We start from the raw sequence: 115,343 nt of genomic DNA on the forward strand, positions 1-115,343 counted from the left end.
TTGGCCGCGTGAAGCTTGCGAGTCATAAAAACAATGAAAACGCTGAAAACCCAAGTCGCCATTATTGGCGCCGGTCCGTCCGGATTGCTTCTCGGCCAGTTGTTGCACAACGCCGGCATCGACACCCTCATCCTCGAACGTCAGACACCCGATTATGTCCTCGGCCGCATCCGCGCCGGTGTGCTCGAACAGGGCATGGTAGAGCTGTTGCGTCAGGCTGGCGTAAGTCAGCGCATGGACGCCGAAGGGCTGGTGCACGGCGGATTCGATCTGGCTCTGGACGGACGTCAGGTGCACATCGATCTGCACGCGTTGACCGGCGGCAAGACGGTGATGATCTACGGCCAGACTGAAGTGACTCGCGACCTGATGGCCGCTCGTCGGGAGGCCGGAGCGCTGTCGTTTTATGAAGTGAGCCATGTCGTTCCCCACGGCATGAAAAGCGACGAAGCTTTTGTCACCTTTGAAAAGGACGGTGAAACCTGGCGCGTTGATTGCGATTACATCGCCGGTTGCGATGGCTTCCACGGTGTCGCTCGACAGTCGATTCCAGCCGATTGCCTGAAGATTTTCGAGCGGGTTTATCCGTTTGGCTGGCTGGGCATTCTCGCCGACACGCCGCCGGTGCATGACGAGTTGGTCTACGCCCGTCATGAACGCGGCTTCGCCTTGTGCAGCATGCGTTCGACCACCCGTACCCGCTATTACCTGCAAGTGCCGGCGGATGAAAACGTCGACGACTGGAGCGATCAACGCTTCTGGGACGAGTTGAAAAATCGCCTGCCGGTGGCGCTTGCCGAGAAGCTGGTCACCGGCCCGTCGATTGAAAAAAGCATCGCACCGCTGCGCAGTTTTGTCGTCGAGCCGATGCAGTACGGGCGGATGTTTCTGGTCGGCGACGCCGCGCATATCGTCCCGCCCACAGGCGCCAAGGGTTTGAATCTGGCGGCGAGTGACGTCAGCACGCTGTTCAATATTCTGCTGAAGGTTTACCGCGACGGGCGCACCGATCTGCTGGAGAAATACTCGGAAATCTGCCTGCGCCGCGTCTGGAAAGCCGAGCGCTTTTCCTGGTGGATGACCTCGATGCTGCATCGCTTCGACGATCACGATGACTTCAGCCAGCGCATCAGCGCCTCGGAACTGGACTACTTTGTCAGTTCAGAAGCGGGGCGAAAAACCATTGCAGAAAATTACGTCGGACTTCCTTATGAGGCTATCGAATAGCCTGCTACCGACTTACACTGGCGAGCATCCGCGCTCGCCTGACGATCTGCGGGACTCTCACTGCCCGCAGGTTTTGCCCGTGACCAATCTCAATCACCCCGAAACGCCCAAACCGGCCATTCGCAGCGTGCTGGTGGCGCTGATGATGGCGATCTTTCTCGGTGCGCTGGACCAGACCATCGTCGCCGTCTCGATGCCGGCCATCTCTGCGCAATTCAAGGATGTCAGCCTGCTCGCCTGGGTGATTTCCGGGTACATGGTCGCGATGACGGTGGCGGTGCCGATCTACGGCAAGCTCGGTGATTTGTACGGGCGACGCAAACTGATGCTGTTCGGCATGGGCCTGTTCACCCTCGCCTCACTGTTTTGCGGCATGGCGCAGAGCATGGAGCAACTGGTGCTGGCGCGGATCCTTCAGGGCATCGGCGCCGGCGGGATGATTTCCGTGAGTCAGGCGATCATCGGCGACATCGTGCCACCGCGCGAACGTGGCCGTTATCAGGGTTACTTCAGCAGCATGTATGCGATGGCTAGCGTGGCTGGCCCGGTGCTCGGCGGCTACATGACCGAGTACCTGTCGTGGCGTTGGGTATTTCTGGTCAACCTGCCACTGGGTCTCGGCGCCTGGTGGGTCGCCCAGCGCAATCTGCGCGGGTTGCCGATTCCCAATCGTAAACCGATCATCGATTACCTCGGCACGGTGTTGATGATCATCGGCCTGACCGCGTTGTTGCTCGGCATCACCCAGGTCGGTCAGGGTCATTCCTGGCGCAGCAGCGAAGTGCTCGGGTTGTTCGCGTGCGCGGTGGTGGTGCTGGCGTTTTTTGTCTGGCATGAACGACGGGCGCGGGAGCCGTTGCTGCCGATGCACCTGTTCGCCAACCGCAACGCCCTGCTGTGCTGGTGCACGATTTTCTTCACCAGTTTCCAGGCGATTTCACTGATCGTACTGATGCCGCTGCGCTTTCAGAGTGTCACCGGGGCCGGCGCCGACAGTGCCGCCTTGCACTTGCTGCCGTTGGCCATGGGGCTGCCGATTGGTGCGTTCTTCGCCGGGCGTCGCACGTCGATTACCGGGCGTTACAAACCGCAGATTCTGACCGGCGCGATGCTGATGCCGATCTCGATTCTCGGCATGGCGTTCAGTCCGCCCGAGGCGACACTGGTCAGTGGTCTGTGCATGTTGCTCTGCGGTATTTCCAGCGGCATGCAGTTTCCGACCTCGTTGGTCGGCACGCAGAATTCGGTGGAGCAACGCGACATCGGCGTGGCCACCAGCACCACCAACCTGTTCCGTTCGCTGGGCGGTGCGGTGGGCGTGGCGTTGATGTCGGCGCTGTTGCTGGCATTGCTGCAGGACTCCAGTTTCGCCCATCTGGCGAGCAGTTCGCTGATGAGCGAGGGGCATTCGGGCAATGTCCTGCTCGATGGTCTGAACGCCGCGCCGGGAGATGCGCAGAACGCCTTGCGTGCGGAATTGCGGGTGACGTTCCGGCATCTGTTGTGGGTGAGTGCAGCGGTGTCGTTGCTGGGGTTGGCGGCGGCGCTTGCGATGCCCAATAACCTGCTGCGCGGGCGCGAACACGGCGCCAAATAACGTTCTCCCCTTGATCGTTCCCACGCTCTGCGTGGGAATGTCTCATCGGACGCTCTGCGTTCGGCTTCGGATGGGACGCAGAGCGTCCCGGGATGCGTTCCCACGCAGAGCGTGGGAACGATCATCCTTCAGGGGCTGTAGTAACCCACCGCGACAAGGAAATGCCCGGCCTTCTTCAGGTAAGCATGCTTGTCCTCGACCTTGCCGGTCACCGGGTTCTTCCAGCGGTATTCATACTCACCTTCATCCTGCTTGCCGATCAGCGCCAGAATCGGCTCGCCCACCGGTTTGCCTTCGGGATCCTTGACCTTGCCGAAGTCGGTATTGATCAACCGCAGATTGGTGCCGTGGGCGACGTAACGCTGAGTATTCAGGTCAACCACGAACACATACAGGTCATCCTGCAAGTAACCGCCCTTGAGCGAATTGATCGCAGTCAGCGTGGCTTTCTCGTCTTTGCCCAGATCAGTCGCGGCTTTATCCAGCAGGGCTTTGGCCTGTTCGGCCGAGGCTCGCGGCAAGTAATAACCGACCGCCAGAATTCGCTGGCCGATGCGCTGGTAATACACGTGCTTGCGCTCGACCTTGCCGTCAGTCTGGTTCTGCCAGCGATATTCTGCCTGCTGGATGCCATTGCCTTCGGGCACTTTCAGGGCATCCTTGAACGCTTTCTGCAAATCCGGACCGATCACCTCACTGACGTCACGGCCGATCAACGCCGAGGAAGGCCCGCCGCTGGCGAGCATCACGCCTTTGGTGTCGACGACAAACACGTAGCGATCCTTGTCGACAAACTCACCCTGGCGGCTGAACGCAGCGAACGCCTTGTCGCCGTTGTCGTGGTAATAGGCCAGGGCTTTTTCCAGCAAGGCGATGGCGGCCTGACTGTCATCCTTGGCGGTCGTGGCGGCGCTGGCCTGGCCGAAACCGGCCAGTAACATCACGCTGAGCCAGGCCACTTTATGCAAAAACCCCATAGCGCATCCCTCGTTCTTGTTGGTGTTTCAAGAGCGTAGACGGCTTGGAGTCATGTATGGATATTCAGGAGGTTTCTGAACGTGTCGCGAATCCGCTGGTGAGGAAAACCTCACCAGCATTGTTCAGGTCTTACGGGCGGGCGTTGATCTGCTGCTGCAAATTCTGAATCTGCGCCTGCAGCGTATTGATGTTGCGGGTCATCTGCCCACGGAAGGCATCGAACTCTGCGGTATTGCCGCCGCCCTGCGGGGCTGCCGGGCGGTTGTCCTGCTCGCTTTTGAGTACGACGATTTCCTGCTCGAGGCGATCGATCGCCGCGCTCGGATTGCCCTGCTTCTTCAACGCCGCAATATCGGCGCCGAGGCTTTTGAACTGAGCGTCAAAAGCCTTCAACTGCGCGTCGACCTTGCTGGTATCGGCCGGCGTGCTTTTCACCGTCGCCAGTTCCGCGCTCAACGCTTTGACCTGCGCTTGCAACTGGGTATTGGCGTTCTGTTGTTCGGTGGTCTGCGCGGTCATCTGCGCCAGGCGCTTATCGAGATCGCTGGCCTGCCCTGCTACGCCTTGCTGCTGTTTGCTCTGATCGAGCAGCTTGCCTTCCAGCTGTTTGATTTGCAGCTTCAAGGCTTCGCTGTCACTGGTGACGTTGGACTGACTGGCGACGACCTTGCCGGAAATATCCTGCAGGCGCCCCGCCGCTTCTTCACTAATGCGTGCAAAGCTTTCCTGGGTCGCGACCAGTTGCTGCTCCATCAACGAAATCTGCTGAAAGCTCCACCAGGCCAGGCCGATGAAAGCGAAGAACAACGCGCCGACCAATGCCCACAGCGGCCCGGTGCTCGCGGCTTTGACCTTGACCACCGGTGGCGTGCGCGAGTGCACGGAGGTGCGGGCGGTGGTCGGAATGTCATCGTCGTCGAAGGTGTCGGCACGCAGGCTCGGGACATCATCGAAATCGTCGTGGGCATCATTACGCATGGACATTGAGGCAACCTTTGTGAAACGCGGTGATGGCTAAATGCTGCGAAGTATAACCGCCGCAGCCGCAGGGATTGACCCCCAAGCGGCTACACGGTTCATTGCCGCCCGGCCGAATCGTTTCAACGGATGTCCTGAGCTTTCCACCACGCGCAGAACTCATCCAGCGCCGACCACAGGCTGACTTGCGGATCGTAGTCCAGATAATGCCGGGCGCGGCTGATGTCGAGGGTGAAATTTTTTTTCATCACCTGCATGCCCAGGCGCGACAGGGTTGGCTCCGGACGTCCGGGCCAGAGCTTGCACGCGCCTTCATTGAGCGCCGCGACGCTGTAGGCCAGGCCATACGAGCGGTACTTGCTGACCTGCGGCACCTCCATCTTGCGCATCACGTAATTGACCACATCCCACAACGGCACCGGCGCGCCATTGCTGATGTTGTAGGCCTTGCCCAGCGCGGAACCGGCGGCGAGCAAACTGCTGAGCAGCGCTTCGTTGAGGTTGTGCACACTGGTGAAATCGACCTTGTTCAGACCATTGCCGATGATCGCCAGACGGCCCTTGCGCTGCATGTTGAGCAGGCGCGGGAAGATGCTCATGTCGCCGGCGCCGGTGACGAAACGCGGGCGCAGGGCGATGGTTTCGAGGCCAAACTCCTGCGCACCGAAGACCTTTTGTTCGGCCAGGTACTTGGTCGCGGCGTAGTGATGTTTGAAGCGCTTGGGCACTTGCTCTTCGGTCAGGTTGAAGTGATCGCGGCCGTCGAAATAGATCGATGGCGACGACAGATGCACCAGACGCCGGACGCGCTGCTTCAGGCAGGCTTCGACAACGTTTTCGGTGACCTGCACGTTGCCTTGATGAAAGTCCTGATAGCGACCCCACAGTCCGACGGCGCCCGCGCAATGCACCACGGCTTCGACATCGGAACACAGTTCACGGACCAGATCGGCATCGGTCAGATCGCCGGGGACAAACTCGGCGCCACGGCGCACCAGATGTTCGACGCTCTCGGCCCGGCGACCGTTGACCCGCACGTCCAGGCCCTGCTCCAGGGCGAGACGCGCAAAGCGTCCGCCAATGAAGCCGCTTGCGCCGGTGACCAGAATTTTCATGTGTAGCTCCAACAAATGCAGCGACGAGCATCAAGCTTCGAGCTGCAAGATTAAAACAGTGCGCAAGCGCTTGACTTGCCGCTTGCAGCTTGACGCTCAGGGCTGCTTCCAGGGCACCAGCCATTGCGCCGATGAACGCACCAATTGCTCGGTCAGCAAGCCCAGCAGCTGACCGCCATTGCGCCAATGATGCCAGTACAACGGCACATCGATCGGTTTATCTGGCAACAGTTCGCGCAATAACCCGCGTTGCAACTGTTCGCGCACTTGCAGTTCCGGCACCAGGCCCCAACCGAGTCCGACCTCAGTCAGGCGGATAAAACCTTCCGAGGATGGGCACAAATGGTGTTCGAATCCGCCATCGACGCCCAACGAAGCGAGATAGCGATGCTGGAGAAAATCGTCAGGGCCGAACACCAGCGCCGGTGTGCGCGGCAATTGTTCGGCGCGAACGCCGTCGGGGAAATGCCGCTCGATGAACGCCGGGCTGGCCAGCGCGCGATAACGCATCGCGCCGAGCAACACACTGCGCGCACCGGCCACCGGGCGTTCACTGGCGCACAGGCATGCGGCGACTTCACCGGCGCGCATGCGTTTGAGGCCAACCGTTTGGTCTTCTACCACTAGATCCAGCAACAAATGCTGTTCGGCGCAGAAATCCCCCACTGCCTCGGCCCACCAGGTGGCGAGGCTGTCGGCGTTGAGCGCAATGCGCAGGCGTTCCGGCAGCCCTTCTTCGTCCAATGAGGGCACGAGCGTCTGCAAATCGCGCTCAAGCAGACGCACTTGTTGCACATGGTTGAGCAGACGCCGGCCAATCTCGGTCGGCGATGGCGGCGTAGCGCGCACCAGCACTGGCTGACCGACGCGGGCCTCAAGCAATTTGATCCGCTGCGAAATCGCCGATTGCGACAAGCCCAGCACCTGCGCCGCGCGTTCGAATCCGGCCTGCTCGACCACGGCGGCCAAGGCAGAGAGTAATTTGTAGTCGAACATCAGTTTTCCTAATGAGCGATCAGCACTATTGGTTTTTCTTATACAGGTTTCGACCGGAGAATAGCCAGCAAGCACTCTTTATCAAGGACTACCCCAATGGCTGGCGAAACCTCACTCAGCACTTTGCTGCGCAGCATGAGTCCGCAACTCAACGCCGGCGAATACGTGTTCTGCACCCTGCTTGACGGCCAGTTGCCAAACGGACTGGAGATGGTCGGCAGCTTTCGCGAACAGGAAGGTCTGACCGTGATTCTCGAACGTTCCCACGCTGAAAAGGCCGGTTTCAGTTTCGACTACGTCGCGGCGTGGATCACGCTGAATGTGCATTCGGCGCTGGAAGCCGTCGGTCTGACGGCGGCGTTCGCCACCGCACTGGGCAAGGCCGGGATCAGTTGCAACGTGATCGCCGGTTACTACCACGACCATTTATTCGTCGGTCAGGCCGACGCCGAACGCGCCATGCAAGTGCTGCGTGATCTCGCAGCCAACGCGGAGTAACCGTTATGTGGCAAAGCTATATGAATGGTCTGTTGGTGGCGTTCGGGCTGATCATGGCGATCGGCACCCAGAACGCGTTTGTCCTGGCGCAAAGTCTGCGGCGTGAGCATCACTTGCCGGTCGCTGCGCTGTGTGTGGCCTGCGATGCGTTGCTCGTGGCGGCCGGGGTGTTCGGCCTGGCGACCGTGCTGGCGCAGAACCCGACATTGCTCGCGGTCGCACGTTGGGGTGGCGCGGTGTTCCTGATCTGGTACGGCAGCCAGGCGCTGCGCCGCGCGTTTTCGAAGCAGAGTCTGGATCAGGGCGAAAACCAGACCGTGCGCTCGCTGAGGGCTGTGATGCTCAGTGCATTGGCGGTGACCTTGCTCAATCCACACGTTTATCTGGATACCGTGTTGCTGATCGGTTCGCTTGGCGCGCAGCAATCGGTGCCGGGCGCTTATGTGGTCGGCGCGGCGAGTGCTTCGCTGCTGTGGTTTTTCACGTTGGCGCTGGGTGCCGCGTGGCTCGCACCGTGGCTGGCTCGCCCGAGTACATGGCGGATTCTTGATCTATTGGTGGCGGTGATGATGTTCACGGTGGCCGGGCAATTAATTATCGCCCGTTGATTTATTCCAAAAGGCTCTGGAACCTCTATCCCACACAGTTGTTGCGTGGTTAAGCCGCAACCCCGGTGCTATGATCCGAACCCTGCGCCGCAAAGAGTAAAAACTCGCCGGTGCATTTCTGGCCGCCCGTGATCGGCCTTGCGCTCACCGCAACAGACCTGATTAGGAGAATCATCATGGCTTTCGAATTGCCGCCGCTGCCTTACGCACACGATGCCCTGCAGCCGCACATTTCCAAGGAAACCCTGGAATACCACCACGACAAGCACCACAACACCTATGTCGTGAACCTGAACAACCTGGTGCCAGGCACCGAGTTCGAAGGCAAGACTCTGGAAGAAATCGTCAAGACTTCCTCGGGCGGTATCTTCAACAACGCCGCTCAGGTCTGGAACCACACTTTCTACTGGAACTGCCTGGCGCCAAACGCCGGCGGTCAACCAACCGGCGCGCTGGCTGAAGCCATCAACGCAGCCTTCGGTTCGTTCGACAAGTTCAAGGAAGAGTTCAGCAAAACCTCGATCGGCACCTTCGGTTCCGGCTGGGGCTGGCTGGTGAAAAAGGCTGACGGTTCCCTGGCCCTGGCCAGCACCATCGGCGCCGGCAACCCGCTGACCAGCGGCGACACCCCGCTGCTGACCTGCGACGTCTGGGAACACGCTTACTACATCGACTACCGCAACGTTCGTCCGAAGTACGTCGAAGCGTTCTGGAACCTGGTCAACTGGAAGTTCGTTGCTGAGCAGTTCGAAGGCAAAACCTTCACCGCTTAAGCTGCGCGCCAGTCAAAAAACCCGGCTTTGGCCGGGTTTTTTTTGTCCGGAGAAAACCCCGGACGATGATCGTTCCCACGCTCCGCGTGGGCATGCAGCCCGTGACGCTCCGCGTCACTGGACGCAGAGCGTCCCTGGAGGCATTCCCACGCTGAGCGTGGGAACGATCAAACACAAAAGATCGCAGCCTTCGGCAGCTCCTACATCTGGATGGCGTTACTCCCACAGAAAATGCAGCCTGAGGCCCCTTGCTGCCGTGCCACAGCGGGCTACCATCAAATCAGGGAAAAATTGTTCCAGACCGCTCAAGTTGAGGGCCGAAACTACCGACACAGTACAAATAGGGCTAATACTCCAAACAGCAGCATTTCGGCCAAGGCCACGGGCAAATCATCCCCGGTCTGATTGTCCCTTTGACTGCAAACACGGGATTGCCAATACTCATGGCAACTTGACGCTACCCGCACGGAACAAGGAATAACCCTTTGAAGCTGGAACTCAAGAACAGCTTGTCGGTGAAGTTGCTCCGGGTCGTGCTCCTGTCGGCATTGATCGTCGGCGTAGTCTTGAGCTGCGCGCAGATTGTTTTCGATGCCTATAAAACCCGTCAGGCCGTTGCCGGCGACGCCGAACGCATCCTCGACATGTTCCGCGACCCGTCGACCCAGGCCGTTTACAGCCTGGACCGGGAGATGGGCATGCAGGTGATCGAAGGCCTGTTCCAGGACGATGCCGTACGTCAGGCCTCCATCGGCCATCCCAACGAAGCCATGCTCGCGCAGAAATCCCGCGAGTTGCAGCATTCCAACAGCCGCTGGCTGACTGACCTGATCCTCGGTCAGGAACGCACCTTCACCACCCAACTGGTGGGGCGTGGGCCGTACAGTGAATATTACGGTGACCTGAGCATCACCCTCGACACCGCCACCTATGGCGAGGGGTTTATTGTCAGTTCGGTGATCATCTTCATATCCGGCGTGTTGCGCGCACTGGCCATGGGCCTGGTGCTGTATCTGGTCTATCACTGGCTGCTGACCAAGCCGCTGTCGCGGATCATCGAACATCTCACCGAGATCAACCCGGATCGTCCCAGCGAGCACAAGATTCCGCAGCTCAAGGGCCACGAAAAAAACGAACTGGGGATCTGGATCAACACCGCCAATCAGTTGCTTGAGTCGATCGAGCGCAACACCCATCTGCGCCACGAAGCGGAAAACAGTCTGTTGCGCATGGCCCAATACGACTTCCTCACCGGCCTGCCGAATCGCCAGCAATTGCAGCAGCAACTGGACAAGATTCTCGTCGACGCCGGCAAGCTGCAACGCCGGGTCGCGGTGTTGTGCGTGGGGCTGGATGACTTCAAGGGTATCAACGAACAATTCAGCTATCAGACCGGCGACCAATTGTTACTGGCGCTGGCCGACCGCTTGCGTGCCCACAGCGGCCGCCTCGGCGCCCTCGCCCGCCTGGGTGGTGACCAGTTCGCGCTGGTACAGGCCGACATCGAACAACCTTACGAAGCCGCGGAACTGGCGCAAAGCATCCTTGATGATCTGGAAGCGGCGTTCGCCCTCGACCATCAGGAAATCCGCCTGCGCGCGACCATCGGCATCACCCTGTTCCCGGAGGACGGCGACAGCACCGAGAAGCTGTTGCAGAAAGCCGAGCAGACCATGACCCTGGCCAAGACCCGTTCGCGCAACCGTTATCAGTTCTACATCGCCAGCGTCGACAGCGAGATGCGGCGTCGTCGCGAACTTGAAAAAGACCTGCGCGATGCCTTGTTGCGCGATCAGTTTTACTTGGTCTATCAGCCGCAGATCAGCTACCGCGATCACCGCGTGGTCGGCGTCGAGGCGCTGATTCGCTGGCAGCATCCGGAACACGGTCTGGTGCCGCCGGACCTGTTCATTCCATTGGCCGAACAGAACGGCACGATCATCGCCATCGGCGAATGGGTCCTGGATCAGGCCTGCAAGCAATTACGCGAATGGCACGATATGGGTTTCGCCGACCTGCGCATGGCGGTCAACCTGTCAACGGTGCAGTTGCACCACGCCGAATTGCCGCGCGTGGTCAACAACCTGCTGCAGATGTACCGCCTGCCGCCGCGCAGCCTGGAACTGGAAGTCACCGAAACCGGCCTGATGGAAGACATCAGCACCGCTGCCCAGCACCTGTTGAGCCTGCGCCGCTCCGGCGCCTTGATCGCCATCGATGACTTCGGCACCGGGTATTCATCGCTGAGCTATCTGAAAAGTCTGCCGCTGGACAAGATCAAGATCGACAAGAGCTTCGTTCAGGATCTGCTCGATGACGACGACGATGCGACCATCGTTCGCGCGATCATTCAACTGGGCAAGAGCCTCGGCATGCAGGTGATTGCCGAGGGCGTGGAAACCGCCGAACAGGAAAGCTACATCATTTCCGAAGGCTGTCACGAAGGTCAGGGTTACCACTACAGCAAACCGCTGCCGGCCCGGGAACTGGGCGCCTATCTCAAACAGGCGCAACGCAGTAACGCGGCCATTCTCTAGAAGATCAACAGATCGCCGCCTGCGGCAGCTCCTACATGAATCGCATTCCCCTGTAGGAGCTGTCGAGTGCAACGAGGCTGCGATCTTTTGATCTGTGCCATCACACCTGCGTAAATAAGAAATATTTCCAGCCACAACCCTTTACACATAATGCGAAAGATTTGCATTATGTCGCAGTTTTGCGCACCCCCGCGCCAGTTCAATCAACTACCGAAGCAGGATGTTCGCCATGATTCGTATGCCTCTGGCTACCGCCAGTCTGCTGGCCATCGCTATTTCCCTCGCCGGTTGCGGCGAAGGCAAAGACAAGGCTGCCGCTCCGGCCGCGCCGACGCCAGCCGCCAGCACCACCGCGCCTGCGGCTGCTCCTGCCGCTGCCGGTAAAGTCGACGAAGCCGCCGCCAAGGCTGTGGTCGCGCACTACGCCGACATGGTCTTCGCCGTCTACAGCGATGCCGAATCCACTGCGAAAACCCTGCAGACCGCCGTCGACGCGTTCCTCGCCAAGCCGAACGCCGACACCCTGAAAGCCGCCAAGGCTGCCTGGGTCGCCGCACGCGTTCCGTACCTGCAGAGCGAAGTGTTCCGCTTCGGTAATACCATCATCGACGATTGGGAAGGTCAGGTTAACGCCTGGCCGCTGGACGAGGGTCTGATCGACTACGTCGACAAATCCTACGAGCACGCATTGGGTAACCCGGGGGCCACCGCCAACATCATCGCCAACACCGAAGTTCAGGTCGGCGAAGACAAGGTCGACGTCAAAGACATCACCCCGGAAAAACTCGCCAGCCTCAACGAGCTGGGCGGTTCCGAAGCCAACGTCGCCACCGGCTACCACGCCATCGAATTCCTGCTCTGGGGCCAGGACCTCAACGGCACCGGCCCTGGCGCTGGCAACCGTCCTGCCTCCGACTATCTGGAAGGCGCCGGCGCTACTGGCGGTCACAACGATCGTCGTCGTGCCTACCTGAAGTCCGTGACCCAACTGTTGGTCAGCGACCTGGAGGAAATGGTCGGCAACTGGAAGCCGAACGTGGCTGACAACTACCGCGCCACGCTGGAAGCCGAGCCGGGCGAAACCGGTCTGCGCAAAATGCTCTTCGGCATGGGCAGCCTGTCCCTCGGCGAACTGGCGGGCGAGCGCATGAAGGTGTCCCTGGAAGCCAACTCCCCTGAAGACGAGCAGGATTGCTTCAGCGACAACACCCACAACTCGCACTTCTACGATGCCAAAGGCATTCGTAACGTCTACCTGGGCGAGTACACCCGTGTTGATGGCAGCAAAATGACCGGCGCCAGCCTGTCGTCGCTGGTGGCCAAGGCCGACCCGGCCGCCGACACCGCGCTGAAAGCCGATCTGGCCGCTACCGAAGCGAAGATCCAGGTCATGGTCGATCACGCCAACAAGGGTGAGCACTACGACCAGTTGATCGCTGCCGGCAATACCGCTGGCAACCAGATCGTCCGCGACGCCATCGCATCCTTGGTCAAGCAGACCGGTTCGATCGAAGCCGCCGCTGGCAAACTGGGCATCAGCGACCTGAACCCGGACAACGCTGATCACGAGTTCTGATCAACCGCGTGCGCGTCAAAAAAGGCGACCTTCGGGTCGCCTTTTTCATGCTGGATGCTCACTGATAATTGTAGGAGCTGCCGAAGGCTCGGGCCGCGATCGGACGATCTTTTGACTTTGCTTCTAAAAAAGACAGATCAAAAGATCGTCCGATCGCGGCCCGAGCCTTCGGCAGCTCCTACAGAGGTTTTGCATTGCTCTTCAGATTTGCGTTGTATCAAGCAAACGATAATTCCTCTTATTCAAACCCCCTCGCCCTGTTAGACTTTGCGCCTTTATTTTTGCCCGTCCGCAGGATGTCTGATGCCCTCGCTGCCTCTTCGCTTGTCTGCACTGTTGCTGGCCCTGGGCCTGAGTGCCTGCGATGACGCCCCGCGTTTCACCAAGGCCGAGCCCGGTGAAGCACGCTCGGGCGGTGCAGCGACCGTGCGCAAGACCGATCAGAATGCGTTCTCCCTGCCCTCGGCCAACCTGCCGCCGTCCCGACGAGTGGATTTCAGCGTCGGCAACAGTTTCTTCCGCAGCCCGTGGGTGATCGCCCCGTCGACCACCACCGCCCGCGATGGTCTTGGGCCACTGTTCAACACCAACGCTTGCCAAAACTGCCACATCAAGGACGGTCGCGGTCATCCGCCAACGCCGGATGCGGCCAACGCGGTGTCAATGCTGGTGCGCTTGTCGATTCCTGATGCGCCTGAATATGCCCGGCTCATCGAGCAGGTCGGCGTGGTGCCGGAGCCGGTCTACGGCGGCCAGTTCCAGGATATGGCGGTCCCCGGCGTCGCCCCCGAAGGCAAAGTGCGCGTTGACTACACGCCGGTGCCTGTACGCTTCAAGGACGGCACCGAAATCGAATTGCGCAAGCCAGTGTTGCAGATCACCCAACTGGGTTACGGCCCGATGCACCCGGACACGCGTTTCTCCGCGCGCGTCGCTCCGCCGATGATCGGCCTCGGCCTGCTCGAAGCGATCCCCGAAGAAGCGATCCTCGCCAACGCGGCCGCACAGGCCAAAGCGAAAAACGGTATTAATGGTCGTCCCAATCAAGTCTGGGATGACGCGTTGCAGAAAACGGTCATGGGCAGATTCGGCTGGAAAGCCGGGCAACCGAACCTCAATCAACAGAATGTTCACGCGTTTTCGGGTGACATGGGCCTCACGACCAGCCTGAGACCTTTCGATGACTGCACCGATGCGCAAACTGCCTGCAAACAGGCACCGAACGGCAATGGCCCGGACGGCGAGCCGGAAGTCAGCGACAACATCCTGCGCCTGGTGCTGTTCTACAGCCGCAACCTCGCCGTGCCCGCACGCCGAGGCATTAACGATGCACACGTCATTGCCGGCAAAAACCTGTTTTTCCAGTCTGGCTGCGATTCATGTCACACACCGAAATACACCACCGCCGCCACCGCCGCCGAACCGGAACTGGCCAATCAAGTGATTCGCCCGTACAGCGATCTGCTGCTGCATGACATGGGCGACGGTCTGGCCGACAACCGCACGGAATTCCAGGCTTCCGGCCGCGACTGGCGCACGCCGCCGTTGTGGGGGATTGGCCTGACGCAAGCGGTCAGTGGCCACACGCAGTTTTTGCATGACGGTCGCGCGCGCAATCTGCTCGAAGCCGTGCTCTGGCACGGTGGCGAGGCGAAAGCCGCGCAGCAACAGGTTTTGTCTTTCAATGCCGAGCAACGCGCTGCGTTGCTGGCATTTTTGAACTCACTTTAAACACTGATAAAGAATCGGGAGCCCGACATGTTCCGTCCCAAGCTACTGTTCACCAGCCTTGCCGCGCTCGCCCTCGGCGCCTGCTCGCCGCAGGATCCGCAAGCGGTCACCTCGGCGGCCATCGCCAAATCGGTGATCCTGCCGACCTACACCCGTTGGGTCGAGGCCGACAAGCAACTGGCGGTCAGCGCCCTCGCCTACTGCCAGGGCAAAGAAACCCTGGAGACCGCCCGCGCCGACTTCCTGCACGCACAGAAAGCCTGGGCCGAGCTGCAACCGCTGCTGATCGGTCCACTGGCCGAGGGCAACCGGTCGTGGCAGGTGCAGTTCTGGCCGGACAAGAAGAACCTCGTCGGCCGTCAGGTCGAGCAGTTGGTCGTCGCGCAGCCGCAGATCGATGCCGCCGCACTCGCCAAATCGAGCGTCGTGGTGCAAGGCCTGTCGGCTTACGAGTACATCCTGTTCGACGCCAAGCCTGACGTGGCCAACGCTGATCAGAAAGGCAAATATTGCCCACTGCTGATCGCCATCGGCGAGCGTCAGAAGCAACTGGCCGAAGAGATTCTGCAGAGCTGGAACAACACTGACGGCATGCTCGCGCAGATGACCAAGTTCCCGAACCAGCGCTACGCCGACTCCCACGAAGCGATCGCCGACCTGCTGCGTGTGCAAGTCACCGCACTGGACACCCTGAAGAAAAAACTGGGCACGCCAATGGGCCGCCAAAGCAAGGGCGTGCCTCAGCCGTTCCAGGCGGATGCATGGCGCAGCCAGTCGTCCCTGACCGCGCTGGAAGCGAGCCTTGCCGCCGCCAAAACCGTTTGGGAAGGTGTCGACAACAAAGGCCTGCGCAGCCTGCTGCCAAGCGATCAGAAGCCGTTGGCCGACAAGATTGACGCCGCTTATGCCGCCTCGCTGAAACTGTTCGACAGCACCCAGCGTTCGCTCGGCGAAATGCTCGAAGATGACGCCGGTCGCCAGCAACTCAACGATATCTACGACAGCCTCAACGTCGTCCATCGCCTGCACGAAGGCGAACTGGCCAAGGCGCTGGGCATCCAACTGGGCTTCAACGCCAACGACGGTGACTGATGAGGGCAAGTGCCATGCTGCGACGCCAGGCTCTGACTTTAGGGAGTGTGCTGCTGGGAGCAGTGACGCTGGGCGGCTGGACGCTGTTCAAACGCAAGGATCAGAGCCCGCTGCTGCTGTCGGCGCGCGACGACACCGACGGCAAGCATTACGCCGTGGGTTATCGGCTGGACGGCACGCGGGTGTTTGCCACCGAAGTCGGCCAGCGCTGCCACGACATCATCAACCATCCGACGCAGCCGATTGCGCTGTTCGTCGCCCGTCGTCCGGGTACCGAGAGTTACCTGATCGACCTGCGCGACGGTAAGTTGCTGCAGACCGTGACCTCGCAGCCGAACCGGCACTTCTATGGCCACGCCGTGGTGCACAAGGACGGCGAATACCTGTACGCCACCGAGAACGACACCACCGACCCAGGTCGCGGCTTGCTTGGTGTTTACAAATTCGAAGGCGCGCGGCTGCTGCACACGGGCGAGATTTCCACCCACGGCCTCGGCCCCCATCAGGTGTCATGGATGCCTGATGGGGAGACGCTGGTGGTGGCCAATGGCGGGATTCGTACCGAGGCGGAAAGCCGCGTCGACATGAACCTCAACGCCATGGAGCCAAGCCTGGTGCTGATGCAGCGCGACGGTACGTTGCTGAGCAAGGAAACCCTCGCCCAGCAGATGAACAGCGTGCGGCACCTGGGCATCGCCAGCGACGGCACCATCGTTGCCGGCCAACAGTTTATGGGCGCATCGCATGAGCGCTCGGAGTTGCTGGCGATCAAGCGTCCGGGGCAGCCGTTCGTGGCGTTCCCGGTGCCGGAGCATCAGTTGCAGTCGATGGGGCATTACACCGCCAGTGTTGCGGTGCACAGCGATCTGCGTCTGGTCGCGCTGACGGCGCCGCGTGGCAACCGTTTCTTTATCTGGGATCTGGACAGCGGCGAAGTGCGCCTCGATGCGCCATTGCCCGATTGCGCTGGCGTCGGTGCGGTGAAGGACGGTTTTGTCGTGACCTCCGGGCAAGGGCGTTGCCGGTACTACGATTGCCGTCAGGATGAGCTGCTGGCCAAGCCGCTGGAATTGCCGGCGGGGCTCTGGGACAACCATCTTCACCTGATGGCCTGAAACAGCCTTGAAAGATCGCCGCCTGCGGCAGCGCCTGCAGTGGAATGCACTCCTCTGTATGAGCTGCCGCAGGCGGCGATCTTTTTGCGCCACCCTGTAATAACTGCCAGTTGGAAACCTCCCTGCACTCGGAGTAATGTGCCCGCCTGTCTCACCTGATTTATCCAAGGAACTGGAAATATGCTGCGTCGCCGCATGCTGATCATGTTGGGTGTTGTTTTGCTGATCGTCCTGGTGCTGGGCGGGTACAAAGCCTTTTCGATCTACACGATGATCCAGGGCTTTTCCAAGCCGAAACCGCCAATCAGCGTCGCCGTGGCCAACGCCAGCGAGCAGCCGTGGCAGATGCGCCTGCCCACCGTCGGCACACTCAAGGCATTGCAAGGTGTCGAGCTGAGTCTGGAAGTCGCCGGCACCGTCACCGAACTCAAGTTTGAATCCGGACAGAAGGTCAAGACCGGACAGCCGTTGCTGCAACTCGACAGCGCCGTAGAAACCGCCCTGCTGGAGACCGCCAAGGCCGATCTCGGCCTGGCGCAACTGGACTTCGGTCGTGGTGCCCAACTGGTCGACAGCCGCGCCATTTCCAAAGGCGAGTACGACCGCCTCTCCGCCGTACTGCAAAAGAACAAGGCGACGGTCAATCAGCTCAATGCTTCGCTGGCGAAAAAACGCATCCTCGCGCCGTTCAGCGGCACCATCGGCATCCGTCAGGTCGACGTCGGCGACTACCTCGCCAGCGGCAGCAAAATCGCCACCTTGCAGGATTTGAGCAGTCTCTACGCCGACTTCTATCTGCCCGAACAATCGGTGCCGAAACTGGCTATCGGCCAACCGGTGCAGATCGCGGTCGCCGCATACCCCAAGCAAAACTTCGCCGGTAAAATCAGTGCGATCAACCCGATCGTCGAAAGCACCACGCGCAACATTCTCGTGCGCGCCACACTGGCCAACCCCGACGGCAAACTGCTGCCGGGCATGTTCGCCAGCCTCGACGTGCTGTTGCCGGATCCGCAGAAACACATCGTCGTGCCGGAAAGTGCGATCACTTACACCCTCTACGGCAACTCGATCTACGTCGTCGGGCAGAAGAAAGCCGAGGACGGCAGCGTCGAAAAAGACGATAAGGGCCAACCGGTACTGATCGCCGAGCGCCGCTTCATCGAAACCGGTGAGCGCCGCGATGGCCTGGTGATGATCAACAAGGGCGTGCAGAACGGCGAACAAGTGGTGACGGCCGGCCAGATCAAACTGGACAACGGTGCACACATCGCCATCAGCGACGACAAGACCCTCGGCGAGCAGAACAGTCCGCCTCGCGCCGACTGATCAAGGAATCCCCATGGCTTTTACCGATCCGTTCATCCGCCGCCCGGTGCTCGCCACTGTGGTCAGCCTGTTGATTGTATTGCTGGGCTTTCAGGCCTGGAGCAAGCTGCCGCTGCGCCAATACCCGCAAATGGAAAACGCCCTGATCACCGTGACCACGGCGTACCCCGGGGCCAACGCCGAAACCATTCAGGGTTACATCACCCAGCCAATGCAGCAAAGCCTGGCCAGCGCCGAGGGCATCGACTACATGACCTCGGTCAGCCGGCAGAACTTCTCGGTGATCTCGATCTACGCACGCATCGGCGCCAACACCGACCGTTTGTTCACCGAATTGCTGGCCAAGGCCAACGAGGTGAAAAACAAGCTGCCGCAGGACGCCGAAGACCCGGTGCTGAGCAAGGAGTCCGCCGACGCTTCGGCGCTGATGTACATCAGTTTCTTCAGCAAAGACTTGAGCAACCCGCAGATCACCGACTACCTGTCCCGGGTGATTCAGCCAAAACTGGCGACTCTGCCGGGCATGGCCGAAGCGGAAATTCTCGGCAATCAGGTGTTCGCCATGCGCCTGTGGCTCGATCCGGTGAAACTCGCCGGTTTCGGCCTCAGCGCCAGCGATGTGACCAACGCCGTGCGCCAGTACAACTTCCTCTCCGCCGCCGGCGAAGTGAAAGGCGAGTACGTGGTCACCAGCATCAACGCCAACACCGAATTGAAATCCGCCGAGGCTTTTGCGGCGATTCCGCTCAAGGTCAGTGGCGACAGCCGCGTGCTGCTCAGCGATGTCGCGCGGGTGGAAATGGGTGCGGAAAACTACGACTCGATCAGCTCGTTCGGCGGCACGCCGTCGGTGTATATCGGCATCAAAGCCACACCGGGCGCCAACCCGCTGGACGTGATCAGGGAAGTGCGCAAGCTGATGCCGGAGCTGGAAGCGCAGCTGCCGCCGAATCTCAAAAGCGAGATCGCCTACGACGCCACGCTGTTTATCCAGGCCTCCATCGACGAAGTGGTGAAAACCCTGTTCGAGGCGGTGCTGATCGTGATTGTCGTGGTGTTCCTGTTCCTCGGCGCATTGCGTTCAGTCGTGATCCCGGTGGTGACCATTCCGCTGTCGATGATCGGCGTGATGTTCTTCATGCAGATGATGGGCTACTCGATGAACCTGCTGACGCTGCTGGCAATGGTGCTGGCCATCGGTCTGGTGGTCGACGATGCGATTGTCGTGGTGGAAAACATTCACCGGCACATCGAGGAAGGCAAGACGCCGTTTGATGCGGCGCTGGAAGGCGCGCGGGAAATCGCCATGCCCGTGGTGTCGATGACCATCACCCTGGCGGCGGTGTATGCGCCGATCGGCTTTCTCACCGGGCTTACCGGGGCGCTGTTCAAGGAGTTTGCGCTGACCCTGGCCGGCGCGGTGGTGATTTCCGGGATCGTCGCCCTGACCCTGTCGCCGATGATGTGCGCGTTTTTGCTGCGCCACGAGGAAAACCCCAGTGGCCTGGCGCATCGCCTCGACCGCATCTTCGATGGCCTCAAGCGCCGCTATCAGAGCCTGCTGCACGGCACGCTGAACACGCGGCCGGTGGTGCTGGTGTTCGCGGTGATCGTGTTGTGCCTGATCCCGGTGTTCCTCAAGTTCACCAAGTCGGAGCTGGCGCCGGATGAAGACCAGGGCATCATTTTCATGATGGCCAACGCGCCGCAGCCGACCAACCTCGATTACCTGAGCACCTACACCGACGAGTTCATCAAGATCTTCAAGGAATTTCCGGAGTACTACTCCTCGTTCCAGATCAATGGCTACAACGGCGTGCAGGCGGGGATCGGCGGTTTCCTACTCAAGCCGTGGAACGAGCGCAGCCGCACGCAGATGCAAATACTCCCCGAGGTGCAAGGCAAACTGGGCGCCATCCCGGGCCTGCAAATCTTCGGTTTCAACCTGCCCTCCCTGCCCGGCACCGGCGAAGGCCTGCCGTTCGAGTTCGTCGTCAACACGGCCAACGACTACGAACTGCTGCTGCAAGTGGCTGACCGGATCAAGAAGCGCGCGATGGAGTCGGGCAAGTTCGCCTTTGTCGATCTCGACCTGGCGTTCGACAAACCTGAAGTGGTGGTCGACATCGACCGCGCCAAAGCCGCGCAGATGGGCGTGTCGATGCAGGATCTCGGCGGTACGCTTGCCACTCTGCTGGGCGAGGCGGAAATCAACCGTTTCACCATCGAAGGGCGCAGCTACAAGGTCATCGCCCAGGTCGAGCGCCCCTATCGCGACAACCCGGACTGGCTGAACAGTTACTACGTGAAGAACACCCAGGGTGAGTTGCTGCCACTGTCGACGCTGATCAAGGTCAGCGACCGCGCACGACCGCGCCAGCTCAACCAGTTCCAGCAGCTCAACGCGGCGAAGATTTCCGGTTTCCCGCTGGTGAGCATGGGCGAAGCCATCGACACGGTGTTGCAGATAGCCCGCGAAGAAGCGCCGGCCGGGTTTGCCTTCGACTATGGCGGCGCGTCACGCCAGTTCGTCCAGGAAGGCAGTGCCCTGTGGGTAACTTTTGCGCTGGCGCTGGCGATTATCTTTCTGGTGCTGGCGGCGCAGTTCGAGAGCTTCCGCGATCCGCTGGTAATTCTGGTGACGGTGCCGCTGTCGATCTGTGGGGCGTTGATCCCGCTGTTCCTCGGCTGGTCGAGCATGAACATCTACACCCAGGTCGGGTTGGTGACGCTGATCGGCCTGATCAGCAAGCACGGCATCCTGATCGTCGAGTTCGCCAACCAGTTGCGCAAGGACAAAGGCCTGACGGCGCGTGAAGCCGTTGAGGAAGCGGCAGCGATTCGCTTGCGGCCGGTGTTGATGACCACGGCGGCGATGGTGTTTGGCATGGTGCCGCTGATTCTGGCCACGGGTGCGGGTGCGGTGAGCCGGTTTGATATCGGCATGGTGATTGCCACCGGGATGTCGATTGGCACTTTGTTTACGCTGTTCGTCTTGCCATGCGTTTACACCCTGCTGGCGAAACCTGATAAGAATTGAAAGCAAAAGATCGCAGCCTTCGGCAGCTCCTACATGGATCGGTGCAGGAGCTGCCGAAGGCTGCGATCTCTTGATCTTGCTTGAATAAAAAAGGCCTCGCATCTGCGAGGCCTTTTATGTTGGCTTCAATCGGTTCAACTTTGCGGCCTCATCCCTTGGGAAAGTCCGAACATGAACAGCAATAAATCATGATCGGGTTTGGTCGCCACGGAGGCTTTTGCCACCCGTGGGACTGCGCAGTGGGCGTCGTCTACGGACGCGCCAACCACTTGCATGCGAGGCTGCTCCCAGGCAGCCACCGCCAATGACGCAACTGCCAAGGCTCCAACCAAAAACAAACCTCGTGCAATTTCTAGTTTCATCGCTATAAACCTTTGATAGCGCTGCCAAACGCCGTCTCATAAAAATAGACGAGTTTTTTCCAGTCCGCGTCGCGGAACGACGAATGGCGGCGCAATTGCTTCATGTCGTGGGAAGCGGCGCGATAGGCGGTCAGACGCTGGCGGCATTTCTCCAGATCGATCAATGCGACCTCGACCTTGGCCGACTCGCCTTCGCCCGTCACACGCACAAACACGTGTTTGATGTAGATGCAGCTGTGCTGCCAACGGCCCTTGTGCATGCGCGCCAGGTTTTCGGCGAGGTCCTTGAGCACACGCTCATACACCACATCGCCACACTGATCGCGACCACCGGCAGCCGCCAGCCAGTGTTCCAGTTCCTGGAAACCGTCCAGGGACTTGGTGACCAAAAGCGCACGCCACTTGTGTTGCGGATCAGGCTGGGCACCGCAGAAAACAATCTCGGGCACGCGCACACCGAGCTTGCTCACGCCGGTCAGCGCGTCGAGCTCACGCAGAACAGTAGGACGGCCAAAAGGGTGCAACCAACTGCGATAGATATGACCGGTCTGGCGCTTGGCATACAGCAGTTGTCCATCGCGCCCCACGACCCTTTGCACGCCACTTTCCCCACCGCGTCGAACATTGGGCTCTTCCACCCACTCGCCGCGCTGGTTCCAGTAAAAGTCAAAGCGATCTTGCTGAGCGACTTCCGTTTCTGCTGCCAATTGCACTGCCATCCTGTTACCTCTTGCGTAGTACGTAAACCCGCCACATGGCGTAGAGCGGAATAAAGTCCAGTTGTTCCTGAATTCGAAAACCTGCAGCTTCGAATTCCTTTTCGACCGTAGCGGCCGGTAACACAAAGCGATTCTGGTAGTCGCGCTTGTCACGGTTTTTCTCCGCACGTTCGCGCTTCCAGGCCTTGAAATTGCCATCGACCCACAACGAAACAATCACACTGTCGCGGGTGACACGCTCGAATTCGCGCAGAATCGCCCGGCGGTGCTCGGCTTCACCAATGTGGTGGAGCAGACGCATGCAAAAAATGCTGTCGACGGCGTTGTCAGGCAAAGCAATGTCGAAGGCTGATGTGTGCAAGGGTTGTACCCGTTTCACCACATCGGCCGGTTGCGACTGCATGGCCGTCTTGATCATCGACTCGGAGTTGTCCGCGCCGATAATCACCCGGTTGGCCTTTTCGCCCAACAAGGGCCAGAACCGCCCTGCACCGCAAGGCAAATCCAGCACCAGCCCCGGTTCACCCACCGACGCCAGCGCCTTGCGGGCCAATTGCTCGTCACGCCAGTGGGAGAGACGACGTCCAAGGCTTTCTTTGTGCTTGCGCAGGTATTTCTGCGCGTGTTGATCGTCGTACTTCTCGGAAAAATCGAGTTTGATCGGACCGGCCATCACCTGGACTCCTGAATTGCTGATGTCACCACCTTAAGGAGCGGCGTGTCAGCGTCAGGTCATCCATTTGTGAAAAAAATGTCTGGTAAATAGACAAATTATTACAGCGTTATACAGGATTTAGACAGGTAAGAGGGAGTAGCCTTGAGCCACCTCTTGCGTCAGATTTTGCCCAGATCCACCTCGAAGCGGCAGCCATTGGGTTCCATCGTGCTCAAGGTGACGGTCCAGCCCTGGTTCTCGCAGATCCGCTGAACCAGCGATAATCCGAGGCCCAAGCCTTCGCCGCGTTTTTCGCTGCCACGCACGAAAGGCTCGAACATGGCTTCGCGTTTTTCTTCCGGAATACCGACACCGGAGTCCTCCACCACGAAGCCATTGGCATTGAGCGTCAGACGAATGAAGCCGTGTTCGGTGTAGTGACACGCGTTGCGCAACAGGTTGCCCATCACCGCAGTCAACAACGTCGCGTTGTGGCACGTGGTCGGCGGATTTCCCGGTTCGAACTGCAAGGTCAGGCCTTTGCTTTCGATCGGCTCACGCCACACGCACAGCAGGCTGTCCGCCACTTGAGCGAGATTCTGTTGCGGCGCCGAACCGGCGTCTTCACGCTGGGAGCGGGCAAGCATCAGGAAGGTCTGTACCAGTTCGCGCATTTCCTCACTGGCGCGGGCAATGCGCTCGACCTGATTGCGCCCACGTTGATCGATGGCCGGGTTTTCCATCAGCAGTTCGCAGGAGCTGGCCAGCACCATCAATGGCGTGCGCAACTCGTGACTGACATCGCTGGTGAACAATCTTTCACGGGTCAGCGCCTGACGCAGACGTCCCAGCGTGGCATCAAACGCCACCGCCAGTTCGCCGACTTCGTCTGCCGCATAATCCGGCGCCAGCGGCGGTGCCAGCCCGAGTAACTGGTCGCGATGGCGCACCTGCCGGGCCAGTCGCACCACCGGCGCCATCACTTTGCGCGCCAACACCCAACCAAGAAATACCGCCAGTGCCAGGCTGAGCACGAAGCCCACCAGCACCACGGCAAACAGCACGCGTTCACGCTCTTCGAAATCGCTTTGGTCCTGCAACAGCACATAACGCCGACCGTCGACGATCTCGACCATCGCGTGATACGACAGCTGCTCGCGGAACACTTCATGGAACCCCGCATCGAGGTGACGCAGGTCCTTGGGCAGTTCGAAATCCCCCGGCCCACCGCTGAAGTAGAACAGTTGATCCGGTTCCGGGCGGTGGCTCCAGTCCGAGACATTGTCCATCAGCAAAAGGCGCTGCAGATCGCCGCCCAGCCCGGCCGAAATCAACTTCTCTTCCACAAGGTGCACGGTCGCGACAATGCCCATGGCAAACGCACCGGCCACCAGTGCGCTCATCAGCGCAAAGGCAATGATGATCCGCTGGGATAGGCTTTGCTTAAACTCCATCACGCCCCTCGGCCAAGCGATAACCAACGCCGTGCACGGTATGCAGCAGTGGCTTGCTGAACGGCTTGTCGATCACCTGACGCAATTGGTGAACGTGGCTGCGCAGGCTGTCGCTGTCCGGGCAATCATCGCCCCACAGCGCCTCTTCGAGAATTTCCCGGCGCAACACGTGTGGGCTCTTCTGCATCAGCACCGCCAGCAATTTCAGGCCAACCGGGTTGAGTTTGAGCAACTTGCCTTCGCGGGTGACTTCCAGTGTGTCGAGGTCGTAGCTCAAGTCCCCAACCTGCAACGCCCGGCGACCGCCCCCCTGGGCACGCCGCATTACCGCTTCGACACGCGCGGCCAGTTCGGACAGGGCGAACGGTTTGACCAGGTAATCGTCAGCCCCGGATTTGAAGCCTTGCAAGCGATCGTCGAGTTGATCGCGCGCGGTCAGCATGATCACCGGCGTGTCCCGGCGAGCGTCTTCACGCAGGCGTTTGCACAGGGTGTAGCCATCGATGCCCGGCAACATGATGTCGAGCACGATCAGGTCGTAATGTTCGGTGGCGGCCAGATGCAGGCCCGACAGACCGTCCTGCGCACAGTCGACGGTGTAGCCCTTGAGGCCCAGGTAATCGGCCAGATTGGCCAGGATGTCGCGGTTGTCTTCGACCAGCAGAATTCGCATGGGCACCTCCTCCGTACACAGTAACGGCCGTCATGGCCCGCGCAGCTTACGGCCAGATTCAGCTTAGAGCTAGGGCTGAAAGCCTCGTGAATCAACTCTCTCAGGCATATTCAAACCTTAACGAGTTTTTCACTCTTGGTTCACAACCTGTCTACAGTGACAACGCGAGACTCTCGCGCCATTAGATATAAGGAATGTAGACAATGGACTTTTTCAAGACGGCGCCCCTGCGCCTTCTGCTGTTGGTCACGGGTGCGTGGCTGCTGGTGTTTATCCTGACGCGAACCGTTCTGTTGCTGACTCATCTGGATGAGGCGGGCGGCGGCGCTTTTTCGGTGTTTGGCATCGGCTTGCTGTATGACCTGGGTTTTCTCGCTTATGCGGCGCTGCCGTTGGGCCTTTACTTGCTACTGTGCCCGCCAGCCCTGTGGCGCCGCCGTGGTCATCGCTGGTTCCTGCAAGGCCTGCTGACCGTCAGCCTGTTCGCCATGTTGTTCGTGTCGGTGGCCGAGTGGCTGTTCTGGGACGAGTTCGGCGTGCGTTTCAACTTCATCGCCGTCGACTATCTGGTGTATTCCGACGAAGTGCTGAACAACGTGCTGGAGTCGTATCCGATCGCTACGCTGCTGAGCATTCTTGCGCTACTGGCCGTTGCGCTCAGCTTCGCCCTGCGCAAGCCGTTCAATGCGGCGCTGGACGCTCCGCTGCCGCCATTGCGTGGACGTTTGCTCAATGCGCTGGCGCTGTTGCTCGTCGTCGGTCTGAGCCTGCAACTGCTCAGCCAGGATGCGCCCCGCGCCCAAGGCGGCAACGCCTATCAGAATGAACTGGCGAGTAATGGCCCGTACCAGTTCTTCGCCGCGTTCCGCAATAACGAACTGGATTACACACAGTTCTACAGCAGCCACGCGCCTGACAGGGTCGCCCAACAGATTCGCGCCGAGCTGAGCGAGCCCAACGCCCGCTTCATCGGTCAGGATCCGCAGGACATCCGCCGGATGATCGATAACCCGGGCACCGCGCGTACACCGAACATCGTGCTGGTGACCATCGAAAGCCTCAGCGCCAAGTACCTGGGCAGCAATGGCGACGAACGTAACCTGACACCGAATCTGGATGCCTTGCGCAAACAGAGCCTGTACTTCAACAACTTCTACGCCACCGGAACGCGTACCGACCGAGGCCTGGAAGCCATCACCCTGGCGATTCCGCCAACCCCGGGCCGTTCGATCGTCAAGCGCATCGGCCGTGAAAGCGGCTTCGCCAGCCTTGGCCAGCAACTCAGTGCGGTGGGCTACGACAGCGTGTTTGTCTACGGCGGACGCGGCTACTTCGACAACATGAATGCCTTCTTCATCGGCAATGGTTACCGCGTGGTCGATCAAAGCAGCGTGGATGAAGCCGACATTCATTTCAAGAATGCCTGGGGCATGGCCGACGAAGATCTGTACAAACAGACCCTGAAGCTGGCCGATGCCGACTATGCGAGGAAACAGCCGTTTCTGTTGCAGTTGATGACCACCTCCAACCATCGCCCCTACACCTACCCGGACAACCGGATCGACATCAAGTCCGGAAACGGCCGCGATGGCGCGGTGAAGTACACCGACTACGCAATCGGCCAATTCCTCGAACAGGCACGGCAGAAACCGTGGTTCGACAATACCCTGTTCATCTTCGTCGCCGATCACACGGCGGGCAGCGCCGGTAAAGAAGACTTGCCGATCGCCAACTATCAAATCCCGCTGTTCATCTATGCACCGAAGCTGATCGAACCTCGCGAGAATGGCCAACTGGCCAGCCAGATCGACCTGGCGCCGACGCTGTTGGGCCTGTTGAACATGGATTACCAGTCGACGTTCTTCGGTCGCAACCTGTTGCAGGACAACCCGCTGCCACCGCGCGTCGTGGTCGGCAACTATCAGCACCTGGGCCTGTTCGACGGCAAGGATCTGGCGATTCTCAGCCCGCGTCAGGGCTTGCGTCGGCATGACGATGCGCTGACCGAGAGCCGCGAATCCCGAGCGACCAGTGATGATCCACTGATCAGCCGCGCGATCACTTATTACCAAACCGCCAGTTATGGCTTCAAGCAACAGCTACTTGCCTGGAAAGCACCCAAGGAGGGGGCTCCGCAAGTCAGCGAACGTTAATCGAGACGCCCCGGGCTGATGCCCCGGGGCGCTTTCTATTATTCAGGATCCGACATGTCATCAAATGTTGTACGCCCCACGCCTCGCCCGATGAATCTGTGGCTGTATCTGGGAATCCCCGTCGTTGCAGCGCTCACGCTGATCCTGCTGGAAATGACTGACCTGGACATGGTACTGGCGCGGTTGTTCTATGACCCGGTGGCCGGCGACTTCATTGGCCGCCATAGTTTCTTCCTTGAAGACATCCTGCACGACCGCGCCAAACAGGTGGTGATCGCGTTTTCGGTGTTTGCGGTATTGGGCTTTATCGGCTCGTTTTTTCTCGCCAGGCTGAAACCGTTCAAGCGTGAACTGGGCTGTCTGGTGCTGTCGCTGGGGCTTGCCACTTCGTTCGTCACCCCGGTGAAAGCAGTAACGGCCGTGCAATGCCCGTGGAGCCTGGAGCAATTCGGTGGGCATGAAACCTACAGTAAATTGATGGAGCATCGCCCGCAGACCGACAAGCCCGGCCGTTGCTGGCCTGGCGGTCATGCGGCCACCGGTTTCACCTTGTTTGCGCTGTTCTTTGTCCTGCGTGATCGCCGTCCGCGTCTGGCGCGTCAGGCGTTCATCTTTGCGTTTGCACTGGGTTCGGTGTTTTCGATCAGCCGGATGATGCAAGGCGCGCATTTCTTTTCGCACAACGTATGGACGGCGATTTTCTGTTGGCTGATTTGTCTGGGATCGTATTACTGGGTGTTGTATCGCCCGGCGGTGAAAACCGAGGCCGTCGTCAAGGCACAACCGGTCAGCGCCTGAAACACGATCCAATGTAGGAGTGAGCCTGCTCGCGATAGCGGTGTGTCAATCAACATAATTGTGACTGACACGCCGCTATCGCGAGCAGGCTCACTCCTACAAGGGTTGGGTGTGAGGCTCATATCCGGGCAATAAAAAACCCCGCTGACTTGCGTCAGCGGGGTTTTGCGTTACAGGGGTAAAGCTGGCTTACATCATGCCGCCCATGCCACCCATGCCGCCCATGTCTGGCATGCCGCCGCCAGCAGCGCCGTCTTTCTTCGGCGCGTCAGCTACTGCCGCTTCGGTGGTCAGGATCAGACCGCCAATCGACGATGCAGCTTGCAGAGCGGAACGGGTGACCTTGGTTGGGTCCAGGATGCCCATTTCGATCATGTCGCCGTATTCGCCCGTTGCAGCGTTGTAACCGAAGTTACCTTTGCCGTTCTTGACTTCGTTGACCACAACGCTTGGCTCGTCACCGCTGTTGGCAGCGATCTGACGCAGCGGAGCTTCAACAGCGCGGCGCAGAACGGCGATACCAACGTCCTGATCAGCGTTGTCGCCTTTCAGGTCGTTCAGGGTTTGCAGAGCACGGATCAGCGCAACGCCACCGCCAGGTACCACGCCTTCTTCAACGGCTGCACGAGTTGCGTGCAGGGCGTCTTCAACGCGGGCCTTCTTCTCTTTCATTTCTACTTCGGAACCAGCGCCAACCTTGATCACTGCTACGCCGCCGGACAGCTTGGCCAGACGCTCTTGCAGTTTTTCACGGTCGTAGTCCGAGGAAGTTTCAGCAGCCTGGGCACGGATCTGAGTGATACGCGCCTGGATGTCAGCTTCAACGCCAGCACCGTCAACGATGATGGTGTTTTCCTTGGAGATGGTCACACGCTTGGCGCTACCGAGGTTTTCCAGGGTAGCGGCTTCCAGGCTCAGGCCGATCTCTTCGGAGATTACGGTACCGCCGGTCAGAACGGCGATGTCCTGCAGCATGGCCTTGCGACGGTCGCCGAAGCCTGGCGCCTTGACGGCTGCAACTTTAACGATGCCACGCATGTTGTTCACAACCAGAGTCGCCAGGGCTTCGCCTTCAACGTCTTCGGAAACGATCAGCAGTGGACGGCCGGCTTTGGCAACGGCTTCCAGCACTGGCAGCATTTCGCGGATGTTCGAGATCTTTTTGTCGACCAGCAGGATCAGCGGGCTGTCCAGCTCGGCAACCATGGTCTCTGGCTTGTTGACGAAGTACGGGGACAGGTAGCCACGGTCGAACTGCATGCCTTCTACAACCGACAGTTCGTTTTCCAGGCCAGTGCCTTCTTCAACGGTGATCACGCCTTCTTTGCCGACTTTTTCCATGGCTTCGGCAATGATGTCGCCGATGGAGCTGTCGGAGTTGGCGGAGATGGTGCCTACCTGAGCGATTGCCTTGGTGTCAGCGCATGGCTTGGACAGGTTTTTCAGCTCTTTGACGATCGCGATGGTCGCTTTGTCGATACCACGCTTGAGGTCCATCGGGTTCATGCCGGCAGCGACGGCTTTCAGGCCTTCGTTGACGATCGACTGAGCCAGAACGGTAGCGGTAGTCGTACCGTCACCAGCGTCATCGTTGGCACGGGAGGCAACGTCTTTGACCAGCTGCGCGCCCATGTTTTCGAAACGGTCTTCGAGTTCGATTTCTTTGGCGACGGAAACGCCGTCCTTGGTGATGGTCGGAGCGCCGAAGCTCTTCTCGATGATCACGTTACGGCCTTTCGGGCCCAGGGTCGCTTTTACTGCGTCAGCCAGGACGTTGACGCCCTTGAGCATTTTCTTACGGGCGGAATCGCCAAACAGAACTTCTTTAGCAGCCATGATCGATATTCCTTAAATACTTTGTAGTAGCGGGAAAATGAACGGGGGGATCAGCCTTCGATAACAGCGAGGATTTCGTTCTCGCTCATTACCAACAGGTCTTCGCCGTCGACTTTCACAGTGTTGCTGCCGGAGTAAGGACCGAACACAACCTTGTCGCCTTCCTTCACGGACAGTGCGCGCACTTCGCCGTTTTCCAGAGCTTTGCCCGGGCCTACAGCGAGAATCACACCGTGGTTGGCTTTTTCAGCAGCCGAACCTGGCAGGACGATACCGCCAGCGGTTTTCTTTTCTTCTTCGCTGCGACGGATTACGACGCGGTCATGCAGAGGACGAAGCTTCATTGTCGATCTCTCCTAATTGTGGTTTTCATCGGCCGGTGTAGTCCCGGCGGGTTTAACAAATCCGGCCTTCGCCGGTTGCGCCTCGTCGAGCGAGACGCGGAAGACTGACTGGCGCAAATGCCAGAAACCTTTCGGTGACCGATACATAAGGGCGCATAAGCTTATTACAAGGGCGAGGCTAAAAATTTTTCACCGGGGCTTTGCACAAAAGCAGCCCACAAATGAACACGGCACCCGCAGGTGCCGTGTCGATAACGCAGTTACTTGGTGTCGCGGTGTTCGAACTCGCCTTCGATCACATCACCCTCGCGGCCCAAAGGCTGACGCGGTGCAGGACCGCCACGGGGTTGCAGGTCGTCGGCGAACGCACGCTGACGCATGGCCTGTTCTTCGGCGCGCTGACGCATTTTGTTCGCCAGCAGTCGGCGGCTGACGGGCAGCAACATGACCAGACCGATTACATCACTGATGAAGCCCGGCAGGATCAACAGGCCACCGGCCAGTGCCAGCATCAGGCCTTCGAGCATGGTTTGCGCGGGCAGTTCGCCGCGGTTCAGGCTTTCACGGGCACGCAATGCAGTGGCCAGACCGGCGACGCGCAGCACGAACACACCGAACATCGAGCCGAGAATGATCAGCAGCAGGGCCGGGAAAAACCCGATAGCCCCTGCCACTTTGACGAATACGAACAGCTCCAGCACTGGAAACAGCAGAAAGAGCAACAGAAAAGGGCGCATCAAAGTTTCCTCAACGCAAGAAATGCCTTGCAGTAAGCCTTAGATGACGTCGCCCTTTCGTGAATTCAAGCGTCGGCCGCTGCATTTTTTGCCCAGACCTCGGCATGAGCCAATGAAACCAGGGCTTCGCGCACTTGTGTCGGCGTATTACAAGGTGCTGGGAACGGCAGCCAGTACAGCGCCTGACCGATGCGCAGGTGCATGCCTTCGGTGTCGATACCGGCGAGTTGCGCCGGCGCGGTTTTCGGCAGACCGGCGAGGTCGACGTAATGCGCGATGGCTTTGGCGTGGTCACTGTTCATGTGCTCGACCATGCTGATCTCGGCCTTGCCGGCGAACGGATTGGCCAGGGTCAGTTGATCGACCCAGTGAATCGCGCCGAAACCGCCGATGTAGCGATGACGCACCGGGATCAGCACCCAGAAATCGAAATCGTGGGCCTTGTGGTAGTTCTGCGAATCCGGGAAATAGCGGTAGTAACGCTCGGCGGCGGCTTCAATTGCTGCTGCGTCTGCGAGCTTTTGCGCTTCGGCCAGATAGGTCAGGCGGCCCACGGCTTGCACGTCATCGGCTTCACGCTCCCCCACCAGCAGCGAGCATTTCGGGGCTTTTTGCAGGTTGTGGGTGTGCTGGGCGATGCGGCTGATCAGGATCAGCGGCCGACCCTGCTCGTCCAGGCAATACGGCACCACGGAGCCAAAGGGAAAACCGGGCATCGCTTTGGAGTGGGTCGACAGCACTCCGCGGTATTCCTTGAGAAGCAATTCTCGGGCATTCTTCGCCACTTCAACGCTCAATTTATGACTCCTTAAATAGAATCCGTCGAAAAAACGGACAGGCGCCCGGGATCAAGTCCCCCGTCACGCCGACGGGCAATTCTCATGTGCACCCCAGCCACGGCCGGTGCAGATCGGGAGTTGCTGAAAACAAAAACGACTCAGACCTGCTATCGGGGCATGCGAATGCAACTCAACGACAAAGTAATCATTATCACTGGCGGTTGCCAGGGTTTGGGCCGTTCGATGGCCGAGTATTTCGCCGGCAAAGGCGCGAAGCTCGCATTGGTCGACCTCAATCAGGAAAAACTCGACGACGCGGTCGCAGCCTGCAAAGCCAAGGGCGTCGAAGCGCGCAGCTATCTGTGCAACGTGGCCAATGAAGAGCAGGTCGAGCACATGGTCGCTCAGGTCGCCGCCGATTTCGGCGCGATCCACGGTCTGATCAACAACGCCGGGATCCTGCGCGATGGCTTGCTGCTCAAGGTCAAGGACGGTGAAATGACCAAGATGAGCCTGGCACAGTGGCAGGCCGTCATCGACGTCAACCTGACCGGCGTGTTCCTCTGCACCCGTGAGGTGGCGGCGAAAATGATCGAGCTGAAGAACAGCGGCGCGATCATCAACATCTCGTCGATTTCGCGGGCGGGCAATGTTGGCCAGACCAACTATTCGGCAGCCAAGGCCGGCGTGGCGGCGGCGACGGTGACTTGGGCCAAGGAGCTGGCGCGTTACGGTATTCGCGTGGCGGGGATTGCCCCTGGCTTCATCGAAACCGAGATGACCCTGGGCATGAAGCCGGAAGCGCTGGAGAAGATGACCTCGGGGATTCCGCTCAAGCGTATGGGCAAGCCTGAAGAGATCGCGCATTCGGCGGCGTATATCTTCGAGAACGACTACTACACCGGGCGGATTCTGGAGATGGATGGCGGGTTGCGCATCTAAAGCAAGATCAAAAGATCGCAGCCTGCGGCAGCTCCTACACATTGTTTTCCTGTAGGAGCTGCCGCAGGCTGCGATCTTTTAACAGGCGACGATCAATCGTCGCTGATGGTGATGTTCGGCATCGCCGGGGTTGCCGCTTCCTGCAACACGATCCGCGCGCCGACGTGGCGGGCCAGTTCCTGATAGACCATGGCAATCTGGCTGTCCGGCTCGGCGATCACCGTTGGCTTGCCGCCGTCGGCCTGTTCGCGGATCAGCATCGACAATGGCAGCGAAGCCAGCAGTTCAACGCCGTACTGGGTCGCCAGTTTTTCACCACCGCCCTCACCGAACAGATGCTCGGCATGCCCGCAGTTCGAGCAGATGTGCACGGCCATGTTTTCCACCACGCCCAGTACCGGAATGTTGACCTTGCGGAACATTTCCACGCCTTTGCGCGCGTCGAGCAATGCCAGATCCTGTGGTGTGGTGACGATCACCGCCCCGGCCACCGGGACTTTCTGTGCCAGGGTCAACTGGATGTCGCCAGTGCCGGGCGGCATGTCGATGACCAGATAATCCAGATCGCCCCACGCGGTTTGCGTGACCAGTTGCAGCAGCGCGCCGGACACCATCGGCCCGCGCCAGACCATCGGCGTGTTGTCGTCGGTCAGAAAGGCCATCGACATGACTTCGACACCATGGGCCTTGAGCGGCACGAACCACTTCTGATCCTTGACCTCAGGGCGGGTGCGCTCGGGAATGCCGAACATGATGCCCTGGCTCGGGCCGTAGATATCGGCGTCGAGAATACCGACCTTGGCGCCTTCGCGGGCCAGGGCCAGTGCAAGGTTGGCGGCGGTGGTCGACTTGCCGACGCCACCTTTGCCGGACGCTACAGCAACCACGTTCTTGACGTTGGCCAGCCCCGGAATCTGCGCCTGCGCCTTGTGCGCGGCAATCACGCTGTTGACCTCGACTTTGGCGATCACTACGCCATCGAGGTTTTCGATGGCCAATTGCAGCAACTGCGCCCAGCCGCTCTTGAACAGACCGGCGGCGTAACCGATTTCCAGCTGAACATTGACGCGATCACCGATGATCTCGATGTTTTTCACGCAACCGGCGCTGACCGGGTCCTGATTCAGGTAAGGGTCGGTGTATTGGCTGAGGACGGCTTCCACCGCTGCGCGAGTGACGGCGCTCATGGGCAACTCCGATAACAAGACTGGGAAAAGATGACGGGTATCGTACCTGAAAAAGATCGCAGCCTTCGGCAGCTCCTGCAGGAGATCGGCGTACTGCCGCAGCTGCGATCTTTTCTGGCTGCTCATCCAATGAAACAGGCGCACAGGGTGAAAAATATGCGCCAGCGCTTTATAGTGGCCGACCTCCGTTTCATCAAGTAGCGAAGCCCCACATGTCCGAACCACGCAAGATCCTCGTCACCAGCGCCCTGCCCTACGCCAACGGTTCGATTCACCTTGGCCATATGCTGGAATATATCCAGACCGATATGTGGGTGCGCTTCCAGAAGCATCGCGGCAATCAATGCATTTACGTCTGCGCCGACGACGCCCACGGTTCGGCGATCATGCTGCGCGCGGAAAAGGAAGGCATCACCCCGGAACAACTGATCGCCAACGTGCAGGCTGAACACAGCGCCGACTTTGCCGAGTTTCTGGTTGATTTCGACAATTTCCACTCCACTCACGCCGAAGAAAACCGTGAGTTGTCGAGCCAGATCTACATCAAGCTGCGTGACGCCGGGCACATCGCCCAGCGCTCGATCACCCAGTACTTCGACCCGGAAAAGAAAATGTTCCTGGCCGACCGCTTCATCAAGGGCACCTGCCCGAAATGCGGCACCGAAGACCAGTACGGCGACAACTGCGAAAAATGCGGCGCGACCTATGCGCCAACTGATTTGAAGGATCCGAAGTCGGCCATCTCCGGCGCCACCCCGGTGCTCAAGGATTCCCAGCACTTCTTCTTCAAGCTGCCAGACTTCCAGCAAATGCTGCAGACCTGGACCCGCAGCGGCACCCTGCAGGACGCCGTCGCCAACAAGATCGCCGAATGGCTGGACGCCGGCCTGCAACAGTGGGACATCTCCCGCGATGCACCGTACTTCGGCTTCGAGATCCCGGGCGAGCCGGGCAAGTATTTCTACGTGTGGCTGGATGCGCCGATCGGCTACATGGCCAGCTTCAAAAACCTTTGCGACCGTACGCCGGAGCTGGACTTCGATGCGTTCTGGGGCAAGGACTCCACCGCCGAGCTGTACCACTTCATCGGCAAGGACATCGTCAACTTCCACGCGCTGTTCTGGCCAGCGATGCTCGAAGGCGCGGGCTACCGCAAGCCGACCGGGATCAACGTGCACGGCTACCTGACCGTCAACGGCCAGAAAATGTCCAAGTCCCGTGGCACCTTCATCAAGGCCCGCACCTACCTCGATCACCTGTCGCCGGAATACCTGCGCTACTACTACGCGGCCAAACTGGGCCGTGGCGTCGATGACCTTGACCTGAACCTTGAAGATTTCGTGCAGAAGGTCAACTCCGACCTGGTCGGCAAAGTGGTCAACATCGCCAGCCGTTGCGCAGGTTTCATCCAGAAAGGTAACGGCGGCCTGCTGGTCGACACCAATGCTGCGCCTGAGCTGACCGAGGCTTTCCTCGCTGCCGCGCCAGGCATTGCTGACGCCTACGAAGCCCGCGACTTTGCTCGGGCCATGCGTGAAACCATGGCCCTGGCCGACCGTGCCAACGCCTGGATCGCCGACAAGGCGCCGTGGTCGTTGAACAAACAGGAAGGCAAGCAGGATGAAGTCCAGGCGATCTGCGCCACCGCTATCAACCTGTTCCGCCAATTGGTGATCTTCCTCAAACCGGTGCTGCCGCTGCTGGCCGCCGATGCCGAGGCGTTCCTCAACGTCGCCCCGCTGACCTGGAACGACCACACCACCCTGCTGGCCAACCATCAGTTGAACGAATTCAAGCCGCTGATGACCCGCATCGACCCGGTAAAAGTGCAAGCCATGAGCGACGCCTCGAAAGAAGACCTGACCGCCAGCCAGACCGACACCGGTGCCGCCGCCCCGGCCGGCAATGGCGAACTGGCCAAGGATCCGCTGTCGCCGGAAATCGACTTCGATGCTTTTGCTGCCATCGACCTGCGCGTCGCGCTGATCGTCAAAGCCGAACACGTGGAAGGTGCCGACAAACTGCTGCGCCTGACGCTGGACATCGGTGACGAGCAACGTAACGTGTTCTCCGGGATCAAGAGCGCTTACCCGGACCCGTCCAAACTCGATGGTCGCCTGACCATGATGATTGCCAACCTCAAGCCGCGGAAAATGAAGTTCGGTATTTCCGAAGGCATGGTGATGGCGGCCGGCCCTGGCGGTGAAGAGATTTACCTGCTGAGCCCGGACAGCGGCGCCAAGCCAGGTCAACGCATCAAGTAACACTCGGCGGCAAATCGATCCCACCGGCGTGCCACGCATGCCTGTGGGATTTTTCATATCTGGCCGGATAATGCCTAACCTTAAGAAACACCCGCCCGTTTCGCTGGCAGAACCATGACCGAACTTGTGCTTACGCTCATCAGTGCTGCGCTGCTCAACAACTTCGTGTTGCACTGGCCGCTGGGCGTCGATCCGCTGTTGGCGGGCCGTCGCCGACAGGTGCAGGCGTTGGGGCTGGCGACGTTGTGTCTGATGTTGATCACAGGCGTAGTGGGTTACGCGATCTGGCATTGGCTGCTGGTGCCGCTGCGACTTGAATTCCTGCGCCTGTTCGTGTTTCTGCCGCTGAGCGTATTGCTGATCACGCCGCTGTTAAAGCGGCTGGCGCGCTGGCTGCCGAAGCTGCCGTTTGACGGGTTATGGCCGCTGTTGCTGGGCAATGCCGGTGTACTGGGGCTGGCGCTGATCAACGCGCAAAACGATCAAGGCCTGCTCCACGCGACGGCGCTCAGCCTCGGTGCCGGGCTGGGTTTCTGGCTGGTGCTGAGCCTGTTCAGCGACTTGCGTGAACGCACCGCCGACAACGACATTCCCCTGCCCTTTCGCGGCCTGCCGATCGACCTGATCGGCGCCGGACTGATCGCAGTGATTTTTCTCGGATTCAGTGGACTGATCAAAACATGAGTCTGATTCAACGCATCGATGCCCTTCTGCCGCAGACACAATGCGGCAAATGCGGCCACCCCGGATGCAAGCCATACGCCCAAGGTATCGCCGAGGGCGAGCCAATCAACAAGTGCCCGCCGGGCGGTGACGAAACCATCGCCGCGCTGGCTGAACTGTTGAAAGTACCGGTGCTGGAACTGGACATCAGTCGCGGTTCGGCGCCGCCGCAAGTGGCGTTCATTCGTGAAGCCGAATGCATTGGCTGCACCAAGTGCATTCAGGCCTGCCCGATCGACGCGATTGTCGGCGCGGCGAAACTGATGCACACGGTGATCATTGACGAATGCACCGGTTGCGATCTGTGTGTCGCACCATGCCCGGTGGATTGCATCGAAATGCACCCGTTACCGCCGAGCACATTGCCGGTTGTCGGCGGCCTCGCCTTCAGCCGCGAAGAGCAACGCGCGCGTGCGGCCAAGCGCGATCACGCGCGTCAACGCTTCGAGCGCCGCAACGAGCGCTTGCACCGCGAAGAGCAACAGAAACAGGCTGAGCGTGAAGCGCGGGCGAAACGGGCGGTGCAACCTGAAGCGGCCGCAACCGATCCGGTACAGGCAGCCCTGGAACGGGTGCGGGCGCAGAAAGCGGCGACTGCTGATGCGGCGCTGAAGAAAGCCAAGATCGATGTGGCGATGAGCCGTGCGCAATTGCACAAATCGTTGAAAGCCTTCGGCCATCCACCGACGTTTGAGCAGCAGACGCAACTGATCGTGTTGCAGCAGCAGTTCGAAGCAGCCGAACAAGCCTTGGCGAAACTGGAAAGCAGCCCGGCGTCTGCGCCCATCGTGCCTGCCCCCGCCAAAGACGCCGATCTGAAACGGGCAAAGATCCAGTTGGCCATGCGTCGCGCTGAACTGAAAAAAGCACAAACCGCCGAAGCGGCGCCCGAGCAGATCACCGCGCTGGAACAGGCATTGCGCGACGCCGAACAGGCCCTGCACGCCGCCGAAGCCACAAGCGATCAGCCAGTGCCTGACTTGGTGCGCGTCGAAAAACGTCCGATCGACAGCCAGCTTCGTCAGTTGAAAACCGAATTGGCCTACGCCCGTGCGGACCTCAACAAACTCGAGCGACGCGCCGACACGCCCACCGAAGTCCTCGACAAGGCCCGCGTCCGCCTGCAAATCGCCGAGCGCCAGGTACACGATCATGTCGCCCCTTGAAACACCGGACAATCGCCTGCAACAGGCGATGAAGCTGGTGCTGCTGGCCGCCTTGCCGGGGTTGCTGGTGCTGTTCTGGTGGTACGGCTGGGGCGTGTTGATCAATCTGCTGCTGGCGATCTTCGCCGCGCTGATGGTCGAGGCCGGCGTCGCATGTCTGCGTCAACAGCCAATCCAGTCAGCGTTGAGCGACGGCAGTGCGTTGGTCAGCGCAACATTGTTGGCTGCCGCCCTGCCACCTTATTGCCCCTGGTGGCTGACGGTGATGGCGATTGCTTCGGGACTGCTGTTGGGCAAGCACGTTTACGGCGGCGTCGGTAGAAATCCGTTCAATCCGGCGATGCTCGGGTTTGCCTTGATCATGGTGATGTTCCCGCAACCGATGACCCAATGGCCAGCCCATGGCCTGGACTTGACCGCCGCGTTTCAGCAAGTGTTCGGCGCCGCGCAGTCACCTGACGCCTGGGCACAAGCCACCGTGCTGGACAGCCTGCGCATCAACAAAAGCCTGACCATGGACGAACTGTTCGCCAACAATCCGGCCTTCGGACGCTTTGGCGGACACGGTGTGGAATGGGTGAATCTGGCGTTTCTCGCCGGCGGGTTGTTTTTGCTGCAGCGCCGGGTCTTCGGTTGGCACGCACCGGCAGGCATGCTCGGCAGCCTGTTCGTTGTCAGTCTGCTGTTCTGGAATGGCTCCGGGTCGGACTCTCACGGTTCGCCGCTGTTCCACCTGCTCAGTGGCGCGACCATGCTGGGCGCGTTTTTCATCATCACTGAACCGGTCTCCGGCGCTAAAGCCAGGCTCGCCCGCCTGCTGTTCGGTGTCGGCGCCGGACTGCTGACTTATGCGATTCGCGCCTGGGGCGGTTACCCGGATGGCGTGGCGTTTGCGGTGCTGCTGATGAACCTTTGCGTGCCGGTGCTGGAGCGGTTTGCCGCGCGTCGTCAGCCACAGGTGAGTTCATGAACCGCACGGCCAGCGCACTGACGTTATTGTTGTTGGCGGGGGCAGGCATTGGCGCGACATACCTGCTGCAACGCAGCAGTGCACCGCAGATCGCTGCTGAGCAGCGCTTGGCCGACAGTCGCAAACTGCTCGATGTGCTTGCCGCTGACAGCTACGACAACCAACCGCTGGACCAGCCGATTGCACTGACCGATACGGGTCTGAGCCATAGCACGCTCGCGGCGGGTTACCGTGCAACCAGCAATGGTCAAACCGTTGCAGTGTTGCTGCGTAACCAGACCGAGGGCTACGCCGGTGCCATTGAATTGCTGATTGCTATCGATGCCAACGGCAAGTTGCTCGGCGTAAAAACCCTCAAGCAAAACGAAACCCCGGCACTTGGCGGCCTCATTGGCGACTGGCCGAACCGCTGGCTTCAGGTGTTTACCGGCAAATCACGCGGTGAACCGAATGACGCTGGCTGGGCATTGAAAAAAGATCAGGGACAATTCGATCAAATGGCCGGGGCGACCATTACTTCGCGCGCAGCCATCAACGCGATCCGGGATGCGTTGCGTTACTTTGACGAACATCGAACGGCGTTATTGGGGAGCGGAGCATGAACCTGTCCAACTCACTGATGCTGGTGCTATTGCTCGGCACCACCGTTTCGCTGGCCGGCGCGTTGGGGACGATGGTGATGTTTGTCCTCGTGGTGGGCATTTATGCTTTGGCCATGTCACCGCTGCGCCCGCGCATGACAGATGGCAGTGCCTTGCTGGCCGGAGTGCTGCTTGCTGCAACGTTAACCAGTTGCGCAGATCTTCTGGCGCAACGCTGGTTTCTGGCGTGGCACCAGTCGTTCAGTCTCTATGGCGGATTGATCGCCTTGCAGTGCGTGGTGCTGGAGCACAACGGTTTCTTCAGCCGACCGCTGGCCCAGCGCTTCAAACTTTGCGCATTGTTTGGCAGTTTGATGCTGGTGCTAGCGGCGCTGCGTGAACTCATCGGTCAGGGCAGCCTTGGACGGGGGTTGCTCGAGCATGGCTCCGCTCTTGTTGTATTTAGCGAAGGGCTGCACCTGATCACTTTGATCCCCGGTGCTTTTATTTTGTTGGCGCTGCTGCTGGCGGCGCGTCAGGCGATGGTTCGCCCGAACTCGATATCCAAGGAAACGCATCACCCATGAATGCAGCAAAACGTCTGGAGATTTTCCGCCGCCTGCACGAAGACAATCCGGAGCCAAAGACCGAACTGGCCTACTCCTCGCCGTTCGAGCTGTTGATCGCCGTGATTCTTTCGGCGCAGTCGACTGACGTCGGCGTCAACAAGGCCACGGCAAAGCTGTTTCCAGTGGCCAATACGCCGGCGGCGATCCACGCTTTGGGGGTCGAAGGTCTATCGGAATACATCAAGACGATCGGTCTCTACAACAGCAAGGCCAGGAACGTCATCGAAACCTGCCGCCTGCTGGTCGAACGCCATGGCAGTGTGGTTCCGCAGACCCGTGAAGAGCTCGAAGCCTTGCCGGGAGTGGGCCGCAAGACCGCCAACGTCGTACTCAACACGGCTTTCCGCCAACTGACCATGGCCGTCGACACCCACATCTTTCGCGTCAGCAACCGCACCGGCATTGCACCGGGCAAAAATGTGGTCGAAGTGGAAAACAAGCTGATGAAGTTTGTTCCCAAGGAATTCCTGCTCGACTCTCATCACTGGCTGATTCTTCACGGTCGCTACGTGTGTCTGGCCCGCAAGCCACGCTGTGGGAGTTGCCGGATCGAAGACTTGTGCGAGTACAAAGACAAAACGTCTGACGATTGATCGGCTATTGGAATAATTGATAAGTCGATTGAAAAAATCTTTTTTACCCGCTGCTGGAATGTCGATATAAGGAGCGCCAAAGGCATTCTTAGCCGGGAGTTAGCTTATGAGTAGCGACAAAGAGCCACTGGATGTAGATGAAGATATCGCTGCAGATACTGATGACACCGAACCTGTGGTCGAGGTCGCCAAGACCAATCTCAGCAAGCGCCGTACGATCGATAACCTGCTTGAGGAGCGCCGACTGCAAAGGCAGTTGGCCGAGTACGATTTTGATCTCTGATACCTGAAAGCCTCCCGGACCGGAGGCTTTTCTCTTTGTGCGGCTAGCTGAGTTTGATCGGCCCATGACCCTGTCAGCCATCGATAGATTCAGACCAGACCATTGCGCTGCGCCAATTCGATCAGGTCAACCAGAGAACGCGCATTGAGCTTCAACAGCAAACGCGTCTTGTAGGTGCTCACGGTTTTGTTGCTCAAAAACATGCCATCTGCAATTTCCTTGTTGGTTTTGCCCCGTGCCAACTGCTGCAGCACCATCATTTCCCGACCGGACAGACGATCGACCATATCGGCTTCACTCGCATTGCCCAGACTGGTACGCACGGTATGCAAAGCCTGATTGGGAAAATAACTGTAGCCGGACAATACGGCCTTGATTGCGCTGAGCAACTCGGTCAAGTCCTGCTGTTTGCACACATAGCCGGCCGCACCTGATTGCATGCAGCGCATGGAAAAGTGCCCGGGAGCCTGGGAAGTCAGCACCAGTACTTTAATAGGCATGGCCGTTGAAGTCAGGCGTGCGATAACTTCCAGACCATCAAGTTTTGGTATTCCAATGTCCAGAATGACAATATCCGGCATTTGTTCTCGAGCAAGTTGTAACGCATCCACACCGTTATCAGTTTCTGCGATGACTTCGTAGCCATGACGTTCCATCAGCATACGTACCGCAAGACGAATGACAGGGTGATCATCCACGATCAGCACTTTATTCATGGGCAAGTCCAGTTTCGCTGTTCGAATTTTTAGAACACGCACAATAGCCCAGTCACTTGCTCTACGGCATGCCAGTGTTAACACGCACTTGCATCGAGAGACATGCCCTACATCCATCGCGGATTAATCCTACAAAAAACCTCCACCCGTCTAAACATCCGACGCCGTAGCTTCTTTCGCCGGAAGCCAATTTCTCTTTTCACCCTGTTACAGACTACGACTACCGCTGCAAAACAAAAACCTCGCCGCTGCAGTTCATTGTGACCGAACGGCATTGGCGCCTGGACATATCCGCGCGACTGAAAAATATCCGGATATTGGCAACACAAAGCAACAGCGGTGGCACCGGCACTATAACGCCGAGAAAACCATAAACACTTGAAACAAGATATTTATACCAAGCCCTATAATTTTGCTATAAAAACAAACACTGAAAGCCAACTACCTACCACCAGACAATACGAACTTATTAACCATGAGAAAGACCAGGCAAAAGAGTACAAACATGCTTAAAATAAAAAAAAAGATCAGCAACCCAATGACCGTCATTGCCATATTTGCGGCTATCTCTGAAACATCAGCCGCCGTGTCTCTGCCCTTTCTTGACAACGAGGACAGGGAAATCTATGTGTGGTTCTTGATCAGCTTTCCGTTTTACTTGTTATTTCTTTTCTTTATCACCTTGAATTTCAACTACCGCTCGCTCTATTCACCTTCCGATTTCGGTAAAGACAAGAACTTCCTGAAAGTAATCGATAACAATGATCGCGAGAGCAAACGACATGCCTCGACGCAAGAACCTGCCACACCAGGTACATTCGGGTTCTCCAGTTGTATCGTGCCGAGCGAATCTGGCACTGTCGAATGCAAAGACTCGTGCAAAGTACACAACGCACCCGACCCGCCTGCGGATATCAACGCAAAAACGAGCCAGATTGTTCAGCACAACATTCAGTTGCCCGCGTCGATCAGCAATCTCCATCTCATAGACGCCAGGGATGTCGATGCATCGAGAGAGTTAGCCACGATGGTGGAAAACATCCGCAACCTGGACAGGAAAAGTGCCCGTGTGGTCGTCTTTCTTTCCAATCATGTGTCCGATTCTTTACTGACGCAAAATGCACTACTGCAAATCAGGCACTTAAAAAAAGGCTCTGGCAACACGCTGTGTATTGTTTATAACCTGTGCTCACAAGCGGTGACACTACTGGGGCGGGCCTGAAGGCGGAGTCGTTGCCACACGCGCGAAAAACTGAACATGACTCGAACAGAAACAGCCAAAGAATTACGCAAAAAGGGCGGCCTTGTCTCGATGACAAGGCCGCCCTTTTCATTGCACGTCAGTCTGCAACGCTTAGAACAGCTTGCGGCCCTTGTTGGCAGCAATGCGCATGCGCAGCGCGTTGAGCTTGATGAAGCCCGCAGCGTCAGCCTGGTTGTAAGCGCCACCATCTTCTTCGAAGGTCGCGATGTTGGCATCGAACAGCGAATCGTCGGACTTGCGGCCGGTGACGATCACGTTGCCTTTGTACAGTTTCAGGCGCACAACGCCGTTCACGTTGACCTGCGAAGCGTCGATCATCTGTTGCAGCATCAGACGCTCAGGGCTCCACCAGTAACCGGTGTAGATCAGGCTGGCGTACTTCGGCATCAGCTCGTCTTTGAGGTGAGCGACTTCGCGGTCCAGGGTGATCGATTCGATGGCGCGGTGAGCGCGCAGCATAATGGTGCCGCCCGGGGTTTCGTAGCAGCCACGGGACTTCATGCCGACATAACGGTTTTCGACGATGTCCAGACGGCCGATACCGTGAGCACCGCCGATCTTGTTCAGCGTCGCCAAAACAGTGGCCGGGGTCATTTCGACGCCATCCAGTGCAACGATGTCGCCGTTACGGTAGGTCAGTTCCAGGTATTGCGGGGTGTCAGGCGCGTTCTCAGGGGAGACGGTCCAACGCCACATGTCTTCTTCGTGCTCGGTCCAGGTGTCTTCCAGCACGCCGCCTTCATAGGAGATGTGCAGCAGGTTGGCGTCCATCGAGTACGGGGACTTCTTCTTGCCGTGGCGCTCGATCGGGATCGCATGCTTCTCGGCGTAGTCCATCAGCTTCTCGCGGGACAGCAGGTCCCACTCGCGCCAAGGGGCAATCACTTTAACGCCAGGCTTGAGTGCGTAGGCACCCAGTTCGAAACGCACCTGGTCGTTGCCTTTACCGGTGGCGCCATGGGAAATGGCGTCAGCGCCCGTTTCGTTGGCGATTTCGATCAGGCGTTTGGCGATCAGCGGACGTGCGATGGAAGTACCCAGCAGGTACTCGCCCTCGTAAACGGTGTTGGCGCGGAACATCGGGAACACGAAATCACGCACGAATTCTTCGCGCAGATCGTCGATGTAGATTTCTTTGACGCCCATGGCCTGAGCCTTGGCGCGGGCCGGCTCGACCTCTTCGCCTTGACCGAGATCAGCGGTAAAGGTCACCACTTCACAGTTATAAGTATCCTGCAGCCACTTGAGGATCACCGAAGTGTCCAGGCCGCCGGAATACGCCAGAACGACCTTGTTTACGTCCGCCATGCCATCACTCCACGGGGTTCTACGGAAAGCCGAGGAGTCTACCGCTCAAACGCGATAATTTACAGAGGCGCGACAGCTTAAGACGACAAAGCGACAGAATCTTTCTTAAGCGCGACGATGACCGGCGAGTCAGGAAGTCGCTGCAGTGCTGGCTGGCGTGCTCGCTTGTGGCGCGGGTGCGGGGCTGGTCGGTGCCACACGTGCCAGTTTGACATTGACCCGACGGTTCTTCGCACGATTGGCCGCATTGGTATTCGGCACAATGGGATATTGCTCGCCATGGAACCGCACAGTGATTTGCGACTCCTGAATACCATTGGCCTTGAAGAAGTCGACAACGGCCAACGCCCGGCGGCGCGACAGTTCGCGGTTGGTCAGACGATTACCGCTGTTGTCGGAATGGCCATCGAGCTCAATGTGATTGACCGTCGGATCGGCCTTCATGAATTCGAGCATCACTTGCAGCTTGGCCTTGGCGGCGGCGTCCAGATCAACGCCTTCGCCGGGGAAGCCGATCTGCGACTGTTTGATCTGATCGAAATTCTGCGGCAGCAATTTCGCCACACACGTCTGGTAATCGTTGAAGGCTTTGCTGAATTTGACCGGCAACAGACGGACTTCAGATACGCGGCCATCACCAGACGCGCGACGTACTACCGGGCTGCGACCGTCCAGCAAACCGCTGATCAGACCGCCGGCCTGCGACTGCGAGCTGCTGAACAGCACGTTGCCACTGCCGAGCCTCACAGAGCCGAGATTGATGTCACCACGCCCCGGCTGCCAGGGTGCAGCCGCCGCCAGCAAAGTCGCCGAACCGCCGCCGAGCATGGCGTTGTAGGCGTTCAGACGAAATATCGCCTGCTCGCCGGCCTTGCGCACGAATTCACCCGAACCGAAATCGGTGATCGGCTGGGTCAGACGACATTCGAACTTGTCGCCGGCGACCGTCCACTCAATGTTCTCCAGACGGGTCTGGTAGGTGAGCGCCATCGCGGGAAGGCTGGCAAACACACTGAGCAAGGCTAAATAACGCTGGCGCACGGGAGGCTCCATTGGCTTCTGAAACACAAAGACCGATTCACACTATGTTTACGGCATACCTACGGGATATCGGACGCTTGCCGCAAAACTTGATAGCGAGTGCCTGCAAGAGTCTTTTCCGGTAGCATTCGCCTCAGTTTGACCCGCCTGGAATCCCCTCATGTCCGACCGCCTGACCCTGCTGCGTCCCGACGACTGGCACATTCATCTTCGCGATGGTGCCGTGTTGACCAATACCGTTGCCGATGTTGCGCGCACGTTTGGTCGCGCCATCATCATGCCCAACCTGGTACCTCCGGTGCGCAACGCCGCTGAAGCCGACGGCTATCGCCAGCGGATTCTCGCTGCCCGCCCGGCCGGCAGTCGCTTTGAGCCGCTGATGGTGCTGTACCTCACCGACCGCACCCAGCCCGAAGAAATTCGTGAAGCCAAGGCCAGTGGTTTTGTCTACGCCGCCAAGCTGTACCCGGCTGGCGCGACCACCAACTCCGATTCCGGCGTGACCAGCATCGACAAGATCCTGCCGGCGCTGGAGGCCATGGCCGAAGTCGGCATGCCGTTGCTGATCCACGGTGAAGTCACCCGGGGTGACGTCGACGTGTTCGATCGCGAAAAGATTTTCATCGATGAGCACATGCGCCGCGTAGTCGAGCGCTTCCCGACGCTGAAAGTGGTGTTCGAACACATCACCACCGGCGACGCCGTGCAGTTCGTCAACGAGGCTTCGGCCAACGTCGGCGCGACCATCACCGCGCATCACCTGCTCTACAACCGCAACCACATGCTGGTGGGCGGGATTCGGCCGCACTTCTATTGCCTGCCGATCCTCAAGCGCAATACGCACCAGGAAGCTCTGCTCGACGCCGCCACCAGCGGCAGCGCGAAGTTCTTCCTCGGCACCGACTCGGCGCCGCACGCGCAGCACGCCAAAGAAGCCGCTTGCGGCTGCGCCGGCTGCTACACCGCGTACGCCGCCATCGAGATGTACGCCGAAGCCTTTGAACAGCGCAACGCGCTGGACAAGCTCGAAGCCTTCGCCAGCCTCAACGGTCCGCGTTTCTACGGCCTGCCGGCAAACACCGATCGCATCACCCTGGTTCGTGAAGAATGGACCGCCCCGACCAGCCTGCCATTCGGCGAGCTGACCGTTATCCCGCTGCGCGCCGGTGAAAAACTGCGCTGGCGCCTGCTGGAGGAACACGCGTGAGTGAAGACCATTTCGACGACGAACTGGACGGTCAAAGTGGTGGTGGCGGTTCCCGTCACCCAATGGCAGCACGCTTTCGCGGCTATCTGCCGGTTGTCGTTGACGTAGAAACCGGTGGCTTCAACTCGGCCACCGATGCGTTGCTGGAGATTGCCGCGACCACCATCGCCATGGATGAAAAGGGTTTCGTTTACCCGGATCACACTTACTTCTTCCGTGTTGAGCCGTTCGAAGGCGCCAACATCGAAGCGGCGGCGCTGGAGTTCACCGGAATCAAGCTCGATCACCCGCTGCGCATGGCCGTCAGCGAAGAAGCCGCGCTGACCGACATCTTCCGTGGCATTCGCAAGGCGCTGAAGGCCAACGGCTGCAAGCGTGCGATTCTGGTCGGGCACAACAGCAGCTTCGATCTTGGCTTCCTCAACGCTGCGGTTGCGCGGCTGGACATGAAGCGCAACCCGTTCCACCCGTTCTCCAGCTTCGACACCGCGACGCTGGCCGGTCTGGCGTACGGTCAAACCGTACTGGCGAAAGCCTGCCAGGCCGCCGACATCGATTTCGACGGCCGTGAGGCGCATTCGGCGCGTTACGACACCGAGAAAACCGCTGAGCTGTTCTGCGGCATCGTCAATCGCTGGAAACAGATGGGCGGCTGGGAAGATTTCGACGACTGATCCTCGTCGGGTAAATCCTGCACATGAAAAAACCGGCCACGTGGGCCGGTTTTTTTCTACCTCGACGTTGCGCCTTACAGGGCAGCAGCGTTCTCGGTCAGGTATGCAGCAACGCCTTCTGGCGAAGCGTTCATGCCTTTGTCGCCTTTCTTCCAGTTGGCAGGGCAGACTTCGCCGTGCTCTTCGTGGAATTGCAGAGCGTCGACCAGACGGATCAGCTCTTCCATGTTACGGCCCAGCGGCAGGTCGTTGATGATCTGCGAACGGACAACGCCTTTGTCGTCGATCAGGAACGCGCCACGGAAAGCCACGCCGCCTTCGGATTCAACGTCGTACGCCTTGGCGATGTCGTGCTTCATGTCGGCAGCCATGGTGTATTTCACCTTGCCGATGCCGCCATTGTTCACTGGAGTGTTGCGCCATGCGTTGTGAGTGAAGTGCGAGTCGATCGACACAGCGATCACTTCAACGTTGCGTGCCTTGAAGTCGGCCATGCGGTTGTCCAGAGCGATCAGCTCGGACGGGCAGACGAAGGTGAAGTCCAGTGGGTAGAAGAACACCAGGCCGTATTTGCCTTTGATGGCCGAGGACAGGGTGAAGCTGTCAACGATCTCGCCATTGCCGAGTACGGCCGGGACGGTGAAGTCAGGGGCTTGTTTGCCTACGAGTACGCTCATTGATATCTCCTGGTGTAAAAACTTGAAGTTCAGGGTCCGCGCCAGCCTGCCACCCTCAGGCGACAGCCCTGTGACACGAACCCCCTTCGCAAGGGCCGACCATCATACACTGCGTTTTTCGCCTGTCCTCAACGGTTTTTCAAACGAAGCGGATAAGCACGCTGCATTTACGGGGCCAGGCAATTAGCCAGTAATCACCGTTCGTCAGTCACAGCCGTTAATCGGCTGAAGCGTTCCGAAAGCACTTTGACAATCATTCTCGTTAACATTAAGATCCATCGCAATTGAGTCACAACCAGCGACGGTTCTCACTTATGTATGTTTGTCTCTGCACTGGCGTCACCGACGGACAGATCCGCGAAGCGATCTATGAAGGTTGCTGCAGCTATAAAGAAGTCCGCCAGGCCACCGGCGTCGCCAGCCAATGCGGCAAATGTGCCTGCCTTGCCAAGGAAGTGGTCCGCGAAACCCTGACCAAGCTGCAAACCGCCCAGGCCGCGATCCCCTATCCTGTAGAATTTACCGCTGCGTAATAACACCCCATTTCAAAGAACCGGACTAATGTCCGGTTTTTTTATGCCTGTAAATCAACTGCTTAGGCTCTAGACGCGGAACACAAACATTCTTATTCCGATTAATTTTCATATATTATTCAATAACTTAGGTTTGACACTTATAAGTGCGAAGCTCAAACTCTGCCGTATATACAGCTATTACAGGGCAGGACTCCGATCATGAAAGGCGACATTACAGTCATCCAGCATCTCAACAAGATCCTTGCCAATGAGCTGGTCGCGATCAATCAGTACTTCCTGCATGCGCGCATGTACGAAGATTGGGGTCTGAACAAGCTCGGCAAGCACGAATACAAAGAATCCATCGACGAGATGAAGCACGCGGACAAGCTGATCAAGCGCATCCTGTTCCTTGAAGGCCTGCCGAACGTGCAGGACTTGGGCAAGCTGCACATCGGCGAGCACACCAGAGAAATGCTGGAGTGCGACCTGCGCATCGAGAAGACCGGCCACGCTGACCTGAAAACGGCGATCGCGCATTGCGAAACCGTTGGCGACTTCGGCAGCCGTGAACTGCTCGAAGACATTCTCGAATCCGAAGAAGAACATATCGACTGGCTGGAGACCCAATTGGGCCTGATCGATAAAGTCGGTCTTGAGAACTATCTGCAATCGCAGATGGGCGAAGAGTAAGAGCTGCCGAAGGCTGCGATCTTTTCAGATTGCACCGGCAACTTGCAGTAGCTTTTCGAACGCACTAAAAAGCCCCGCCCTCTTTCGAGGTGCGGGGCTTTTTATTGGCTGAAGATCAAAAGACCGCAGCCTCGTGTCACTCGACAGCTCCTACAGAAGCAGGAGGCGTCGCGTGGAATCCAGCCTTATCAGGCTTCGGACTTGTTCGCCGCTGCTGCTTCAACAGCCGACTTGATGGTGGTTTGCAACGAACCGTCTGCCGCCATCTCGGTCATGATGTCGCTACCGCCGACCAGCTCACCGCCAACCCACAGTTGCGGGAAAGTCGGCCAGTTGGCGTATTTAGGCAGGTTGGCGCGGATTTCCGGGTTCTGCAGGATATCCACGTACGCAAACTTTTCGCCACAAGCCATGACAGCCTGCGCAGCTTTCGCGGAGAAGCCACACTGCGGGGCATTCGGCGAGCCTTTCATGTAAAGCAGAATGGTGTTGTTGGCAATCTGCTCTTTAATCGTTTCGATGATATCCATGGAGCACCTCGGCTGAACTTTCCGACTCATGGGTCGGCACGGTGACGCATTGTAACGGAATCCCGAGCGCCATGCTCGGTCTCCCCGACAGTCACGCTCAAGCGGCCGCCACCGTCACTGGCACACCATTAAGGGCCGCATTACCCGACAATTCATCGAGCTGGCATTCATCGGTCAGATCATTGGCACTCGAACCCGGCTGGCCACTGGCAATCGCCATCTGCACACCCGGGCGCGCATGGCCCCAGCCGTGGGGCAAACTGACCACGCCTTTCATCATGTCCAGACTGCCGAGTACCTCCACCTCGATCTGGCCGACCCGCGAACTGACGCGCACCCGTTGACCATCGTTAAGCCCACGACTGGCGAGATCGTCCGGGTGCATCAGCAACTGATGACGCGGCTTGCCCTTCACCAGACGGTGATAGTTGTGCATCCATGAATTGTTGCTGCGTACGTGGCGGCGGCCAATCATCAACAGCTCATCGGCGGCCGGCGCCTGCAATGCGGCAAAGCGTGCGAGGTCGGCAAGGATCTCTGGCGGAGCAGCCTGCACACGCTGATTCGGCGTTTTCAGGCGCGCAGCCAGGTTCGGCTTCAACGCGCCCAGATCAATCCCGTGCGGATGATCGAACAAAGTCGCCAACGAAAGCTTTCGCTCAGACCCGTCACCGTACAGACCCATGCGCAGGCCCAAGTCGATCATCTTCGCCGGTGGCATGGTCGGTTTCAGCTCCTTGCCGGTCTTCTCGGCAAACGCCTTGGCCAGGCCCACGAAGATCTCCCAGTCATGTAAAGCACCCTCAGGCTTGGCGAGGATCGCGCGGTTGAAGCGGGTGACGTTGCGCACCGCGAACAGATTGAAGGTGGTGTCGTAGTGATCGTTCTCCAGCGCCGAGGTCGACGGCAGGATCAGATCGGCGTAGCGCGTGGTTTCATTGATGTACAGGTCGATGCTGACCATGAACTCCAAACCGTCCAGCGCCTGCTCCAGTTGCCGCCCGTTCGGCGTCGACAGCACCGGGTTGCCTGCAACGGTGATCAGCGCGCGAATCTGCCCTTCACCTTCGGTAAGCATCTCTTCAGCCAGCGCCGAGACGGGCAACTCTCCGCCGTATTCAGGACGACCCGAGACTCGGCTCTGCCATTTGTTGAAATGCCCGCCCGAGGTCGATGCCACCAGATCCACGGCCGGCTCGGTGCACAAAGCGCCGCCAACCCGGTCGAGGTTGCCGGTGACCAGATTGATCAATTGCACGACCCAGTGGCACAAGGTGCCAAAGGCCTGCGTCGAAACGCCCATGCGCCCGTAGCACACGGCACTCGGCGCGCCGGCGAAATCCCGGGCCAGTTGGCGGATCTGCTCAGCAGGCACCGCACACAACGGGCTCATCGCCTCAGCCGTAAACGCCGCCACCGCCGCGCGTACATCGTCCAGGCCATCAATCGGCAAATGACTGTCGCGGGTCAGCCCTTCGCTGAACAACGTGTTGAGCACACCAAACAACAACGCCGCATCTCCCCCCGGACGCACGAACAAATGTTGGTCGGCTATCGCCGCCGTCTCGCTGCGCCGCGGATCGACCACCACCACTTTGCCGCCGCGCGCCTGAATCGCTTTCAGACGTTTTTCGACATCCGGCACGGTCATGATGCTGCCGTTGGACGCCAGCGGATTACCGCCGAGAATCAGCATGAAGTCGGTGTGATCGATATCTGGAATCGGCAACAGCAAACCATGGCCGTACATCAGATAACTGCTCAGGTGATGCGGCAATTGATCGACCGAGGTCGCCGAGTAGCGGTTGCGCGTCTTCAGCAACCCCAGGAAATAATTGCTGTGGGTCATCAGCCCGTAGTTGTGCACGCTCGGGTTGCCTTGGTAGACCGCCACGGCGTTCTGGCCATGACGCTCCTGAATCGCTGCCAGTTTCTCGGCCACCAGTGCAAACGCTTCGTCCCACTCGATCGGCAGCCACTCGCTACCCACGCGGCGCATTGGCTGGCGCAGGCGGTCCGGATCGTTCTGGATGTCTTGCAGGGCGACGGCTTTGGGGCAGATGTGGCCACGGCTAAAGGTGTCGAGGGCATCACCCTTGATCGAGGTGATAGCAACATGGCCATCGCTCTCGGTAGTCTCGATGGTCAGACCACAAATGGCTTCACACAGGTGGCAGGCACGGTGATGGAGAGTCTTGGTCATGGCCAGTCTCTGTCTTGTTCTGGGCGGACAATCGCGCCCGCGGGAACAAAACTATGGCCCCGGCGCCGTCCAGGCACCAGCGACGTTCGTCTTGTGAATCGACGACTATCAGGTGAGCCGATAGCTCGCCACGTTTAACTGGAAGGGAGCTGAGGTGGCGCCGCCAACTGGATTTCCTGAATGGTTTCGATCTGCTCGTGGGCGACATGTACGCCGGTCAGTTCGCCAATCAACCGCCAATGCTCGTCGAGCCCGGCGCTGATGGTGGCCATGCGATCAATCATGTGGCGACCGGCCGTCTTGACCACTTCGTCTTCGCTGCGCAGCAGTTCGAAAGACATTGAGGTGACCGACGCGGTGAGATGGGTCAGTGAGCGAGCCGTATGGCCCAGCAATTCCATTAACAGTTTTTCTTTCGATTCCATGCGGAGGCTTCCTGCGTCGCTCGAAACTTATTTATAACCCAGCACTTTGCTTTAGCAAATGTTTCAGCCCGAGCATCCGACCAAGTGATGGCATGGCGCCACGGTCGTAAACCGACTCAGCCAGCTCGATCCCCGCCACCGCGCATTGCCAAGCCCCGCGAGGCCAGTGTACAAAGAGGCTCGCTGCTGCCCTGAACCCGGCTTCAAATGCGCGACTGCAACATTCAGTGCGCCCTTCGATTTCCGCAAAAACCGTAGCCTATTGGAAAAACGCGACATTTAGTGTCAATATCGCGCCTCCCCCTATTTCGTCGCCCCGTGCGGCTTACGCCGCAGGTCTCGCCCGTTGTTCCGTTAAACAAGGCTTTGAGCATCTGCGGTTTGTAGCAAAAAGGTAGTCAATGATGAGCGCAAGGCACTTTCTCTCCCTGATGGATTGCACGCCCGAAGAGCTGGTCAGCGTGATCCGTCGAGGCGTTGAGCTCAAGGACCTGCGTAACCGCGGCGTACTGTTCGAGCCTCTGAAAAACCGCGTGCTGGGCATGATCTTCGAAAAGTCATCGACCCGTACCCGGATCTCGTTCGAGGCCGGCATGATCCAGCTCGGCGGCCAGGCGATCTTCCTCTCGCCGCGCGACACCCAACTGGGCCGTGGCGAGCCGATCGGCGACTGCGCCATCGTCATGTCGAGCATGCTCGATGCGGTGATGATCCGTACCTTCGCCCACAGCACTCTGACCGAATTTGCGGCCAACTCGCGCGTACCGGTGATCAACGGCCTGTCCGATGACCTGCACCCGTGCCAGTTGCTGGCCGACATGCAGACCTTCCTTGAACACCGTGGCTCGATTCAGGGCAAAACCGTGGCCTGGATCGGCGACGGCAATAACATGTGCAACAGTTATATAGAGGCGGCGATCCAGTTCGACTTCCAGTTGCGCGTCGCCTGCCCGGAAGGCTACGAGCCCAACCCGGAGTTCGTGGCCAAGGCTGGCGAGCGTGTGACCATTGTCCGCGATCCGCAGGACGCCGTGCGCGGCGCGCATCTGGTGAGCACCGATGTCTGGACTTCGATGGGTCAGGAAGAGGAAACTGCCAAGCGCCTCAAGTTGTTCGCCCCGTTCCAGGTCAACCGCGCCCTGCTCGACCTCGCTGCCGAGGACGTGCTGTTCATGCACTGTTTGCCTGCGCACCGTGGCGAAGAAATCAGCCTCGACCTGCTTGATGACCCGCGCTCCGTCGCCTGGGATCAGGCAGAAAACCGTCTCCACGCACAGAAGGCCCTGCTCGAGTTCCTCGTCGAACCGGCATATCACCACGCATGAGCCATGAATTACTGCTGAACCTGCGCAACCTCGCTTGCGGCTATCAAGACCAACGCGTGGTGCAGAACCTCAATCTGCACCTCAACGCCGGTGACATCGGCTGCCTGCTCGGCTCGTCCGGCTGCGGCAAGACCACCACCCTGCGCGCCATCGCCGGTTTCGAACCGGTGCACGAAGGTGAAATCACCCTCGGTGGCGAGACCATTTCCAGCGCCGGTTTCACCCTCGCGCCGGAGAAACGCCGGATCGGCATGGTGTTCCAGGATTACGCGCTGTTCCCGCACCTGAGCGTCGCCGACAACATTGCCTTCGGTATCCGCAAGCACCCGAACAAAGAGCGCATCACCGCAGAGTTGCTCGAACTGGTCAACCTGAAAAACCTTGGCAAACGCTTCCCGCACGAGTTGTCCGGCGGTCAGCAACAGCGCGTCGCCCTCGCCCGCGCCCTGGCGCCGGAGCCGCAATTGCTGCTGCTCGACGAGCCGTTCTCCAACCTCGATGGCGAACTGCGCCGCAAGCTCAGTCATGAAGTGCGCGACATCCTCAAGGCCCGTGGCACCAGCGCGATTCTGGTGACGCACGACCAGGAAGAAGCCTTCGCCGTCAGCGATCACGTCGGTGTGTTCAAGGAAGGTCGACTGGAGCAGTGGGACACGCCGTACAACCTGTATCACGAACCGGCCACGCCGTTTGTAGCGAGCTTTATCGGACAGGGTTACTTCATTCGCGGCCAGCTCGGCAGCCCGGAATCGGTGCAGACTGAACTGGGCGAGCTGCGTGGCAATCGGGCTTACACCTGGCCGATTGGCGGCGCGGTGGATGTGTTGCTGCGTCCGGACGACATCGTTTATGCGCCGGACAGTGGGCTGAAAGCGCGGATTGTCGGCAAGACGTTCCTTGGGGCGTCGACGCTGTATCGTTTGCAACTGCCGACGGGTGCGCAGCTGGAATCGATTTTCCCCAGCCATGCCGATCATCAGGTGGGGGCTGAGGTGGGGATTCGTGTCGCTGCCGAACACCTCGTCCTGTTCCAGGCCAGCGGCAGTACCGCGGCACAAATCCCGGCTGCGGAAAACGGCGTGCGCCGCTACAGCGCCGCCCTCTAAGATCAAAAGATCGCAGCCTGCGGCAGCTCCTGCATTGATCCCTGTAGGAGCTGCGGCAGGCTGCGATCTTTTGACTTTAAGCTAGCAGCAACGTACCGCTCGCAACCAGCGTCGCATTACCGCCAATCTTCACTCGCTCACCCTCCAACCGACAAAACAACTCCCCACCCCGCGCCGAACGCTGGCACGCGGTCAGGCTCGATTTGCCCAAACGTCTGGACCAATACGGAATCAGACTGCAGTGGGTCGAGCCGGTCACCGGATCTTCATTGATGCCAATCGCCGGTCCGAAATAGCGCGAGACGAAGTCGTGCTGATTGCCTCGCGCCGTGACGATCGCGCCGAGCCACGGCAGCTTGGCCAACGCGACCATGTCGGGCTTGCAATCAAGCACGGCCTGCTCCGACTCCAGCACCACAAACAGTTCGTTTGAGCCAAGTACATCAACCGCTTCAACACCCAGCGCCCGCTCGACATCCAGGGTAACGCCGATCTCTGACGGCATGATCGATGGAAAATCCAGCCACAACCGATCACCTTCCCGAGTGACGCTCAACGGGCCGGATTTAGAGGTGAAGTCGATACGCTCGACGGTTTCCTTGTAAATCTCGAACAGCACATAAGCACTGGCCAGCGTAGCGTGCCCGCACAGCGGCACTTCAGTGGTCGGGGTGAACCAACGGATGTGCCACGCCTGACCTTCGCGGACCAGAAACGCGGTTTCCGCCAGATTGTGTTCCGCGGCGATGTTCTGCATCAGCTCATCCGCGAGCCAGGCATCCAGCCGATAAATCATCGCCGGATTGCCGCTGAACGGTCGATCACTGAATGCGTCGACCTGATGAAACTCAAGCTGCATAACCATCTCCCTCAGTCAGTCTGCCGAGCATGCAACCACGAAGCGATCAGCGCCAGTGACAGAACCGGCCAATTTTCTGCATACAGCGATAACGGCTACGGGCGGCCGATATCGGCAAATTTCGCCTGGGTATGTTCGGCGAGCACAGCGGGCGCCAATTCGACTTCCAGCCCTCGCCGACCGGCGCTGACATAAATAGTCGCAAAACCCTGAGCCGAGTTATCGATAAAGGTGCGCAGGCGCTTCTTCTGCCCCAGCGGGCTGATGCCGCCCAACAGATAACCGGTGGAGCGCTGGGCGGCTGCCGGGTCAGCCATCTCGACTTTTTTCACCCCGGCAGCCTGCGCCAGGCCTTTTAGGTCAAGGCTTCCGACGACCGGTACGACTGCCACCAGCAACTCACCTTTTTCGCTGGCTGCGAGCAAGGTCTTGAACACCTGCGCCGGCTCAAGTGCCAGCTTTTCTGCGGCCTCCAGTCCATAGGACGCGGCTTTGGGGTCATGTTCGTAACTGTGCACGCGATGTTCGGCACGAACTTTTTTCAACAAGTCCAACGCAGGGGTCATGGCAGCTCCGGGCTCGGCAGTGACGGAAAAACACTGTGCCGGATTCTAGGTGATCGGCCCCTAAAAGGCTCTATCCCAAGCCGCGATTCCCGTGACTTGCAGGCATTCTGAGCGCGCCGTTCTGCATCGACGGCGGAGGATCATTCACACAGCGAATAGTTTTATTGTGACCGATGGTTCACTTTCGACCTTTGACAGGTTTGTTTCTTGTCTATATTTTTTCGAATCTGAATAATGTAAGAATTATCGTCATCGCAGCACCCAGCAGTAAACCGGGAAAGGAATGGGGATTCCTGACCGGGGAAAATCGCGCCCTGCCCTACCGGCAAGACGCCAGACAACAACAAAAATCGAGGTTTTCAATGACAACTGCTTTACAGCAACCATCGCTCTCGAGCCAATGCATGGCCGAATTTCTGGGTACTGCACTGCTGATCTTTTTCGGCACCGGTTGCGTCGCCGCGCTCAAAGTCGCGGGCGCCAGCTTCGGTCTGTGGGAAATCAGCATCATTTGGGGCGTCGGCGTGAGCATGGCGATCTACCTCACTGCCGGGGTTTCCGGCGCTCACCTGAACCCGGCGGTCAGTATCGCGCTCGCGATCTTCGCTGACTTCGAAAAGCGCAAACTGCCGTTCTACATTCTTGCCCAGATCGCCGGCGCCTTCTGCGGAGCGCTGCTGGTTTACACGCTGTACAGCAATCTGTTCTTCGATTACGAACAAACTCACCAAATGGTTCGCGGTTCGGCTGCCAGCCTTGAGTTGGCCTCGGTGTTCTCGACCTTCCCGAACCCGGTGCTGTCGACTGCTCAAGCTTTCCTGGTGGAGATGATCATCACTGCCATCCTGATGGGCGTGATCATGTCCCTCACCGATGACAACAACGGCCTGCCGAAAGGCCCGCTGGCGCCGCTGCTGATCGGGTTGCTGATCGCGGTGATCGGCAGCTCGATGGGCCCGCTGACCGGGTTCGCGATGAACCCGGCACGTGACTTCGGTCCGAAACTGATGACTTTCTTCGCCGGCTGGGGTGAAATTTCCTTCACTGGCGGCCGCGATATTCCCTATTTCCTGATTCCGATTTTTGCACCGATTGTCGGTGCCTGCCTCGGCGCTGCCGGGTATCGCGGGCTCATCGCCCGTCACCTGACCGGCGCCACACCTGCTACAAAGGATGCAGAACCGGCCATTGACGGCAAACCAAGAACTTCTTGAAACAGTCGGCGCAGGCTCCTGCCCAATAGAGCCTGCGCCACGGCCCACTCTCCCTTATTTCGTCCAAGGCAATCGACATGACCGACATTCAGAATAAGAACTACATCATTGCCCTCGATCAGGGTACGACCAGCTCCCGCGCGATCATTTTCGACCGCGATGCGAACGTGGTCTGCACCGCGCAGCGTGAATTCGCTCAGCACTACCCACAAGCCGGCTGGGTCGAACACGATCCGATGGAAATCTTCGCCACCCAGAGCGCGGTGATGGTTGAAGCGCTGGCCCAGGCCGGTCTGCACCACGACCAGGTCGCTGCCATCGGCATCACCAACCAGCGCGAAACCACCGTGGTCTGGGACAAGACCACCGGCCGTCCGGTCTACAACGCCATCGTCTGGCAGTGCCGCCGCAGCACCGAGATCTGCCAGCAGCTCAAGCGTGACGGCCACGAAGAGTACATCCGCGATAACACCGGCCTGGTCACCGACCCGTACTTCTCCGGCACCAAACTGAAGTGGATCCTCGACAACGTCGAAGGCAGCCGCGAACGTGCGCGCAACGGCGAACTGCTGTTCGGTACGGTCGATAGCTGGCTGATCTGGAAATTCACCGGCGGCAAGGTGCACGTCACCGACTACACCAACGCCTCGCGCACCATGCTCTTCAACATCCATTCGCTGGAATGGGACTCGAAGATGCTGGAAATCCTCGACATCCCGCGCGAGATGCTCCCGGAAGTGAAGGCTTCTTCGGAAATCTACGGCCGCACCAAGAGCGGTATCGCCATCGGCGGTATCGCCGGTGACCAGCAAGCGGCACTGTTCGGCCAGATGTGCGTCGAGCCGGGCCAGGCGAAAAATACTTACGGCACTGGCTGCTTCCTGCTGATGAACACTGGCGACAAGGCGGTGAAATCGCAACATGGCATGCTCACCACCATCGCGTGCGGCCCGCGTGGCGAAGTCGCCTACGCGCTGGAAGGCGCAGTGTTCAACGGCGGTTCCACCGTGCAGTGGCTGCGCGATGAACTGAAGATCATCAACGACGCCCACGACACCGAATACTTCGCCAATAAAGTGAAGGACAGCAACGGCGTGTACCTGGTACCGGCGTTCACCGGCCTGGGCGCTCCGTACTGGGACCCGTATGCCCGTGGCGCGCTGTTTGGCCTGACGCGCGGCGTACGTGTGGATCACATCATCCGCGCCGCGCTCGAGTCGATCGCCTATCAGACCCGCGATGTGCTCGACGCCATGCAACAGGACTCCGGCGAACGCCTCAAGGCCCTGCGCGTGGACGGCGGCGCGGTGGCGAACAACTTCCTGATGCAGTTCCAGGCCGACATCCTCGGTACGCAGGTCGAGCGTCCGCAAATGCGCGAAACCACGGCATTGGGCGCGGCGTATCTGGCCGGTCTGGCCTGCGGTTTCTGGGGCAGCCTGGAAGAACTGCGCGGCAAGGCCGTAATCGAGCGCGAGTTCGAACCGAGCCTGGACGAAGTGGAGAAAGAGAAGCTGTACAAAGGCTGGAAAAAAGCCGTCAGCCGTACGCGTGACTGGGCACGTGAAGACGCTGAATAAGCCAACCTTCAGATCCAGATAGGCATCTAACTGGTAGGGAGCGGATTCCTGCGGCATCATGGGCAAATTTTGCACGGCAGCCCAAAGGAAGCCCCATGAATCTGCCTCCCCGTCAGCAGCAAATCCTCGAGCTGGTCCGCGAACGCGGCTATGTGAGCATCGAGGAAATGGCCACGCTGTTCGTTGTTACCCCGCAAACCATCCGCCGCGATATCAATCAGCTCGCGGAAGCCAATCTGTTACGTCGCTACCATGGCGGCGCGGCCTACGATTCCAGCGTCGAAAACACTGCCTATGCGATGCGCGCCGATCAGATGCGCGATGAAAAACAACGCATCGGTGAAGCCATCGCTGCGCAGATCCCCGATCACGCCTCGCTGTTCATCAACATCGGCACCACCACCGAATCCATTGCCCGCGCCCTGCTCAATCACAATCATCTGAAGATCATCACCAACAACCTGCACGTAGCGTCGATGCTCAGTGCCAAGGATGATTTCGATGTGCTGCTGACCGGCGGCAATGTCCGTCGTGACGGCGGTGTGGTCGGCCAGGCGAGTGTGGATTTCATCAATCAGTTCAAGGTTGATTTCGCCCTCGTCGGGATCAGTGGTATCGATGAGGACGGCAGTTTGCTCGACTTCGATTATCAGGAAGTGCGGGTGTCGCAGGCGATCATTGCCAATGCGCGGCAGGTGATTCTGGCAGCCGACTCGAGCAAGTTCGGGCGGAATGCGATGATCCGGTTAGGGCCGATCAGCCTGATTGATTGCCTGGTGACCGATCAGCAGCCCGTGCCGGCGCTGGCGCAGTTGTTGAGTCAGCACAAGATTCGCCTGGAAGTCGTTTAACCCCCCAAGATCAAAAGATCGCAGCCTTCGGCAGCTCCTACAGGTCAAGTGAACCCATGTAGAAGTTGCCGAAGGCTGCGATCTTTTACTTTTAATGTTCGAAAATTTTCTTTTAATCGCCCTTCGATGAGTTTTTTCAATCGAACGTGACTGGCTGTGCGCGTGTTTATGGGCTACCATTTTCGCAAATGAACATTAATGTTCGATTTCCAATATAGAAAATCAAAAGAACCCGAGGCCAGCCGATGTCCACCTCTACCTTGCGTACGCCCCCTCTTTCCGAGATCTACGACATCGCCGTGATCGGCGGCGGGATCAATGGCGTGGGGATCGCAGCGGATGCCGCCGGTCGCGGGCTTTCGGTGTTCCTTTGCGAAAAGGACGATCTGGCCAGCCACACCTCGTCGGCCAGCAGCAAGCTGATTCACGGTGGCTTGCGCTACCTCGAACATTACGAATTCCGCCTGGTGCGCGAAGCGCTGGCCGAACGTGAAGTGCTGCTGGCCAAGGCGCCACACATCGTCAAGCCAATGCGTTTCGTGCTGCCGCACCGTCCGCACCTGCGCCCGGCGTGGATGATTCGTGCGGGCCTGTTCCTGTATGACAACCTCGGCAAGCGCGAAAAACTGCCAGGTTCGAAAAGCCTGAAGTTCGGCGCCGACAGCGCGCTGAAAAGCGAAATCAAGAAAGGCTTCGAATACTCCGACTGCTGGGTCGACGACGCTCGCCTCGTGGTTCTGAACGCCATGGCCGCCCGCGAAAAAGGCGCCCACGTGCACACCCAGACTCGCTGCGTCAGCGCCCGCCGCGCCAAGGGCCTGTGGCAACTGAATCTGGAACGTGCCGACGGCAGCCTGTTTTCGATCACTGCCAAAGCGCTGGTCAACGCCGCTGGCCCGTGGGTCGCCAAGTTCATTCGTGATGACCTGAAGATGGAATCGCCGTACGGCATCCGTCTGATTCAGGGCAGCCACATCATCGTGCCGAAGTTGTACGAGGGTGATCACGCGCACATCCTGCAAAACGAAGATCAGCGCATCGTCTTCACCATTCCGTACCTGAACCACTTCACCCTGATCGGCACCACCGACCGTGAATACACCGGTGATCCGGCGAAAGTGGCAATCACCGAAGGCGAAACCGATTACCTGCTGAAAGTGGTCAACGCGCACTTCAAGCAGCAGATCAGCCGTGACGACATCCAGCACAGCTACTCGGGCGTACGCCCACTGTGCAACGACGAATCCGACAACCCGTCGGCCGTCACCCGCGATTACACCCTGGCCTTGTCGGCTGGCAGCGAAGAAGCGCCACTGCTGTCGGTGTTCGGCGGCAAGCTGACCACCTACCGCAAACTCGCTGAGTCGGCGATGGCGCAGTTGCTGCCATTTTTCACCCAGATGCGCCCGAGCTGGACAGCTACCGCGACCCTGCCCGGCGGCGAAGACATGACCACGCCACAGGCTTTGTGCGCGCAGATTCGCGACAAGTTCGACTTCGTGCCGACCGAGATCGCTCGCCGCTGGTCCACCACTTACGGCAGCCGCACCTGGCGGATGCTTGAAGGCGTGGAAACCCTGGCCGACATGGGTGAGCACCTGGGCGGCGGACTCTATACCCGTGAAGTCGATTACCTGTGCAGCGAAGAGTGGGCTACCACGGCGCACGACATTCTGTGGCGTCGCAGCAAACTGGGGCTGTTCACCACCCCGGTCGAGCAGGAGAAGCTGGCGGCTTACCTGGGCAAGGTCGAGCAGAATCGCAAGATTGAAGCGGCCTGATCTGAACATCGCTTGATCGAAGGCCCCTGAATTGTGAGATTCAGGGGCTTTTTTTTATCCGCGCCGGACGCTGAATCGGTGGCAAGGGAACTTGCTCCCGCGGGGTCGCGTAACGGCCCCGCTCATAAAAGCGGGCCTGCTGCGCAGTCCAACGGGAGCAAGCTCCCTCGCCACAAAGGTCGTCGTGCCGGAAACAACCGGCAAAACAACGTTCGGTTTTCCGAACGCGACCTCCCGATCAATTCGGATAACCGGATCAGCTTCGGCCAAAAACATCGACACAAAACTTTAATACCCTTAAAAATCAAACAGTTAACCTACGTCAACTGGTCTGGCACGACTCATGCTCTACACTCTCTCGACGAATGCCTGTTGCGCCAACACTTCAGGAGCCGTCAGGCATTCGAAGCACAAAAGGGCCGACAAACTGGCTCCATAAAAAAAACAATGTCGAGGAAAATTTGATGCGCATCGTTCCCCATATCCTGGGCGCAGCCATTGCGGCCGCTCTGATCAGCACGCCAGTTTTCGCCGCCGAACTCACCGGCACCCTGAAGAAAATCAACGATTCGGGCACCATCACGCTCGCTCACCGCGACAGCTCCATTCCGTTTTCCTACATCGCGGACGCTTCCGGCAAACCCGTGGGCTACTCCCACGACATTCAAGTGGCCATCGTTGAAGCCCTGAAAAAAGACCTGAACAAGCCAGACCTGCAGGTCAAATACAACCTGGTGACCTCGCAAACCCGTATTCCGCTGATCCAGAACGGCACCGCGGATATCGAGTGCGGCTCCACCACCAACAACGCCGAACGCGCTCAACAAGTCGACTTCACCGTCAACATCTTCGAAATCGGCACCCGTCTGCTGGTCAAGAAAGACAAGGATGGCAAGCCGTCCTACGCTGACTTTGCCGACCTGAAAGGCAAAAACGTCGTGACCACCGCCGGCACCACGTCCGAGCGCATCATCAAGGCGATGAACGCCGACAAGCAGATGGGCATGAACATCATCTCCGCCAAAGACCACGGTGAATCCTTCAACATGCTGGAAAGCGGTCGCGCCGTTGCCTTCATGATGGACGACGCGCTGCTGGCCGGTGAAGAAGCCAAGGCCAAGAAGCCGGACGACTGGGTCATCACTGGTACTCCACAGTCCTTTGAAGCCTACGCGTGCATGGTTCGCAAAGACGACCCGGCCTTCAAGAAGGCTGTCGATGACGCCATCGTCGCCCTGTACAAGTCTGGCGAGATCAACAAGATCTACAGCAAGTGGTTCGAAAGCCCGGTTCCACCAAAAGGCCTGAACCTGAACTTCCCGATGAGCGACAAGGTAAAAGATCTGATCGCCAACCCGAGCGACAAGCCGGCGCCTGACGTAAAAATCTGATTCCTGACTAACCTTATTGCCTGAGGGGGCCACTCTCCCTCAGGCGTCTGTTACTACCTGCGGGCTTTACTGTGGAACACTCGACCTGGCGGTTTTCGAGCCGATCGCGTGTGCCTGACGTTCAACGTCGGGAGGGAAAGGATCTTCCCCAAGCGGGTGCTTGTACATCGATCGATCTCGAGGGGAGACCCTAATGAATTACAACTGGGACTGGGGCGTGTTCTTCAAGTCCACCGGCGTTGGCAGCGAGACTTATCTCGACTGGTACGTCACCGGTTTGGGCTGGACCATTGCCATCGCCATCGTGGCCTGGATTATCGCCCTGCTGCTGGGCTCCATTCTGGGGGTCATGCGCACGGTGCCGAACCGCATCGTATCGGGCATCGCGACCTGCTACGTGGAACTGTTTCGCAACGTGCCGCTGCTGGTTCAGCTGTTCATCTGGTACTTCCTGGTGCCCGACCTGCTGCCGCAAAACCTGCAGGACTGGTACAAACAAGACCTTAACCCGACCACCTCGGCTTACCTGAGCGTTGTCGTGTGCCTGGGCCTGTTCACCGCTGCCCGCGTTTGCGAACAAGTGCGTACCGGCATCCAGGCGCTGCCACGCGGCCAGGAATCCGCCGCCCGCGCCATGGGTTTCAAGCTGCCGCAGATCTACTGGAACGTGCTGCTGCCCCAGGCCTACCGCATCATTATTCCGCCGCTCACCTCGGAATTCCTCAACGTCTTCAAGAACTCCTCCGTGGCGTCCTTGATCGGCCTGATGGAACTGCTGGCGCAAACCAAACAGACCGCCGAGTTTTCGGCCAACCTGTTTGAAGCCTTCACCCTGGCCACACTGATCTACTTCACCCTGAACATGAGCCTGATGTTGCTGATGCGCATGGTCGAGAAGAAAGTCGCGGTGCCCGGCCTGATCTCCGTGGGGGGTAAATAATGGACTTCGATTTCAGCGGCATCATCCCCGCTATCCCGGGCCTGTGGAACGGCATGGTCATGACCTTGCAGTTGATGGTCATGGGCGTGGTCGGCGGCATCGTGCTGGGCACGATCCTGGCGCTGATGCGCCTGTCCTCGAGCAAATTGCTGTCGCGGGTGGCCGGCGCTTATGTGAACTACTTCCGTTCGATCCCGCTGCTGCTGGTGATCACCTGGTTCTACCTGGCGGTGCCGTTCGTGTTGCGCTGGATCACCGGCGAAGACACGCCGATCGGTGCGTTCACCTCCTGCGTCGTGGCCTTCATGATGTTCGAAGCCGCGTACTTCTGCGAAATCGTCCGGGCCGGTGTGCAGTCGATCCCCAAAGGTCAGATGGCCGCCGCGCAGGCGATGGGCATGACCTATGGCCAGACCATGCGTCTGATCATCCTGCCCCAGGCGTTCCGCAAGATGACCCCGTTGTTGCTGCAACAGTCGATCATCCTGTTCCAGGACACTTCGCTGGTCTACACCGTAGGCCTGGTGGACTTCCTTAACTCCGCCCGTTCCAGCGGCGACATCATCGGTCGTTCCAACGAGTTCCTGATCTTCGCCGGTGTCGTCTACTTCATCATCAGCTTTTCCGCCTCGCTGCTGGTCAAGCGTCTGCAAAAAAGGTTTGCCGTATGATCTCTATCAAGAACATCAACAAGTGGTATGGCGACTTCCAGGTGCTGACTGATTGCAGCACCGAGGTCAAAAAAGGCGAAGTGATCGTGGTCTGCGGCCCGTCGGGTTCCGGCAAATCGACCCTGATCAAGTGCGTCAATGCGCTGGAACCGTTCCAGAAAGGCGACATCGTCGTCGACGGCACCTCGATTGCCGACTCGAAGACCAACCTGCCGAAACTGCGCTCGCGCGTGGGCATGGTGTTCCAGCATTTCGAACTGTTCCCGCACCTGACCATCACCGAAAACCTGACCATCGCGCAGATCAAGGTGTTGGGACGCAGCAAGGAAGAGGCGACCAAAAAAGGTCTGCAACTGCTCGAGCGCGTCGGTCTGTCAGCGCACGCCCACAAGCATCCCGGGCAACTGTCCGGCGGTCAGCAACAACGTGTGGCGATTGCCCGTGCGCTGGCGATGGACCCGATCGTCATGCTGTTCGACGAACCGACCTCGGCGCTCGACCCGGAAATGGTCAACGAAGTGCTCGACGTGATGGTGCAACTGGCCCACGAAGGCATGACCATGATGTGCGTGACCCACGAAATGGGCTTTGCGCGCAAAGTGGCCGACCGCGTGATCTTCATGGACGCCGGCAAGATCATCGAAGACTGCCCGAAAGAGGAATTCTTCGGCGACATCAGCGCCCGCTCCGAACGCGCGCAGCACTTCCTCGAGAAAATCCTGCAGCACTAAAAGCAATACACCGCTCTCTCTGTAGGAGCTGCCGCAGGCTGCGATCTTTTGCCTTTAAAAAGCAAGATCAAAAGATCGCAGCCTGCGGCAGCTCCTACAGGGGATTAGTGAAGTTTGTTGAGGTGGTTGACCCAAGGCAACTGTGATGAAATGCGACCCCAATCTCTATCGCGCAGCGCCGCCATCACTTGCCGTGAAACCCCGTCTGATTCGTCATTTGTTCCTGCCGCCACTGATCATCGCCCTGATGATCGGCCTGGGCTTCATCGGCTTCTGGACCAGTGAACATTTCGGCATTCGCAGCCTCGGCGAGAATGGTCAGCGTCAGCTGGAACTGCACGCCCGTGCGGTGGAAAGCGAGATCAGCAAATACACCTACCTGCCCAGCCTGCTGGAACTCGAAACGAGTGTGTCGCAGCTGCTGGCCGAGCCGACCCCGGAACACCGGCAAAAGGTCAACGATTACCTCGAAGGCCTGAACCGGCGCAGTCGCAGTCGGGCCATCTACGTCATGGACACCACCGGCCGGGTCATGGCCACCAGCAACTGGCGCGATGTCGACAGTTACCTCGGCGAAGACCTGTCCTTCCGCGCCTACTTCCAGAAAGCCATCCGTGGCGAGCCGGGCCGTTTCTACGGCATCGGCAGCACCAACGGCGAACCGGGTTACTACCTCGCCCACGGCCTTGAAGAACACGGCAAGATCATCGGCGTCGCCGTGGTCAAGGTGCGCCTGGAAGCCATGGAGGAACGCTGGCAACGCGCGCGCCTCGAAGCCTTTGTCAGCGATGAAAACGGCATCATCATTCTCTCCAGCGATCCGGCACGACGCCTCAAGTCAGTTATCCCGCTCACTGACGAAATCAAAGAGAAACTCGCCCGCAGCCTGCAGTACTACTGGTTCCCGCTCAACGAACTGCAACCGCTGGCCCGGGAAACCCTGTCCGAAGGCGTGGAAAAACTCACCTTTCCCGCCAACAGCGAAGTGCGCTCCGACGATGACGACATCAGCTATCTCGCGCAGACCCGGCCACTGACCGACACGCCGTGGAATTTCACCCTGCTCACGCCGTTGCAGGACCTGCGCCGTGAAGCGATCAATCAAGGGATTCTGGTCGCGGTCGCCTTCGCGTTGGTCGCCTTCTTGCTGATCGCCTGGAACGAGCGACGCAAGGTCATCGCCACCCGCCTCGCCGCCCGCGAAGCCTTGCAGGAAGCGAACAATCAGCTTGAGCGTCGGATTACCGAACGCACCACTGACCTGCGCGCCAGCAACGAGCGCCTGAAGAGCCAGATCCGCGAACGCCGTCAGGCCGAAGAGACGCTGCGCCGCGCTCAGGATGAACTGGTACAGGCCGGCAAACTCGCCGCCATCGGTCAGATGTCGACCAGCATTGCTCACGAACTGAACCAGCCGCTGGCGGCGATGCGCACACTGTCGGGCAACACCGTACGCTTTCTCGAACGCGGTCAGCTGGATGTGGCCAGCACCAACCTCAAGACCATCAATGACCTGATCGACCGCATGGGGCGGATCACCGCCAGCCTGCGTTCGTTTGCCCGCCGTGGTGACAATCAGGGCCAGGCCAGCCTCGGCAAAGCGGTCGATGCCGCGTTGCAATTGCTCGGGGCGCGCGTGGAGAGTTCTACGCTGCATATTCACCGGCAGTTCATCGATGTGCAGGTGCAGATCGACCAGACCCGCCTCGAACAGATTCTGGTCAACCTGATCGGCAATGCCCTCGATGCCATGCAGGCGCAATCACAGCCCGAACTGTGGCTGGAGGGCGAAGAGTTCAACGGTAAATATCGCCTGCGTGTACGCGATAACGGCCACGGCGTCGACGCCGAAGCGCGCAAGCATCTGTTCGAGCCGTTCTTCACCACCAAACCCGGCGAACAAGGCCTGGGTCTGGGACTGACGCTTTCTGCCAGCCTCGCCGCTGCCACCGGTGGTCATCTGGGTGTCGAACACCCGGCCAGCGGTGGCGCCACCTTCGTCCTCAGTTTACCGTTGGTAAGCCCTACTCCTGCCGAGCCAATATGAACCACAACCTTAGTGTGCTGATCGTCGAAGACGACCCCCATGTGCTGCTCGGTTGCCAGCAGGCGCTGACCCTGGAAGATATTCCCTGCGTGGGCGTTGGCAGTGCCGAAGAAGCGCTGGAGCGTGTCGGCGATAACTTTGCCGGCATCGTCATCAGCGACATTCGCCTGCCGGGCATCGATGGTCTGGAACTGCTGACCCGACTGAAACAACGCGATCGCAGCCTGCCGGTGGTGCTGATCACCGGCCACGGCGATATTTCCATGGCGGTCGGCGCGATGCAGAAAGGCGCCTACGACTTCATGGAAAAACCGTTCTCGCCAGAGCGTCTGGTGGATGTCGCGCGACGGGCGCTGGAGCAACGCAGCCTCGCCCGCGAAGTGTCGTCGCTGCGCCGCCAACTGGCCGAACGTGATTCCCTCGAAGGACGGATCATCGGTCGCTCGCCGGCGATGCAGAACCTGCGCGAACTGATCGCCAACGTCGCCGATACTTCGGCCAACGTGCTGATCGAGGGTGAGACCGGCACCGGCAAGGAACTGGTCGCGCGCTGCCTGCATGATTTCAGTCGTCGCCACAGCAAACAATTCGTCGCACTCAACTGCGGCGGTCTGCCGGAAAACCTTTTCGAAAGCGAGATTTTCGGCCACGAGGCGAACGCTTTTACCGGTGCCGGCAAACGCCGGATCGGCAAGATCGAGCACGCTGACGGCGGCACACTGTTCCTCGACGAAGTGGAAAGCATGCCCTTGCCGTTGCAGATCAAACTGCTGCGCGTGTTGCAGGAACGGACCCTCGAACGCCTCGGCTCGAACCAGAGTGTCGCCGTGGATTGCCGGGTGATTGCGGCGACCAAATCCGACCTCGACGAATCGAGCAAGACCGGTGAGTTCCGCAGCGACTTGTACTACCGCCTCAACGTTGTGACGCTGGAGCTGCCGCCATTGCGCGAGCGTCGCGAAGACATCCTGCAACTGTTCGAACACTTCACCCAACAGTCGGCCCTGCGCTTTGATCGCGCGCTGCCGGAGCTGGACAACCAGACCCTGTCGAACCTGATGAGCCACGACTGGCCGGGCAACGTGCGTGAACTGCGCAACGTCGCCGAACGCTTCGCCCTCGGCTTGCCGGCGTTCAAGAAGTCTGGCGCCAACAGTGGCGGACAAGGGCTGGCGTTTGCCGAAGCGGTCGAAGCGTTCGAGCGCAACCTGCTCAGCGATGCCCTGCAACGCAGCGGCGGCAACCTGACTCAGGCCAGCCTGGAATTGGGCATGGCCAAGACCACGCTGTTCGACAAAGTGAAAAAGTACGGGTTGAGCCACTGATGGATCTGTTTTTCAAAGCCCTGTTGGGCGCAGCGGTGGTGCTGATCATCGCGGCGCTGTCGAAGACCAAAAACTATTACATCGCCGGACTGGTGCCGCTGTTTCCGACGTTCGCGTTGATTGCGCATTACATCGTCGGCAAGGGGCGTTCGATTGAGGATCTGAAGACCACGATCGTGTTCGGCATGTGGTCGATCATTCCGTACTTTGTGTATCTGGCAACGTTGTACGTGATGGTGGACCGCTTGCGGCTGGAAGCGTCGCTGGCCGTCGCGGCGGTGGCCTGGTTGATGGCCGCCACCGTGTTGGTGACCGTTTGGGTGCGCCTGCACAGCTAAGGTCAAAAGCCACCCTCACCCCAGCCCTCTCCCACTGGGAGAGGGGGCCGACCGGGGTGTCATTCAAGTTACATCGACCTGAAAAACCGAGTCGATTATGGATTCGCTACAACACGCTCAGGTCGGCGTAGCACTCCAGCATCCCCCAATCAGTCCCCTCTCCCTCCGGGAGAGGGTTAGGGTGAGGGGCTTTTGCTCTTCAGTTGACGGTACCGCCCTTGGACTCAGCCATAATCTGCCGAATCGCGCCGACAAACGTCTCCACCGGCTGTCCACCCGTCACCGCGTACTGACCGTTAAATACCACCGTCGGCACCGAACTCACCCCGCGCTGCAACCACAATTGCTCTTCTTCGCGCACCTCGTCGGCAAATTCATCGGACGCCAGAATCGCCTCGGCACGCTGGCGATCCAGTCCGACACTTTCCGCAATCTGCACCAGTTGGCCGTGATCGGAAGGATTGCCCCCATCGCTGAAATAGGCCTTGAACAACGCCTCCTTCAACGGCAACTGCAAACCCTCAAGCCCGGCCCAATGCAGCAAGCGGTGCGCATCGAAGGTGTTGTAGATGCGACTGTTGCCGTCGGTGCGAAAGGCAAACCCGAGTTCGGCGCCACGGGCACGAATCGCCTCGCGATTCTTCTGCGATTGCTCCGGCGTCGAGCCGTACTTTTCTTGAATATGTTCGGCAATGTTCTGCCCATCGACGCCCATTTTCGGATTGAGCTCGAACGGCTGAAATCGGATCTCGGCCTGCACTTCGTTGCGCAGAATTTCCAGTGCCTGTATCAGGCCATATAGACCGACGACGCACCAAGGGCAGGAGACGTCGCTGACAAAATCGATTTTCAGAGCGGAATTCATCAAACACCTCGCAGGGGAAATCGTGCGGGAAAGTTTGCACGATACACCTGGCTGGTCTTTGGGTGACAGTGATGACGCCATCGCAAGCAGGCTCACTCCTAATTCCAATGCAGGAGTGAGCCTGCTCGCGATAGGGCCGGTCGACGCTACACATCCATCGGTTACAGGAGATTCCCGCCCACCACCGGCTCAATCTGCGCCCAGTGCGAAGTGTCTTCACGATGCGCCTGCAAATACGGCAGCACCGCCGCCAGCAACGGCTCCTTGAACGCCTCCTGAAAACGATGCGCCAGCCCCGGAATCAGCTTCAACTGACTGCCGCGAATATGCGCCGCCAGATGCACGCCGTGCATCACCGGCAACAAAGGGTCCGCCGTGCCATGCACCACCAGCGTCGGCACGCGCAATTGGTTGAGCAGCGCCACCCGGCTCGGTTCAGCAAGAATGGCCATGATCTGCCGTTTCACGCCTTCGGGGTTGAACGCACGGTCATACGACAGCGCCGCCTGCTGCAGCAAGGCCTGCCGATCATCGGTGACCGCCGGGCTGCCCAGCGCCGCCAGCAGATCAGCCTGTTGCTCCAGTGCCGCCTGACGATTCGGTGCGCCGCGACGCGACAACAACTGAACCAGCGCGGCACTCGGGGCCGGCAATCCTTCGGCGCCCGAACTGGTCATGATCAATGTCAGGCTCTCGACCCGCTGCGGTGCCATTGCCGCCATGTGCTGGGCGATCATCCCGCCCATGCTTGCGCCCAGTACGTGGAATTGCTCGACGTGCAACGCCTCCATCAAACCCAGCGCGTCGTCCGCCATGTCGGTCAGGCTGTAAGGCGCCGCTACCGGCAGACCGAGTTTGTAGCGCAGCACTTCGAACGTCAGATTGGCTTCAGCCGGCGCCTGACGCCAGGTCGACAGACCGACATCGCGGTTGTCGTAACGAATCACCCGAAAGCCCTGCTGACACAGCGCGACGACCACTTCGTCGGGCCAGTGGATCAACTGGCCACCCAGGCCCATGACCAGCAACAACGCCGGATCCGATGCGCGACCAATGCTCTGGTAAGCCAGGCTCACCTGCGGCAGATCGACGTGTTCGGTCGGCACATTCACATCGCAGCGCGCCGCCGCCCATGTCGACGACCCGAAAAAAATCGCAGCCAACAAAGCCGCGACAGATAGAAAACCCTTAGCCATGAAAAACACCGAAACGCAGAACCCCAGTAGAGCGTGAGTCTGATGAACTTTGTACAAGCGCGCTGCCACAGTTCCATGACAGTTTGATGAAGAGTGCCGAGCGGTCATGGGGGTGGGTTGCAAACGATATCGATGTACCGCCATCGCCTTGCGCGATTTCTCATTTCGAAGTGGTTTGAATCGTATTTCGCTACCGCCCGTCGCTACTGTCAGATCTGACAATAGCGCGACCTGGTGTTTGCATAGCCAATGGTTCGGACCGGCGCCACGCTAATGCGCAAGGACGTGCGGTGCTGCACGGGTAAAAACGGTGTAATCGTCGACAGCCCTCTCAACTTGAGACAAACTCACCATCTTTGCGCTAATCACAAGTTTTTCTCATGGAGCCATCGGTGCTTGAAATCCGCCACCTGAAAACCCTGCATGCCTTGCGCGAAGCCGACAGCCTGGTCGATGCCGCCGACCGTTTGCACCTGACGCAGTCAGCACTGTCTCACCAGTTCAAGGAGCTTGAAGAACGGCTGGGCATGGCGCTGTTTGTGCGCAAGACCAAACCAGTGCGTTTCACCAGCGCCGGTTTGCGCCTGTTGCAACTGGCCGATGCGACCCTGCCGCTGTTGCGCGCCGCCGAACGGGATATCGGCCGTCTGGCCGGTGGCACTGCCGGGCGTTTGCACATGGCCATTGAATGCCACAGTTGCTTTCAGTGGCTGATGCCGACCATCGATCAGTTCCGCGATGCCTGGCCGGAAGTCGAACTCGACCTCGCTTCGGGTTTCGCCTTCGCACCGTTACCGGCGCTGGCACGCGGTGATCTCGACTTGGTGGTGACGTCTGATCCGCTGGAAATCGCCGGTATCACTTACGTGCCGCTGTTCACCTACGAAGCCATGCTCGCCGTGGCCAATCAGCACGCGCTGGCGAGTAAACCGTACATCGTCCCCGAAGACTTGCTGACGGAAACCCTGATCACTTACCCGGTGGAACGCGATCGCCTCGATATCTTCACGCGTTTTCTGGAACCGGCCGACATCGAGCCGGCGCAAGTGCGCACCTCGGAACTGACGGTGATGATGATGCAACTGGTTGCCAGCGGCCGTGGCGTCTGCGGCATGCCGCACTGGGCGTTACATGAATACAGCTCACGCGGTTACGTGAAGGGTAAACGGCTGGGGGAAAAAGGCTTGTTCGCGACGTTGTACGCGGCGATCCGCACCGACATGCTCGATGCGCCGTACATGCGTGATTTTCTGCTGACGGCCAAAGACACGTCCTTCTCGACCCTCGACGGCGTCAGCGCGGTTCGCTGACGCTAAAAATCAAAAGATCGCAGCCTTCGGCAGCTCCTGCAGAGATTGGTGCAGGAGCTGCCGAAGGCTGCGATCTTTTGATCTTGCCCGCCTCTCAGGGTAATTCACGCCACATGTGGATCTTGTCGAAATAATCCTCGCCCACCCGCACGGCCAGCGGTTCGAGGCCGAACTGGATGAAGCCGCAGCGCTGATAGAGATTGAACGCCGCGTCATTGCCAGCGGTGACGGTGAGCTGGAGCAGTTTCAGCGCCGGATGGTTTCGCGTTTCGGCGATGGCTGCCTGCACCAGTTCATGGCCCAGGCCGCGCTGACGAAAATCCGCTGAAACATACATGCCGAACAGGGTCGCTTTATGGCGCGCCTTCTCGCGCGGTTCGAAGGCCAGGCCAACGATGCCGGCGAGCGTGCCGCCCTCGAAGGCACCGAGAACGACGTCGAGCTTGCTGGTCAGGCGCCCTTCCCACCAGCTCAGCGGCATCACCGCGCGTTCGCGCACGCTTGAGGTGAAGGCCTGCGGATGACGGTCATAAGCTTCGAGCATCAGTTCGCGGTAAGCCAGGGCATGGCTGGCGTCCAGCCGTTCGATCCACATGTTCACGCCGCCCTGCGCTGCTCAAGCATCAGGCGCACAGCGAGGCTGCCGAGGACGAAGCCCATGAAATAACGCTGCAGCGCCAGCCACGTCGGGTTACGCACAAACCACGAAGCGATGCCCGCCGCGAACAGCGCGATCAGCAGATTGACGCAGAAACTCACGCTGATCTGGGTCAGGCCGAGCACGATGCTTTGGGTGAACACCGAGCCGTGTTCCGGGGTGATGAACTGCGGAAATACCGAGAGATAGAACACGGCGATTTTCGGGTTCAGCGCGCTGGTGAGAAAGCCCATGGTGATCAGCTTGCGCGACGAGTCCGCCGGCAATTGCTGCGCCTGGAACGGCGAGCGTGCGCCAGGCTTCACCGCTTGCCAGGCCAGCCACAGCAGGTACAGCGCGCCGGCCCATTTCAGCACTTCGTAGGCCATCGGCACCGCCAGAAACACCGCGGTCAAACCGGCCGCCGCCGCAAACAGATGCACAAAGAACCCCGCCACCACGCCGAGCAACGACGTCACCCCGGCCTTGCGTCCCTGACAGATCGAACGCGAGATCAGGTAGATCATGTTCGGCCCCGGCGTCAGCACCATCAACAAGGCGGCAGCAGCGAAAATCAGCAGGTCTTGCAGCGGGATCATGGCAAAGTCCTTTGCGGGGATGATCAGGCGATCTCGATCAGCGAGCTGCGATAAAACGGCAGGATCAGGTCGCGTGTCAATGGTGCCAGATCGACTGCAGGATCAGTGGCGGGATCAACCCAAATGACCTGTTCAATTTCCGCCGCGGGGGCGACATCAGTGTCGATTGTCAGTTGAAAGATTTCGGCTTGTACAACGAACCCCGGTTCGTTGGCGGCAGGGGCGCAAAACTGCCCGAGGAACGTCGCCTGCGCCGGATCGATCTGCAAGCCCAGCTCCTCTTCCAGCTCGCGTGCCAGCGCATGCACCGGCAACTCGTGCGCTTCGATCTTGCCGCCCGGTTGCATGAACGCCGTGGTCCCGCGCTTGCGCACCAGCAGGGTCTGCCCTTCTGGGTTGAGCAACAGTGCGGCGGCGATGCGAATGGTCTGGGAAGGCGTCGGCATGCAGGGTGTCCTTTGGCGCAAAAGCGCCAAGGATCACATGCCGGTCAACGGTGTGCCAAGCCGCAAGGCTCAGGTCGCTTCCTGAAAATCCATCTCCGGCGGCTGCCGACGGAAGCCACCGGTGAGCACCGCCAGGTACACCACGCCAATCGCCAGCCAGCTCAGCCCCAGATACACCGCCAGATGATCAAGGCTGACCATCAGCCACAAATCCGCGACCAGACCAATGAACGGAAAGATCAAAAACAGCACCCCCTCACGCAGCCCCTTCTTCTCGCCGCCGATCCAGTAGTGAAAGATCACCGACAGATTGACCAGACTGAACGCCAGGAAAGCGCCGAAGTTGATGAACGAGGTCGAGGTGGTCACGTCGAGTTTCAGCGCCAGCAACGCCACCACGGCGCACAGCAGGATGCTGTTGACCGGTGTGCCAAAGCGCGCATGCAGCGTGCCAAAGAATGATTTCGGCAACACACCGTCACGGCCCATGGCGAACAGTAGTCGCGACCCGCTGGCCTGCGCCGACAGCCCCGAGGCAAACTGGCCGACAATCAAACCGATCAGGAAGATCGAGACAAACAGATCACCGCCAATGTTGCGCGCGATTTCGTAGGCAGCCGAGTCAACGCTGTCGAACTGGAACGACGGGTGCGCGATCTGCACGAAGTACGACACGCCGACGAAGATCAGTCCGCCGATCAAGGTGATCAGCATGATCGCTCGCGGGATGGTGCGGCGTGGGTCGCGGGTTTCTTCGGTCAAGGTGCTGACCGCATCGAACCCGAGGAACGAATAGCAGGCAATCGCCGCGCCGCTCATGATCAGCGGCATCTGCATGTCGCCGTTGAAGAACGGTTTGATCGACCACAACGGCGTGCCCGCATCGCCACCGATGTAGTGCACGCACAGCGCGACGAAGGCGATCAGCACCAGAAACTGCACCAGCATCAGCAAGGCGTTGATGCCGTTGGCCAGTTTCAAACCGATGATGTTGATCGCACTGGTGATGCCGATGAACGCCAGCACCCAGATCCATTGCGGGATCGACGGAAACGCCGACGCCAGATACGCCGCGCCGATCAGCCAGATCGCCATCGGCAGAAACAGGTAATCGAGCAAAACGGCCCAACCGGCGATGAAGCCGAGTTTCGGGCTGATCGCCTTGCGCACGTAGCTGTAAGCGGAACCGGCGACGGGGAACGCGGCGGCCATGCGGCCGTAGCTCATGGCGGTGAAAAACATCGCCACCAGCGCCGCCAGATACGCGGCGGGGACCATGCCGGCGGTGGACTGGGCGAGGATGCCGAAGGTGCCGAGGACGATGATCGGCGTCATGTAGGCGATGCCGAACAGCACCACCGACCCTAATGAAAGGGTGCGTTGCAAACGAGCCATGGGCGACTTACTCCGAATATTATTGGATTTATGGCAGAGCCGGGTTCGGCGAATGTTTTCGGGTGTGGATTTGTTGTTCTGGTGTTGTTTGAATTTTTTATTCGACTGGAAATCTTTTCCCCCTCACCCCAGCCCTCTCCCCCAAGGGGGCGAGGGGGAAAGGGAGCCGATCTCCATGGTTTTCAAATCCTCAGTTCGACTTGAACCCGCAGATTCAATCCTCAGTTCGACTTGAACTTGCAGTTTCAAATCCTGAGTTCGGCCCGGTATTTCAGGTCGGCGTACCTCGAACAATCAACTCGGTCGGTCCCCTCTCCCTTTGGGAGAGGGCTAGGGTGAGGGCAGCGGTCAACGGCGTGGAATCAACAATTCACGAACACCATCGCCGTGCTCCACCACCTCCCCCGGCAACTTCAAGCGCTGATCATCCAGATAGCGGTAATCCTTGCGTGCAGTCTCCAGTCGAGCGAAATCCAGCTCAACGCTGAACGTCCCTTCCTCGCGCCCGGCCTCGAACAGCAGCGAGCCCAGCGGATCGACCAGTGCACTGCCACCGGCAAACATCAAGCCGTCGTCACCCGCCTCCACGCGGTTGACCATCAGCGCAAACGCCTGATTCTCCTGGGCACGGGCCATGATCGCGGTGCGGTGAGTCGGCGCGTACGGGTCCATGTTGCCGTTGGTCACGATCAACAGTTCGGCACCCAGTTGCGCCAAGGCCCGGGCCGACTCCGGAAACTCGATGTCGTAGCAAATCAACAGGCCAACGCGCACGCCGTTCCACTCGCACGTGGCGTAGCGGTCGCCGGCCTCGAACACGCCGCGATCCGACGCCCACAGATGGGTCTTGCGGTATTTCAGGGCAATGCCTTCCGGGGTGATCAACAACGTGGTGTTGTAGAAGCGACCGTTGTCGTTCTCGGCCATGCCGATCACCACGGCGATGCGGCGTTCGCGCGCGGCGGCCAGCACGGCGCTGACCGTCGGGCCGTCGAGCGATTCGGCGGTTTTCGCCACGGTTTCGGCCGTCGGGAAGCCCATCAGGTGGGTTTCCGGGAACACGATCAATTGCGTGTCGGCCGCGCATGCGGCAATCGCGGCAAGTGCGCGTTCGAGGTTGTAGGCCGTGGCATTGTCACGGCCCGCCAATTGGGCAAGTTCGACTTTCATGGGCGTTCCTTGTTATGAGCGTCGGGCGCTGAAAGATTGCCCGGTGGCTGTCTGTGGGCCAGTATGCGCAGCAAGCAGCCGGCCAGGGAATTACGCGGCCGGGGTAACCCGATAGGGGTAGATCGATGGCACTTTCGTTTGACGACATCACTTGGCACCGCGCCGTCGGGCAACTCATCGATGCGCTCGACAAGCCGAACTTCTGGGCACAACTGGTGCGTCTGCTCGACCAGTACGTGCCGTTTGATAGCTGGGTGGCACTGCTGTTCAGCGCCGATCAACACCCCCAGGTCTTCACCGAATGCCCCGGCGAAGACGGCAGCCCCGATCAGTTGTTTCAGGATTATCTGCGCGGCCTGTATCTGCTCGATCCGTTCTACATCGCCTGCCGCGAGCAATCGCGCACCGGCCTGTATCGCCTGTCCGAGGTGGCGCCAGAGCATTTCGAGCTGACCGAGTATTACCAGCGATACTTTCGTCTGAATGTCGTGGCCGACGAAATCCAGTTCAATTGTCAGCTCGAAGGCGATCGCACGCTGTGTCTGTCACTGGGCAGTGAAAAACGTTTCACTGGCGAACAGATCGCCCTGCTGTCATTGATCCAGCCTTGGGTGTTGGGCTTGCTGCGCCAGCGCCTGCCCTATGAAATCAACGAAACCGTGGCCCTCGCCGCCGCCCCTGTCCGGGCTGACTGGCGGGTGCAACTGGAGGCGTCGGTGCAGCAACTCAAAGGCGCGCAGTTGACGGCGCGGGAGCTGGATGTCGGGCGTTTGATGCTCAGCGGTTGCTCCAGTAAAGAAATCGCCCGTAAGCTGGAAATCTCCGTCGAAACCGTGAAAGTCCATAAGAAACACATGTACAGCAAGCTGGGGATCAAATCCCAGTCCGAGCTGTTTTCGATTTTTCTTCAGGCGCAAAACGCCTGAAAAGATCGCAGCCTTCGGCAGCTCCTACAGGGCCAAGTCATGCACTGACCTGTAGGAGCTGCCGAAGGCTGCGATCTTTTAAATACTGAGTCCGAACCCAAGGAAACCGTATGAGCCTGTCACTCCTGAGCCGCTACGCCTTCTTTGCCGTCTGTGTGATTTTCACCCTCGCCAGCCTGCCTTTCCTCGAACATGACTGGCTGTGGCCGATCACCGCCGTCACCGGCGTACTGAGCCTGATCGGTCTGTTCGACCTGCTGCAAAGCCCGCATGCGGTGCGCCGCAATTATCCGATCCTCGGCAACATCCGTTATCTGGTCGAAGGCATCCGTCCGGAGATCCGCCAGTACTTGCTGGAGTCCGACAGCGACGCCCTGCCCTTCTCCCGCGCCCAGCGTTCGCTGGTCTATTCGCGAGCGAAAAACGAAACCGCCGACAAACCGTTCGGCACGCTGATCGACGTTTATCAATCGGGCTTCGAATTCATCGGCCACTCGATGCGCCCGGCGCCGCTGAGCGACCCGAGCAGTTTCCGCGTCACCGTCGGCGGCCCGCAGTGCTCGCAACCGTATTCGGCCTCGGTGTTCAACATCTCGGCGATGAGCTTCGGCTCGCTCAGCGCCAACGCGATTCGCGCGTTGAACCAGGGTGCAAAACTCGGCAACTTCGCCCACGACACCGGCGAAGGCAGCATCAGCCCGTATCACCGCGAACACGGTGGCGACCTGACCTGGGAGCTGGGCAGTGGCTATTTCGGTTGCCGTACCAGCGACGGCCGTTTCGACCCGGAACGCTTCGCCACCCAGGCGCAGAATCCGCAAGTGCGGATGATCGAAATCAAGATGAGCCAAGGCGCCAAACCCGGCCACGGCGGCATCCTGCCCAAACACAAAGTCACCAAGGAGATCGCTGAAACCCGCGGCATCATGATGGGCGAAGACTGCGTGTCGCCTTCCCGTCACAGCGCGTTTTCCACACCCATCGAAATGATGCAGTTCATCCAGCAACTGCGTGAACTGTCCGGCGGCAAACCGGTGGGTTTCAAGTTCTGCCTCGGCCACCCATGGGAGTTCATGGGCATCGCCAAAGCCATGCTGGAAACCGGCATCCTCCCAGACTTCATCGTCGTCGACGGCAAGGAGGGTGGCACCGGCGCCGCACCGGTGGAATTCACCGACCACATCGGCGTGCCGATGCGCGAAGGCCTGCTGTTTGTGCACAACACCCTGGTCGGCCTGAACCTGCGCGACAAGATCAAACTCGGCGCCAGCGGCAAGATCGTCAGCGCCTTCGACATCGCCAGCGTACTGGCCATCGGCGCCGACTGGGCCAACTCCGCGCGCGGCTTCATGTTCGCCATCGGTTGCATCCAGTCGCAGAGTTGCCACACCAACAAATGCCCGACCGGCGTCGCCACTCAGGATGCCCTGCGTCAACGCGCGCTGGTGGTGCCGGACAAGGCGCAGCGCGTCTTCAACTTCCACCGCAACACGCTCAAAGCACTGGCGGAAATGCTGGCCGCTGCCGGCCTTGAACATCCGTCGCAACTGTCGGCCAAGCATTTGGTGCGACGCATGTCGGCGACCGAGATCAAACTGTTCTCGCAGTTGCATGTGTTCTTGAAGCCGGGTGAATTGCTCACCGGGGAAGTGAATGGTGAGTTCTATTCGCGGATGTGGCAGATGGCGCGGGCGGACAGTTTCGAGCCGCAGGACGTGGCAGCCGCCTGACGCGTGAAGCGCCAGTCCGAGCAACGCACTGGCGCTTTACTCCTGACGCTCGCGCAACAATACAAATCTGAAAAAACAGTACGCCGACAGCAGATTGAGCAGCGTAAAGGACACCACGGTTACCAAACCGTGCAGCCCCCGTGTATCGGCAATCGAGCCGATGCCAAAACTCACCCCGCCCATCACCCCGATAAACAGCAGATAGCCGAACACCGGCGTACTGCGCTCAAAGGTGTAGAGCATGTTCACGTAAAACGAGAACGCTGCCGCCACGCAAAACGCGGCAAAATTGCTCGCCGCCTGAGTCAGACCGACAGCGATGCACAGGACGAAAAAGACTTGCCAGTGAATCAATGCATCGGCGATGCCGATCACTGTCAATGCACAGAGTCCTTTCATCGCGATTCCTTGCCAGCGGCGGTTTTTGGGCGAACGTTCAACCTAGGTCATGACGGGGTCGCGGTCTACTGTCAGAAATTACAGGTGCAGGGTTGAATGCGACCAACGGTCAGCGCTTCACCACTGCAACAACCGCCCGTGCGGCGGCTCTTTCATCACGATGAAGCCGTAATCGCCAATCAGATAAATGCGGTAATACAGGCTTTCCACCAGCGCGGGATATCGCAGATAGCCAACGTGAGTGGCATTGCGTCGCTCACGTTCGGCAACCACGTTGGTGATGCCCACCGAAGGCAAGTTCTCGGCAAGCATGTAGTAGTCGACATTCAGCAGATAACGCAAAACCGGCAGTTGCCTGAACGATCCCTCCGCGCTGGTCAACCAGCGGTCGGAGTAATTGATCGACAGGTAAATGCGCTTGGCTTCTCGTAGCTCGCGGTGGGCGGCGATGTCGTGACCGAGGCTGTACAGGGCCGCGGTGGTGAAGGTTTTCTGCATGATCAGCACGCGGCCGTAAGCAAACGACAGCGACAACGTCGCCAGCAGCGGGATGATCAGCAGCAAGGGCAACCAGCGGTGATGCGGGGCCAGCGCCAGACGGGCGAGATAGAACAGAAACACCAGAAGCACGCCGAACCCCATCAACGTGCGCGCGCCCTCGTTGAAGTCGCGAAACAGCAGCGTGATGCCAGGCACCAGTAGCACCAATACGGCAAGAGACGTCAGGCCCAGGATCACATAACTTGCGCGCCGATCCGGCCGGCCAAGACGTGCCAGCCCCAAAAGCGCGCAAAGCACCAGAGCTGCGAACACCCAAAGGTATCCGCCGTGAAACAACAGCGCGGTTTTTTCCAGCACGCGGCTCATGTTCGTGCCGATCTGCAGGAGTGGATGTGCTGTCCAATCGAGCCCGTCTGCATAGCGCCCGGCGGCCATGAATGGGTACGCGGTGACGCCATAGATGGCGATGCCGAGAGCGAGTTGCGCAAGCTTGCCGCCGAGCAAGTGCCAGAACTCCGTCCACGAGACTCGCCGATGCAATGCCCTGAGCAACTCCACACAACACAAACCAAGAAAGACGTTGACGCTGATCTGGTACAGCCCGATACCCAGCGCAATCAATGCCGCCGGTATCAGCCAGCGTTGTACCCGCGTTGAGCCGTCAAAGGTCACCGCGCAGACCATCGCCACGAGGCTGAAGGCCATGCTCGGCCCGTCGTACTGATAGGAGAAATTCTGCAGCAGGAACGGGTTGTACCAGAGCGGCAACGGCACCAGACAACAAGCCAGCGTCGGCTCGGCAAAGTAGTGAAACGTCAGACAGGTCAGCGCCAGGCTCATCGCCACCGTGGCGAACAACAACGGCAAGGGGAAGATATCCGGCGCGGCGCCGGTGAACGTCAACCCTTGATACAGCCAGTCGGTAAACAGCCGCCCGTAACCGGCCCATTGATTACCGGCGGCCAGTGCGCGCCAGTTGTCATCGATGTAGGGAAAGTCGGCAAGGATCAACGGCAGGACATATAACCCGGTCGCCAACAGAAAAAACAACAGGACCTGGCGCCGGCCGAGTTCGCGAACGACAAAATCGCTGATCCTCATGTCTGCGCCTCTGTTCACGGCTGCGCGAAGTGATACAAATTTGAACCCGAGCGCCGGGCTTGTATCAGCCATTCAGACCAACGGTGCAGGCAAGATCGCAACGTGCGGCAACTCCTGCATTGGAACGCGATCCTCTGCAAGCGCTGCCCGAGGCTGCGATCTTTTTTTGTTGTCAGGTTATCGTGCCTGCAACGCAAACGCTCGCACTTGCACTGCATTGCCCGGTTGCAACTAACGTTTTAACCGACGACGTTAACTGCAATCAGTACATCGGGGTCAGGCAACTCGATGGATGAGAGTTTTTCAACACGGCTACGACTGATGGAACCGTTGTCGATGTCGGCGGGATGAAACTCGCTGACATTGAAATCACGACCAGCACGCCTTCCCCCATAGGTATTGAACGTGACGCTCAACGCTCCGCTTTCCAATGCTTTATCCATACCCTTTCTCATGGCTTCTGGAGTGGCAAACTTCGCCAATCCGGAATTGGGCTCGTAAAAGAGCCACTCCGGTTTACCGTTCCTGACTCTTATTCCTGCAAGCATTGCATGGTTTTTAGTGCCAATTCGGAGAATTTTCGTACGCGGAGAAGTTTCCAGTGCCTCGATAATATCTTCAGCGTCCATTTTTTTCTGGGGCGCGCCCATGTGAAAAGAATGCTTGTGATTGACCGTATTGTGGAACTCCCTTACCTCTGAGATAAATTTTGCAGCGTCAGGGCTATCGGGCATTTTCGCCGCCCTGGACATATTTTCCAGCAGTTTATCTTCGTCGCCCTTGATAAACGCAATTGCCATCGCGTTTGAAAGCCCTGCGCACTCGCCTTTGGAAACCATATTGACGTGTGCCAGATAATGCCCTTGCGAGTAGGGGTTAACTTTGACATTCAAGCCCTTCATATCCTGCAGAAGACGCTCGGAAATACTGTGGGAGCCTTGAATCATTCTTTTCTTTATTTCTTTTGTCAGCGCGCCTATCTCTGCTGGCATGAGGCCTGGCTCTGATGCCAAATCAATCAAATCATCAAACTCCATTTTCGGTTGATAGCCACTGATCTCCAATAATCGACCTTCGCGGTATCCCAGATCGAAAGCAGCAATATTTTTCGGGTTTTTTGCATACTTAATATTATTGTGAAAGTTGACGTAGACACGGGCATTGGCCTCACTGCCCAAGGTGCCTCCCCAACTGACGCCTTGCGGAGTGAAGTCTCTCGGCGGGCCATAAAGCTTGCGGGTATTAAGGTTGTACTGATACCAACTGTCATTTTTCAGCACACCCACGCCGTCGATAGCCTGGTCGCCCACCTTGAAAGTCCCTATCAGGGCAGGGCCCTGCTGTTCACCCACCGTTTGCAAAAACTTGAAGCCGTCCGCCGTGTCGCGCAATTTGTTGAACTGTCGCACGGCCTGGGCACCTGCAAAGCTGATGCCTTTGCCTATCAGTTTCCTTCCTGCGTCCACCAGAGCGGGCAAGGCACTGAGCGGATTGAGCTCGCCAATGATGAATGCTCCGATCACCCTTGCGGCTCTGAGTCCCCGGCTGATTGCCGAAGCAGTCGTGCCAATGACCTTGGTCAGTTTGCCCGCGGTCGACACTCCTGCGGTAACGAATCCCAGTACATCGAAGAACAGATCCCTTGCGCCGTCGACATAATTTCCTGCTATGAAATTGGTAATGGCTGACTTGAACGGAATCAGGTCAATCACGAAATCAATTATCTTCTGCGCGATCGCGTTTTCCCGCTCTTGTGTCGTCTGGCCTCTGGCGGCCTGCAGAATGTCATCGTTATCCAGGTCCAGATGTTGAATGACGCCTTGGGCGATCAAAGCGGTTCTCTGACTCGAATAGCTGTTGAGTGGCGACGAATTGTCGATGGGTTGTGGGGACAGCTTTCCGGCTAGCGATTGATCATTCAGATGCATGGGTTCGATCGTGTGTATAGAGATCGAGTTAACGGAATCGATGCGCTCTGCGAACACTTCCGGGTTGTAAGGTTTTTTATCGATAGCCCCGCGTTTCAAATCTATTTCATAGAGTCTTGTATCGTCCCCCCACTCGACTTTCAGCGTCAGGACACTGCTTGTGGACTTGAGGTTTCTGCCAAAAAAACCCGTGCTGAGCTTATAAGTCTTACGCTGATAGAACGAGACATTGCCATATTCCAGACGTTTTCTGTCCTCCAGCGGTAAACCGGCTATCAGGTGTTTTACCGTCAGGCTGACGCCTTCCTTGATGTTACTGAGCGCACTGGCGAACTGCTTCTCAAAGGTGTCCTTCACGCCAAGTTCGAGAGGCGCATTGATTTCGTCAAGAAGCGGTTGCAAGCGTGGATCGCGAGTCGTCCATTTATAGTAGGGAGGCCCTCCCATCATGACGATGTCCAACAGGGAATATTTGCCATTGAGTGTCGGGTACAAGTCGTAGGAAAACGGCTGCTGCAGTAGCCGCTCTTCAAATGGGATGTCACCTTTGAACTTCGCTTTGAGTCTGTCTTGCGCGATTGCCTTGCGGTTTGGCAGCTCGCTGTTCAACAGGACCGAAATATTAAGGCGGTCGGTCAGTTGCTCGTTGAACTGGGTGTTGACCTCTTCCAGTTCTTCAAGTGTGTAAACCTCCTTGTGGTTTCTTGTTAGCAGACCATTGACCACGCCCCAGTCCGCCAACGCGTTAGCCTGGATCTGCAGAGTGACTTGCGGATCAATGATTGCAACACTGTCCGCGCAGGCCATGACCTGGGCAAATGTCATATACGAAACTTTGCCGGGCGTGTGGGCGTCAATCGTCCGCGCTGCGACAGTCAGGTTGACCCATGCCGCGCTGCCGTGTTTCAAGTTGCCGGGCAAATCCTCGATAAGCAATTCGGGCGCCTTGCGCATGAGCAACAGGTTGGCAACCAATCCGGCCAACCTACGGCTGCTCAGCCTATTGTTGATCAAATAATCAACACAGTTAGCGAATACTGCTGAAACAGGTTCGCCCCAGAGCTTTTCATCCAGCAGATCAAAACCGCCAGCCCTGGTGCGCATCGGATCATCAATATCACCCTGATGCAGGCTCAAATGAATGCCGGCCATCGTGTATTCACTTAAGCCGATATCCGTTACCAGTCCGTTCAGACAGGTTTGTATGGCTTTCCCCAGCGCTTGTCCACGAGGACTGGTAATCAGTGTTTCCAATGCCGAGGGCGGATCACCGAGTGCGCTATCTGAAAGAGGATTTTCGCTGTTCAAATAGTCCAGCAGCCCTGCACCCGGTGTCGAAATGTGATCCAGGCTATCCAGATAAAGGCTGGTGACGCGCAAGACTTCTTTTTGCTGAGCGGTAGTCAATGGAATCGGCCAGGACAGTGCCCCGGCGAAATCCCCAAACTTGTGCGGCAAGACTTTTTCAACTTCCAGGCACGCTGTAGTTTCTAAAGACAGGTCATTGGCATCTGGCGAAACAAGGTCAATAACAGCATCATTATGTTCGTACATTCGATCTTCCTTGACGGATTAAATTGAATGAAAAGTAAATAATGAAACCCATCAGGAAAACACTGCAGAACCATTACCAACTGCATATATAACAAGTTGCATACATGACAATTAAATACAGATAACGCCAAGCTGTTACCGATTGCATATCAGCCACTGCATACAGCAGCCGTAACAAATTCCATTGCTCTATCGATCCCCCATTACTCACAGCAGCAAGGGGCAACTTCCGTTAAATTTTATTTAGCCACACGCTGGCAAACTTACATCGAAAAATGACCACGAGGAAAAAACGCGGCGCTTTAAAAATAAAAAAGATCGCATCCTGTCACAGGATCTACACAATAAAAAACGGTAGATACTGTGACAGGCGGCGATCTCTTACTTTGACTTGTCGCCTACCGGCACTTACGAGGCCGAACGCACCGCCACTGACGACCCATTGGTCGGCTGCAACTTGAACACGTAGAACAACACCGTCAACAGCAGCAGAAACGCAGGTCCCACATACAGCGCCACGCGGGTGTCCGGGAAGTACGCCATCAGGCCGACCACCAGCACCAGAAATGCCAGTGCGAAGTACGAACTGACCGGGTACAGCCACATCTTGTACTTGAGGCCGGCACGTTCGCTGGCGCTCAGGCCTTTGCGGAATTTCAGCTGGGCCAGCAGGATCATCACCCAGGTCCAGATCGCGCCGAAGGTGGCAATCGAGGTCACCCAGACGAAGACTTTTTCCGGCACCAGATAGTTGAGCATTACGCCCAAGAGCAACACCGCAATCGACAGCAACAGCGCTCGACGCGGTACACCATTATTCGATGTTTTGGCAAAACCCGCCGGTGCCTGGCCATTCTGCGCCAGGCTGTAGAGCATGCGCCCGGTGCTGAAGATGCCGCCGTTGCACGACGACAGCGCGGCGGTGATCACCACAAAGTTGATAATGCCGGCGGCGGTCTTGATGCCCAGACGCTCGAAAGTCATCACGAACGGACTGCCCTGGGTGCCGATTTCATTCCACGGGTAGATCGACAGAATCACGAACAGTGCGCCGACGTAGAACAGCAGAATCCGCCAGAACACCGAGCCGATCGCATCAGGAATGGTCTTCTGCGGGTTCTTCGCTTCACCAGCGGTCAGGCCGATCATCTCGACGCCGAGATAGGCGAACATGACCATTTGCAGGGACATCAGCACACCGGTCACGCCGTTGGGCATGAAGCCGCCATGCGCCCACAGGTTGGAAATCCCCAGCGCCACACCGTCATTGCCGAAACCGAAGGCGATAATGCCGACGCCGCCGATGACCATGGCGATGATGGTGACAATCTTGATCAGGGCGAACCAGAATTCGAATTCACCGAAGGCCTTCACCGCGATCAGGTTGATCGAGCCCATGCTGATCAGCGCCGCGAGGGCCCAGATCCAGCGCGGTACATCGGGAAACCAGATGCCCATGTACACGGCCACCGCAGTGATTTCCGCGACGCAGGTCACCAGCCACAGGAACCAATAATTCCAGCCGGTGAGAAAACCCGCCAGCGGGCCGAGATAGTCTTGCGCGTAACGGCTGAAGGAGCCGGCGACCGGGTTGTGCACGGCCATCTCGCCGAGGGCGCGCATGATCACCAGGATCGCCAGACCACCGAGAATGTAGGACAGCATGATCGCCGGGCCGGCCATTTCGATGGCCTTGGCCGAACCTAAAAACAGACCGACGCCGATACAGGCACCGAGCGCCATCAGGCGAATATGCCGTTCGCCGAGTTCGCGTTTGAGCGGACCGCCCTGAGCGGTGCCGCCGTGAGGCAGTTGATTGCCGACTGGCATAGGGGTGCAACCTCGTCTTGTTATTGGATATGACCACCGAGTGTCGAAGCGTCGGCCGATAAGCCTTGGCCTGAAATGAAACCGCGCCTGCTTTGTGGGCAGACGCGTCTTGCAGGACAACCTGAAAGATCAGCGGGGCGTGCAGTATAAAAACCTTGATGCAGGGCTTTTCACTCTATAAATCACAAGATTCAGCGGGAGTTGCCGTAAAGATGCCAGCAACCCAACTGGATCAACTGGCTAGCGTAGGAAAACTCGCCACAGAAAACGGCGGCGAGTATTGCACAAGGAGGGTGCAGCGTCTTTTCTTCGTACAGTTTTACTGAGCAATCGGTCGCTACGCCGCGTTGCCTTGCCGCGCTCGGGGAACCAGCGTTTTCACACGCAAGGTCCCCGTTCTGATGACCTTCTCATCGGAATACACCTTGACCTGTCGGGTGGGACCTTCGAACCATCCCGGTTCATTTCGGGAATAGGAGACCATCTCCGGTGCGCCGCGCTGAGATTGATAATGAAGCATCCACTCCTGGGCAACACGGTCGTATTTCATGTAGGCAAATGACGTCAGGACCATGTAGGCATTGCCCTGCTCATCGTTCAGCAAGCCGTATTCCGGAAACTCCAGCGCCGTGCTCAAACCCCACCCATGCGCATGGGCAGGGAGATCATTGTATTGAGCCGCTTCGCTTCCGGCCTCGACATGCCGCACGCGTAAAACATTCTCGTTCATTTGATCCACGACCCATGAACAGCCACCGAACGTAGCTGTGAAAACATGATCGGGTTCCCCCCATCCCGGATGCACGGGAATATCCACGTAGCCCCCCTGAGGCGCCCAGTATCCGTGCACGGTATCGTTCTGACCGGGCAACTCGCCTGCCGCCAGATCGAGGAACTTGATGGCGTTGAACTCCCCTTGCAGCGTCGAGGAGTGGGTCAAACGCTCCATGGAAAACATCATTTGCCCGCCGCCTGGCTTATAAGTGACTTGCGAAGCGACGTCGAAGGGACGCGTAGCAGTGGAATACCGCCCCGTCTGCGGATTGAACAGCCCGGCGTTTATCGACACGTTGCCAAACTCCGGCGCCGACAGCGCTGCATGAATGTTGGTCGATCTGACGGAATAGGGAACGTAGTTGATCTCACCCCAATCGTAGGACAAATGCCGCACATCCTTGAGCGTCACGACCTCGATCCGCGGTTCCCACAGGCCATTGGGCAAACGCTCGCGGTGGAAAGGCGGGCGCTTCCAGACCGGTCTGCCAGAGGTTCCTGACGGCACTCCGCTGACGGCGTCCGTCTCATGCAGATCATCGGTAATATCGCCGCCGAACAGCGACTGCGGTTGCCATTGATCCGGCGCCACTTGCCGGTATCGGCGAGGCGCAAGTTCGTTGAAATTCGAATCGACGAGGAGGACGTCGACACCTTCCGCGTTCAGGGTGAAATCATTCTTGACGCGGTACACCGCGACCTTGCCCCGCTCATCTATATTGCGAATATAACGGCGCTGTCCGTCAGCACTTTGCAAGATCCCTTTGCCTGCAGGGCTGAGGCGCGCGATTTCGGATGGTTTGACGGCGTAGCGACGAAACTGCCTGTTACTGAACCCGGCCGGTGTCGATTCAACGGGTGTCGACGGCGGCGGCAAGGCATGCTGCCATTCGCCAGCGCCGTCTTGTTCAACAATCGGCTGATAAGCCTGCGGTTTGTTCGGGTAAAGAATTCTCGATTGCCCGGTGGCCGGTTCGACGACTGTCTCGAAGACGCCATCCTCGACCCTCACATAGTGTCTGGCGCCAACCGCAAACTGATTCTGTGGATCAGGCTTCACGTCTGCCAACGACACATCGCTTCGATAAGGTGCAAGGTCAGGCTTCCACAAACGCTTCTGCCCACCGGGCATTTCAATCGGCGTGAACTCCGAATGAACGCCCGCCAGCAACGGCAGCGTCGCCACACCAATGCCGATGTTTTCCAGCACGTCGGTGATGTGTTCCCAACCGGCTTCCCTATCGCCCTTGCTGAGATCTTCAAGCCCCTCCAGCACTTCGTCCATCAGTTGCACGGCGGACACTCCGAGCATGACCAGGCCCAATGGAGGCACGGCAAAAGACAATACATTCAGCGCGGCCAGGCCGACTTCGAGGAATATCGCGAGCAAGGATTGCTCATCCCGCACATCGGCATCGGCATTGGACACAGCAGCATCGCGGGCATCGCTGAAAATCCGCTGGTTGAACTCCCGCTGCAATGTTGTCCAGAGGTCATAGTGCTGGACCCAGGGATCACCTGAGGGGTCAAGCACCCTGAGTTGCAGAAGAAAATCGGGATCATGCTTTTGCCGACGGGTTTGATGATCCCATAGCCGCGGCTTGCCTGACGCCGTGGGAACCTCTTCGGTAAAGCTGTAGTAAAACGTCGACCGATCCCTGTAACGCAAGAACCGGCTGAAGAAATGCTGATACGCCGTTGGCGCCTTGGGCGAGTCACTTTCAGCGCGACGCACGAACTGTTCGGTCAATCGGGCCTTGAGTTCCGTCACTGTGGCGTAGTGCTTTACGGGATGATCGGGGTCGTCGGGAATGTAGGCGATGAAACCGTCATTGGCGAAACCGTCAACGGTCGGCAGCAGGTCATCCAGAATGCTTTCATCGTCCGGATCTGCGATCTCGAAAATGATACAGCTGTGTACGGGCAACTCATTGAAACTCAAGCTGCGATACCACAGCGTCTTACCGTCGACGTGAACAGGCTCCTTCCCTTCAATACTCGACATCAATGCTTCAAAATGTGCCCGGCGAATATCACCTTTACACAGGGCAATATAACTCGCCGCCCTCAGCGCCGCTTTCTGGTAATTGACGAACCGATTATTCAACTTGTCGCGAGCACTGGCGTCATCCCAATGAAGTTCATTATGCAAATAGGTCTGATACTGTTTGCCGATATCAAGCTTCCTGCATAACGCGATGAACTCATGAACATCAAGTCCGACTTTGACTGTCTTCCCATCTGCAGCGGTCATATAGCAATTGCGATTGGAAAAGAACATCGGCTTTTTTTCAGCCGGATGGTTATGCAGGGCGGCGTCAAGCAGCGAAGCGGGTGGAACTTGCGAGGTGTGAAAATCACTTTTACCGGACAAGTCCACCTGTACCCGCTTGACGTCCAGATCCAGCCCGGAGCTTTCCTTGATGGCCTTTGCCAGCAATGGCTCGGCGAATTCATGAGGTGTTTTCACGGAGGCCATGGCGCTATTGAGCAATGTATGCGCCGTGACACTTTCTTCTATCAGGCGTCGAGCTTCTTCGCGTTGTTTCGGCGACGCACTCTTTAGCCACAGTGGTGCATTGGTATCAAACGTCTTTAACATCTCAAGGTTTTCTTTTGACATATCCAACAGTGCTGACGGCGTTGCGGCCTTAACAATATCAACATGTTCGGCAATACTGAAAACCTGACCACGAGATTTAAACATGACTTCATCCTAGACAAATAAAATTGAAGTCCGAGTTAACAACAAAACATTCAACCGGCGAAGCCCACGAGTACTACCAAACTTTAGCAACTTACATTCATACAAATAACCACCACTAAAAGTTACCTGTGTGTTTTCTTGATTCGCAGTCTCTCAAAGCGCCACGTCGCAGCGCACTCTCCGTTCCTAGCCTGCCAGCCTGCTCCCGATCGCACATTTTTTTCATCAGCCCCAACCACCGTCTAAGCTTCAGACAAGTCCGATCAATCTGCGTGAATGGATCAATCGACTATGGGCGCTTTGTGGCAAACCGATTCGAGTAAAGCCGTGGTTCCGACTGACCGTGTGGATGAAGCGCCTGTCCCTGAAAAACCCCGCCGCACTCGGCACGGGTGGAAGGCTTTCTGGCTGTTGCTGGTGATTATCGCGATCGTGGTAGGGCTGGCCGCGTCCAAGGAAATGCGCACCTCGCGCTTCCAGTCTCGCGAGCTCAGCCAGTACGCGGCGTCTCTGACGTACACCCTCGAACCCGGCCCCAGCGAAGCGATTCGCTATCCGGGCAACGGGCCGTTCGATCTGCGTCTGGGTTACAGCTCCCTCGATGAATTCCTGCCACGCCTGCTCAAACGCAACTATGTGATTACCGAGCAGACGCGTTTTTCCCCAGCGTTGCTCAGCTACACCGATAAAGGCCTGTTCGTGCCGTATTCGGAAAAGATCCAGGCCGGGCTGTCGATCACCGATTGCCGCGCCGCGCCGCTGTACAAGTACAACTATCCACAACAACTGTACGCCGACTTCGCCGCTATTCCGCCCGTGGTAGTCAGCAGCCTGTTGTTCATCGAAAACCGTTTTCTGCTCGACCCCAAGCAGCCACTGGCCAACCCGGCGGTAGACTGGCCGCGCTTCGGCATGGCGGCGTGGTCGCAGGTGGCGAAACTGCTGCACCTGCCCGGCCAGTCGGCGGGCGGCAGTACATTGGCGACGCAGCTGGAAAAGTATCGGCACTCCCCTGACGGCCTGACGGTGTCGGGTGCGGAAAAACTGCGGCAGATGATGTCCGCCAGCGTGCGCGCCTATCAGCCCGGCCCGCAAACCCTCGGGGCACGGCAGAACATCGTGCGTGACTATCTCAACAGCGTGCCGTTGTCGGCGGTGCCGGGGCATGGCGAAGTGCATGGCATGGCGGAAGGGTTGCGCGTCTGGTACGGTAGTGACTTCAACCAGGCCAATGAACAACTGAACAGTCCGGCCACCGATGCAAAAACCATGGCCGCCAAAGGCCTGGCACTGCGCGAGATGTTGTCGCTGATGATCGCCCAGCGCCGCCCTTCGCATTACCTGACCAAGGGTCGCGAAGAACTTGCCGACCTCACTGACAGCCACTTGCGCCTGCTCAAGCAAAACGGCGTGATCGACAACGCCCTGGCCGATGCCGCCCTGAACAGCAAGGTCACCTACCGTGACTGGCAGACCCAGCCGACCCTTCAACCGATCGAAACCAACAAGGGCATCAGCGTCGCCCGCAGCCGTCTGGCGAGCATGCTCAACCGGCCGCTGTACGACCTCGACCGCCTCGACCTCTCGGCCACCAGCACCCTGCAAGGCGACCTGCAAACCCAGGCCACCGCTTACCTGAAAAAACTCGCCGACCCGGCCTACGCCGGCGAAATCGGCCTGATCGGCGAGCGGCTGTTGACGCCGACCAGCACCACGCAAGTGCGTTACAGCTTCACCCTCTTCGAACTGACCCCGGACGGTTCCCGCGTGCGGGTGCAGACCGACAGCACCGACCAGCCGTTCGATATCAATGAAGGCAGCAAACTGGAGCTGGGCTCGACGGCGAAGATGCGCGTGCTCACCACCTACCTGCAAATCATCGCCGAGCTGCACGACAAGTACGGCGCGATGACGGTGCCGGAGCTGAAAAAGGTCGATGTGCCGGATCAGGATCGCTTGAGCCAGTGGGTCATCGATTACCTGATCCAGAACAAGGATCACGACCTGTCGAAGATGCTCGGCGCCGCCCTCGACCGCAAGTACTCGGCCAGCCCCGGCGAGGCGTTTTTCACCGGCGGCGGTCTGCATGTGTTCCACAACTTCCGCAAGGAAGACAACGGGCGCATGCCGACCCTGCGCGATGCCCTGCGCGAGTCGATCAACCTGCCGTTCATTCGCCTGATGCGCGATGTGGTGCGTTATGTCACCTACTCCGGCCCCAACAGCAGTGCTGAACTGCTCAAGGACGACCGCGACCCGCGCCGGCAGGAATACCTGGCGAATTTCGCCGATCGCGAAGGCACAGCGTTCCAGCTCAAGTTCTGGAAAAAATACAAAAACAAAGACACTCAGGCACGTCTCGACACCTTCCTCGACAGCATGCGCCCGACGCCGATCCGCATGGCTGCCGTGCATCGCTACCTGCTGCCGGATGCCAGCCAGGCAGACTTCAACACGTTCGTACGCTCCCACCTCAAAGGCGCCAAACTCGGCGAAAAACTCACCGATGATCGCCTGATCCGCCTCTACGATTCCTACGGCCCCGGCAGTTACGATTTGCCCGACCAGGGCTTCATCGCCAAGGTGCATCCGCTGGACCTGTGGATGATGGGCTACCTGCTGAACCACCCCGACGCGACCTTCAGCGAGATCGTCAAGGCCAGCCATTTCGAACGTCAGGAAGTCTACAGCTGGCTGTTCAAGAGCAAGCACAAGGGCGCCCGCGACAGTCGAATTCGCACCATGCTCGAGATCGAAGCGTTTCTCGAGATTCACCAGCGCTGGCAGAAAGTCGGCTACCCGTTCGATCACCTGGTGCCGTCGCTGGCCACGGCTATTGGCAGCTCCGGTGATCGCCCCGCCGCCCTCGCCGAACTGATCGGCACCATCCTCAATGATGGCGTGCGCATGCCGACCCTGCGCATCGACAGCCTGCATTTCGCCGCCGGCACGCCGTACGAAACGCAACTGGTCAACGACCCGCATGTCGGCAAACGGGTGATGCCATCCGAGGTCGCCACGGCCATGCGCGAGGCGTTGTCGCAAGTGGTCGATGCGGGTACGGCAAAACGTGTTTCCGGCAGTTTCAAACTGGCTGATGGCAGCCCACTGGCCATGGGTGGCAAAACCGGTACCGGTGACAACCGCATCGAAGCCATCGGTGCGGGCGGACGCATCCTCAGCTCGAAGTCGATCAACCGCACGGCGACCTTCGTGTTCTACATCGGCGATCACCATTTCGGCACCCTCACCGCGTTCGTTCCGGGGCGCTCGGCAGAGAACTTCAAGTTCACCTCGGCCCTGCCCGTGCAGGTGCTCAAGGGCATGGCGCCGATTCTGACGCCGTACCTGCAACCGGGGAGCGACTCGCAATGCAAACCGACACAGACCGCCAGCGTGGCGATGCTCGAGGCGCCGCGCCCTACAGCGAGGTAACAATTCGTGTCAGGCAATTCTGATTCAGAGTGACGTTTTTTCTTCGCAGTGGGTGGTACTTATGTATTTTTCAGATTCGAATTTTCATCGGATTACCCCCCCGCATCGGCATTTCAACCCTTATCTTTGAACTTTTGTTTTGAACCCCCGCAGGTAGGCTGATCACTCCTCAACAATCAAGGATGATTGGCCATGTCTCTCACTCCCGAGCCTGCCGAAAACGCGGACAAAGGGCGGCACTACGAATTCATCAAGTCCGCCATCAACAACAATTTCAAAACCGCCACCGTCAGCCGGAGCCTGGCCTTGGCAGCCGCGCCACTGCACAAGCAAGCCTGGTACACCACGGCGCCCGCCGCTTATCTGGACAAACTGGCCGCCGCCAACCTCAAGGCCTGGGGTTCCCAGAACCCGGTTGACCACCTGCTGGACAAGGTCGACCTGTATGCCTTCGCCGAGCCACTGCTCAAGGCCAGAATCAAGGACCGCCACGGCCTCGATCTGGACGTCAAGGCGACTTACCTGCGCCTGTACATGCCCAAGGACAAGCCTTGGTACGTGTTCAACACCTCGGACGGCGTCACCGCCCGCACGGTCTCGCTGCTCGATGCCGCGCTGCACAACTTCGCCAGCAGTGAAACCGTTGATCGCGGTTCGGAGTTCATCAGCAAGCCCGATGAGCGCGGGCTGTTCGATGTCCTGCCGATTCGGCAGACAATGTCCGTCAGCCAGTTCCAGACACTGTGTCGCGACCTGGATATTGGCGGCCAGTTTCAAAAGTATCTGGACAGTTATCTGCGCCCCGGCGAACCGGTGGCCGAAGCCGTTCTTGAATACAGGGTCAAAGAAAGCCAGAAAGACGCCCTCGCTGCCGCCGCGCACCTGGCGCTGATCAAGGAAGACATCGAGTACGACGCCTACAAAATGCTGCTGAACCTGGCCGAGGACAAACTGCAGCCGGTGCTCAATGGCCGGTCGATGCAGTGTTGCGACCTGTCGATACTCGGTACCCGGCTGGCCGGCATTCTGCTGATGGTGCATGCCGTGCGCGACAACCGTGGCGTGCGACGCGTGATTGTCTATGTGCCGCATGATCCGGAGCATCCGCTCAAGGAGTACCGCACCCTCAAGGATTTCCGTGAGGAACTGACGCGGCAGTTGCGCGAAGACAAATTCAGTGCCGCGACCCGGCAGACCTACCGGCAGTTTTTCAGCCAGTTCGTCGACCAGCAGCAGCGCGGGCACTTCTTTGCCGAGCTGGAGCAGCGTCTGTTCACCCTGCGCTATCACCAGCGCTCGGACCCGACCGATCAGCGCCCGGCATGGCGCAAGGAACCCGTGGCCAACCCCAACCTGCGCTTTGATCGCCTGCCGTTGCAAGGCAACTACTGGCGCCATGCCTATCAGCAGAAATTCAACAAGATCCTCAACGATGCCCGGGACATCGCCGTCTCCACCGCCGACACCGACAGCAAGGCGCGCTGGGCATGGTGGGACAACTTCAAGAAAATCGTCGCCGACATCTTCAATGCGGCGCTGCTGATCGCCACACCGTTCGTGCCCGGCCTGGGCGAACTGATGATGGTGTACACCGCTTTTCAACTGACCAACGACGTGATCGAGGGCCTCGTCGATCTGGCCGAAGGCCTGTGGCAGGAAGCCGCCGAACACGTCATCAGCGTGGTGACGGACGTCATTCAACTGGCGGCATTTGCGGCGGGCGCGAAGATTGGCGGACTGGCGCGCGTCAAGCTGTCAGCGCTGGTCGACGGCATGAAGCCGGTCACGCTGCCCGATGGCACGCCCAGCCTGTGGCATCGCGACTTGAAGCCTTACGAGCGCAACGACCTGAGCCTGGCGCAGGGCGCCAAACCCGACAGCTACGGCCTGCACCAATACCGCAACGAAAACATCCTGCCGCTGGAGGGCAAGCTGTATACCGTCGAGAAAGCTTCCGCCGAGCCGACCTCCAACACCCACCGCATCAATCACCCCACCCGCCCGAACGCCTATAAACCGCAAATCGAACACAACGGCCACGGTGCCTGGGTGCACGAAGCCGAAAGCCCGCACGACTGGGACGGCGGCACGTTGATGCGCCGCGTCGGCCACAGCGTCGAGCGCTTTTCGCCAGCAGAGCGGGAACAGATTCGCATCAGCAGTGGCACTGACGAGAACCAGCTGCGCCAGATGCACCTCGACAGTGACCCGCCGCCGCCCCTGCTGGCCGACACCATCAAGCGCTTCAGTGTGTCGGACGATGTCCGTGTCGCCAGCGCCAACATCCGTCAGGGCCGCCCCATCGACCCGCAAGCCGTGTGGTTCGAACCGCTGCTGACCAGCCAGCCGGGCTGGCCACGCAGCAAGGCGCTGAAGGTCTATGACGGCGCCGACCCGACGGGTTATAGCCGCCAATACGGCAACCCGGCGGCGGGCGACGCCGATACCTTGAGCATCAGCCTCGCCGATCTCACCATGGGCAGGCTGCCGGAGCGGCTGACGGGGTTTCTCGATGACAGCGAGCTCAAGGCGTTGCTCGGGCGCGACGTAGCGCCTGACGAACGTGCCGCTGCGGTGCGCAATCTGCTGGCCGACGCCGTCGACCAGCGTCAGGGCGATGTCGCGACTTACCTGTACAAGTCCGCCGAGCGCTCCAAAAAAGCCGATGTCCGCGTGGTGCAAAAAACCTTCCCGAACATCCCGCTGCCCCTGGCCGAAAAAGTCGTGACCGAGGCAAAACCCGCCGAGCTGCAACGCATCGTCGACGACAACCGCTTGCCACTGCGGCTGAAGGCGCAGGCACGGGAACTGGATTTCGAAGCGTCCACCGCCCGTGCCTACAGCGGCTTTTATCGTGATGAATGGATGCAGCCGGACACCGAGCGTATGGCACTCAAAAGCCTGTTATTTCTCTCGGATCCCACCAGCGGCTTGCGCATCGAAGTACGCGACGGTGCTTACGACGGCACGTTGCGTTGCAGCCTCGGCGCGGATGACGAACCGACCGTGCGGCGCCTGATCCGCGACGAACATGGCCGCTACGAAGTGCTGGACGATAACAACCGCACGCTGCATGAAGCCGACGACTTCTACGAATCACTGCTCTACGCACTGCCGGATGAAAAACTGCGGGACATGGGTTACCGGCACGGTGAAGGGCCACGGCTCAAAGCGTGGCTGATGGAGTATGCCGCCAATCCTGCCGAGCGCCGAATTGTGTTGGCCGAACCGCCGATTCAGCGGGTGGTGCCGGTTGAAACGCAAATACTGCTGCGCGGCTGGCGCAGGTTCTTTGGTGAAACCACGCCAGAGCAACGGGTCAAGCAGTTGTATCCGAAGATGAGCGACAGCGAGGCCGCGACGTTCGTCAAGGTGCTCAAGCGCAAAGGCGGGCACGAAGGCGCCATCCAGCAACTGGAAAACGAACGCAAGGCACTCAAAGACATTCTGCAGCGCTGGCGTGAAAGCTATCCCCCCGACGTCGACCCTACCGGTGACAGCTTGCCGGGGCCACCCGGTGATTTCCTGCACAATGGCGGAAGGCTTCTCGAGGAACGCCTGATCAAATGTTTCGAACGCCGAAGCAAGATGTCCGGCGAACGCAGCAGTCATCCGGAACAGGGCTACACACTGGATTTGTCCACTGATCTGGCCAGGCCCGATCTTGACCGATGGTGGCGAGACCTGCGACGCCGGCAACCCGACATCGACTCGCACCTTGCCCGTATTACGGCGCTGAATCTCGATAACGCAAACTTTTCAAGCGATGCCAATGGCTTGCTCGGCAGCTTCCCTCACCTGCAGCAGTTGAGCGCCCGGGGGTGTGGGCTAACAGAAGTGATACCGACGATTGGCAAGATGCGCCAGCTTCGGGAGCTGGATCTGTCCGGCAACCGAATCAGCCTGACAGGCCCGTCATCGCAGGCGCTGAGCGACCTGACCGATCTGCAAACGCTGAATCTCAATGGCAATCCCTTACGTAACCCGCCCGATATCGGGCGAATGGATCAGTTGCGGGAATTGAGCCTGGCCAACACCGAGATTCAGGCCTGGCCACCGGGACTTTTTGAACTCGGGGGTGCTGAAAAAATCCGTCCACGCAGTTTTATGCTGAACATGCGCGGAGCGCCGATCAATAGCCTGCCAGAGGTCAGGCCTGGCTCCGATCAGGCGTTCATCCTTAGCCGCACGCGATTCGATTCGAGCCAACTTTCAACGCCTGAGCGCAACCGTTACTACGAATACCGCAGGTCTGCGGGTTTTCCACCTACGACCAGTCCTTCATTCGCCGTCGCTACTGAGCGCCACCACTGGGAAACGCTGCCGCACAACCGTGGTGCCGGCAACGTGATGGAACTTGCAAAATACCGAATGGAGTCATGGAACGACGTGTGGGCAGAGCCGGATTCCGCAGGTTTTTTCGCGGTCATCGACTATCAGCGCAACAGCGAGTTTTACAAAAACGAAAAGTCCCGCCCCTACCTCACCCAGCGCGTCTGGGAAATGATCGACGCGGTCGCCGTCGATTCGCAACTGCGTGAACAACTGTTCAGCCAGATCACCTCACCGGAAAACTCCGACGATGTCGGTGCACAGCTGTTCAACTCAATGGGGATCAAAGTATTGGTCGCCAAAGCCTACGCCGAGTCACCCTCGGCCGAGGTGCTGGAGGACAAACTGGTACGGTTGGCCCACAGCGCTGCGCGCATCGACAGGTTGAGCGACCTGGCCAAAGAAGAGATCAGCCGCCAGGCTCAACAAACCCGGATAGATCCCACCAAGCCGCCACCGCATGAAATGGACATACACATGGCGTTTGAAGCCGGGCTGGCCGAACGTCTGGAACTGCCTTGGCAATCCACCGACATCCCCTATGAAGCCAGCTCGGGCGTGAACCAAAAGACCATCGACGCGGCCTACGATGCCATCCTCCAGCGTGAAGCCGGGGATGGGCAGGTCAACGGGATGATCGACTTGTACAGCGAGCCTTTCTGGGAACGCCACTTGCGCGATACCCACCCGGATGAGTACGCCGCCAATGACCTCGACACCGCGAGCAAAAAACAACTGCTCAATGAATTGCGCGAGGCACAGGCGCAATGGGCCGACGCAGAAGATACGGCCCAACTCAATCCCCTCGCTCGAAGAATGATGCGTCTGGCGGATCAACTGAACATTGATCACCTGCATATCTTCAGCGGCGAAAGAATGAGCCAGGCCCGCTACAACAAACTGTCGAGCGACATCGTTTATGCCAGCAAGGAGTTGTCCCGAAAGCTGACCCGCACGGCATTAAAGAACGCCGGGCTGTCAACCTGAAACCCTGCCCCCCTGTGGGAGCGGGCTTGCTCGCGGAAAGGCCGGCACAGGCGCAATCCACTGTGCCTGACACACCTGATCGCGCGCAGGCTCGCCACCACAACTACTCTCCCGGCGCCCGGGCGTTGAACAACAGCACTACCGTGCCGTGGTAATCCCCTGGGCGATATCCCTCCGCAGGCTCGATCGGGTCGATTTTCAACGCCACACGTTTGCCCTTGGCCGCTTCCTCCTCGGACAGCACCTGGCGCGGGGTCACGTGCGAACTCAGCACGACATCATTGAAGGAGACCTGCAGATCGATCACTTCGCCGGGCCGACCGTTCTCCAGGTACGGGTCGAAGGCCAGGCGCGCTTCAATTGCGCTGCTGTCATGGTGCACATCGAAATTGCGCATCAGCCCGTTGAGGGTTGAACGCGGGAGGTCCCATTCCAGCCGTTGCGGTCGGTGAATCCAGTCCGGCTCTGCCGGGATGATGTAGAACGGGCGGCTGGGAATGGTCAGCGACACTTCGAAAGTGTGCTCTTCGCGCGCGGCCCACGCCCCGGCGCCGGTCAGCGCAGTGGCGACCATCAGCGCGGCGACGGTGCATTGCTTGATCATGTTGGTTACCCGATGCGTCAATGGAAAACAAACCTAGCGACTGGCGATCTTCATGCTTTTTTTCTCACTGCCTTCGACCAGAAAGAAGCGGTATTCGCGGCCCTTTTCCTTGTCGAAGGCAAAGGTCTTGCCCGCCAGCACATGGTGTTTGGTGGTTGCGCCGCAGTCGCTTTCCTTGCTCAGCGAACAACTCTTGAACTCATCGACGATCAGCACGGTGTTGCCATCGTTGCGCAGTTCATAGCGTTTTTCGCTGTCATTGATGACGGTGGCAAAACGCGCGTCCTTGGGCCGCACAAAGAAGATCGTGCCGAAGCCGGTCATTACGTTGACCCCGGCCGACAGCGAGTTTTTGTAGTCTTCGCGCTCTTCGTTGCTGACCACGAACTCGTCTTCCTTTTCCGGCACCACCGGGACGAAACGCACTCGGAAATAACGCTCGCGATCACGCTCGCCCATGTACAGCAAACGCGTGCCCTGCATGCCCTGCGCCGGCACGATCAGCCGCGCCGGGCTGGCCATCACGCCGTTGCGTGAAGCGCCGTCGGCGGCATTTACCACGGGCACTTCCTGCGGCACGCCATCGGCGCCGTAGACGATTTCCAGCACGTTGATCTTGACGAACGCAGTCGCATCGCCGCTGTTGAACACCCGTTTGAGGTAGGTACTTTTATCGGCGTCGAGATAGTCGTAGACGGTGCCGACGTTGATTTGCGGACCGGCCTGCGCCGTCAGGCAAAACACACTGAGCACGCCCAGCAGAAAACCACGGTTCATCGCGTTCAACTCCATGAATGTCGAAAAGGACCGGACGGGAGCGCTCATGCTTCCGAGTCCCAGATAATGGTGATGTTGCCGCGCAGCCGGTCGTTGAGGCCGGGGCGCAGGAGGAAATCGATCGCAAACGGGTCCAGCTCGAAATGCATCGCGCCGGGCTTGCGCTCGACATAGAGGCTGGGCTGGAACGGGCCGGCCCAGTTGTTGAAACTCAATGGAATCCTGTTGACCGGGGCGTTGCCGGGGCCGTCAATTCCCGCCGGCAAGCTCATGGAGACCTTGACCTGAACGGAGTTGCCCAAGGGGCTGCCAAGGGTGCAGTAAGGACCGCCCAGGGAATCGCACAGCATCATCACCTTGAAGCGTGAAGACGCCGAAATGAAGAACGGTTGATCGCGGAAGATACGCTTCGGCTTGCGCCCGCTGTCGATCCACGGCGCCCATCCGCCTTCGGGTTCCAGCGACACTTTGTTGCCACCCGGCGGGAGATCGACTTTGAGGGTGTGCTGTACGTCCAGCACGAAGTCCAGGGTCAGAGTCTCGTCGTCCGGGAACATCATGTAGCCCATATGGAAATCGCCCCCTGGACCCATGGTGTAAGTAATCGATCCGGTGTACAGACCGCTCGACATGCTCAACGGATTAGGCGTCTTTAGCTCATAGGCAAAATCGAGCTTGTCGAAGACCATCGAGGGGATACGGAAAAGGGTATTTTTGGCGCAAGACGCCTCCACCGGGGTATGCCAGAAAAAACGGTAAATAGTGCTGTTAAACCCCGACAAGCCGCTGCCGACGCAAGGCGAAGGGGCATAAAGCCAACCGGTTCCAGACCTCCAGAGCTTGTCATGTGCCTGCCCGGTGTGTGATATGCCAGTGATCTCCTCCACCCGATCACCCAGCACATAAGTGGAGCCGACGCCGGTGATACGTACCTCGACGGTCTCCGTTTCCTGGGTATCCTGATTGGTGATGGTCAACCGTCGCCAATCTGCGGGGACTTTCACCGTGATACCGTCACCCGGTATGAGTGGGCGGTTTGAACTGTAACGAACTGGCAACTCGATGCTGAACATTTTGCCGTCAGCGCATTTCGCGGGAAAAGCCAGGCAATAGCCGCTATTGGCGGTCTGGTTTTCGAACAGGTTCTTGTTTGGCTGCGAAGGATCCGGGCGAAACAGCGCACGAATTTCCTGATTAATCGCCTGAGCCGCCGGCATGACCAGCGCCAGCGCCAATGCACACCCAGCTGTAAATATCTTCATGGGATCAACCTGCCTTCTGTTCTGTGGAATTGACGTCGGCAAGGGTGTCCGGCGTGCAACGCAGGTCGCCGATCATCAACACATTGTTTTCACTGCGATGACTGCCGGCATCGAGGCGGAACTGACACAGCAACTGGTTGCCCTGACGCACTTCCAGGGTCGGTGAGCCGGCATTCATTTCCATCGAGAAGAACCCGTCGACTTCGGTCACCCCACGGCTGGCGTGGTTGATCACGTGGTGGCCCTTGAGCGCCCGCCCCTGCCCATCCACCAGTCGGCCGAGCACGGTCAGGGTTTTCATCACGCGGACCTTGCGGTACTCCACGCCCCCCTTGTTCAGGTGATAGCGGGTACGCGGTGGCTCGATGGACGCGGCCGGTACGTGGTTGCCCTCGAAGTCGAAACTCACCGAACTGTTCTGGTAAGCGGTGATCGGGATGAAATTGCGCCCCGGCTTCAACGCCGCACCGCCGCCGCTGTAATCGTCGGCCCGCAGAACGATGTCGTCGATGTCCGACTCGACGTCGACAATCAGCCCGGCGCCGCGCACTTCGCTCTGACTGGTCATGAGCATCTGCTGCCCGCCGACCACCAGCGTGCTGTCGACGTTGAGGCCGCCGGTGAAGTTGCCGTTGTAAGAAGAACGCTGGATGAAACCGTCGCCGCTGACCGAATCGGTGCGGAAATTGGCCAGGCTGGATACGCCCACGCCATACGTGTCGGTGAGCGCCGTAAGCGAGACGTTTTGCAGGACGTGATCCTGAAAATCCTTGCGCCAGCCGAGCGAAGCGTTGTTGTCACGCGTGCCGTCGCGGGCCGTGCGTGAGCCGATACTGCCGGTGATCTGCTGGCCGGGGGCGCCGAGCGCCATGTTGATGCTCAGGTCGACCCCGCGATTGCGCGCATCGCCGCTGCTGAAACTGCCCGGCCGATCAAAGACTGACAGGCGCCAACTGGCATCGCTGCCCAGCACCATCGTGCGCTGGGTCCAGCCCAGATCGACACCCATCCCTTCGACATTGCCCTCGCTGTGCGAGACCCGCGCGTTGACCGAACTCTTGCTGCTGAGGCGATGGTTGAGCGCCAACGAAGAATTACTGGTCTGGCCAATAAACACATTGCGCGGCCGGATCCGAGTGCCATCGGGCAACGTATCGTAGGTATTGGTGGTGTCGAGCCAACTGCGGTTGTGGCTGACAACAATGCTGCCGGCGCCGTAGTTGTAGAGGCTTTGCAGATCGAGACCGGTGCCGTAATCCTCGGTCTTGTAGACGTTGGCGTACAGACTGATGTGGTTGGCCAGGGTCCAGTCGATGGACGTGCCGTATTGCAGCTTTTCACGGATCTGCCGCGCCGACAGGCCGAGAATCACCCGTGGATGCAGCAAGTAATTGACCGAAGCGCCCGCCGTCGGGCTGCCGCTGGCCTGGGTGTCCCAGTTGCTCAGCAGTTTCTGTTCTTCACCGGCGAACACGTTGTAACGCCAGCGCTCGTCGAGGTTGCGCCAGTTGTTGGGCTTGTACACCAACTCCTGAGTGGTGGAGGTGATCTGGCCGTCTTCGATCAGCCGCACTTCCACTTCATAAATGCCGCCGGGCAATGGTCGGGTGTCGAGGGTCTGCAAACCGGCCGGCACCGATTGGGTATTGATCAGCAGGCCGTCGCGCCAGATCTCCACCGAACCCTGGCGGTTGGCAGTGACGTAGATCGGATAAACGCTGGGCATCGGGCTGTTGATGGCCAGGCTGTCGGAGCTGCCGTACATCACACCGACGGCGGTGTCGGGGCTGGTGCCGAACGTGCGCGGTTGACGGGTCAGCCCTTCGGAATTGGGGGTGAAATAGCCCAGGCGGAAAAAACTGCCTTGCAGTTCGCGCTGGGTGTGCAGCTCTTGAATGGCGTGATAAAGCTTGTCGTCCGGACCGCCGAGGCGGGCCAATTGCAGATTCAGCGTCTGGCTCCAGTTGCCCAGGCTTGAGCTGGCTTCTAGGCCAAAGCGTCCGCCGAGATCCTGGTCCTGACCGCCATTGAGATTGAGCTGATTACGCACCATCAAGCCGTGACTGCCGCTGTCGGGCTGTTCGTAATAACGCTTGGCCTCGACATCGCGTTCGGCGTTCTCGGTAAGAATCGAGACCAGCGAGTTTTCCAGGTTGTAGTGCACCGCCAGAAACTGGTCCGGGCAGGAGCCACTGCACGCCCCCAGTGGCACACCGGGCTTGAGAAAACTCGCCCACTTTTCGCGTTCGGCGGGGCCCAAACGGTTTTCGCTGGTGTCGGTGAATTCGAGCAGGGTGATGCGATCATCGCGGGACAACACCACCATGGCCTCACCCAGCGGTTGCTGATCGACTTCGACCCGTACCGCCAGAGGCACATCAAAGAAATGCTCTTCGAAATCCGCCGGCAAACCCTTGGCCTGCGCCAGCAGACTGCGGGGTGTGGTTCCGGTGGAGTTGGACGCCACGGCTGCGCTGGCACAAAACAACAGCGCAAGCGCAGCCGCGATGGGTGTCATCGGGAACATGAACTCGTACTCTGATTTACAAACAAGGAAAGTCCGCCGGGGCAAACATTGCTGCCTGCCCCGTCGGTTAGCGCCACGTTTAAAAGTGCACGCTTAGTGCCCGATCAATGCGATCAGTTGCCAGCAATCGGCGGCACGGCATCAAAGATCATCGCCACGGAACCGGTGTAATCGCCAGGCTGGAAGTTGCTGCCACGGGCGGAGATTTTCAGCGGTGCGCGGTAGTTGACGTCGGACTCCGACTCACCCACCACCATTTGCGGGGTCAGGGTCAGTTCCTTGTTATTGAGCAAGACTTGCAGGTCGATCGAGGTGTTACCGGCTACCAGTTTCGGCTGGCTTTCCAGGCTGGCGTGTACCGAGCCATTGTTGTTGCGCACATCGAAGAAGCCATTGACGTCGCGCATTTTGCCGGTGGTCGGCTGATAGCTCATGTCCTGATCTTTGTTCACCAGATCCGGATCGGTCGGCACCACATAGAAACCGTTGGTCGGCACATGCGCGACAAGGCTGATCGAGTGCGACGCTTCACCAGCGGCGAATGCGCCAGTGGAACCCAGTGCCAGAAGAGCCAGTGGAGCGGCGATTGCGAGTTTCTTGAACATCGTTATGTACCTGTTTTCTTGATAGGGGATGAACATTGAAAGTTCAAGACATGCACTGCCCGAGTCGCTGCCCGAGTTGAGCCAGGTCAAACTTGAACTTTCAATGTCGGGGCATCATCGGCTGTTGTCTCTGGAAAGTAAGCAAGTAACTTCCGATAACCGCGTAGTTCAACAACCCCATGACCCGCAAGAAAAAAGAACGAAAATCCAACTTTCAAAACAGTAACTGTAAGTCATGCCCTACATACAATTTAAGTTAAAAAACCATACAGCAACTTCGCCCCTGTATAGCAGGCACAAGTGCAGATTTTAGAATACTTGCTCGAATTAATAGAGTTTTGACTTTAACTTCAAAGTTATCGTTGGCCGATCAGCGGCAAAAATCGCCCTGTTGCAATTTTCGTTGCCAGCGCCGCTCGTCGTGACGTGAGGAGCATGAGCAAAAAACGTCTTGCCAGCACGTAAAGATATATCTTAAGTTGTATCTAAACACGACGAGAGAAGACAAAAATGAGAGACCATCATTCCCCCCACCGCGAACACGGCGACGGTCGCGACGGCTTTGAGAAGCGCCCGGGCCGCGAACGCGGCGGCCGTGGCCCGCGAGTATTCGCCCCCGGCGATCTGAAATTGCTGCTGCTGGCACTGGTCGCCGAACAGCCATGCCACGGCTACGACCTGATCCGCCAGATCGAAGGCATGTTCGACGGCGCCTACAGCCCCAGTCCCGGCGTGATCTATCCGACTCTGACCTTTCTTGAAGAAAGCGAACTGATTACCGGCGACGCCGAGGGCGGCAAAAAACGCTATAGCGTCACCGATGCCGGGCGCCTGTCCCTGAGCGAACAAGCCGTGGCACTCGATGGCGTACGCATGCGCATCGACGTCAGCAAGCGCTCGCTGCGCGGCCATGATCGGCCGCCGGAAATCCACGAGGCGGTGCACAACCTGCGCCATGCCCTGCAAATGCACCACGGGCGCTGGAGCGCCGAAGAAATTCTGCGTGTGCGTGACCTGCTCAACGACACCGCCAAAGCCATCGTCGACGGCCCTGCCGTTCAACCTGCCCCGGAGAAAGCCGAATGACTGCAGTCGATACCCAAACCATTCACCGCGTGATGTACGAAATAAAACGGCGCAAGCTGGAAGTGTTGCGTGTGGTCGACCTGACCCCGCGCATGCGCCGCATCACCCTCGGCGGGCCGGAGCTGGCCGGGTTCATCAGCCTCGGCACCGATGATCATGTGAAGTTGCTGTTCCCGCAGAACGCCGAACAGACAGCGGCGCTGGAAACCATGGTGCTCGGTGGCAAGAACGACGGGCCGACGCCCGAGATGCGCGACTACACCCCGCGTCGCTACGACCTCGATGCGCTGGAACTGGACATTGATTTTGTTCTGCACGGCGACGGCCCTGCGTCGACCTGGGCTGAGCAAGCTGCACCGGGACAATTCCTGCACATCGGCGGCCCGCGCGGCTCGATGATCGTGCCGGATATTTTCGACAGCTACCTGCTGATCGGCGACGAAACCGCCCTGCCCGCCATCGCCCGCCGCCTCGAAGGCCTCGCGGCCAATCGCAAGGCGCTGGTGGTGATCGAGGTGGAGAACGGTGCCGAGCAGCAAGTGCTGGAAAGCGCAGCGCAGGTCAATGTGATCTGGGTGTTGCGCGAGGGCGGCCAGGACAACCTGCTGACCACCGTCAAGCAATTGCAGGTGCCCAAAGGCAATCTGTACGCGTGGGTGGCGACAGAGACCAAAGTGTCGCGGCAGATTCGCCGGGTGTTGCTCGATGAGCACGGGCTGGATGAGAAGTTGGTGAAAGCCGTCGGTTACTGGCGCGCCGAAGGTTCCGAAGAGGAGTGAGCCCCCTGTAGGAGCTGCCGCAGGCTGCGATCTTTTAATTTTGTTTTTAAAAGGCAAGATCAAAAGATCGCAGCCTGCGGCAGCTCCTACAGTGGCTTTAACTTCGTGCGAACCGCCAGCGGTCGAGGCCGATCAGGGCCAAGCCAATCAGCACAAACCCCACCAATATCCCCCCGGCATTGATCAACACCTGTGGATAACCCAGCACCGCCACATCAATGAACGGATACGCATACGCCCCGAGCAAATGCCCGCGCAGCAAGGCATAGATGAAGTACACCAGTGGATAAATCAGCCACAACGGCAGATGCCACAGGCGCAATGTGCCTTTCGGTACGCAAAACCACCAATAGCCCAGAAATAGCAGCGGCATCACGTCGTGCAGCAATTCATCGGCAATAAATTGCCACCCTTCAGGGTGCCACAAGTGCCGCAGCAAAATGCTGTAGGCCAGTCCCACCACAGCGATACTCACGGCAATGCCACTGCTCACCCACGGCTGCAAAAACCAACGGCGTGCAGCGGATTCTCGCTCGGTCACGGCACAGGTCAGCACCGTCGCCACCAGCGTGTTGGTCAATATCGTGAAGTAACTGAAAAAACTCACCAGCCCGCCCAACAGGCTGGCACCGACACTCAAGCGCGCGAAGAAAATCAGGTAAAGCTGAATGGCCAATCCGGCCCAGCCCAACACGGCGACAAGGGTGATCAGGCGACGGCGCCGCCAGCCAGCGTCCATGTCAGAGCGGTCGCTTGGTGCGCATCAACTTGACGTACAAACGCTCGACCTTCTCCCGCGCCCATGGGGTTTTGCGCAGGAACGTCAGGCTCGACTTGATGCTCGGATCGCTCTTGAAGCAGCGGATATCGATGCGCTCGGCCAGCCCTGACCATTCGTAATGGCTCACCAAGGCGTTGAGGATCTGTTCAAGGGTCACGCCGTGCAGCGGATCGGGGGTTTGTTCGTTCATGCCAGGCCTTTGGGCGAAGTGAAAAATGCAGAAGCCGCGCACCTTAGCCGAGGGGGTGCTGCGGTGGAAGGGCTTCCTTCAAATGTAGGCCAACCGGTGAAGATCGCAGCCTGCGCCCGGCCCGACAATGCGCCCGTTTGCCGCACTGTTACCGAATCCGAAAGGCTGCATGTCAGCAAAAGCCCTTTGTCTTTTTGTTACAGATCATTATCCTGCCGCCCTTCGGCTGAATCGCTTCACTGCCTGCGACCTATTGAAGCACTCAGCCTGCACTCCCAAAACACCAAAAAAAGACTTCGCCATGCCCGATTTTTCCTTCTCCCGAGACAGCGCTATCTCAACCCTGCGCACCCTTGGCGGCTGCACCGCTCTCGGCCTCGTCACCTGTGTTCAAGCGGCTCCCGCGTTCGACAGTGAATCACCGTACATGCTCGGTGACTGGAACGGCACGCGCCCCGAACTCTCGGAAAAAGGCTACGACTTCAAACTCGATTACACCGGCGAAATGGGCAGTAACCTGCACGGTGGCTACGACCACGACCGCACCGCGCGCTACAGCGACCAGTTCGGCCTCGGCACGCATCTGGACCTGCAAAAGATCCTCGGCTGGGACGACGCCGAGTTTCAACTGACCATTACCAAACGCAGCGGCAACAACATCAGCAACGATCGCATCAACGATCCGCGCGTGGGCGGCTTCACCTCGGCCCAGGAAGTCTGGGGCCGTGGCCAGACCACGCGCCTGACGCAGATGTGGTACCAGCAGAAATTCTTCGATCAGAAGCTCGACATCAAGGTCGGCCGTTTCGGCGAAGGCGAAGACTTCAACAGCTTCCCGTGCGACTTCCAGAACCTGGCGTTCTGCGGCTCGCAGGTCGGCAACTGGGTCGGCGGCATCTGGTACAACTGGCCGGTCAGCCAATGGGCACTGCGCGTCAAATATCACCTGACGCCAGAGTTGTACGCGCAGGTCGGCGCTTATGAACAGAACCCGTCGAACCTCGATCGCGGCAACGGCTTCAAACTCAGCGGCAGCGGCACCCAGGGTGCGATCCTGCCGGTCGAACTGGTGTGGACGCCGAAGCTCAACGGCCTGCCGGGCGAATACCGCGCCGGTTACTATTACAGCAACGCCAAGGCCAGCGACGTCTATAAGGACAACAATGGCCAACCGGCAGCGCTGAGCGGTGAAGCCTATCGCAGCGCGTCGAGCAAGCACGGCGTGTGGCTGGGCATTCAGCAGCAGATCACCAGCGTGGCCAGCGACAACAGTCGCGGCCTGAGCGTGTTCGCCAACGGCACGATGCACGACAAGAAAACCAACGCGATCGACAACTACGTGCAGGCCGGCATCACCTACAAAGGCCCGTTCGATGCGCGCGCCAAGGACGACATCGGTTTCGCCCTCGCCCGCGTGCACGTCAACCCGGCCTATCGCAAAAACGCTGAAGCCAGCAACCGCGCCAACGCCGTGTACGACTACGACGACCCGTCCTTCCTGCCGCCGCAAGACACCGAATACAGCGCCGAACTGTATTACGGCGTGCACGTGACGAACTGGCTGACCGTACGCCCGAACCTGCAATACATCCGCCACCCCGGTGGCGTGAACGACGTCGACGACGCCCTGATCGGCGGGATCAAGATCCAGTCCTCGTTCTAGAAAGTCACTGAGATCCAATGTGGGAGCGAGCCTGCTCGCGAAAGCAATTTCAACTTCACCAAAGAAGTCGTCTGACACACCGCTTTCGCGAGCAGGCTCGCTCCCACAGGAAATTTCGTTAGCTAGACAAGTTTTTATCTGAACCATGCCTGTGCCAAATCGTCATCTAAAGTGACTACAGCGCGGGACTACATAAACGTCACGGAGAATCACACTATGAGCACCGAAAGTGCTTCGAGTCGGGGCCGTTTGCTACCGAGCCTGCTCGGCATTCTGCTTCTACTGATGGGCCTGGCCATGTTGGCCGGTGGGGTCAAGCTGAGCATGCTCGGCGGCTCGCTGTACTACCTGCTGGCCGGTATCGGCATTGCGCTGAGCGGCATTCTGATGCTGATGCGCCGTCGCGCGGCACTGGGCCTGTACGCCCTCGTCTTGTTTGCCAGCACCGTTTGGGCGCTGTGGGAAGTCGGTCTGGACTGGTGGCAACTGGTGCCACGTCTGGCCCTGTGGTTTGTCCTCGGCTTCGTGATGTTGCTGCCGTGGTTCCGCCGTCCACTGCTGCTCGCAGGCCCCGCGCCGATGGGCACTGGCGGTCTGACCGTGGCCGTGATTCTGGCCGGCGTCACCGCTTTGGCCAGCCTGTTCACCCACCCGGGTGAAACCTTCGGCGAACTGGGCCGCGACACCGCGGACACCACCAGTACCGCGCCAGCCATGCCCGATGGCGACTGGCAGGCCTATGGCCGCACCGAATTCGGTGACCGCTACTCGCCGCTGAAGCAGATCACCCCGGCCAACGTCGGCAAGCTGCAAGAAGCCTGGCGCATCCAGACCGGCGACCTGCCGACCGCTGATGACCCGGTCGAGCTGACCAACGAAAACACCCCGCTGAAAGCCAACGGCATGATCTATGCCTGCACCGCGCACAGCAAAGTGTTGGCCCTGGACCCGGACACCGGCAAAGAACTGTGGCGCTTCGACCCGCAGATCAAGAGCCCGGTGGGCTTCAAAGGCTTCGCGCACATGACCTGCCGTGGCGTGTCGTACTACGACGAAGCCGCGTACGCCAAAACTGAAAACGCAGCGTCCGCTGTGATTTCCGAAGCCGGCAAAGCCGTTGCTCAGGCGTGCCCGCGTCGTCTGTACCTGCCAACTGCTGATGCTCGCTTGATCGCGCTGAACGCCGACACCGGCAAAATCTGCGAAGGCTTCGGCAACAAAGGTGTGGTTGACCTGACCCAAGGCATCGGCCCGTTCACCGCCGGTGGTTACTACTCCACCTCGCCAGCGGCGATCACCCGTGATCTGGTGATCATGGGCGGTCACGTTACCGACAACGAATCGACCAACGAGCCATCGGGCGTGATCCGCGCTTTCGACGTGCGCGACGGCCATCTCGTGTGGAACTGGGACAGCGACAAGCCAGACGCCACCGAGCCTTTGGCACCGGGCGAAACCTACAGCCGCAACTCGGCCAACATGTGGTCGCTGGCCAGCGTCGACGAAAAACTTGGCATGGTGTACCTGCCACTGGGCAACCAGACCCCAGACCAGTGGGGCGCTGACCGCACCCCGGGCGCCGAGAAATTCAGCGCCGGCGTCGTAGCCCTGGACCTGGCCACCGGTAAAGTGCGCTGGAACTACCAGTTCACCCACCACGACCTGTGGGACATGGACGTTGGCAGCCAGCCAACCCTGCTCGACATGAAAACCGCCGACGGCGTGAAACCGGCGCTGATCGCCCCGACCAAACAGGGCAGCCTGTACGTCCTCGACCGTCGTGACGGCACGCCGATCATCCCGATCAAGGAAATCCCGGTCCCGCAAGGCGCCGTGAAAGGCGACCACACCGCACCGACCCAGGCCCGTTCGGACCTCAACCTGCTGGCCCCGGAACTGACCGAAAAAGCCATGTGGGGCGCGAGCCCGTTCGACCAGATGCTGTGCCGCATCCAGTTCAAAGAACTGCGTTACGAAGGCCAGTACACCCCGCCGTCAGAACAGGGCAGCCTGATCTACCCGGGTAACGTTGGCGTGTTCAACTGGGGCGGCGTCTCGGTCGACCCGGTTCGCCAAATGCTGTTCACCAGCCCGAACTACATGGCCTTCGTTTCGAAAATGGTGCCACGCGAGCAAGTCGCCGCCGGCAGCAAACGCGAAAGCGAAACCGCTGGCGTGCAGCCAAACACTGGCGCGCCCTACGCGGTGATCATGCACCCGTTCATGTCGCCATTCGGCGTACCGTGCCAGGCCCCGGCCTGGGGCTACGTCGCCGGTATCGATCTGACCACCGGCAAGGTTGTGTGGAAACGCAAAAACGGCACCAGCCGCGACAGCTCGCCGATCCCGATCGGCTTCACCCTCGGCGTGCCGAGCATGGGCGGTTCGATGGTCACGGCTGGCGGCGTCGGCTTCCTCAGCGGCACCCTTGACCAGTACCTGCGCGCCTATGACGTGAACAGCGGTAAAGAGCTGTGGAAATCGCGTCTGCCAGCAGGTGGTCAAGCGACTCCGATGACCTACACAGGCAAGGACGGCAAGCAATACGTGCTGCTCGTTGTGGGCGGTCACGGCTCGCTGGGCACCAAAATGGGTGACTATGTGATTGCGTACAAACTGCCGGAATAAGCTTTAGCGGCGGTAAAACAAAGGCGATGTCTCGTGAGGGACATCGCCTTTTTTGTGCATGCCAACCCACCCTGTAGGAGCTGCCGAAGGCTGCGATCTTTTGACTTTGTTTTTAAAAGCCAGATCAAAAGATCGCAGCCTTCGGCAGCTCCTACAGGTTGGAATGTGTGGGGTTGTAAGAATTGTGCTTGTCCTACAGACGCCGGGAATTGCGCGGAGTTTTCCGACAAGTCGCGTCGGTTGTGCCTCGGAAATCGGCTGGATAGGCTCTGGGGGTCGCTGCAAATTCAGCGAACGGGCGTCGCGGCCCGAGCAGTTCATTCGATTTGATGCATAATCGCCGGCCCAAACTGAAGCGCTCAGATGCTTTTTGTCTGGTTTGATGGTGGCTGTGCGCGGGATACCTTCGGGTATGCCGAGATTGCCGAATGGCTCGGTCCGCGAACCCGCGTACAGCTGCCACCCTCAGTCGCGTCGCGGCGAATGAGAGTGACAGCCCCACTTATCATTCGGAGCGTCACTATGAAAAAGCCTACACCCAATCCCCCCGAAACTACCGACACCTCGCCCTACGAATCCCCCGATTCGAAGAAATTCCACGAAGCCGCCGAACGCGCCCTCGACCACTACCTCAAGCCCAACGCCTTGACCCTGCGCTTCCACAAACCCAGCACCATGTTCCAGGTCGCCCCCGACCAGGACAGCGAAAGCCTGCTGGTCCACGCCTGCGAATCCCTGGCCCAGGCCAGCCTCATGACCAGCGACATCGCCGCCTACATCGACCTCCCTCAACGCCGGACGATTATGGCGATCCAGCAAATCATCATGCTCGCCGAACTGGCCGTGAACCGCGTGCTGGATAACCACGAAATCCCCCAACCTCCGCCACACAGCTAAAAGCCCCTCACCCTAACCCTCTCCCAAAGGGAGAGGGGACTGCTCGAGGTGTTTGGGAGATGTACACCGACGTGAGATACCGAGTCGAACTCAGATTCTGAAAAGCCCACAAATGATCTGGCTTAATGATTCTGGACACCCCTGAAGGGCGTAATCTACGCCCAACGACGAGGTGTAATTTTGACTAGACGGTACTTTTCGACAGATTTCAAACGGGACGCGGCTTGCTTGGTACTGGATAAAGATTATTCAGTAAGTGAGGCCTGCGAAGCGATGGGGGTGGGCCCGACCGCTCTGCGCCGCTGGGTTGAGCAGTTGCGCCAGGAGCGCAACGGCAAGACGCCCGAAAGATCCAAGGCCATGACACCCGATCAACAACGCATTCAGGAACTGGAAGCAAAAATCCGACGGATTGAGCGTGAGAAAGAAATCTTAAAAAAGGCTACAGCTCTCTTGATGTCGGATTCCCTCGATCGATAAGGCTGGTCGAGGAGTTAAGCGAGCAATATCCAAGAACCGAGTTGTGTGGTGTGTTTGGAATCAACCGCAGCAGTTTTTACGACCGGTTGAAACAGGGCACAAAAGTTGATGTTGAACGCGATCGCCTCAAGATCAAGGCTGTTGAACTGCATCAGCAAAGTCGCGGTTCGATGGGCGCGCGAGGCCTGTCAGAGGCGTTGCGTAACGAAAAGGAGTCTGTAGGTCGCTACATGGCTCGTAGCCTGATGCGCGAAATTGGATTAAAGAGCCAGCAACGGCGCAGGCATCGTTACAAACCCAGCGGCGCGGAGGCTCAATACGCCCCTAACCATTTGGAGCGTAAATTCAACGTCGAGGCGCCCAATCAAGTGTGGTGTGGCGACGTGACTTACATCTGGGCGGGTACTTACTGGGTTTATCTGGCTGCGGTACTTGATCTGCATGCCCGACGCATCGTCGGCTGGGCGATGTCCCGAAGCCCGGATTCAGCACTAACCTGTCAAGCCTTGAAGGTGGCTTTCGAGTCGCGAGGACGGCCTGAAAACTTAATGTTCCATTCGGATCAGGGCTGTCATTACAGCAGCAAAATGTTCCGTGAAACGTTGTCGGACATGCGGATAAAACAAAGCATGAGTCGACGGGGAAACTGCTGGGATAACGCTCCGATGGAACGTTTCTTTGGCAGTTTGAAATCTGAATGGATACCCAAGGCCGGCTACCGAAACGAAGACGAAGCCAGTACCGATGTGTTGCGCTACCTGACCCACTATTACAATCGGATCAGGCTGCACAGCCACAACGGTTATAGGACTCCGGTAGCCATGGAGGCCCTGGCGGCATGAGAAATGAACAAAACCCTATAACTGTGTCCAGTATCGTTTGACCAGATCACAAATCGGCTCCCTCTCCTAGGGGAGAGGGCTGGGGTGAGGGGTGAATTCAACGCCGAACAAAAGCCGACCGCATGCATGCTCTTCCACCACTCAACAGGATGAGCGTTAGCTCGGCTGCAGCTCTTGATCTTGATCCACGGGCGACGTCGGAAGGCTGAGTGGAGGGATTGATCCGGGCGTGGGAGCGCAGCGACCGTTTGGCGCAGCCAAACCCAGCGAGAGGAGGTGCAGCGAAGCAAACCGTAGGCGCTGCGCCCGGATCGATCCCGGAGCGAAGGAACCCCGAGCCCCAGCGAGCGGGCCGCACGCAGGAGCATGAACGGGACAACCACATAGGTAACAGTTAAGTTCAGGCACATGGGTAACACCTGATCACTTATTTTTGATTACTTTGAGCGTCAGATAACCATCCTTAGCGTCTCGTTCATCAACACGTCCCAGTAGAACAGGCCCAAAGATGATGTCCCAAACACCCTCGCTGATGCTCTCCAATCCGACTATCTGATGTTTCAGGACATAGCCCACATAGATTCTGAGCCTTCCTTTGTTCACTACGCCGTTGGAGTCCGTTCGGTATGCCTCAACATGGCTGGGGTATTTCATCTCCGGCAACTTTCTCGGAAATACCCGTGAAGAGCTGATGTAGCAAGAGGCCGGGGTTTTCTGCCCCAATGCCTCATGAAAACGCTCATGATTATAGTGCTGCATGAACAGATCAAAATGCTTCTGCTGAGCTCCCCACTCAATTTCCGGCGGTCTTGGCAATGTACTTTTAAGCGTGCGGTGCATGCGTTCATGCCGTCCGTTTTGCTCAGGTCGCCCAGGTTGAGTCCGCTCATGAATGATGCCTAGACGAGCCCACCAAATGGATAATTGTGATAACCCCGCACGCCCGCCGCTGGCAAAAGGGACACCGTTATCAGTGCGGATCCGCTCAGGCATCCCATACGTCTTAAATAACCGTTCGAAGGTGGCTTTGGCGTCCTTGAAAGTCGTGCTCGGCATACTTTCACAAGCCAGTAAAAATCGACTGGCGTGATCCATTACCGTCAACGGGTAACACCAGACACCGTCTCCTGTCAGGTATTGGCCTTTGTAATCAGCGCTCCAGAGCTGATTAGGAAGGTCGGCTTTCTGGAGTGGTTTTGGATAGACAGCGACACGCTGACGCAACCGTCGAGACACCACTAGCCCCGCTTTTTTAAGCACGTTGTAGATCGTGGTTTTGGAGGGCGGCGGCTGATCTGGAAACCGCTCTTGCAGGGCTGTCTGGATCTTTTTCGGGCCCGGCGTGGTTTGACCTTGGCGCCGCAGCTCAAGAATGGCTTCTTTG

96 protein-coding genes (1 of these 96 only partly in view) are annotated in these 115,343 nt (G+C 58.9%); 53 read left to right on the forward strand and 43 right to left on the reverse strand.

Translation table 11 applies throughout. The features are described 5' to 3' along the window. Nucleotides 1-33 precede the first annotated feature (33 nt). Both pobA and P3G59_RS22820 read left to right on the forward strand, forming a co-directional pair. Complete coding sequence (gene pobA / locus P3G59_RS22815) at nucleotides 34-1,227, forward strand: 4-hydroxybenzoate 3-monooxygenase (protein ID WP_277759060.1); 1,194 nt, start codon at nucleotides 34-36, stop codon at nucleotides 1,225-1,227. A 79-nt stretch (nucleotides 1,228-1,306) separates the two neighbouring features. Then, nucleotides 1,307-2,824, forward strand: coding sequence for an MDR family MFS transporter (locus P3G59_RS22820; protein ID WP_277759061.1), 1,518 nt, complete (start codon nucleotides 1,307-1,309; stop codon nucleotides 2,822-2,824). A 128-nt stretch (nucleotides 2,825-2,952) separates the two neighbouring features. On the opposite strand, the gene P3G59_RS22825 is transcribed toward P3G59_RS22820, so the two are convergent. From P3G59_RS22825 to P3G59_RS22840, 4 genes are all read right to left on the reverse strand, one after another. After that, complete coding sequence (locus P3G59_RS22825; protein ID WP_277759062.1) at nucleotides 2,953-3,801, reverse strand: cache domain-containing protein; 849 nt, start codon at nucleotides 3,799-3,801, stop codon at nucleotides 2,953-2,955. Nucleotides 3,802-3,931: 130 nt separating this feature from the next. Continuing rightward, nucleotides 3,932-4,786, reverse strand: coding sequence for an ATPase (locus P3G59_RS22830; RefSeq protein ID WP_123453731.1), 855 nt, complete (start codon nucleotides 4,784-4,786; stop codon nucleotides 3,932-3,934). Between the two features lie 116 nt (nucleotides 4,787-4,902). Continuing rightward, nucleotides 4,903-5,895, reverse strand: a complete 993-nt coding sequence (locus tag P3G59_RS22835) for an NAD-dependent epimerase/dehydratase family protein (protein ID WP_277759063.1) — start codon at nucleotides 5,893-5,895, stop codon at nucleotides 4,903-4,905. A gap of 96 nt (nucleotides 5,896-5,991) precedes the next feature. After that, nucleotides 5,992-6,891, reverse strand: coding sequence for a LysR family transcriptional regulator ArgP (locus tag P3G59_RS22840; protein WP_277759064.1), 900 nt, complete (start codon nucleotides 6,889-6,891; stop codon nucleotides 5,992-5,994). Nucleotides 6,892-6,987: 96 nt separating this feature from the next. Between P3G59_RS22840 and P3G59_RS22845 the strand changes: the two genes are divergently transcribed. The 10 genes from P3G59_RS22845 to P3G59_RS22890 all read left to right on the forward strand — a co-directional run bounded on the left by P3G59_RS22845 (nucleotide 6,988) and on the right by P3G59_RS22890 (nucleotide 21,190). Continuing rightward, nucleotides 6,988-7,389 (forward strand): ACT domain-containing protein, encoded by a 402-nt coding sequence (locus P3G59_RS22845; RefSeq protein WP_277759065.1) that lies wholly within the window; start codon nucleotides 6,988-6,990, stop codon nucleotides 7,387-7,389. A 5-nt stretch (nucleotides 7,390-7,394) separates the two neighbouring features. Then, nucleotides 7,395-7,997, forward strand: coding sequence for a LysE/ArgO family amino acid transporter (locus tag P3G59_RS22850; protein WP_277759066.1), 603 nt, complete (start codon nucleotides 7,395-7,397; stop codon nucleotides 7,995-7,997). Nucleotides 7,998-8,173: 176 nt separating this feature from the next. Further along, nucleotides 8,174-8,770 (forward strand): Fe-Mn family superoxide dismutase, encoded by a 597-nt coding sequence (locus tag P3G59_RS22855; protein ID WP_007918933.1) that lies wholly within the window; start codon nucleotides 8,174-8,176, stop codon nucleotides 8,768-8,770. Nucleotides 8,771-9,255: 485 nt separating this feature from the next. After that, on the forward strand, nucleotides 9,256-11,307 hold the full coding sequence (locus tag P3G59_RS22860) for a bifunctional diguanylate cyclase/phosphodiesterase (RefSeq protein ID WP_277759067.1): 2,052 nt from the start codon (nucleotides 9,256-9,258) through the stop codon (nucleotides 11,305-11,307). A 229-nt stretch (nucleotides 11,308-11,536) separates the two neighbouring features. Continuing rightward, nucleotides 11,537-12,883: an imelysin family protein gene (locus tag P3G59_RS22865; RefSeq protein ID WP_277759068.1), complete on the forward strand. Its 1,347-nt coding sequence runs from the start codon at nucleotides 11,537-11,539 to the stop codon at nucleotides 12,881-12,883. A 303-nt stretch (nucleotides 12,884-13,186) separates the two neighbouring features. Then, a complete protein-coding gene (locus tag P3G59_RS22870) occupies nucleotides 13,187-14,614 on the forward strand; it encodes a di-heme oxidoredictase family protein (protein ID WP_277759069.1) in 1,428 nt (475 codons plus the stop codon). Nucleotides 14,615-14,641: 27 nt separating this feature from the next. After that, on the forward strand, nucleotides 14,642-15,706 hold the full coding sequence (locus P3G59_RS22875) for an imelysin family protein (RefSeq protein ID WP_277759070.1): 1,065 nt from the start codon (nucleotides 14,642-14,644) through the stop codon (nucleotides 15,704-15,706). A 14-nt stretch (nucleotides 15,707-15,720) separates the two neighbouring features. Beyond that, nucleotides 15,721-16,821 carry a DUF1513 domain-containing protein gene (locus tag P3G59_RS22880; RefSeq protein ID WP_277759071.1) on the forward strand — a complete coding sequence of 367 codons (1,101 nt, stop codon included), beginning with the start codon at nucleotides 15,721-15,723 and terminating at the stop codon, nucleotides 16,819-16,821. A gap of 180 nt (nucleotides 16,822-17,001) precedes the next feature. Next, on the forward strand, nucleotides 17,002-18,150 hold the full coding sequence (locus P3G59_RS22885; RefSeq protein WP_277759072.1) for an efflux RND transporter periplasmic adaptor subunit: 1,149 nt from the start codon (nucleotides 17,002-17,004) through the stop codon (nucleotides 18,148-18,150). Between the two features lie 13 nt (nucleotides 18,151-18,163). After that, nucleotides 18,164-21,190, forward strand: a complete 3,027-nt coding sequence (locus P3G59_RS22890; protein WP_277759073.1) for a multidrug efflux RND transporter permease subunit — start codon at nucleotides 18,164-18,166, stop codon at nucleotides 21,188-21,190. A gap of 134 nt (nucleotides 21,191-21,324) precedes the next feature. On the opposite strand, the gene P3G59_RS22895 is transcribed toward P3G59_RS22890, so the two are convergent. The 5 genes from P3G59_RS22895 to colR all read right to left on the reverse strand — a co-directional run bounded on the left by P3G59_RS22895 (nucleotide 21,325) and on the right by colR (nucleotide 25,053). Beyond that, nucleotides 21,325-21,552, reverse strand: a complete 228-nt coding sequence (locus P3G59_RS22895) for a hypothetical protein (protein ID WP_034153490.1) — start codon at nucleotides 21,550-21,552, stop codon at nucleotides 21,325-21,327. Nucleotides 21,553-21,554: 2 nt separating this feature from the next. Continuing rightward, on the reverse strand, nucleotides 21,555-22,271 hold the full coding sequence (locus tag P3G59_RS22900; protein WP_277759074.1) for a lipopolysaccharide kinase InaA family protein: 717 nt from the start codon (nucleotides 22,269-22,271) through the stop codon (nucleotides 21,555-21,557). Between the two features lie 4 nt (nucleotides 22,272-22,275). Then, nucleotides 22,276-22,944, reverse strand: a complete 669-nt coding sequence (locus P3G59_RS22905; RefSeq protein WP_277759075.1) for a class I SAM-dependent methyltransferase — start codon at nucleotides 22,942-22,944, stop codon at nucleotides 22,276-22,278. A 161-nt stretch (nucleotides 22,945-23,105) separates the two neighbouring features. Continuing rightward, a complete protein-coding gene (locus tag P3G59_RS22910) occupies nucleotides 23,106-24,380 on the reverse strand; it encodes a HAMP domain-containing sensor histidine kinase (protein ID WP_277759076.1) in 1,275 nt (424 codons plus the stop codon). Further along, nucleotides 24,370-25,053 carry a two-component system response regulator ColR gene (gene colR / locus P3G59_RS22915; RefSeq protein WP_277759077.1) on the reverse strand — a complete coding sequence of 228 codons (684 nt, stop codon included), beginning with the start codon at nucleotides 25,051-25,053 and terminating at the stop codon, nucleotides 24,370-24,372. Before colR ends, P3G59_RS22910 begins: the two co-directional genes overlap by 11 nt. Before the next feature lie 203 nt (nucleotides 25,054-25,256). Here colR and P3G59_RS22920 point away from each other — a divergent pair, with 203 nt between their 5' ends. Beyond that, nucleotides 25,257-27,206, forward strand: a complete 1,950-nt coding sequence (locus tag P3G59_RS22920; RefSeq protein ID WP_277759078.1) for an LTA synthase family protein — start codon at nucleotides 25,257-25,259, stop codon at nucleotides 27,204-27,206. Nucleotides 27,207-27,260: 54 nt separating this feature from the next. Continuing rightward, entirely contained in the window at nucleotides 27,261-28,004 is a 744-nt protein-coding gene (locus P3G59_RS22925; RefSeq protein ID WP_277759079.1) for a phosphatase PAP2 family protein, read from the forward strand. A 189-nt stretch (nucleotides 28,005-28,193) separates the two neighbouring features. Here the strand turns inward: P3G59_RS22925 and groL are convergent, their stop codons facing one another. From groL to P3G59_RS22945, 4 genes are all read right to left on the reverse strand, one after another. Beyond that, complete coding sequence (gene groL / locus P3G59_RS22930; protein WP_277759080.1) at nucleotides 28,194-29,840, reverse strand: chaperonin GroEL; 1,647 nt, start codon at nucleotides 29,838-29,840, stop codon at nucleotides 28,194-28,196. A gap of 50 nt (nucleotides 29,841-29,890) precedes the next feature. After that, the gene (locus tag P3G59_RS22935) at nucleotides 29,891-30,184 is read right to left on the reverse strand and encodes a co-chaperone GroES (RefSeq protein WP_007916610.1); all 294 of its coding nucleotides are present in this window, start codon (nucleotides 30,182-30,184) and stop codon (nucleotides 29,891-29,893) included. A 260-nt stretch (nucleotides 30,185-30,444) separates the two neighbouring features. After that, the gene (locus P3G59_RS22940; protein ID WP_277759081.1) at nucleotides 30,445-30,921 is read right to left on the reverse strand and encodes an FxsA family protein; all 477 of its coding nucleotides are present in this window, start codon (nucleotides 30,919-30,921) and stop codon (nucleotides 30,445-30,447) included. 65 nt (nucleotides 30,922-30,986) lie between these two features. Continuing rightward, the gene (locus P3G59_RS22945) at nucleotides 30,987-31,718 is read right to left on the reverse strand and encodes a DUF2470 domain-containing protein (protein WP_277759083.1); all 732 of its coding nucleotides are present in this window, start codon (nucleotides 31,716-31,718) and stop codon (nucleotides 30,987-30,989) included. Nucleotides 31,719-31,883: 165 nt separating this feature from the next. Between P3G59_RS22945 and P3G59_RS22950 the strand changes: the two genes are divergently transcribed. Further along, nucleotides 31,884-32,642, forward strand: coding sequence for an SDR family oxidoreductase (locus P3G59_RS22950; RefSeq protein WP_277759084.1), 759 nt, complete (start codon nucleotides 31,884-31,886; stop codon nucleotides 32,640-32,642). A 92-nt stretch (nucleotides 32,643-32,734) separates the two neighbouring features. Here the strand turns inward: P3G59_RS22950 and apbC are convergent, their stop codons facing one another. Further along, nucleotides 32,735-33,829, reverse strand: a complete 1,095-nt coding sequence (gene apbC, locus P3G59_RS22955; protein ID WP_103305495.1) for an iron-sulfur cluster carrier protein ApbC — start codon at nucleotides 33,827-33,829, stop codon at nucleotides 32,735-32,737. A gap of 30 nt (nucleotides 33,830-33,859) precedes the next feature. Here apbC and P3G59_RS22960 point away from each other — a divergent pair, with 30 nt between their 5' ends. From P3G59_RS22960 to P3G59_RS23000, 9 genes are all read left to right on the forward strand, one after another. Beyond that, nucleotides 33,860-34,030, forward strand: a complete 171-nt coding sequence (locus tag P3G59_RS22960) for a hypothetical protein (protein ID WP_277759085.1) — start codon at nucleotides 33,860-33,862, stop codon at nucleotides 34,028-34,030. Nucleotides 34,031-34,041: 11 nt separating this feature from the next. Further along, on the forward strand, nucleotides 34,042-36,093 hold the full coding sequence (gene metG, locus P3G59_RS22965; protein ID WP_277759086.1) for a methionine--tRNA ligase: 2,052 nt from the start codon (nucleotides 34,042-34,044) through the stop codon (nucleotides 36,091-36,093). A gap of 114 nt (nucleotides 36,094-36,207) precedes the next feature. Beyond that, the gene (locus P3G59_RS22970) at nucleotides 36,208-36,777 is read left to right on the forward strand and encodes an Rnf-Nqr domain containing protein (protein WP_277759087.1); all 570 of its coding nucleotides are present in this window, start codon (nucleotides 36,208-36,210) and stop codon (nucleotides 36,775-36,777) included. Further along, entirely contained in the window at nucleotides 36,774-37,982 is a 1,209-nt protein-coding gene (rsxB, locus tag P3G59_RS22975) for an electron transport complex subunit RsxB (protein ID WP_277759088.1), read from the forward strand. The genes P3G59_RS22970 and rsxB overlap by 4 nt, the downstream gene beginning before the upstream one ends. Further along, nucleotides 37,969-38,952 carry an RnfABCDGE type electron transport complex subunit D gene (locus P3G59_RS22980; protein ID WP_277759089.1) on the forward strand — a complete coding sequence of 328 codons (984 nt, stop codon included), beginning with the start codon at nucleotides 37,969-37,971 and terminating at the stop codon, nucleotides 38,950-38,952. The genes rsxB and P3G59_RS22980 overlap by 14 nt, the downstream gene beginning before the upstream one ends. After that, nucleotides 38,949-39,554, forward strand: a complete 606-nt coding sequence (locus tag P3G59_RS22985) for an RnfABCDGE type electron transport complex subunit G (RefSeq protein WP_277759090.1) — start codon at nucleotides 38,949-38,951, stop codon at nucleotides 39,552-39,554. The genes P3G59_RS22980 and P3G59_RS22985 overlap by 4 nt, the downstream gene beginning before the upstream one ends. Next, complete coding sequence (locus tag P3G59_RS22990; protein WP_277759091.1) at nucleotides 39,551-40,120, forward strand: Rnf-Nqr domain containing protein; 570 nt, start codon at nucleotides 39,551-39,553, stop codon at nucleotides 40,118-40,120. The genes P3G59_RS22985 and P3G59_RS22990 overlap by 4 nt, the downstream gene beginning before the upstream one ends. Continuing rightward, nucleotides 40,117-40,755, forward strand: a complete 639-nt coding sequence (gene nth, locus P3G59_RS22995; protein WP_277759092.1) for an endonuclease III — start codon at nucleotides 40,117-40,119, stop codon at nucleotides 40,753-40,755. Before P3G59_RS22990 ends, nth begins: the two co-directional genes overlap by 4 nt. Before the next feature lie 106 nt (nucleotides 40,756-40,861). Further along, the gene (locus P3G59_RS23000) at nucleotides 40,862-41,038 is read left to right on the forward strand and encodes a hypothetical protein (protein ID WP_277759093.1); all 177 of its coding nucleotides are present in this window, start codon (nucleotides 40,862-40,864) and stop codon (nucleotides 41,036-41,038) included. Between the two features lie 89 nt (nucleotides 41,039-41,127). On the opposite strand, the gene P3G59_RS23005 is transcribed toward P3G59_RS23000, so the two are convergent. After that, entirely contained in the window at nucleotides 41,128-41,754 is a 627-nt protein-coding gene (locus P3G59_RS23005; RefSeq protein ID WP_007916656.1) for a response regulator transcription factor, read from the reverse strand. 505 nt (nucleotides 41,755-42,259) lie between these two features. On the opposite strand from P3G59_RS23005, the gene P3G59_RS23010 reads away from it, so the two are divergent. Then, nucleotides 42,260-42,976, forward strand: a complete 717-nt coding sequence (locus P3G59_RS23010; protein ID WP_277759094.1) for a hypothetical protein — start codon at nucleotides 42,260-42,262, stop codon at nucleotides 42,974-42,976. A 132-nt stretch (nucleotides 42,977-43,108) separates the two neighbouring features. Here P3G59_RS23010 and P3G59_RS23015 read toward each other — a convergent pair whose 3' ends face one another. Both P3G59_RS23015 and P3G59_RS23020 read right to left on the reverse strand, forming a co-directional pair. Further along, entirely contained in the window at nucleotides 43,109-44,326 is a 1,218-nt protein-coding gene (locus tag P3G59_RS23015) for an argininosuccinate synthase (protein ID WP_003227714.1), read from the reverse strand. A 129-nt stretch (nucleotides 44,327-44,455) separates the two neighbouring features. Then, entirely contained in the window at nucleotides 44,456-45,367 is a 912-nt protein-coding gene (locus tag P3G59_RS23020; RefSeq protein WP_016986655.1) for an OmpA family protein, read from the reverse strand. 160 nt (nucleotides 45,368-45,527) lie between these two features. Here P3G59_RS23020 and pyrC point away from each other — a divergent pair, with 160 nt between their 5' ends. Together pyrC and rnt are read left to right on the forward strand one after the other, a co-directional pair. Then, nucleotides 45,528-46,574, forward strand: a complete 1,047-nt coding sequence (gene pyrC, locus P3G59_RS23025) for a dihydroorotase (protein WP_277759095.1) — start codon at nucleotides 45,528-45,530, stop codon at nucleotides 46,572-46,574. Continuing rightward, nucleotides 46,571-47,248, forward strand: coding sequence for a ribonuclease T (gene rnt / locus P3G59_RS23030; RefSeq protein ID WP_277759096.1), 678 nt, complete (start codon nucleotides 46,571-46,573; stop codon nucleotides 47,246-47,248). Before pyrC ends, rnt begins: the two co-directional genes overlap by 4 nt. A 74-nt stretch (nucleotides 47,249-47,322) precedes the next feature. Here rnt and P3G59_RS23035 read toward each other — a convergent pair whose 3' ends face one another. Then, complete coding sequence (locus tag P3G59_RS23035) at nucleotides 47,323-47,925, reverse strand: peroxiredoxin (protein WP_277759097.1); 603 nt, start codon at nucleotides 47,923-47,925, stop codon at nucleotides 47,323-47,325. A gap of 314 nt (nucleotides 47,926-48,239) precedes the next feature. Between P3G59_RS23035 and P3G59_RS23040 the strand changes: the two genes are divergently transcribed. Together P3G59_RS23040 and bfr are read left to right on the forward strand one after the other, a co-directional pair. Continuing rightward, entirely contained in the window at nucleotides 48,240-48,458 is a 219-nt protein-coding gene (locus P3G59_RS23040; RefSeq protein WP_003227725.1) for a bacterioferritin-associated ferredoxin, read from the forward strand. Nucleotides 48,459-48,659: 201 nt separating this feature from the next. Beyond that, on the forward strand, nucleotides 48,660-49,133 hold the full coding sequence (gene bfr, locus P3G59_RS23045) for a bacterioferritin (protein WP_277759098.1): 474 nt from the start codon (nucleotides 48,660-48,662) through the stop codon (nucleotides 49,131-49,133). Between the two features lie 188 nt (nucleotides 49,134-49,321). Here the strand turns inward: bfr and grxD are convergent, their stop codons facing one another. The 3 genes from grxD to P3G59_RS23060 form a co-directional block, all read right to left on the reverse strand. Then, nucleotides 49,322-49,663: a Grx4 family monothiol glutaredoxin gene (grxD, locus tag P3G59_RS23050; RefSeq protein WP_007916674.1), complete on the reverse strand. Its 342-nt coding sequence runs from the start codon at nucleotides 49,661-49,663 to the stop codon at nucleotides 49,322-49,324. A gap of 97 nt (nucleotides 49,664-49,760) precedes the next feature. Then, on the reverse strand, nucleotides 49,761-51,866 hold the full coding sequence (locus P3G59_RS23055) for a molybdopterin oxidoreductase family protein (protein WP_277759099.1): 2,106 nt from the start codon (nucleotides 51,864-51,866) through the stop codon (nucleotides 49,761-49,763). Between the two features lie 134 nt (nucleotides 51,867-52,000). Then, nucleotides 52,001-52,291, reverse strand: a complete 291-nt coding sequence (locus P3G59_RS23060) for a hypothetical protein (RefSeq protein ID WP_038369077.1) — start codon at nucleotides 52,289-52,291, stop codon at nucleotides 52,001-52,003. Nucleotides 52,292-52,695: 404 nt separating this feature from the next. Between P3G59_RS23060 and argF the strand changes: the two genes are divergently transcribed. Continuing rightward, the gene (gene argF, locus P3G59_RS23065) at nucleotides 52,696-53,616 is read left to right on the forward strand and encodes an ornithine carbamoyltransferase (RefSeq protein ID WP_277759100.1); all 921 of its coding nucleotides are present in this window, start codon (nucleotides 52,696-52,698) and stop codon (nucleotides 53,614-53,616) included. Then, nucleotides 53,613-54,722, forward strand: a complete 1,110-nt coding sequence (locus tag P3G59_RS23070) for an ABC transporter ATP-binding protein (RefSeq protein WP_277759101.1) — start codon at nucleotides 53,613-53,615, stop codon at nucleotides 54,720-54,722. The genes argF and P3G59_RS23070 overlap by 4 nt, the downstream gene beginning before the upstream one ends. Before the next feature lie 76 nt (nucleotides 54,723-54,798). On the opposite strand, the gene P3G59_RS23075 is transcribed toward P3G59_RS23070, so the two are convergent. Continuing rightward, nucleotides 54,799-55,581 carry a PhzF family phenazine biosynthesis protein gene (locus tag P3G59_RS23075; protein ID WP_277759102.1) on the reverse strand — a complete coding sequence of 261 codons (783 nt, stop codon included), beginning with the start codon at nucleotides 55,579-55,581 and terminating at the stop codon, nucleotides 54,799-54,801. Nucleotides 55,582-55,676: 95 nt separating this feature from the next. Beyond that, a complete protein-coding gene (ybaK, locus tag P3G59_RS23080) occupies nucleotides 55,677-56,147 on the reverse strand; it encodes a Cys-tRNA(Pro) deacylase (RefSeq protein ID WP_277759103.1) in 471 nt (156 codons plus the stop codon). A gap of 362 nt (nucleotides 56,148-56,509) precedes the next feature. Here ybaK and P3G59_RS23085 point away from each other — a divergent pair, with 362 nt between their 5' ends. From P3G59_RS23085 to P3G59_RS23135, 11 genes are all read left to right on the forward strand, one after another. Then, on the forward strand, nucleotides 56,510-57,361 hold the full coding sequence (locus P3G59_RS23085; RefSeq protein ID WP_007916695.1) for an MIP/aquaporin family protein: 852 nt from the start codon (nucleotides 56,510-56,512) through the stop codon (nucleotides 57,359-57,361). Between the two features lie 77 nt (nucleotides 57,362-57,438). After that, a complete protein-coding gene (gene glpK, locus P3G59_RS23090) occupies nucleotides 57,439-58,941 on the forward strand; it encodes a glycerol kinase GlpK (protein WP_007916698.1) in 1,503 nt (500 codons plus the stop codon). 95 nt (nucleotides 58,942-59,036) lie between these two features. After that, nucleotides 59,037-59,792, forward strand: coding sequence for a DeoR/GlpR family transcriptional regulator (locus P3G59_RS23095; RefSeq protein ID WP_007916700.1), 756 nt, complete (start codon nucleotides 59,037-59,039; stop codon nucleotides 59,790-59,792). 245 nt (nucleotides 59,793-60,037) lie between these two features. Beyond that, a complete protein-coding gene (glpD, locus tag P3G59_RS23100) occupies nucleotides 60,038-61,573 on the forward strand; it encodes a glycerol-3-phosphate dehydrogenase (protein WP_277759104.1) in 1,536 nt (511 codons plus the stop codon). A gap of 464 nt (nucleotides 61,574-62,037) precedes the next feature. After that, nucleotides 62,038-62,964 carry a glutamate/aspartate ABC transporter substrate-binding protein gene (locus P3G59_RS23105; RefSeq protein ID WP_277759105.1) on the forward strand — a complete coding sequence of 309 codons (927 nt, stop codon included), beginning with the start codon at nucleotides 62,038-62,040 and terminating at the stop codon, nucleotides 62,962-62,964. Nucleotides 62,965-63,157: 193 nt separating this feature from the next. Next, nucleotides 63,158-63,904 carry an amino acid ABC transporter permease gene (locus tag P3G59_RS23110; RefSeq protein WP_016986630.1) on the forward strand — a complete coding sequence of 249 codons (747 nt, stop codon included), beginning with the start codon at nucleotides 63,158-63,160 and terminating at the stop codon, nucleotides 63,902-63,904. Further along, a complete protein-coding gene (locus tag P3G59_RS23115) occupies nucleotides 63,904-64,575 on the forward strand; it encodes an ABC transporter permease subunit (RefSeq protein ID WP_003227756.1) in 672 nt (223 codons plus the stop codon). The genes P3G59_RS23110 and P3G59_RS23115 overlap by 1 nt, the downstream gene beginning before the upstream one ends. Further along, complete coding sequence (locus P3G59_RS23120) at nucleotides 64,572-65,306, forward strand: amino acid ABC transporter ATP-binding protein (protein WP_007963947.1); 735 nt, start codon at nucleotides 64,572-64,574, stop codon at nucleotides 65,304-65,306. The genes P3G59_RS23115 and P3G59_RS23120 overlap by 4 nt, the downstream gene beginning before the upstream one ends. 145 nt (nucleotides 65,307-65,451) lie before the next feature. Further along, nucleotides 65,452-67,353 (forward strand): sensor histidine kinase, encoded by a 1,902-nt coding sequence (locus tag P3G59_RS23125; protein ID WP_277759106.1) that lies wholly within the window; start codon nucleotides 65,452-65,454, stop codon nucleotides 67,351-67,353. After that, complete coding sequence (locus P3G59_RS23130; RefSeq protein ID WP_277759107.1) at nucleotides 67,350-68,678, forward strand: sigma-54 dependent transcriptional regulator; 1,329 nt, start codon at nucleotides 67,350-67,352, stop codon at nucleotides 68,676-68,678. The genes P3G59_RS23125 and P3G59_RS23130 overlap by 4 nt, the downstream gene beginning before the upstream one ends. Then, complete coding sequence (locus P3G59_RS23135; protein WP_007916734.1) at nucleotides 68,678-69,016, forward strand: GlpM family protein; 339 nt, start codon at nucleotides 68,678-68,680, stop codon at nucleotides 69,014-69,016. The genes P3G59_RS23130 and P3G59_RS23135 overlap by 1 nt, the downstream gene beginning before the upstream one ends. Nucleotides 69,017-69,215: 199 nt before the next feature. On the opposite strand, the gene P3G59_RS23140 is transcribed toward P3G59_RS23135, so the two are convergent. Both P3G59_RS23140 and P3G59_RS23145 read right to left on the reverse strand, forming a co-directional pair. Further along, on the reverse strand, nucleotides 69,216-69,881 hold the full coding sequence (locus P3G59_RS23140) for a DsbA family oxidoreductase (protein ID WP_277759108.1): 666 nt from the start codon (nucleotides 69,879-69,881) through the stop codon (nucleotides 69,216-69,218). A gap of 161 nt (nucleotides 69,882-70,042) precedes the next feature. Further along, complete coding sequence (locus P3G59_RS23145) at nucleotides 70,043-71,077, reverse strand: alpha/beta hydrolase (RefSeq protein WP_277759109.1); 1,035 nt, start codon at nucleotides 71,075-71,077, stop codon at nucleotides 70,043-70,045. Between the two features lie 392 nt (nucleotides 71,078-71,469). Here P3G59_RS23145 and metR point away from each other — a divergent pair, with 392 nt between their 5' ends. Then, nucleotides 71,470-72,387, forward strand: coding sequence for a transcriptional regulator MetR (metR, locus tag P3G59_RS23150; RefSeq protein ID WP_007916739.1), 918 nt, complete (start codon nucleotides 71,470-71,472; stop codon nucleotides 72,385-72,387). 94 nt (nucleotides 72,388-72,481) lie between these two features. Here metR and P3G59_RS23155 read toward each other — a convergent pair whose 3' ends face one another. From P3G59_RS23155 to P3G59_RS23175, 5 genes are all read right to left on the reverse strand, one after another. Next, complete coding sequence (locus P3G59_RS23155) at nucleotides 72,482-72,982, reverse strand: GNAT family N-acetyltransferase (RefSeq protein ID WP_277759110.1); 501 nt, start codon at nucleotides 72,980-72,982, stop codon at nucleotides 72,482-72,484. A 2-nt stretch (nucleotides 72,983-72,984) separates the two neighbouring features. Continuing rightward, on the reverse strand, nucleotides 72,985-73,623 hold the full coding sequence (locus tag P3G59_RS23160) for a LysE family translocator (RefSeq protein WP_277759111.1): 639 nt from the start codon (nucleotides 73,621-73,623) through the stop codon (nucleotides 72,985-72,987). 23 nt (nucleotides 73,624-73,646) lie between these two features. Continuing rightward, complete coding sequence (locus tag P3G59_RS23165; RefSeq protein ID WP_277759112.1) at nucleotides 73,647-74,069, reverse strand: NUDIX domain-containing protein; 423 nt, start codon at nucleotides 74,067-74,069, stop codon at nucleotides 73,647-73,649. A 69-nt stretch (nucleotides 74,070-74,138) separates the two neighbouring features. Further along, nucleotides 74,139-75,464 (reverse strand): APC family permease, encoded by a 1,326-nt coding sequence (locus P3G59_RS23170; protein WP_277759113.1) that lies wholly within the window; start codon nucleotides 75,462-75,464, stop codon nucleotides 74,139-74,141. Between the two features lie 348 nt (nucleotides 75,465-75,812). Continuing rightward, nucleotides 75,813-76,634 carry a carbon-nitrogen hydrolase family protein gene (locus P3G59_RS23175; RefSeq protein WP_277759114.1) on the reverse strand — a complete coding sequence of 274 codons (822 nt, stop codon included), beginning with the start codon at nucleotides 76,632-76,634 and terminating at the stop codon, nucleotides 75,813-75,815. 125 nt (nucleotides 76,635-76,759) lie between these two features. Between P3G59_RS23175 and P3G59_RS23180 the strand changes: the two genes are divergently transcribed. Further along, nucleotides 76,760-77,560, forward strand: a complete 801-nt coding sequence (locus P3G59_RS23180; RefSeq protein ID WP_277759115.1) for a LuxR C-terminal-related transcriptional regulator — start codon at nucleotides 76,760-76,762, stop codon at nucleotides 77,558-77,560. Between the two features lie 110 nt (nucleotides 77,561-77,670). Further along, nucleotides 77,671-79,290 carry an FMN-binding glutamate synthase family protein gene (locus P3G59_RS23185; protein WP_277759116.1) on the forward strand — a complete coding sequence of 540 codons (1,620 nt, stop codon included), beginning with the start codon at nucleotides 77,671-77,673 and terminating at the stop codon, nucleotides 79,288-79,290. A 36-nt stretch (nucleotides 79,291-79,326) separates the two neighbouring features. Here the strand turns inward: P3G59_RS23185 and P3G59_RS23190 are convergent, their stop codons facing one another. The 5 genes from P3G59_RS23190 to P3G59_RS23210 form a co-directional block, all read right to left on the reverse strand. Next, the gene (locus tag P3G59_RS23190) at nucleotides 79,327-79,689 is read right to left on the reverse strand and encodes a GtrA family protein (RefSeq protein ID WP_277759117.1); all 363 of its coding nucleotides are present in this window, start codon (nucleotides 79,687-79,689) and stop codon (nucleotides 79,327-79,329) included. A 117-nt stretch (nucleotides 79,690-79,806) separates the two neighbouring features. Next, nucleotides 79,807-81,291: a glucosyltransferase domain-containing protein gene (locus P3G59_RS23195; RefSeq protein WP_277759118.1), complete on the reverse strand. Its 1,485-nt coding sequence runs from the start codon at nucleotides 81,289-81,291 to the stop codon at nucleotides 79,807-79,809. 239 nt (nucleotides 81,292-81,530) lie between these two features. Then, nucleotides 81,531-84,773: a hypothetical protein gene (locus P3G59_RS23200; protein ID WP_277759119.1), complete on the reverse strand. Its 3,243-nt coding sequence runs from the start codon at nucleotides 84,771-84,773 to the stop codon at nucleotides 81,531-81,533. A gap of 408 nt (nucleotides 84,774-85,181) precedes the next feature. After that, entirely contained in the window at nucleotides 85,182-86,603 is a 1,422-nt protein-coding gene (locus P3G59_RS23205; protein ID WP_277759120.1) for an amino acid permease, read from the reverse strand. Between the two features lie 337 nt (nucleotides 86,604-86,940). Further along, a complete protein-coding gene (locus P3G59_RS23210) occupies nucleotides 86,941-90,084 on the reverse strand; it encodes a DUF6543 domain-containing protein (protein ID WP_277759121.1) in 3,144 nt (1,047 codons plus the stop codon). Between the two features lie 291 nt (nucleotides 90,085-90,375). Here P3G59_RS23210 and P3G59_RS23215 point away from each other — a divergent pair, with 291 nt between their 5' ends. Together P3G59_RS23215 and P3G59_RS23220 are read left to right on the forward strand one after the other, a co-directional pair. Further along, on the forward strand, nucleotides 90,376-93,519 hold the full coding sequence (locus tag P3G59_RS23215; protein WP_277759122.1) for a transglycosylase domain-containing protein: 3,144 nt from the start codon (nucleotides 90,376-90,378) through the stop codon (nucleotides 93,517-93,519). Between the two features lie 192 nt (nucleotides 93,520-93,711). Then, complete coding sequence (locus tag P3G59_RS23220) at nucleotides 93,712-98,838, forward strand: DUF6543 domain-containing protein (RefSeq protein ID WP_277759123.1); 5,127 nt, start codon at nucleotides 93,712-93,714, stop codon at nucleotides 98,836-98,838. Between the two features lie 103 nt (nucleotides 98,839-98,941). On the opposite strand, the gene P3G59_RS23225 is transcribed toward P3G59_RS23220, so the two are convergent. From P3G59_RS23225 to P3G59_RS23245, 5 genes are all read right to left on the reverse strand, one after another. After that, nucleotides 98,942-99,442 carry a CS1 type fimbrial major subunit gene (locus P3G59_RS23225; protein WP_277759124.1) on the reverse strand — a complete coding sequence of 167 codons (501 nt, stop codon included), beginning with the start codon at nucleotides 99,440-99,442 and terminating at the stop codon, nucleotides 98,942-98,944. 33 nt (nucleotides 99,443-99,475) lie between these two features. Next, nucleotides 99,476-100,219 (reverse strand): molecular chaperone, encoded by a 744-nt coding sequence (locus P3G59_RS23230; protein ID WP_277759125.1) that lies wholly within the window; start codon nucleotides 100,217-100,219, stop codon nucleotides 99,476-99,478. Nucleotides 100,220-100,263: 44 nt separating this feature from the next. Continuing rightward, the gene (locus P3G59_RS23235; RefSeq protein WP_277759126.1) at nucleotides 100,264-101,481 is read right to left on the reverse strand and encodes a hypothetical protein; all 1,218 of its coding nucleotides are present in this window, start codon (nucleotides 101,479-101,481) and stop codon (nucleotides 100,264-100,266) included. A gap of 4 nt (nucleotides 101,482-101,485) precedes the next feature. Next, on the reverse strand, nucleotides 101,486-104,008 hold the full coding sequence (locus tag P3G59_RS23240; protein ID WP_277759127.1) for a TcfC E-set like domain-containing protein: 2,523 nt from the start codon (nucleotides 104,006-104,008) through the stop codon (nucleotides 101,486-101,488). 113 nt (nucleotides 104,009-104,121) lie between these two features. Continuing rightward, a complete protein-coding gene (locus tag P3G59_RS23245) occupies nucleotides 104,122-104,613 on the reverse strand; it encodes a CS1 type fimbrial major subunit (protein ID WP_277759128.1) in 492 nt (163 codons plus the stop codon). Nucleotides 104,614-105,123: 510 nt separating this feature from the next. Here P3G59_RS23245 and P3G59_RS23250 point away from each other — a divergent pair. Next, on the forward strand, nucleotides 105,124-105,699 hold the full coding sequence (locus P3G59_RS23250; protein WP_277759129.1) for a PadR family transcriptional regulator: 576 nt from the start codon (nucleotides 105,124-105,126) through the stop codon (nucleotides 105,697-105,699). Continuing rightward, nucleotides 105,696-106,478: a siderophore-interacting protein gene (locus tag P3G59_RS23255; protein ID WP_277759130.1), complete on the forward strand. Its 783-nt coding sequence runs from the start codon at nucleotides 105,696-105,698 to the stop codon at nucleotides 106,476-106,478. Before P3G59_RS23250 ends, P3G59_RS23255 begins: the two co-directional genes overlap by 4 nt. A gap of 97 nt (nucleotides 106,479-106,575) precedes the next feature. Here the strand turns inward: P3G59_RS23255 and P3G59_RS23260 are convergent, their stop codons facing one another. After that, a complete protein-coding gene (locus P3G59_RS23260) occupies nucleotides 106,576-107,217 on the reverse strand; it encodes a Pr6Pr family membrane protein (protein WP_277759131.1) in 642 nt (213 codons plus the stop codon). Nucleotide 107,218: 1 nt separating this feature from the next. Then, nucleotides 107,219-107,449: a VF530 family protein gene (locus tag P3G59_RS23265; protein WP_007916799.1), complete on the reverse strand. Its 231-nt coding sequence runs from the start codon at nucleotides 107,447-107,449 to the stop codon at nucleotides 107,219-107,221. A 301-nt stretch (nucleotides 107,450-107,750) separates the two neighbouring features. Between P3G59_RS23265 and P3G59_RS23270 the strand changes: the two genes are divergently transcribed. From P3G59_RS23270 to P3G59_RS23285, 4 genes are all read left to right on the forward strand, one after another. Then, nucleotides 107,751-109,112, forward strand: a complete 1,362-nt coding sequence (locus P3G59_RS23270) for a carbohydrate porin (RefSeq protein ID WP_277759132.1) — start codon at nucleotides 107,751-107,753, stop codon at nucleotides 109,110-109,112. Nucleotides 109,113-109,328: 216 nt separating this feature from the next. After that, nucleotides 109,329-111,740 (forward strand): glucose/quinate/shikimate family membrane-bound PQQ-dependent dehydrogenase, encoded by a 2,412-nt coding sequence (locus tag P3G59_RS23275; protein WP_277759133.1) that lies wholly within the window; start codon nucleotides 109,329-109,331, stop codon nucleotides 111,738-111,740. 522 nt (nucleotides 111,741-112,262) lie between these two features. Beyond that, nucleotides 112,263-112,637: a DUF6124 family protein gene (locus tag P3G59_RS23280; RefSeq protein WP_277759134.1), complete on the forward strand. Its 375-nt coding sequence runs from the start codon at nucleotides 112,263-112,265 to the stop codon at nucleotides 112,635-112,637. Between the two features lie 180 nt (nucleotides 112,638-112,817). Then, nucleotides 112,818-113,959 (forward strand): IS3 family transposase gene (locus tag P3G59_RS23285; protein ID WP_277758129.1). Its coding sequence is split into 2 segments (ribosomal slippage): nucleotides 112,818-113,067 and nucleotides 113,067-113,959, totalling 1,143 coding nucleotides; the frame shifts between segments, so codons are not numbered across the junction. Nucleotides 113,960-114,382: 423 nt separating this feature from the next. Here the strand turns inward: P3G59_RS23285 and P3G59_RS23290 are convergent. Then, a protein-coding gene (locus P3G59_RS23290) for an IS481 family transposase (protein ID WP_277758418.1) crosses the window boundary here: on the reverse strand, nucleotides 114,383-115,343 show its 3' portion. 218 nt of this gene lie beyond the right edge of the window; the window shows 961 of its 1,179 coding nt (coding positions 219-1,179); the start codon falls outside the window, past its right edge; its stop codon occupies nucleotides 114,383-114,385.

Origin of the sequence: Pseudomonas sp. A34-9 (assembly GCF_029543085.1) — a bacterium.
Lineage (GTDB): Bacteria > Pseudomonadota > Gammaproteobacteria > Pseudomonadales > Pseudomonadaceae > Aquipseudomonas.

Excerpts from the sequence above, each read along its gene's own strand:
- grxD (WP_007916674.1), bottom strand. The coding sequence starts at position 49,663 with ATGGATATCATCGAAACGATTAAAGAGCAGATTGCCAACAACACCATT.
- P3G59_RS23225 (WP_277759124.1), bottom strand. The coding sequence starts at position 99,442 with ATGATCAAGCAATGCACCGTCGCCGCGCTGATGGTCGCCACTGCGCTG.
- P3G59_RS23110 (WP_016986630.1), top strand. The coding sequence starts at position 63,158 with ATGAATTACAACTGGGACTGGGGCGTGTTCTTCAAGTCCACCGGCGTT.
- P3G59_RS23275 (WP_277759133.1), top strand. The coding sequence starts at position 109,329 with ATGAGCACCGAAAGTGCTTCGAGTCGGGGCCGTTTGCTACCGAGCCTG.
- P3G59_RS23000 (WP_277759093.1), top strand. The coding sequence starts at position 40,862 with ATGAGTAGCGACAAAGAGCCACTGGATGTAGATGAAGATATCGCTGCA.
- P3G59_RS22990 (WP_277759091.1), top strand. The coding sequence starts at position 39,551 with ATGAACCTGTCCAACTCACTGATGCTGGTGCTATTGCTCGGCACCACC.
- P3G59_RS22910 (WP_277759076.1), bottom strand. The coding sequence starts at position 24,380 with ATGGAGTTTAAGCAAAGCCTATCCCAGCGGATCATCATTGCCTTTGCG.
- P3G59_RS23010 (WP_277759094.1), top strand. The coding sequence starts at position 42,260 with ATGCTTAAAATAAAAAAAAAGATCAGCAACCCAATGACCGTCATTGCC.
- P3G59_RS23115 (WP_003227756.1), top strand. The coding sequence starts at position 63,904 with ATGGACTTCGATTTCAGCGGCATCATCCCCGCTATCCCGGGCCTGTGG.
- P3G59_RS23120 (WP_007963947.1), top strand. The coding sequence starts at position 64,572 with ATGATCTCTATCAAGAACATCAACAAGTGGTATGGCGACTTCCAGGTG.
- P3G59_RS23240 (WP_277759127.1), bottom strand. The coding sequence starts at position 104,008 with ATGTTCCCGATGACACCCATCGCGGCTGCGCTTGCGCTGTTGTTTTGT.
- P3G59_RS23235 (WP_277759126.1), bottom strand. The coding sequence starts at position 101,481 with ATGAAGATATTTACAGCTGGGTGTGCATTGGCGCTGGCGCTGGTCATG.
- P3G59_RS23250 (WP_277759129.1), top strand. The coding sequence starts at position 105,124 with ATGAGAGACCATCATTCCCCCCACCGCGAACACGGCGACGGTCGCGAC.
- P3G59_RS23170 (WP_277759113.1), bottom strand. The coding sequence starts at position 75,464 with ATGGCTCGTTTGCAACGCACCCTTTCATTAGGGTCGGTGGTGCTGTTC.
- P3G59_RS23175 (WP_277759114.1), bottom strand. The coding sequence starts at position 76,634 with ATGAAAGTCGAACTTGCCCAATTGGCGGGCCGTGACAATGCCACGGCC.
- metG (WP_277759086.1), top strand. The coding sequence starts at position 34,042 with ATGTCCGAACCACGCAAGATCCTCGTCACCAGCGCCCTGCCCTACGCC.
- P3G59_RS22885 (WP_277759072.1), top strand. The coding sequence starts at position 17,002 with ATGCTGCGTCGCCGCATGCTGATCATGTTGGGTGTTGTTTTGCTGATC.
- P3G59_RS22875 (WP_277759070.1), top strand. The coding sequence starts at position 14,642 with ATGTTCCGTCCCAAGCTACTGTTCACCAGCCTTGCCGCGCTCGCCCTC.
- P3G59_RS22925 (WP_277759079.1), top strand. The coding sequence starts at position 27,261 with ATGTCATCAAATGTTGTACGCCCCACGCCTCGCCCGATGAATCTGTGG.
- P3G59_RS22870 (WP_277759069.1), top strand. The coding sequence starts at position 13,187 with ATGCCCTCGCTGCCTCTTCGCTTGTCTGCACTGTTGCTGGCCCTGGGC.
- P3G59_RS22880 (WP_277759071.1), top strand. The coding sequence starts at position 15,721 with ATGCTGCGACGCCAGGCTCTGACTTTAGGGAGTGTGCTGCTGGGAGCA.
- argF (WP_277759100.1), top strand. The coding sequence starts at position 52,696 with ATGAGCGCAAGGCACTTTCTCTCCCTGATGGATTGCACGCCCGAAGAG.
- P3G59_RS23060 (WP_038369077.1), bottom strand. The coding sequence starts at position 52,291 with ATGGAATCGAAAGAAAAACTGTTAATGGAATTGCTGGGCCATACGGCT.
- P3G59_RS23200 (WP_277759119.1), bottom strand. The coding sequence starts at position 84,773 with ATGTACGAACATAATGATGCTGTTATTGACCTTGTTTCGCCAGATGCC.
- P3G59_RS22890 (WP_277759073.1), top strand. The coding sequence starts at position 18,164 with ATGGCTTTTACCGATCCGTTCATCCGCCGCCCGGTGCTCGCCACTGTG.
- P3G59_RS23085 (WP_007916695.1), top strand. The coding sequence starts at position 56,510 with ATGACAACTGCTTTACAGCAACCATCGCTCTCGAGCCAATGCATGGCC.
- P3G59_RS22920 (WP_277759078.1), top strand. The coding sequence starts at position 25,257 with ATGGACTTTTTCAAGACGGCGCCCCTGCGCCTTCTGCTGTTGGTCACG.
- P3G59_RS23255 (WP_277759130.1), top strand. The coding sequence starts at position 105,696 with ATGACTGCAGTCGATACCCAAACCATTCACCGCGTGATGTACGAAATA.
- P3G59_RS23075 (WP_277759102.1), bottom strand. The coding sequence starts at position 55,581 with ATGCAGCTTGAGTTTCATCAGGTCGACGCATTCAGTGATCGACCGTTC.
- P3G59_RS22970 (WP_277759087.1), top strand. The coding sequence starts at position 36,208 with ATGACCGAACTTGTGCTTACGCTCATCAGTGCTGCGCTGCTCAACAAC.
- P3G59_RS22855 (WP_007918933.1), top strand. The coding sequence starts at position 8,174 with ATGGCTTTCGAATTGCCGCCGCTGCCTTACGCACACGATGCCCTGCAG.
- P3G59_RS23280 (WP_277759134.1), top strand. The coding sequence starts at position 112,263 with ATGAAAAAGCCTACACCCAATCCCCCCGAAACTACCGACACCTCGCCC.
- P3G59_RS23155 (WP_277759110.1), bottom strand. The coding sequence starts at position 72,982 with ATGTGGATCGAACGGCTGGACGCCAGCCATGCCCTGGCTTACCGCGAA.
- P3G59_RS23040 (WP_003227725.1), top strand. The coding sequence starts at position 48,240 with ATGTATGTTTGTCTCTGCACTGGCGTCACCGACGGACAGATCCGCGAA.
- P3G59_RS23145 (WP_277759109.1), bottom strand. The coding sequence starts at position 71,077 with ATGGCTAAGGGTTTTCTATCTGTCGCGGCTTTGTTGGCTGCGATTTTT.
- P3G59_RS23215 (WP_277759122.1), top strand. The coding sequence starts at position 90,376 with ATGGGCGCTTTGTGGCAAACCGATTCGAGTAAAGCCGTGGTTCCGACT.
- P3G59_RS22940 (WP_277759081.1), bottom strand. The coding sequence starts at position 30,921 with ATGCGCCCTTTTCTGTTGCTCTTTCTGCTGTTTCCAGTGCTGGAGCTG.
- P3G59_RS22845 (WP_277759065.1), top strand. The coding sequence starts at position 6,988 with ATGGCTGGCGAAACCTCACTCAGCACTTTGCTGCGCAGCATGAGTCCG.
- P3G59_RS22830 (WP_123453731.1), bottom strand. The coding sequence starts at position 4,786 with ATGTCCATGCGTAATGATGCCCACGACGATTTCGATGATGTCCCGAGC.
- P3G59_RS23180 (WP_277759115.1), top strand. The coding sequence starts at position 76,760 with ATGGCACTTTCGTTTGACGACATCACTTGGCACCGCGCCGTCGGGCAA.
- P3G59_RS23230 (WP_277759125.1), bottom strand. The coding sequence starts at position 100,219 with ATGAACCGTGGTTTTCTGCTGGGCGTGCTCAGTGTGTTTTGCCTGACG.
- P3G59_RS23095 (WP_007916700.1), top strand. The coding sequence starts at position 59,037 with ATGAATCTGCCTCCCCGTCAGCAGCAAATCCTCGAGCTGGTCCGCGAA.
- apbC (WP_103305495.1), bottom strand. The coding sequence starts at position 33,829 with ATGAGCGCCGTCACTCGCGCAGCGGTGGAAGCCGTCCTCAGCCAATAC.
- P3G59_RS23130 (WP_277759107.1), top strand. The coding sequence starts at position 67,350 with ATGAACCACAACCTTAGTGTGCTGATCGTCGAAGACGACCCCCATGTG.
- P3G59_RS23165 (WP_277759112.1), bottom strand. The coding sequence starts at position 74,069 with ATGCCGACGCCTTCCCAGACCATTCGCATCGCCGCCGCACTGTTGCTC.
- ybaK (WP_277759103.1), bottom strand. The coding sequence starts at position 56,147 with ATGACCCCTGCGTTGGACTTGTTGAAAAAAGTTCGTGCCGAACATCGC.
- glpD (WP_277759104.1), top strand. The coding sequence starts at position 60,038 with ATGTCCACCTCTACCTTGCGTACGCCCCCTCTTTCCGAGATCTACGAC.
- pobA (WP_277759060.1), top strand. The coding sequence starts at position 34 with ATGAAAACGCTGAAAACCCAAGTCGCCATTATTGGCGCCGGTCCGTCC.
- P3G59_RS22825 (WP_277759062.1), bottom strand. The coding sequence starts at position 3,801 with ATGGGGTTTTTGCATAAAGTGGCCTGGCTCAGCGTGATGTTACTGGCC.
- P3G59_RS23185 (WP_277759116.1), top strand. The coding sequence starts at position 77,671 with ATGAGCCTGTCACTCCTGAGCCGCTACGCCTTCTTTGCCGTCTGTGTG.
- P3G59_RS23260 (WP_277759131.1), bottom strand. The coding sequence starts at position 107,217 with ATGGACGCTGGCTGGCGGCGCCGTCGCCTGATCACCCTTGTCGCCGTG.
- P3G59_RS22900 (WP_277759074.1), bottom strand. The coding sequence starts at position 22,271 with ATGGCAGTGCAATTGGCAGCAGAAACGGAAGTCGCTCAGCAAGATCGC.
- P3G59_RS23070 (WP_277759101.1), top strand. The coding sequence starts at position 53,613 with ATGAGCCATGAATTACTGCTGAACCTGCGCAACCTCGCTTGCGGCTAT.
- glpK (WP_007916698.1), top strand. The coding sequence starts at position 57,439 with ATGACCGACATTCAGAATAAGAACTACATCATTGCCCTCGATCAGGGT.
- groL (WP_277759080.1), bottom strand. The coding sequence starts at position 29,840 with ATGGCTGCTAAAGAAGTTCTGTTTGGCGATTCCGCCCGTAAGAAAATG.
- P3G59_RS22865 (WP_277759068.1), top strand. The coding sequence starts at position 11,537 with ATGATTCGTATGCCTCTGGCTACCGCCAGTCTGCTGGCCATCGCTATT.
- P3G59_RS23195 (WP_277759118.1), bottom strand. The coding sequence starts at position 81,291 with ATGAGGATCAGCGATTTTGTCGTTCGCGAACTCGGCCGGCGCCAGGTC.
- P3G59_RS23210 (WP_277759121.1), bottom strand. The coding sequence starts at position 90,084 with ATGTTTAAATCTCGTGGTCAGGTTTTCAGTATTGCCGAACATGTTGAT.
- P3G59_RS22985 (WP_277759090.1), top strand. The coding sequence starts at position 38,949 with ATGAACCGCACGGCCAGCGCACTGACGTTATTGTTGTTGGCGGGGGCA.
- P3G59_RS23055 (WP_277759099.1), bottom strand. The coding sequence starts at position 51,866 with ATGACCAAGACTCTCCATCACCGTGCCTGCCACCTGTGTGAAGCCATT.
- P3G59_RS22960 (WP_277759085.1), top strand. The coding sequence starts at position 33,860 with ATGACGGGTATCGTACCTGAAAAAGATCGCAGCCTTCGGCAGCTCCTG.
- P3G59_RS23125 (WP_277759106.1), top strand. The coding sequence starts at position 65,452 with ATGAAATGCGACCCCAATCTCTATCGCGCAGCGCCGCCATCACTTGCC.
- P3G59_RS23160 (WP_277759111.1), bottom strand. The coding sequence starts at position 73,623 with ATGATCCCGCTGCAAGACCTGCTGATTTTCGCTGCTGCCGCCTTGTTG.
- pyrC (WP_277759095.1), top strand. The coding sequence starts at position 45,528 with ATGTCCGACCGCCTGACCCTGCTGCGTCCCGACGACTGGCACATTCAT.
- bfr (WP_277759098.1), top strand. The coding sequence starts at position 48,660 with ATGAAAGGCGACATTACAGTCATCCAGCATCTCAACAAGATCCTTGCC.
- P3G59_RS23135 (WP_007916734.1), top strand. The coding sequence starts at position 68,678 with ATGGATCTGTTTTTCAAAGCCCTGTTGGGCGCAGCGGTGGTGCTGATC.
- colR (WP_277759077.1), bottom strand. The coding sequence starts at position 25,053 with ATGCGAATTCTGCTGGTCGAAGACAACCGCGACATCCTGGCCAATCTG.
- P3G59_RS23265 (WP_007916799.1), bottom strand. The coding sequence starts at position 107,449 with ATGAACGAACAAACCCCCGATCCGCTGCACGGCGTGACCCTTGAACAG.
- P3G59_RS22950 (WP_277759084.1), top strand. The coding sequence starts at position 31,884 with ATGCAACTCAACGACAAAGTAATCATTATCACTGGCGGTTGCCAGGGT.
- P3G59_RS23270 (WP_277759132.1), top strand. The coding sequence starts at position 107,751 with ATGCCCGATTTTTCCTTCTCCCGAGACAGCGCTATCTCAACCCTGCGC.
- P3G59_RS22935 (WP_007916610.1), bottom strand. The coding sequence starts at position 30,184 with ATGAAGCTTCGTCCTCTGCATGACCGCGTCGTAATCCGTCGCAGCGAA.
- P3G59_RS23220 (WP_277759123.1), top strand. The coding sequence starts at position 93,712 with ATGTCTCTCACTCCCGAGCCTGCCGAAAACGCGGACAAAGGGCGGCAC.
- P3G59_RS22905 (WP_277759075.1), bottom strand. The coding sequence starts at position 22,944 with ATGGCCGGTCCGATCAAACTCGATTTTTCCGAGAAGTACGACGATCAA.
- P3G59_RS23035 (WP_277759097.1), bottom strand. The coding sequence starts at position 47,925 with ATGAGCGTACTCGTAGGCAAACAAGCCCCTGACTTCACCGTCCCGGCC.
- P3G59_RS23140 (WP_277759108.1), bottom strand. The coding sequence starts at position 69,881 with ATGAATTCCGCTCTGAAAATCGATTTTGTCAGCGACGTCTCCTGCCCT.
- P3G59_RS23015 (WP_003227714.1), bottom strand. The coding sequence starts at position 44,326 with ATGGCGGACGTAAACAAGGTCGTTCTGGCGTATTCCGGCGGCCTGGAC.
- P3G59_RS22840 (WP_277759064.1), bottom strand. The coding sequence starts at position 6,891 with ATGTTCGACTACAAATTACTCTCTGCCTTGGCCGCCGTGGTCGAGCAG.
- P3G59_RS23105 (WP_277759105.1), top strand. The coding sequence starts at position 62,038 with ATGCGCATCGTTCCCCATATCCTGGGCGCAGCCATTGCGGCCGCTCTG.
- P3G59_RS23190 (WP_277759117.1), bottom strand. The coding sequence starts at position 79,689 with ATGAAAGGACTCTGTGCATTGACAGTGATCGGCATCGCCGATGCATTG.
- P3G59_RS23205 (WP_277759120.1), bottom strand. The coding sequence starts at position 86,603 with ATGCCAGTCGGCAATCAACTGCCTCACGGCGGCACCGCTCAGGGCGGT.
- P3G59_RS22980 (WP_277759089.1), top strand. The coding sequence starts at position 37,969 with ATGTCGCCCCTTGAAACACCGGACAATCGCCTGCAACAGGCGATGAAG.
- P3G59_RS23245 (WP_277759128.1), bottom strand. The coding sequence starts at position 104,613 with ATGTTCAAGAAACTCGCAATCGCCGCTCCACTGGCTCTTCTGGCACTG.
- rsxB (WP_277759088.1), top strand. The coding sequence starts at position 36,774 with ATGAGTCTGATTCAACGCATCGATGCCCTTCTGCCGCAGACACAATGC.
- nth (WP_277759092.1), top strand. The coding sequence starts at position 40,117 with ATGAATGCAGCAAAACGTCTGGAGATTTTCCGCCGCCTGCACGAAGAC.
- P3G59_RS22895 (WP_034153490.1), bottom strand. The coding sequence starts at position 21,552 with ATGAAACTAGAAATTGCACGAGGTTTGTTTTTGGTTGGAGCCTTGGCA.
- P3G59_RS23005 (WP_007916656.1), bottom strand. The coding sequence starts at position 41,754 with ATGAATAAAGTGCTGATCGTGGATGATCACCCTGTCATTCGTCTTGCG.
- P3G59_RS22835 (WP_277759063.1), bottom strand. The coding sequence starts at position 5,895 with ATGAAAATTCTGGTCACCGGCGCAAGCGGCTTCATTGGCGGACGCTTT.
- P3G59_RS22850 (WP_277759066.1), top strand. The coding sequence starts at position 7,395 with ATGTGGCAAAGCTATATGAATGGTCTGTTGGTGGCGTTCGGGCTGATC.